The 115,343-nt window shown below is 50.5% G+C and carries 105 protein-coding genes (1 of these 105 running past the window's edge); 65 read left to right on the plus strand and 40 right to left on the minus strand.

The genetic code is table 11. The features are described 5' to 3' along the window. A partial coding sequence (locus AC4BAN_RS12730) for a hypothetical protein (RefSeq protein ID WP_490564786.1) occupies nucleotides 1–204 on the plus strand: 204 nt, incomplete at its 5' end. Between the two features lie 257 nt (nucleotides 205–461). Here AC4BAN_RS12730 and aspA read toward each other — a convergent pair. From aspA to AC4BAN_RS12745, 3 genes are all read right to left on the minus strand, one after another. Then, nucleotides 462–1,871, minus strand: a complete 1,410-nt coding sequence (gene aspA, locus AC4BAN_RS12735; protein ID WP_490564787.1) for an aspartate ammonia-lyase — start codon at nucleotides 1,869–1,871, stop codon at nucleotides 462–464. A 37-nt stretch (nucleotides 1,872–1,908) separates the two neighbouring features. Then, nucleotides 1,909–3,090 (minus strand): ribonuclease D, encoded by a 1,182-nt coding sequence (locus AC4BAN_RS12740; RefSeq protein WP_490564788.1) that lies wholly within the window; start codon nucleotides 3,088–3,090, stop codon nucleotides 1,909–1,911. Nucleotides 3,091–3,231: 141 nt separating this feature from the next. Further along, nucleotides 3,232–3,447, minus strand: coding sequence for a hypothetical protein (locus AC4BAN_RS12745; RefSeq protein ID WP_490564789.1), 216 nt, complete (start codon nucleotides 3,445–3,447; stop codon nucleotides 3,232–3,234). A gap of 292 nt (nucleotides 3,448–3,739) precedes the next feature. Here AC4BAN_RS12745 and AC4BAN_RS12750 point away from each other — a divergent pair, with 292 nt between their 5' ends. Beyond that, a complete protein-coding gene (locus tag AC4BAN_RS12750) occupies nucleotides 3,740–4,561 on the plus strand; it encodes a DUF5602 domain-containing protein (RefSeq protein ID WP_490564790.1) in 822 nt (273 codons plus the stop codon). A gap of 89 nt (nucleotides 4,562–4,650) precedes the next feature. Here the strand turns inward: AC4BAN_RS12750 and AC4BAN_RS12755 are convergent, their stop codons facing one another. The 3 genes from AC4BAN_RS12755 to AC4BAN_RS12765 all read right to left on the minus strand — a co-directional run bounded on the left by AC4BAN_RS12755 (nucleotide 4,651) and on the right by AC4BAN_RS12765 (nucleotide 7,350). Continuing rightward, nucleotides 4,651–6,408 carry a M28 family metallopeptidase gene (locus AC4BAN_RS12755; RefSeq protein WP_490564791.1) on the minus strand — a complete coding sequence of 586 codons (1,758 nt, stop codon included), beginning with the start codon at nucleotides 6,406–6,408 and terminating at the stop codon, nucleotides 4,651–4,653. Nucleotides 6,409–6,490: 82 nt separating this feature from the next. Beyond that, entirely contained in the window at nucleotides 6,491–6,976 is a 486-nt protein-coding gene (locus AC4BAN_RS12760; RefSeq protein WP_490564792.1) for a very short patch repair endonuclease, read from the minus strand. Between the two features lie 68 nt (nucleotides 6,977–7,044). Beyond that, complete coding sequence (locus AC4BAN_RS12765; protein WP_490564793.1) at nucleotides 7,045–7,350, minus strand: hypothetical protein; 306 nt, start codon at nucleotides 7,348–7,350, stop codon at nucleotides 7,045–7,047. Nucleotides 7,351–7,666: 316 nt separating this feature from the next. Here AC4BAN_RS12765 and AC4BAN_RS12770 point away from each other — a divergent pair, with 316 nt between their 5' ends. The 11 genes from AC4BAN_RS12770 (at nucleotide 7,667) to AC4BAN_RS12820 (ending at nucleotide 19,332) form a co-directional block, all read left to right on the plus strand. Then, nucleotides 7,667–9,217 carry an MFS transporter gene (locus AC4BAN_RS12770; protein ID WP_490564794.1) on the plus strand — a complete coding sequence of 517 codons (1,551 nt, stop codon included), beginning with the start codon at nucleotides 7,667–7,669 and terminating at the stop codon, nucleotides 9,215–9,217. 137 nt (nucleotides 9,218–9,354) lie between these two features. Next, a complete protein-coding gene (locus AC4BAN_RS12775; protein WP_490564795.1) occupies nucleotides 9,355–12,114 on the plus strand; it encodes a 2-oxoglutarate dehydrogenase E1 component in 2,760 nt (919 codons plus the stop codon). A gap of 108 nt (nucleotides 12,115–12,222) precedes the next feature. Then, nucleotides 12,223–13,788: a 2-oxoglutarate dehydrogenase complex dihydrolipoyllysine-residue succinyltransferase gene (gene odhB, locus AC4BAN_RS12780; RefSeq protein WP_490564796.1), complete on the plus strand. Its 1,566-nt coding sequence runs from the start codon at nucleotides 12,223–12,225 to the stop codon at nucleotides 13,786–13,788. Nucleotides 13,789–13,913: 125 nt separating this feature from the next. After that, entirely contained in the window at nucleotides 13,914–14,270 is a 357-nt protein-coding gene (locus tag AC4BAN_RS12785; protein ID WP_490564797.1) for a four helix bundle protein, read from the plus strand. Between the two features lie 31 nt (nucleotides 14,271–14,301). After that, the gene (lpdA, locus tag AC4BAN_RS12790; RefSeq protein WP_490564798.1) at nucleotides 14,302–15,705 is read left to right on the plus strand and encodes a dihydrolipoyl dehydrogenase; all 1,404 of its coding nucleotides are present in this window, start codon (nucleotides 14,302–14,304) and stop codon (nucleotides 15,703–15,705) included. Between the two features lie 319 nt (nucleotides 15,706–16,024). Next, a complete protein-coding gene (locus AC4BAN_RS12795; protein WP_490564799.1) occupies nucleotides 16,025–16,876 on the plus strand; it encodes an ABC transporter ATP-binding protein in 852 nt (283 codons plus the stop codon). Beyond that, nucleotides 16,866–17,084: a hypothetical protein gene (locus AC4BAN_RS12800; RefSeq protein WP_490564800.1), complete on the plus strand. Its 219-nt coding sequence runs from the start codon at nucleotides 16,866–16,868 to the stop codon at nucleotides 17,082–17,084. Before AC4BAN_RS12795 ends, AC4BAN_RS12800 begins: the two co-directional genes overlap by 11 nt. After that, nucleotides 17,081–17,815, plus strand: a complete 735-nt coding sequence (locus AC4BAN_RS12805) for a hypothetical protein (RefSeq protein ID WP_490564801.1) — start codon at nucleotides 17,081–17,083, stop codon at nucleotides 17,813–17,815. Before AC4BAN_RS12800 ends, AC4BAN_RS12805 begins: the two co-directional genes overlap by 4 nt. Before the next feature lies 1 nt (nucleotide 17,816). Then, nucleotides 17,817–18,188, plus strand: coding sequence for a GntR family transcriptional regulator (locus AC4BAN_RS12810; RefSeq protein ID WP_490564802.1), 372 nt, complete (start codon nucleotides 17,817–17,819; stop codon nucleotides 18,186–18,188). A gap of 29 nt (nucleotides 18,189–18,217) precedes the next feature. After that, nucleotides 18,218–18,397, plus strand: coding sequence for a hypothetical protein (locus AC4BAN_RS12815; RefSeq protein WP_490564803.1), 180 nt, complete (start codon nucleotides 18,218–18,220; stop codon nucleotides 18,395–18,397). Nucleotides 18,398–18,543: 146 nt separating this feature from the next. Continuing rightward, nucleotides 18,544–19,332 carry a pentapeptide repeat-containing protein gene (locus tag AC4BAN_RS12820; protein ID WP_490564804.1) on the plus strand — a complete coding sequence of 263 codons (789 nt, stop codon included), beginning with the start codon at nucleotides 18,544–18,546 and terminating at the stop codon, nucleotides 19,330–19,332. A 54-nt stretch (nucleotides 19,333–19,386) separates the two neighbouring features. Here AC4BAN_RS12820 and AC4BAN_RS12825 read toward each other — a convergent pair whose 3' ends face one another. After that, the gene (locus AC4BAN_RS12825) at nucleotides 19,387–19,956 is read right to left on the minus strand and encodes a hypothetical protein (RefSeq protein WP_490564805.1); all 570 of its coding nucleotides are present in this window, start codon (nucleotides 19,954–19,956) and stop codon (nucleotides 19,387–19,389) included. A gap of 297 nt (nucleotides 19,957–20,253) precedes the next feature. Between AC4BAN_RS12825 and AC4BAN_RS12830 the strand changes: the two genes are divergently transcribed. The 5 genes from AC4BAN_RS12830 (at nucleotide 20,254) to AC4BAN_RS12850 (ending at nucleotide 25,906) form a co-directional block, all read left to right on the plus strand. Next, nucleotides 20,254–20,973, plus strand: coding sequence for an ABC transporter ATP-binding protein (locus tag AC4BAN_RS12830; RefSeq protein WP_490564806.1), 720 nt, complete (start codon nucleotides 20,254–20,256; stop codon nucleotides 20,971–20,973). Between the two features lie 45 nt (nucleotides 20,974–21,018). Further along, entirely contained in the window at nucleotides 21,019–22,263 is a 1,245-nt protein-coding gene (locus tag AC4BAN_RS12835; protein WP_490564807.1) for an ABC transporter permease, read from the plus strand. 126 nt (nucleotides 22,264–22,389) lie between these two features. After that, nucleotides 22,390–23,637, plus strand: a complete 1,248-nt coding sequence (locus AC4BAN_RS12840; RefSeq protein WP_490564808.1) for an ABC transporter permease — start codon at nucleotides 22,390–22,392, stop codon at nucleotides 23,635–23,637. 40 nt (nucleotides 23,638–23,677) lie between these two features. After that, nucleotides 23,678–24,772 (plus strand): efflux RND transporter periplasmic adaptor subunit, encoded by a 1,095-nt coding sequence (locus AC4BAN_RS12845; RefSeq protein WP_490564809.1) that lies wholly within the window; start codon nucleotides 23,678–23,680, stop codon nucleotides 24,770–24,772. A gap of 651 nt (nucleotides 24,773–25,423) precedes the next feature. Then, nucleotides 25,424–25,906 carry a GNAT family N-acetyltransferase gene (locus AC4BAN_RS12850; protein WP_490564810.1) on the plus strand — a complete coding sequence of 161 codons (483 nt, stop codon included), beginning with the start codon at nucleotides 25,424–25,426 and terminating at the stop codon, nucleotides 25,904–25,906. A gap of 79 nt (nucleotides 25,907–25,985) precedes the next feature. On the opposite strand, the gene AC4BAN_RS12855 is transcribed toward AC4BAN_RS12850, so the two are convergent. Further along, nucleotides 25,986–26,546: a DUF4864 domain-containing protein gene (locus tag AC4BAN_RS12855; RefSeq protein ID WP_490564811.1), complete on the minus strand. Its 561-nt coding sequence runs from the start codon at nucleotides 26,544–26,546 to the stop codon at nucleotides 25,986–25,988. A gap of 131 nt (nucleotides 26,547–26,677) precedes the next feature. On the opposite strand from AC4BAN_RS12855, the gene AC4BAN_RS12860 reads away from it, so the two are divergent. The 4 genes from AC4BAN_RS12860 (at nucleotide 26,678) to AC4BAN_RS12875 (ending at nucleotide 30,088) form a co-directional block, all read left to right on the plus strand. Continuing rightward, the gene (locus AC4BAN_RS12860; RefSeq protein ID WP_490564812.1) at nucleotides 26,678–27,469 is read left to right on the plus strand and encodes a phosphatase PAP2 family protein; all 792 of its coding nucleotides are present in this window, start codon (nucleotides 26,678–26,680) and stop codon (nucleotides 27,467–27,469) included. 39 nt (nucleotides 27,470–27,508) lie between these two features. Next, complete coding sequence (locus tag AC4BAN_RS12865) at nucleotides 27,509–28,774, plus strand: zinc dependent phospholipase C family protein (protein WP_490564813.1); 1,266 nt, start codon at nucleotides 27,509–27,511, stop codon at nucleotides 28,772–28,774. 231 nt (nucleotides 28,775–29,005) lie between these two features. After that, a complete protein-coding gene (locus AC4BAN_RS12870; protein ID WP_490564814.1) occupies nucleotides 29,006–29,476 on the plus strand; it encodes a hypothetical protein in 471 nt (156 codons plus the stop codon). Nucleotides 29,477–29,638: 162 nt separating this feature from the next. Then, entirely contained in the window at nucleotides 29,639–30,088 is a 450-nt protein-coding gene (locus AC4BAN_RS12875; RefSeq protein ID WP_490564815.1) for a hypothetical protein, read from the plus strand. 75 nt (nucleotides 30,089–30,163) lie between these two features. On the opposite strand, the gene AC4BAN_RS12880 is transcribed toward AC4BAN_RS12875, so the two are convergent. From AC4BAN_RS12880 to AC4BAN_RS12895, 4 genes are all read right to left on the minus strand, one after another. Then, nucleotides 30,164–30,358, minus strand: coding sequence for a hypothetical protein (locus AC4BAN_RS12880; RefSeq protein WP_490564816.1), 195 nt, complete (start codon nucleotides 30,356–30,358; stop codon nucleotides 30,164–30,166). Nucleotides 30,359–30,428: 70 nt separating this feature from the next. Next, complete coding sequence (locus tag AC4BAN_RS12885) at nucleotides 30,429–31,802, minus strand: lysophospholipid acyltransferase family protein (protein ID WP_490564817.1); 1,374 nt, start codon at nucleotides 31,800–31,802, stop codon at nucleotides 30,429–30,431. A gap of 99 nt (nucleotides 31,803–31,901) precedes the next feature. Continuing rightward, nucleotides 31,902–32,303, minus strand: a complete 402-nt coding sequence (locus tag AC4BAN_RS12890; RefSeq protein WP_490564818.1) for a hypothetical protein — start codon at nucleotides 32,301–32,303, stop codon at nucleotides 31,902–31,904. 164 nt (nucleotides 32,304–32,467) lie between these two features. After that, on the minus strand, nucleotides 32,468–32,689 hold the full coding sequence (locus AC4BAN_RS12895) for a hypothetical protein (RefSeq protein ID WP_490564819.1): 222 nt from the start codon (nucleotides 32,687–32,689) through the stop codon (nucleotides 32,468–32,470). Nucleotides 32,690–32,922: 233 nt separating this feature from the next. Between AC4BAN_RS12895 and carB the strand changes: the two genes are divergently transcribed. The 6 genes from carB to AC4BAN_RS12925 all read left to right on the plus strand — a co-directional run bounded on the left by carB (nucleotide 32,923) and on the right by AC4BAN_RS12925 (nucleotide 41,531). Next, nucleotides 32,923–35,736 (plus strand): carbamoyl-phosphate synthase large subunit, encoded by a 2,814-nt coding sequence (gene carB / locus AC4BAN_RS12900; RefSeq protein ID WP_490564820.1) that lies wholly within the window; start codon nucleotides 32,923–32,925, stop codon nucleotides 35,734–35,736. 136 nt (nucleotides 35,737–35,872) lie between these two features. Beyond that, nucleotides 35,873–36,793, plus strand: a complete 921-nt coding sequence (locus tag AC4BAN_RS12905) for a hypothetical protein (RefSeq protein ID WP_490564821.1) — start codon at nucleotides 35,873–35,875, stop codon at nucleotides 36,791–36,793. Between the two features lie 207 nt (nucleotides 36,794–37,000). Further along, complete coding sequence (locus AC4BAN_RS12910) at nucleotides 37,001–37,291, plus strand: DUF4834 family protein (RefSeq protein ID WP_490564822.1); 291 nt, start codon at nucleotides 37,001–37,003, stop codon at nucleotides 37,289–37,291. A 42-nt stretch (nucleotides 37,292–37,333) separates the two neighbouring features. After that, nucleotides 37,334–39,775, plus strand: coding sequence for a YfhO family protein (locus tag AC4BAN_RS12915; protein WP_490564823.1), 2,442 nt, complete (start codon nucleotides 37,334–37,336; stop codon nucleotides 39,773–39,775). A 109-nt stretch (nucleotides 39,776–39,884) separates the two neighbouring features. Further along, a complete protein-coding gene (locus AC4BAN_RS12920; RefSeq protein WP_490564824.1) occupies nucleotides 39,885–40,784 on the plus strand; it encodes a 1-aminocyclopropane-1-carboxylate deaminase/D-cysteine desulfhydrase in 900 nt (299 codons plus the stop codon). A 111-nt stretch (nucleotides 40,785–40,895) separates the two neighbouring features. Further along, the gene (locus tag AC4BAN_RS12925; protein ID WP_490564825.1) at nucleotides 40,896–41,531 is read left to right on the plus strand and encodes a DUF4230 domain-containing protein; all 636 of its coding nucleotides are present in this window, start codon (nucleotides 40,896–40,898) and stop codon (nucleotides 41,529–41,531) included. Between the two features lie 117 nt (nucleotides 41,532–41,648). Here the strand turns inward: AC4BAN_RS12925 and AC4BAN_RS12930 are convergent, their stop codons facing one another. Next, nucleotides 41,649–42,131: a regulatory protein RecX gene (locus AC4BAN_RS12930; protein WP_490564826.1), complete on the minus strand. Its 483-nt coding sequence runs from the start codon at nucleotides 42,129–42,131 to the stop codon at nucleotides 41,649–41,651. 177 nt (nucleotides 42,132–42,308) lie between these two features. Here AC4BAN_RS12930 and AC4BAN_RS12935 point away from each other — a divergent pair, with 177 nt between their 5' ends. The 3 genes from AC4BAN_RS12935 (at nucleotide 42,309) to AC4BAN_RS12945 (ending at nucleotide 46,299) form a co-directional block, all read left to right on the plus strand. Next, entirely contained in the window at nucleotides 42,309–43,193 is an 885-nt protein-coding gene (locus AC4BAN_RS12935; protein ID WP_490564827.1) for a DMT family transporter, read from the plus strand. Between the two features lie 77 nt (nucleotides 43,194–43,270). Next, nucleotides 43,271–45,901, plus strand: coding sequence for a DUF5686 and carboxypeptidase regulatory-like domain-containing protein (locus AC4BAN_RS12940; protein WP_490564828.1), 2,631 nt, complete (start codon nucleotides 43,271–43,273; stop codon nucleotides 45,899–45,901). 95 nt (nucleotides 45,902–45,996) lie between these two features. After that, nucleotides 45,997–46,299 (plus strand): hypothetical protein, encoded by a 303-nt coding sequence (locus tag AC4BAN_RS12945; RefSeq protein WP_490564829.1) that lies wholly within the window; start codon nucleotides 45,997–45,999, stop codon nucleotides 46,297–46,299. Between the two features lie 65 nt (nucleotides 46,300–46,364). Here the strand turns inward: AC4BAN_RS12945 and AC4BAN_RS12950 are convergent, their stop codons facing one another. Then, nucleotides 46,365–47,315, minus strand: a complete 951-nt coding sequence (locus tag AC4BAN_RS12950) for an EamA family transporter (RefSeq protein ID WP_490564830.1) — start codon at nucleotides 47,313–47,315, stop codon at nucleotides 46,365–46,367. Between the two features lie 195 nt (nucleotides 47,316–47,510). Between AC4BAN_RS12950 and AC4BAN_RS12955 the strand changes: the two genes are divergently transcribed. Next, nucleotides 47,511–49,967, plus strand: coding sequence for a bifunctional UDP-N-acetylmuramoyl-tripeptide:D-alanyl-D-alanine ligase/alanine racemase (locus AC4BAN_RS12955; protein ID WP_490564831.1), 2,457 nt, complete (start codon nucleotides 47,511–47,513; stop codon nucleotides 49,965–49,967). Here the strand turns inward: AC4BAN_RS12955 and AC4BAN_RS12960 are convergent. From AC4BAN_RS12960 to AC4BAN_RS12975, 4 genes are read right to left on the minus strand one after another with little or no spacing between them, the layout of a single operon-like run. Continuing rightward, entirely contained in the window at nucleotides 49,930–51,579 is a 1,650-nt protein-coding gene (locus tag AC4BAN_RS12960; RefSeq protein WP_490564832.1) for a hypothetical protein, read from the minus strand. The two genes, AC4BAN_RS12955 and AC4BAN_RS12960, sit on opposite strands and share 38 nt — an antisense overlap. After that, on the minus strand, nucleotides 51,576–52,946 hold the full coding sequence (locus AC4BAN_RS12965; protein ID WP_490564833.1) for a hypothetical protein: 1,371 nt from the start codon (nucleotides 52,944–52,946) through the stop codon (nucleotides 51,576–51,578). The genes AC4BAN_RS12960 and AC4BAN_RS12965 overlap by 4 nt, the downstream gene beginning before the upstream one ends. A gap of 3 nt (nucleotides 52,947–52,949) precedes the next feature. After that, nucleotides 52,950–53,093 carry a hypothetical protein gene (locus AC4BAN_RS12970; protein WP_490564834.1) on the minus strand — a complete coding sequence of 48 codons (144 nt, stop codon included), beginning with the start codon at nucleotides 53,091–53,093 and terminating at the stop codon, nucleotides 52,950–52,952. After that, nucleotides 53,090–54,733 carry a hypothetical protein gene (locus AC4BAN_RS12975; protein WP_490564835.1) on the minus strand — a complete coding sequence of 548 codons (1,644 nt, stop codon included), beginning with the start codon at nucleotides 54,731–54,733 and terminating at the stop codon, nucleotides 53,090–53,092. The genes AC4BAN_RS12970 and AC4BAN_RS12975 overlap by 4 nt, the downstream gene beginning before the upstream one ends. A gap of 194 nt (nucleotides 54,734–54,927) precedes the next feature. Here AC4BAN_RS12975 and AC4BAN_RS12980 point away from each other — a divergent pair, with 194 nt between their 5' ends. The 4 genes from AC4BAN_RS12980 to AC4BAN_RS12995 all read left to right on the plus strand — a co-directional run bounded on the left by AC4BAN_RS12980 (nucleotide 54,928) and on the right by AC4BAN_RS12995 (nucleotide 62,936). Further along, complete coding sequence (locus tag AC4BAN_RS12980) at nucleotides 54,928–55,179, plus strand: FeoA family protein (protein WP_490564836.1); 252 nt, start codon at nucleotides 54,928–54,930, stop codon at nucleotides 55,177–55,179. A 9-nt stretch (nucleotides 55,180–55,188) separates the two neighbouring features. Beyond that, nucleotides 55,189–57,342 (plus strand): ferrous iron transport protein B, encoded by a 2,154-nt coding sequence (gene feoB / locus AC4BAN_RS12985; RefSeq protein WP_490564837.1) that lies wholly within the window; start codon nucleotides 55,189–55,191, stop codon nucleotides 57,340–57,342. 769 nt (nucleotides 57,343–58,111) lie between these two features. Continuing rightward, nucleotides 58,112–61,378, plus strand: coding sequence for a SusC/RagA family TonB-linked outer membrane protein (locus AC4BAN_RS12990; RefSeq protein WP_490564838.1), 3,267 nt, complete (start codon nucleotides 58,112–58,114; stop codon nucleotides 61,376–61,378). Nucleotides 61,379–61,388: 10 nt separating this feature from the next. Beyond that, nucleotides 61,389–62,936 (plus strand): SusD/RagB family nutrient-binding outer membrane lipoprotein, encoded by a 1,548-nt coding sequence (locus AC4BAN_RS12995; RefSeq protein ID WP_490564839.1) that lies wholly within the window; start codon nucleotides 61,389–61,391, stop codon nucleotides 62,934–62,936. A 161-nt stretch (nucleotides 62,937–63,097) separates the two neighbouring features. On the opposite strand, the gene AC4BAN_RS13000 is transcribed toward AC4BAN_RS12995, so the two are convergent. The 5 genes from AC4BAN_RS13000 to AC4BAN_RS13020 form a co-directional block, all read right to left on the minus strand. Beyond that, nucleotides 63,098–63,814: an SAM-dependent methyltransferase gene (locus AC4BAN_RS13000; protein WP_490564840.1), complete on the minus strand. Its 717-nt coding sequence runs from the start codon at nucleotides 63,812–63,814 to the stop codon at nucleotides 63,098–63,100. A 261-nt stretch (nucleotides 63,815–64,075) separates the two neighbouring features. Beyond that, nucleotides 64,076–64,846, minus strand: a complete 771-nt coding sequence (locus AC4BAN_RS13005; RefSeq protein WP_490564841.1) for an alpha/beta fold hydrolase — start codon at nucleotides 64,844–64,846, stop codon at nucleotides 64,076–64,078. A gap of 423 nt (nucleotides 64,847–65,269) precedes the next feature. Continuing rightward, a complete protein-coding gene (gene selD / locus AC4BAN_RS13010; protein ID WP_490564842.1) occupies nucleotides 65,270–66,322 on the minus strand; it encodes a selenide, water dikinase SelD in 1,053 nt (350 codons plus the stop codon). Between the two features lie 2 nt (nucleotides 66,323–66,324). Then, the gene (gene mnmH / locus AC4BAN_RS13015; protein WP_490564843.1) at nucleotides 66,325–67,353 is read right to left on the minus strand and encodes a tRNA 2-selenouridine(34) synthase MnmH; all 1,029 of its coding nucleotides are present in this window, start codon (nucleotides 67,351–67,353) and stop codon (nucleotides 66,325–66,327) included. Next, entirely contained in the window at nucleotides 67,354–68,067 is a 714-nt protein-coding gene (locus AC4BAN_RS13020) for a pyridoxine 5'-phosphate synthase (RefSeq protein ID WP_490564844.1), read from the minus strand. It abuts the gene before it with no gap. A 177-nt stretch (nucleotides 68,068–68,244) separates the two neighbouring features. On the opposite strand from AC4BAN_RS13020, the gene AC4BAN_RS13025 reads away from it, so the two are divergent. The 14 genes from AC4BAN_RS13025 (at nucleotide 68,245) to AC4BAN_RS13090 (ending at nucleotide 81,795) form a co-directional block, all read left to right on the plus strand. Next, nucleotides 68,245–68,706 carry a GatB/YqeY domain-containing protein gene (locus tag AC4BAN_RS13025; protein WP_490564845.1) on the plus strand — a complete coding sequence of 154 codons (462 nt, stop codon included), beginning with the start codon at nucleotides 68,245–68,247 and terminating at the stop codon, nucleotides 68,704–68,706. A gap of 116 nt (nucleotides 68,707–68,822) precedes the next feature. Next, on the plus strand, nucleotides 68,823–69,341 hold the full coding sequence (locus tag AC4BAN_RS13030) for a CvpA family protein (protein ID WP_490564846.1): 519 nt from the start codon (nucleotides 68,823–68,825) through the stop codon (nucleotides 69,339–69,341). A 159-nt stretch (nucleotides 69,342–69,500) separates the two neighbouring features. Continuing rightward, entirely contained in the window at nucleotides 69,501–70,100 is a 600-nt protein-coding gene (locus AC4BAN_RS13035; RefSeq protein WP_490564847.1) for an anthranilate synthase component II, read from the plus strand. 49 nt (nucleotides 70,101–70,149) lie between these two features. Continuing rightward, on the plus strand, nucleotides 70,150–70,926 hold the full coding sequence (locus tag AC4BAN_RS13040; RefSeq protein ID WP_490564848.1) for an alpha/beta fold hydrolase: 777 nt from the start codon (nucleotides 70,150–70,152) through the stop codon (nucleotides 70,924–70,926). Then, nucleotides 70,923–71,588 (plus strand): CBS domain-containing protein, encoded by a 666-nt coding sequence (locus tag AC4BAN_RS13045; RefSeq protein WP_490564849.1) that lies wholly within the window; start codon nucleotides 70,923–70,925, stop codon nucleotides 71,586–71,588. The genes AC4BAN_RS13040 and AC4BAN_RS13045 overlap by 4 nt, the downstream gene beginning before the upstream one ends. Before the next feature lie 228 nt (nucleotides 71,589–71,816). Beyond that, complete coding sequence (locus AC4BAN_RS13050; protein ID WP_490564850.1) at nucleotides 71,817–73,199, plus strand: BamA/TamA family outer membrane protein; 1,383 nt, start codon at nucleotides 71,817–71,819, stop codon at nucleotides 73,197–73,199. A 12-nt stretch (nucleotides 73,200–73,211) separates the two neighbouring features. Then, complete coding sequence (locus AC4BAN_RS13055; protein ID WP_490564851.1) at nucleotides 73,212–74,099, plus strand: NAD kinase; 888 nt, start codon at nucleotides 73,212–73,214, stop codon at nucleotides 74,097–74,099. A gap of 121 nt (nucleotides 74,100–74,220) precedes the next feature. After that, nucleotides 74,221–75,219, plus strand: a complete 999-nt coding sequence (locus AC4BAN_RS13060; protein ID WP_490564852.1) for a DUF6089 family protein — start codon at nucleotides 74,221–74,223, stop codon at nucleotides 75,217–75,219. Between the two features lie 48 nt (nucleotides 75,220–75,267). Continuing rightward, nucleotides 75,268–76,041 carry a type IX secretion system protein PorG gene (gene porG / locus AC4BAN_RS13065; protein WP_490564853.1) on the plus strand — a complete coding sequence of 258 codons (774 nt, stop codon included), beginning with the start codon at nucleotides 75,268–75,270 and terminating at the stop codon, nucleotides 76,039–76,041. Nucleotides 76,042–76,101: 60 nt separating this feature from the next. Next, complete coding sequence (uppS, locus tag AC4BAN_RS13070; RefSeq protein ID WP_490564854.1) at nucleotides 76,102–76,845, plus strand: undecaprenyl pyrophosphate synthase; 744 nt, start codon at nucleotides 76,102–76,104, stop codon at nucleotides 76,843–76,845. Between the two features lie 8 nt (nucleotides 76,846–76,853). Further along, on the plus strand, nucleotides 76,854–79,334 hold the full coding sequence (gene bamA / locus AC4BAN_RS13075; protein ID WP_490564855.1) for an outer membrane protein assembly factor BamA: 2,481 nt from the start codon (nucleotides 76,854–76,856) through the stop codon (nucleotides 79,332–79,334). A 12-nt stretch (nucleotides 79,335–79,346) separates the two neighbouring features. Then, a complete protein-coding gene (locus AC4BAN_RS13080; protein WP_490564856.1) occupies nucleotides 79,347–80,006 on the plus strand; it encodes an OmpH/Skp family outer membrane protein in 660 nt (219 codons plus the stop codon). Nucleotides 80,007–80,032: 26 nt separating this feature from the next. After that, nucleotides 80,033–80,656: an OmpH/Skp family outer membrane protein gene (locus tag AC4BAN_RS13085; protein ID WP_490564857.1), complete on the plus strand. Its 624-nt coding sequence runs from the start codon at nucleotides 80,033–80,035 to the stop codon at nucleotides 80,654–80,656. Between the two features lie 89 nt (nucleotides 80,657–80,745). Further along, nucleotides 80,746–81,795 (plus strand): RluA family pseudouridine synthase, encoded by a 1,050-nt coding sequence (locus tag AC4BAN_RS13090; protein ID WP_490564858.1) that lies wholly within the window; start codon nucleotides 80,746–80,748, stop codon nucleotides 81,793–81,795. 129 nt (nucleotides 81,796–81,924) lie between these two features. Here the strand turns inward: AC4BAN_RS13090 and AC4BAN_RS13095 are convergent, their stop codons facing one another. From AC4BAN_RS13095 to mazG, 9 genes are all read right to left on the minus strand, one after another. Next, entirely contained in the window at nucleotides 81,925–83,523 is a 1,599-nt protein-coding gene (locus tag AC4BAN_RS13095; protein WP_490564859.1) for a tetratricopeptide repeat protein, read from the minus strand. A gap of 44 nt (nucleotides 83,524–83,567) precedes the next feature. Further along, entirely contained in the window at nucleotides 83,568–84,509 is a 942-nt protein-coding gene (locus AC4BAN_RS13100) for a PstS family phosphate ABC transporter substrate-binding protein (protein ID WP_490564860.1), read from the minus strand. Beyond that, nucleotides 84,499–84,699, minus strand: coding sequence for a hypothetical protein (locus AC4BAN_RS13105; RefSeq protein WP_490564861.1), 201 nt, complete (start codon nucleotides 84,697–84,699; stop codon nucleotides 84,499–84,501). The genes AC4BAN_RS13100 and AC4BAN_RS13105 overlap by 11 nt, the downstream gene beginning before the upstream one ends. A 174-nt stretch (nucleotides 84,700–84,873) precedes the next feature. Then, nucleotides 84,874–85,704, minus strand: a complete 831-nt coding sequence (locus tag AC4BAN_RS13110; protein ID WP_490564862.1) for an energy transducer TonB — start codon at nucleotides 85,702–85,704, stop codon at nucleotides 84,874–84,876. A 280-nt stretch (nucleotides 85,705–85,984) separates the two neighbouring features. Next, on the minus strand, nucleotides 85,985–86,809 hold the full coding sequence (locus tag AC4BAN_RS13115; protein WP_490564863.1) for an energy transducer TonB: 825 nt from the start codon (nucleotides 86,807–86,809) through the stop codon (nucleotides 85,985–85,987). A 2-nt stretch (nucleotides 86,810–86,811) separates the two neighbouring features. Then, on the minus strand, nucleotides 86,812–87,339 hold the full coding sequence (locus AC4BAN_RS13120; protein ID WP_490564864.1) for an ExbD/TolR family protein: 528 nt from the start codon (nucleotides 87,337–87,339) through the stop codon (nucleotides 86,812–86,814). A gap of 12 nt (nucleotides 87,340–87,351) precedes the next feature. Beyond that, nucleotides 87,352–87,963 (minus strand): ExbD/TolR family protein, encoded by a 612-nt coding sequence (locus AC4BAN_RS13125; RefSeq protein WP_490564865.1) that lies wholly within the window; start codon nucleotides 87,961–87,963, stop codon nucleotides 87,352–87,354. A gap of 19 nt (nucleotides 87,964–87,982) precedes the next feature. Beyond that, complete coding sequence (locus tag AC4BAN_RS13130) at nucleotides 87,983–88,855, minus strand: MotA/TolQ/ExbB proton channel family protein (protein ID WP_490564866.1); 873 nt, start codon at nucleotides 88,853–88,855, stop codon at nucleotides 87,983–87,985. A gap of 566 nt (nucleotides 88,856–89,421) precedes the next feature. Continuing rightward, nucleotides 89,422–90,231 (minus strand): nucleoside triphosphate pyrophosphohydrolase, encoded by an 810-nt coding sequence (gene mazG / locus AC4BAN_RS13135; protein ID WP_490564867.1) that lies wholly within the window; start codon nucleotides 90,229–90,231, stop codon nucleotides 89,422–89,424. Between the two features lie 173 nt (nucleotides 90,232–90,404). Here mazG and glmM point away from each other — a divergent pair, with 173 nt between their 5' ends. From glmM to AC4BAN_RS13150, 3 genes are all read left to right on the plus strand, one after another. Continuing rightward, on the plus strand, nucleotides 90,405–91,796 hold the full coding sequence (glmM, locus tag AC4BAN_RS13140; protein WP_490564868.1) for a phosphoglucosamine mutase: 1,392 nt from the start codon (nucleotides 90,405–90,407) through the stop codon (nucleotides 91,794–91,796). 126 nt (nucleotides 91,797–91,922) lie between these two features. Next, nucleotides 91,923–93,065 carry a cysteine desulfurase family protein gene (locus tag AC4BAN_RS13145; RefSeq protein WP_490564869.1) on the plus strand — a complete coding sequence of 381 codons (1,143 nt, stop codon included), beginning with the start codon at nucleotides 91,923–91,925 and terminating at the stop codon, nucleotides 93,063–93,065. Nucleotides 93,066–93,157: 92 nt separating this feature from the next. Continuing rightward, nucleotides 93,158–93,739, plus strand: a complete 582-nt coding sequence (locus tag AC4BAN_RS13150) for an LOG family protein (RefSeq protein WP_490564870.1) — start codon at nucleotides 93,158–93,160, stop codon at nucleotides 93,737–93,739. A gap of 173 nt (nucleotides 93,740–93,912) precedes the next feature. On the opposite strand, the gene hemH is transcribed toward AC4BAN_RS13150, so the two are convergent. After that, complete coding sequence (gene hemH / locus AC4BAN_RS13155) at nucleotides 93,913–94,941, minus strand: ferrochelatase (RefSeq protein ID WP_490564871.1); 1,029 nt, start codon at nucleotides 94,939–94,941, stop codon at nucleotides 93,913–93,915. A gap of 246 nt (nucleotides 94,942–95,187) precedes the next feature. Between hemH and era the strand changes: the two genes are divergently transcribed. From era to AC4BAN_RS13180, 5 genes are all read left to right on the plus strand, one after another. Then, a complete protein-coding gene (era, locus tag AC4BAN_RS13160) occupies nucleotides 95,188–96,075 on the plus strand; it encodes a GTPase Era (protein WP_490564872.1) in 888 nt (295 codons plus the stop codon). A 69-nt stretch (nucleotides 96,076–96,144) separates the two neighbouring features. Next, nucleotides 96,145–97,458, plus strand: a complete 1,314-nt coding sequence (der, locus tag AC4BAN_RS13165; protein WP_490564873.1) for a ribosome biogenesis GTPase Der — start codon at nucleotides 96,145–96,147, stop codon at nucleotides 97,456–97,458. Nucleotides 97,459–97,477: 19 nt separating this feature from the next. Then, nucleotides 97,478–97,657 carry a hypothetical protein gene (locus tag AC4BAN_RS13170; protein ID WP_490564874.1) on the plus strand — a complete coding sequence of 60 codons (180 nt, stop codon included), beginning with the start codon at nucleotides 97,478–97,480 and terminating at the stop codon, nucleotides 97,655–97,657. Between the two features lie 210 nt (nucleotides 97,658–97,867). Beyond that, nucleotides 97,868–98,056, plus strand: a complete 189-nt coding sequence (locus AC4BAN_RS13175; protein ID WP_490564875.1) for a hypothetical protein — start codon at nucleotides 97,868–97,870, stop codon at nucleotides 98,054–98,056. Between the two features lie 158 nt (nucleotides 98,057–98,214). Beyond that, nucleotides 98,215–98,430, plus strand: coding sequence for a hypothetical protein (locus tag AC4BAN_RS13180; protein WP_490564876.1), 216 nt, complete (start codon nucleotides 98,215–98,217; stop codon nucleotides 98,428–98,430). 89 nt (nucleotides 98,431–98,519) lie between these two features. On the opposite strand, the gene AC4BAN_RS13185 is transcribed toward AC4BAN_RS13180, so the two are convergent. Continuing rightward, nucleotides 98,520–99,089, minus strand: coding sequence for a hypothetical protein (locus tag AC4BAN_RS13185; RefSeq protein ID WP_490564877.1), 570 nt, complete (start codon nucleotides 99,087–99,089; stop codon nucleotides 98,520–98,522). Between the two features lie 200 nt (nucleotides 99,090–99,289). On the opposite strand from AC4BAN_RS13185, the gene AC4BAN_RS13190 reads away from it, so the two are divergent. Continuing rightward, on the plus strand, nucleotides 99,290–100,354 hold the full coding sequence (locus tag AC4BAN_RS13190; protein WP_490564878.1) for a hypothetical protein: 1,065 nt from the start codon (nucleotides 99,290–99,292) through the stop codon (nucleotides 100,352–100,354). A 71-nt stretch (nucleotides 100,355–100,425) separates the two neighbouring features. Here the strand turns inward: AC4BAN_RS13190 and murQ are convergent, their stop codons facing one another. The 4 genes from murQ to AC4BAN_RS13210 all read right to left on the minus strand — a co-directional run bounded on the left by murQ (nucleotide 100,426) and on the right by AC4BAN_RS13210 (nucleotide 103,771). Beyond that, nucleotides 100,426–101,244: an N-acetylmuramic acid 6-phosphate etherase gene (murQ, locus tag AC4BAN_RS13195; protein WP_490564879.1), complete on the minus strand. Its 819-nt coding sequence runs from the start codon at nucleotides 101,242–101,244 to the stop codon at nucleotides 100,426–100,428. Between the two features lie 50 nt (nucleotides 101,245–101,294). Then, a complete protein-coding gene (locus tag AC4BAN_RS13200; RefSeq protein WP_490564880.1) occupies nucleotides 101,295–102,170 on the minus strand; it encodes a hypothetical protein in 876 nt (291 codons plus the stop codon). Between the two features lie 69 nt (nucleotides 102,171–102,239). Then, nucleotides 102,240–102,500: a cytochrome b5 domain-containing protein gene (locus AC4BAN_RS13205; RefSeq protein ID WP_490564881.1), complete on the minus strand. Its 261-nt coding sequence runs from the start codon at nucleotides 102,498–102,500 to the stop codon at nucleotides 102,240–102,242. A gap of 110 nt (nucleotides 102,501–102,610) precedes the next feature. Beyond that, the gene (locus AC4BAN_RS13210; protein ID WP_490564882.1) at nucleotides 102,611–103,771 is read right to left on the minus strand and encodes a formimidoylglutamase; all 1,161 of its coding nucleotides are present in this window, start codon (nucleotides 103,769–103,771) and stop codon (nucleotides 102,611–102,613) included. Between the two features lie 225 nt (nucleotides 103,772–103,996). On the opposite strand from AC4BAN_RS13210, the gene AC4BAN_RS13215 reads away from it, so the two are divergent. The 6 genes from AC4BAN_RS13215 (at nucleotide 103,997) to AC4BAN_RS13240 (ending at nucleotide 112,368) form a co-directional block, all read left to right on the plus strand. After that, the gene (locus AC4BAN_RS13215) at nucleotides 103,997–105,757 is read left to right on the plus strand and encodes an AMP-dependent synthetase/ligase (RefSeq protein ID WP_490564883.1); all 1,761 of its coding nucleotides are present in this window, start codon (nucleotides 103,997–103,999) and stop codon (nucleotides 105,755–105,757) included. Nucleotides 105,758–105,986: 229 nt separating this feature from the next. Continuing rightward, nucleotides 105,987–106,421: a MarR family winged helix-turn-helix transcriptional regulator gene (locus tag AC4BAN_RS13220; protein WP_490564884.1), complete on the plus strand. Its 435-nt coding sequence runs from the start codon at nucleotides 105,987–105,989 to the stop codon at nucleotides 106,419–106,421. Between the two features lie 24 nt (nucleotides 106,422–106,445). After that, on the plus strand, nucleotides 106,446–108,848 hold the full coding sequence (locus tag AC4BAN_RS13225; RefSeq protein ID WP_490564885.1) for a 3-hydroxyacyl-CoA dehydrogenase/enoyl-CoA hydratase family protein: 2,403 nt from the start codon (nucleotides 106,446–106,448) through the stop codon (nucleotides 108,846–108,848). A 101-nt stretch (nucleotides 108,849–108,949) separates the two neighbouring features. Beyond that, the gene (locus AC4BAN_RS13230) at nucleotides 108,950–110,128 is read left to right on the plus strand and encodes a thiolase family protein (RefSeq protein WP_490564886.1); all 1,179 of its coding nucleotides are present in this window, start codon (nucleotides 108,950–108,952) and stop codon (nucleotides 110,126–110,128) included. Nucleotides 110,129–110,167: 39 nt separating this feature from the next. Continuing rightward, a complete protein-coding gene (locus AC4BAN_RS13235; protein WP_490564887.1) occupies nucleotides 110,168–110,515 on the plus strand; it encodes a four helix bundle protein in 348 nt (115 codons plus the stop codon). A gap of 56 nt (nucleotides 110,516–110,571) precedes the next feature. After that, nucleotides 110,572–112,368 (plus strand): acyl-CoA dehydrogenase FadE, encoded by a 1,797-nt coding sequence (locus AC4BAN_RS13240; protein ID WP_490564888.1) that lies wholly within the window; start codon nucleotides 110,572–110,574, stop codon nucleotides 112,366–112,368. 162 nt (nucleotides 112,369–112,530) lie between these two features. Here the strand turns inward: AC4BAN_RS13240 and recG are convergent, their stop codons facing one another. After that, complete coding sequence (gene recG / locus AC4BAN_RS13245; protein WP_490564889.1) at nucleotides 112,531–114,630, minus strand: ATP-dependent DNA helicase RecG; 2,100 nt, start codon at nucleotides 114,628–114,630, stop codon at nucleotides 112,531–112,533. A gap of 204 nt (nucleotides 114,631–114,834) precedes the next feature. Further along, nucleotides 114,835–115,343, minus strand: partial view of a gliding motility lipoprotein GldD gene (gene gldD, locus AC4BAN_RS13250; protein ID WP_490564935.1) — the 3' portion only. 58 nt of this gene lie beyond the right edge of the window; the window shows 509 of its 567 coding nt (coding positions 59–567); its start codon lies off the right edge, out of view; it ends in the stop codon at nucleotides 114,835–114,837.

Genomic DNA, 115,343 nt, shown 5'->3' on the forward strand with positions numbered 1-115,343 from the left:
AACAGAGAAGTTAAGCCCGGACGCGCCGATGGTACTGGGGTCACACCCGGGAGAGTAGGTGGCCGCCAACCCCACACCCCTGCGGGGCAGGTCCAACAGGGCCTGCCCCGCTTTGCGTTTAACAACCCAACCCACCAGCCCAACCTCCGCACGGCAAACTGTGCGGGGCAGAGGAAATGGAGAATGCCGGCACAGCGAGCCTGAACAACGGGGAGCTGCGCAGGCGTGAGAAAGCTTTAAAGCAAAACACCCACTTCAAGAGTACTGAAGTGGGTGTTTTGTCTTAAAACTTACCTAGAAACCAAGGTGAAACTACAAACAATTGTAACTATCGTTGATCAAAACATTAAACCGTTATTTAAACCACATAAGATTATATAGAGAAGTGTGCTAACTTTTTAGAGGTTCCATTTTAAAGGAGTTAAACTAAAATCTGACCTGTTAGCAAGTTACAATTGAGGTTAGCTATTTATGAACTTTGGATTGATTAGGTTATCAATGGAAAATATCTCATCCCATTTTGCCTGCGTTATCAATTCCCTTTCAATCACTGTAATGTCGTGTATGGATTTACCGGTAGACAGTGCTTCTTTAGCAACAGAGGAACAAACCTCGTACCCCAGCATAGGATTCAGTAAGGTGACAATTCCGATACTGTTCATCACCATATTCTTACAAGCCTCCTCATTTGCCGTAATACCGTCGATGCATTTGGTTTGCAAAGTATAACAGGCGTTTTCAAGGTAAGTCAGAGAGGAAAATAAGCTGAAGGCAATAACAGGCTCCATTACGTTAAGTTGTAACTGACCCGCTTCTGCTGCCATTGTAATCGTGACGTCGGAACCAATGACATAGTAGGCTGTTTGGTTAACAACTTCTGGAATAACGGGGTTAACCTTACCCGGCATGATGGAAGAGCCGGGTTGCATGCGTGGCAGATTGATCTCGTTAATGCCTGCTCTCGGGCCTGAGGAAAGAAGGCGTAGGTCGTTACAGATTTTAGATACTTTGACAGCGCTGCGTTTAAGCACACCAGAAATTTGGACATAGGCTCCAGTATCGCAGGTCGCTTCTATTAGATCTTCCGCAAGCACTACAGGAATACCTGTTATCGCTCTCAAATGATCAGTTACGATCTGAGGATAGCGCTCGGGGGCATTGATAGAGGTTCCAATGGCAGTGGCACCCATGTTGATCTCACAGATCAACATTTTGGCTTCGTGCAACCTTTGAATATCTTCTTTAATCGTGGTGGAAAAACCGTGGAATTCTGCTCCCAATGTCATGGGCACAGCATCCTGTAGCTGCGTGCGCCCCATTTTAAGCACATTCTTAAACTCTTCTCCCTTTCTGCCAAAAGCTTGTTCTAACGCTTCTAAGCTTTTTATAAAACTATCAATCTTCCTGAAAAGGGCCAGACGGAAAGCAGTTGGATAAGCATCGTTCGTAGACTGAGAGAAATTGACATGATTGTTCGGATGGATGAAATCATAGTCTCCTTTCTTATGCCCTAGCAGTTCCAAAGCAATATTGGCGATCACCTCATTCACGTTCATATTTACCGAAGTGCCTGCTCCTCCCTGGATCATATCCGTCACAAACTGATCCAGGTATTCCCCTGCAATTAGTTTGTCACAAGCCAGGCAAATTGCTTCAGCTATTTCTGGTGTCAATACCCCGCAGTCCCGGTTGGCCATTGCGGCAGCCTTCTTTACGTACCCAAAAGCTTGAATGAAAAGAGGCTCTTTGGAGATAGGAATGCCCGTGATATTAAAGTTATCAAGTGCTCTGGCCGTTTGGATGCCGTAGTAAAGTTCGTTCGGTATTTCTTGTTCACCAAGAAAGTCATGCTCAGTTCTGAATTCACTCATGTTATTGCTATGATCAAGTTAGGTGGAGTAGGTAAGGTTATTTAGCAGTTTCTTTTACAGTAGGTGCAGGCAATTTTATGTTCATCCCCTGAGCGGTATCCATTACAATTTTAGATGCATAGTGCTTTACGCAAATGAGTTTTCCTGTTTGGCTGTATTCATTGATCACGCTTTGGGTAATAATAAGCCGGGAAGCATACTCACCATATTGCTGCATGATTTTCTTCTGAACCTGGGTAAGCGCGTCTTTGCGCTGCTCCGATTCTGCAGAACGTATAGGTCTGAGCCATCTGTTTTCAGGATAATCGTGGCTGATATGATTATCCTTCGCATCTTTTATTGCCTTCTTTACCGCATTCGACAGTAAATTTTCATTTGGAGACCTTTTTAGGCCACCATGTATGCCCTTCGTATGGTTGAGCCATTCATGAATATCCGTGTCATAATCCTGGGCCAGTTCGACCAAAGCCTCGTTGGGTATAACGTAGGGTGCAGGTTTGTTAAAGGCCTTGCCCATCTCATCCCTAAAAGCAAATAGTTTTTTAAGGATGTATTGCTGAAAAAAATCAAGCCTGAAGGCATTCTTTAGCTTAAGGTGCGGGTTCTCGGGCTCAGAATACTGTAGTTTTTGGAGCAGCTGATTTTCTTCCTGAAGCCAGTGCAGACGGCCTAACTGCTCAATTTCGTGCACAAGTTTGTCTTTAATGCGGTGTAAGTAAATGACGTCAATCGCCGCGTATCGTAGTTGCGCCTCGGTTAGGGGGCGCTTGTTCCAGTTACTGGACTGCTGCGATTTATCTATTTCTTTACCAAACTCTTCCTTCAGCACAGTGGCCAGAGACGAACGCTCATAATTAATAATCTTTGCAGCTACATCTGTGTCAAGCACCGATTTGATATTGCAGCCAAGCTTATTCAGCAGCAGAATATCGTTATTAGCGTGGTGTATTATCTTCGTGATGCGCTCATCTTCTATTAGCTTAAAAACAGGCTGTAAGTCATCAATGCAGAGCGGATCGATGATATAGCAGGTGCCGTGTTGGTCTGCAATCTGAATTAGGCAAAGGTTGAAGCCGTATGTGAAGCGGTGCTGATCAAATTCCAGGTCTAGCCCCAGTTCCGTGCTCTCTTGAAGTGCTTCCACGGCTAGTTGCAACTGTTCGCTTGTCTCAATTAGCTTAATGGTCACGCCATCATGCATTAGAGGTGTATTTTCCATTCCTAAAGTTAAAAATGTTTTATACCATATCCATGCCTTATTCTTGTATTCTTTTATCAGTTAAGCGGTTCAGAACGATGCCTACAAAAAAAGGGCCCTGCCTTTTGGCAGGACCCCTACTTTTAAATGATACTACAAATTTTACTGTACCCTAGGCTGTTCCTCTTTTATATTTTCCATCACGGCATCGTTCATGGTGGTATCCTCTAAGATAACTGTATCCTGATCCATGTCTGTGTCAACTTTGTCCGTCGACTCCATTGTTTCAGTTTCGGTTGCTCTGTTGTTTTCATTGCCACAAGCCGTGAATGCAGAAAGAGCGAAAACACAAAATGCTAATTTCCAATACTTTTTCATAATCGTAATATGTTGATGTACAGGATTTAATAAAAGAAAAGCAGTAGAGGTAACCCATGGTAAGAGGGCTTTTTGCTAGTTATCAGCCAATACGAATAATTAGCTGGCGGACTTCCAAAAAAGCAGGGTAAACGTGGATTGCCTGAAAAGGGTAGTGAAGGTGATAGTTTTTAAAGTTAAAGAATTTATTGTTCACGCCATACTTTGTAAGTTGCGTAGCAATTTTTCCTTTCTAGAAGTTCAGTAAAAAGAACTTAGAGAGAGCTGATTATCCACCTAAAATAAACATACTATGAAGAGAAACATTTTAAAAACTGCCACAGCACTGTTAGTGCCCATCTGCCTGCTCGTTACAGCCTGTGAAAATCAGGAAGATGTTGCGCCTGGTTTACAGACTGAAGCCACTACCAATGCTAAGCCGGGAAAAGTAGCTGTATACTATGGCCCTTATACAACTGTAGGTGAGGGAACGGCACGCGTTTGGGTAGAAACAGTACAAGGTAAGCCGGTTGCCCTGGGCATAAACATCTCGAAAGAGGCCCTGGAGGGGGATCTGCCAGCTCAGATGGCTGAGTATGAGCTGCACATGCCCGGACAAGCACATGCGACAGGGGTGAAGACAATCGTGCTGGACTGGAACCCGATGGGCCATGAGCCAATGCATGTTTATGACTTGCCGCACTTCGACTTTCATTTCTATACGGTCACAAACGGACAGCGCAATAAGGTACAAGGGGGCGTGGATCCGAAGGCTGTGCAGTTGATTGGGGATCTGTTTCCGGCAACTTACGTGTTCGGCCCTCCAGGGTCTGATGCAGTTGCTGTTCCGCGCATGGGTGTACATTGGGTAGACGTGACCTCACCAGAGTTGCAAGGCGGTATGTTCACAAAAACTTTTATATATGGCAGTATCGGAGAGCACCTGGCGTTTTTTGAGCCAATGGTAACCCGTGCTTATTTGCAGCAGCTAAGTGGATCAGAAACGGCTCCGGTTACGCAGTTGCTGAGAGCTGGTAAGCCGGGCTATTACCCGCGGAGTTATACACTGGAGTATAAAGCTGCTTCAGGGGAGTATTCAATCGCCTTAACAGATTTATACAGGAGAAATAAATAAACTAAGTAGATTTAGTTATTTACTGTTGTTGAAAAGGCCTTCCGTAAAGTCGCAGTACGGAAGGCCTTTTCAAGCAATGTTAAAAATACTTATTGATACTTTGACTTAACGCTGTCGGGCGGCACAGCAAGCATGGCCTCGCGCTTGGCTTTGAATTCGGTGCCGGGTTTCCATGCAGGAAGTTCTGTAGAATTGGCCACGTTGTATCCTACCCTCAGGTACAACTGCAGATCTTCTACCGCCCCCTTCAGGTTCCAGTCATCCTTCACTTCGTCGGTTAGTTTATGATAATCCTCTGCCGTATACCTATCCTGCCATTTCTGAACATAATCGGGCGCCTGGTTTCGGGCCACTACCCCGGATTTAGCATAGAGCGCTGGAACACCTTGTTTTGCGAACTCAAAATGGTCTGATCGGTAAAAAGAGCCCTTTTCAGGCGATGCTTCAGGTACAATCCGGCGTTGCTGTGTAGCAGCGGCATCGGCTAATACGTCATCCAGGGTAGAGTTGCCGAAGCCCACAATTACCACGTCTTCCGTAGGTCCGTAGGCGTTCAGGCCATCCATGTTAATGTCTGCCACTGTTTTTTGGAGCGGATAGAGGGGGTTAGTGGCATAATATTTTGAGCCGAGCAAACCTTTCTCCTCAGCTGTTACAGCCAGAAATAAAATAGAGCGCTTCGGTTTTGTGCTCATTTTTGTGAATGCCTCCGCAATTTCCAGCAAACCCGCTGTACCACTGGCATTGTCGAGGGCTCCGTTATACACTTGGTCGCCCTGCAATTTAGGGTCTTTCCCCAGGTGGTCCCAGTGAGCGGAGTAAACTACATACTCATCTTTCAGCTTAGGGTCTGAGCCCTCCAGTTTGGCTATTACGTTTTTAGACTTGGTTTCGCGCAGCTTGTTCTTGATGCTGAAATTGGCAGTAGCCTTAAGGGGAACAGGCTTAAAGTCTTTCTTCATCGCCTGCTGTTTCATTTGTTCGAAGGTATGGCCGGTGGCGCTGAAGAGTTCCCTTGCTTTGGCCTCGGTAATCCAGGCCTCTACCTTCGCGCGATCCATGTTCTTGTTGGGCGTGATGATCTCAAAACCTTCCCGGCTATGGCTGCCGGATATCACCTCATAAGGATAACCTGCAGGGCCTGTCTCGTGAATAATGATGGCTGCTGCAGCACCTTTTTCGGCGGCAATCTCATACTTGTAGGTCCAACGGCCATAATAGGTCATTGCCTTGCCACCGAACATGGTGCTGTCTAACTGATCAGGATTTGTCGCGCTCGGGATCGGCGGGTCATTCACCAGCATCACGATCGTTTTCCCTTTTACATTCACATCCTTGTAGTCATCCCAGCCGTATTCCGGGGCTACGATCCCGTATCCAACAAAAACCAGGTCGGAGTTGTTGATATTAACCTCAGGCACATAGCGGCGGGTAAGGGCTACGTAATCTGTCGGGAAGTTAAAGCTTATTGTTTTACCTCCGGCTTTTATGGTTGCCGCAGGCTGTGGGGTATAGCCGAACATCGGCACCTCCTGCACAAAAGTACCGTTCGGATTCCCCGGCTGAAGGCCCAATTTTTTAAACTGGCGCGTCAGGTAGTTTACAGTCGAATCCTCGCCGGCTGTTCCGGGGCTTCTGCCCTCAAAAGCATCCGAGGCAAGAATTTTGATGTGTTGCAGCAGGTCGTTGGCCGTTATGCTCGCAAGCGCTGGTTGCAGAAGGGCGCTATCGGCTGATGCAATTTCGGCGGCATCCTTCTCCTCCGTATCAGCAACTTGCCGGGAACTCTCATTACAGCTAAATGCCAGCAAGCCAACAAGAGCCAGCAGCGGAATGGACTTTTTCATAGGTTTAAAAGTATAGTTTTCAATCAAGATAAGTAATTTCAACGCAATTTGTAGGGCTTAAGGCCGACACGCTGTAAATTCACTATACGGCTACAGGCACTTGCCAGCTTGCCGGCACGCCCTGGTGAAGTTCTTTAAGCATGGTAAGGCAAGCCGGCAGGTTGTGACGTAGCTGGCATTCCCAGATAACGAGTCGTAGCCAACCGGCCTCACGGTATTGCTGCTTATACTTGTCGTCTCTCAAAATGTTCTTCTCAAACTTATCAAGCCAGTACAGGGTGTTGCTCTTGGGCAGTCCGGGCTGGCAATGCGGACAGCGGTGCCAGAAACAGCCATGTACAAAAATTGCCAGTTGCCGGCCCGGGAAGCAGATATCGGGTTTGCCGGGCGCCTTCGGCCAGTGTATACGGTAACCGCGCATGCCGGCCTGCCACAAGGCCTTTCGTAGCCGCAGTTCCGGTTGCGTATCCCTGGCTTTGTTGCCGCGCATGTAGCGGCTGATTTTCTCCTGGGCAGTCAAGAGTGGCCTTACAGGTAAAGCGCTGTATTTCTTTCTTTTTTTGGGCAAGGCAAAAGCTAGGTGTATGTAATGCCAACATAACACAGCGGCTGTCCCGAAAGTGCCTCAGCAAAGGACTAGAGGCGATAATAAATCCGTGCCATTGCGCTATCGTAGGGATCGTAACCGGGCCTTTGCTTGTCAAATCTTTCCTCCAGTACCTGCATGTGCTCTATCATACTGAAAGGGTACGTATGCCAGCCATCTTGCTGTATGGATGCCGATGGATGGTTGGTAACCCAGGCAAGCAGGCAATCCTGCTTGTTGTGGTTTCGGCCCAGCAGGTGGGGCTCGGCCACATACATGTGCTGTTGATAGTGAAACTGGATGAGCTGCCGTGCCCCAATTGCCTTCGAAAGCTCTTCTAACAGAACGCTGTACATAAAGATCTTTTTAATTGTATGAACTAGGTTGCAGGAAGCGGCTAACGCTTTTTTATTTTTTAAATGTTTGTACCGGCCTTATTAAAAGTAGTGTTAAAAAAAACCATATCAGAGGAAACTAATGCCGTTTAGGTAACATGCCTTTTAAGTGCTTAGCATTACACGATTCCGGGGTTTGCTTGCTTCAGGCGGCATAAATGCCTGATAAAAGCGTGAACAAAGTGACAAAAGGTAACATGCGGCCTGGGATTACAGCAAGTTAAGGAGCAGAGAAATAGAGATAACTTTTATGCGGCGATAGCTTATACTACTGAACATGAATGATGCTACTTCAGGGCCGGACAAAGCTACCGGCAAATGGGTGCTGCTGGCGGCCACCACTGCCTCGGCAATGGCTTTTATAGATGGCTCTGCTTTAAATGTGGTGCTGCCTTCCTTGCAAAACGATTTAGGCGCTTCTGCCACCGACCTGCTTTGGGTCATTAACGCTTACCTGTTGTTTCTGGCATCGCTGATATTACTGGGTGGTACACTGGGTGACAAATTAGGCAGGAAGAACGTGTTTATGGTAGGCATCGGGCTCTTCATGCTTGCTTCCCTGGGGTGTGGCCTGGCTCCGTCTGCCACCGTCCTGATCGTATTCCGGGCTTTTCAAGGCATAGGAGGGGCGCTGATGGTGCCCGGCAGCCTGGCCTTGATCTCATCTTATTTCAGGAAAGCGGAAAGAGGGAAAGCCATCGGCACCTGGTCGGCGGTTACAACCATGGTCACGATGGCAGGGCCGGCTCTGGGAGGTTTTTTAGCGGATCTGGGCTGGTGGCGGGCTGTATTCTTCCTTAACCTGCCGCTTGGGTTGCTGGCTTTGTGCGTTTTATACTTCAAGGTGCCGTCGTCGCGCAAGCCAGCCCAGGCAAGCAAGATTGACTGGGCTGGGGCCGCCTTTGTTGTAGTCGGGCTGGCAGGTGTCACCTACGCGTTTATCGCAGTGGCAGAACGCGGTTGGCAGGATGCCCTGGTGTTAACTTCGCTGGTCGCAGGTGCCGTAAGCCTGCTGCTTTTCCTCTGGATAGAAACTGCCTCGAAACACCCCATGGTGCCGCTGGGGCTTTTCACTGACAAGACCTTCTCGGGAGCCAACCTGCTCACGTTGCTGCTTTACGGCGCGCTGAATGCCGGGCTGTTCATTCTGGTGCTTAACCTGGTGCAGGTGCAGCACTACTCGCAATTGCAGGCTGGGTTGGCAACCCTCCCCTTCGGACTCATGCTGATCCTGTTTTCCCGCAAGATGGGAGGTGCGGCTGCCCTTTATGGGCCCAAGTGGTTTTTAGTGATAGGTCCTGGCATTGTTGGGGCTGGCTTCGTGCTGTTAGGCGGTGTAGGCCAAACCAGCGGGTTTACGGACTACTGGGTTACTTACCTGCCGGGCATGCTGGTATTCGGAGCCGGCATGGCCATTACGGTAGCCCCGCTTACCACCGCCGTCATGAGCGCAGTAGAAGAGCGCTTTACAGGAACCGCATCGGGCGTGAATAACGCAGTGAGCAGAGCTGCAGGTGTGCTAAGCATTGCCATACTTGGCGCCCTAACGGTCACTTCGTTTACCGCTGGCATCATAGAACGGACAGCCACCATAGGGTTATCGCAGCCTGAAAAGAAAGCCTTGCTGGCAGAAGCGACCAAACTTGGGGCCGCCTCCGCTCCCTCAGAAATAGCGCCCGCGCATAAGGCGGCGGTGCAGGCGGTGTTAGATGCCGCTTTCCTAGAGGCCTATGCGCTCATCATGCGTGTCTGCGCTGGTTTAGCGCTTTTGTCAGCCTTAAGCGCGCTGGTTATCATCCCCAAAAAATGCAGTGCGTCAATGCCTTGAGCATTCAGGTAGCCTGCAAGTGAATGGATTGCGTATCATATCTTGCTGTATTAAAGGGGTATTTGCTTATGCGAATTAAAGAAATTTGATTTCTGAATAATACTGTTAACTTTGCCTTTACACTAGTTGCAATTCCTATGGATAAATATAGTTACATCGCCAACGCACACGGCGATTATATTGATGAGTTATACAAGGCCTACAAACAGGACCCCGAGTCAGTGGATGCTGGCTGGCGCAAGTTTTTTGAGGGGTTCGAGTTCGCCACGGCCTATGGCGAAAACGGCCACGAGGCTGCTGCCAGTGTAGCCCCTGCTGCCCCCGCTAAAGGGGCTGCGGCAACCGGGGAATCGGAGAAGGAGGTAGCCGTCCGCAACCTGATCCACGCGTACCGCACGCGCGGCCACCTGCGTTCCCACACCAACCCGGTGCGCGATCGTAAGGACCGTAAGGCAAGACTGGACCTGGCCGACTTCGGCCTGACAGAAGCCGACCTGAACACCGTGTTCCAGGTTGGGGAGATCATCGGCATTGGCCCGGCCACACTGCGCGACATTGAGGCAGCGCTTAAGAAGATCTACGAAGGGGCTATCGGCTTCGAGTACATGTATATCCGTGACGCCGAAGTGCTGGAGTGGTTCAAGGAAAAGGTGGAGAAGGAGTTCCTGAACTTCAACCCTTCTATTGAATACAAGAAACGGATTCTCTCTAAACTGAACGAAGCGGTGGTTTTTGAGAACTTCCTGCACACCAAATTTTTGGGCCAGAAACGCTTCTCGCTGGAAGGTGGTGAAACAACCATCGCCGCGCTGGATGCCATCATAGACCGGGGCTCCGAGCTGGGCGTAGAGGAAGTGGTGATAGGCATGGCGCACCGTGGCCGCCTGAATGTGCTGGCCAACATTATGGGCAAAACCTATGAGCAGATCTTCTCGGAGTTTGAGGGTACGGCCGTGCCGGACCTGACCATGGGAGACGGGGACGTGAAATACCACATGGGTTTCTCCTCGGAGGTAATTACGCCATCGGGCAACAAAGTAAACCTGAAGCTTGCCCCCAACCCTTCGCACCTCGAAGCGGTAAACCCGGTGGTAGAGGGCTTCGTGCGTGCCAAGATCGATACCTTGTATGATAACGACGCCGATAAGATCCTGCCCATCCTCATTCACGGCGATGCTGCCTTAGCAGGCCAGGGTGTGGTGTACGAGGTAACCCAGATGGCGAACCTGGAAGGCTACAACACCGGCGGCACCATCCACTTCGTGATCAACAACCAGGTAGGCTTCACCACAGATTTTGAGGATGCCCGTTCCTCCATCTACTGTACTGATGTGGCCAAGATCATCGATGCGCCCGTGCTGCACGTAAACGGCGACGATCCGGAGGCGGTGGTTTTTGCCATGCGCTTTGCCATGGAGTACCGCCAGAAGGTAAACAACGATATCTTTATAGACATGGTGTGCTACCGCCGCCATGGCCACAACGAGTCGGACGAGCCGAAATTCACGCAGCCACAGCTCTACAACCTTATCTCGAAGCACGCCAACCCGCGTGAGGTATACAACAAAGAATTGATTACGCGAGGGGAAGTGGATGCGGACCTGGCCAAGAGCATGGATAAGGAATTCCGCAAGATGCTGCAGGATCGGCTGGATTTGGTAAAGCAGAAACCACTGCCTTACAACTACCAGCAGATGGAGATGGCATGGCAGGAACTGCGCCGCTCGAAGCCGGAAGATTTTAACCAGTCGCCTGACACAGGCATCTCGGCCGAGGCAGTAGCCAAAGTAGGCCAGGCACTCACCACCTTGCCGCAGGGTTTTAAGCCACTGAAGCAGATCGAGAAGCTCATCAAGGAGCGCAAGGAGATGTTTTTCGAAACAAACCAGCTAAACTGGGCCGCCGGCGAGCTACTCGCCTACGGCTCTATCCTGCTGGATGGCCATATCGTGCGTTTCTCGGGCCAGGATGTGCAGCGGGGCACGTTCTCGCACCGCCACGCCGTGTTGCATGACGCGGTTACCAGTGCTCCTTACAACAACCTGAACCACATGGCCGAGGACCAGGGCTCTTTTGAGATCTACAACTCGCTGCTTTCGGAGTATGGCGTGCTGGGCTTTGAGTTTGGCTATGCCATGGCTAACCCGAAGGCACTGGTTATCTGGGAGGCCCAGTTCGGCGATTTTGCCAACGGTGCCCAGGTGATGATCGACCAGTTCCTGTCTTCCACAGAGTCTAAGTGGCAGCGCATGAACGGTTTGGTGATGCTGTTACCGCACGGGTACGAAGGCCAGGGGCCGGAACACTCCAATGCCCGCCCGGAGCGCTTCCTGCAGCTGGCCGCGGAGAACAACATGTTTGTCACCTTCATCACCTCACCAGCCAACCTGTTCCACTTCATGCGGCGCCAGCTGGCGCTGCCCTTCCGCAAGCCGGCCATAAACATGTCGCCTAAATCGTTGCTGCGCCACCCGATGGTGGTTTCGCCGGTAGAGGATTTTACATCGGGTAGCTTTAAGGAAGTGATCGGGGATGCCTATGCAAGTGCCAAAACGGTTAAAAAAGTGCTGCTTTGCTCTGGCAAAGTATACTTCGACCTGTTGGAGGAGCAGAAGACGAACAAGCGCAAGGATGTGGCCATTATCCGGATGGAGCAGTTGGCCCCGTTCCCGAAAGTGCAGCTGGAGGCTGAACTGAAAAAGTATAAGAACTCAAAAGTCTATTGGGTACAGGAAGAGCCGGAGAACATGGGCGCCTGGACCTATATCCTGCGCATCATGCGTAGCCAGGTAGAGGATGTAGTTGCCCGCAAGGCCAGTGCGTCTCCTGCCACAGGATACATGAAAGTGCACGTGAAAGAGCAGCAGGATATCGTGGAACGCGCGTTCTCTAGTTAAGAAAGAAGTATGGCCGGTGCCTGCAGGCAGCTAAATAAGGTCGTTTGTAGCCAACTGCCCTACTTCATCCGTAGTTTAAAATTCGTCATTCATCATTAGAAATATAATATGAGCTTAGAAGTTAAAGTGCCTGCTGTAGGTGAATCGATCACGGAGGTAACCATAGCCCAATGGCTGAAGAAAGACGGCGACCGTGTGGAAACGGATGAGGTGATTGCTGAGTTGGAGTCGGATAAAGCCACATTCGAACTGCCAGCCGAAGCCGCAGGCATTTTACGCATTGTAGCACAGGAAGGCGACACCATAGATGTAGGCGCTGTTATCTGCAAAATTGAAGAGAATGGTGCTGCTTCATCAGCTCCGGCTGCACCGGCAGCTGAGAAAGCTACTGCCCCGGCAGCGGAAGGGGCTTCTGCCCCTGCGCAAGGTAACGGCCAGACAGTTGAGATGACCGTTCCGACTGTGGGTGAGTCCATCACAGAAGTTACGATTGCCAGCTGGTTGAAAAACGACGGGGATCAGGTAGAAATGGATGAGGTGATCGCAGAACTGGAGTCTGATAAGGCTACGTTTGAACTGCCCTCAGAGGCGGCCGGTATACTGCAGATAGTGGCCAAAGAAGGTGACACGGTGGAGATAGGCGGCTTGCTTTGCAAGATCGTAACAGGCGCTGGAGCTAGCGCGGCTAAGTCGGCGGCACAGCCAGGCACGCCTGCGACACAGGCAGCACAGCCGGCAGCTGCCGCTCCTTCCGGTGCGCAGACCTACGCCTCGGGTACGCCATCACCGGCGGCCGGAAAAATTCTTTCTGAAAAAGGCATTAACCCAGCCGATGTGCAGGGCACAGGTCGTGATGGCCGCATCACCAAAGAGGATGCCCAGAACGCACAGCAAGCTGCTGCCAAACCAGCCGCTGCCCCGGCTCCTAAGCAAGAGGCTGCTGCATCTGTAGAGGCTCCTGCTGCTACGGGAGACCGTAATCAGCGCCGCGAGAAAATGAGCTCGTTGCGCAAAACGGTGGCCCGCCGCCTGGTGCAGGTGAAGAACGAAACGGCCATGCTCACCACCTTTAATGAAGTGGACATGAAACCGATCATGGACATCCGCACTAAGTATAAAGATAAGTTTAAAGAAGTGCACGAGGTAGGCCTGGGCTTTATGTCGTTCTTCACGAAGGCTTGTACCGTGGCGCTGAAGGAGTGGCCTGCCGTAAACGCGCAGATCGATGGCAACGACATGATCTTTAACGATTTTGTGGATATCTCCATCGCCGTTTCCTCACCGAAAGGCTTGGTGGTGCCAGTTATCCGCAACGCGGAGCAACTGACACTGGATGGCATTGAGAAAGAGGTGGTGCGCCTGGCCAAGAAGGCCCGTGATGGGAAGCTTTCCATCGAAGAAATGACGGGTGGCACGTTCACCATCACCAACGGCGGTGTGTTCGGTTCCATGATGTCTACCCCGATCATCAACGCGCCGCAGTCGGCTATTTTGGGTATGCACAACATCGTGCAGCGCCCGGTGGCCATCAACGGTCAGGTGGAGATCCGGCCGATGATGTACCTAGCACTTTCTTATGACCACCGCATTATCGATGGACGTGAGTCTGTAAGCTTCCTGGTGCGCGTTAAGGAACTGCTGGAAGATCCGATGCGCTTGTTATTAGGCGTTTAAAAATCGCCTCATAACAAGCGCAGTTAAGAGTTTAAAGTTATGAGTTAAGAGTGGTCTCAGACAAAGATGTAGTAACTGCGTACCAACTTTTAACTCATAACGCATAACTCTTAACTAATAAAGGTATGGCTGATAGCATTGTTGCTCAAAAATCATTTCTGTTTGCGATTCGGATTGTAAAACTCTATATGTTTTTGAAAAATCAGAAGCAGGAGTTTGTACTTGCGAACCAATTAGTCAGAAGCGGGACTTCTATAGGTGCAAATACAGAAGAAGCAGTAGCAGCGCAATCCAAAGCAGATTTTATTCATAAGTTGCATATTGCTTTAAAAGAAGCAAGAGAAACGGGTTATTGGCTCCGACTGTTGCATGCAGTCAATTTAATTGAAAACGCGGCTTTTGAAAGTATTTACAAAGACTGCATAGAGTTGCAAAAGATGCTAAGCAGCATCATCCTAATTTCGAAAAAGAACAACTCTTAACGCATAACTTTTAACTCTTAACTATCCAAAAGTGAAATACGATGTAGTAGTTATTGGTTCTGGCCCCGGCGGGTATGTGGCGGCTATCCGCTGCGCACAGGTTGGCCTGAAAACCGCAATCATAGAGAAATATAATGTATTGGGCGGCACCTGCCTGAACGTGGGTTGTATCCCATCCAAAGCGCTGCTCGACTCGTCTGAGCACTTCCATAATGCAGCGCATACTTTCCAGGAGCATGGCATTGAGTTGGATAACCTGCAGGTAAACCTGCAGCAAATGATCAAGCGCAAGGCTGAAGTGGTAAAGTCGAACAACGACGGCATAACGTACCTGATGAAGAAGAACAAGATCGATACGTATTTCGGGCTTGGCTCTTTTGTGAACAAGAACACGATCAAGATCACCGATGCAGAGGGCAAAGAGCAACAGATAGAGACGGATAAAACCATCATCGCGACGGGTTCTAAGCCAACCACACTGCCTTTCCTTCCCATCGATAAAAAGCGTATCATCACATCTACAGAGGCTTTGGAGCTGAAAGAAGTGCCGAAGAACATGATCATCATCGGTGGCGGCGTGATTGGCCTGGAACTGGGCTCGGTGTATGCGCGCCTGGGTACAAAGGTGCAGGTGGTGGAGTACATGGATTCCATTATCCCGACCATGGACCGCTCGCTGGGCAAGGAACTGATGCGCGTGCTGAAGAAGACACTGGGCTTTGAGTTCTTCATGAGCCACAAAGTAACCGGGGCTGTAGCTAAAGGTAAAACGGTAAAAGTAACGGCCCAGAACCCGAAAGGGGAGGACGTGACCTTTGAGGGCGACTATGTGCTGGTATCGGTGGGCCGCAAGCCCTACACCGAAGGCCTTGGCCTGGAGAACGCCGGTGTACAGATGGGAGAGCGCGGCATGGTTGCCGTAAACGACCATTTAGAGACCAACGTGCCGGGCATCTATGCCATCGGGGACGTCGTGCGCGGCGCGATGCTGGCCCATAAAGCGGAAGAGGAAGGCGTGCTGGTGGCCGAGCAGATCGTGGGGCAGAAGCCGCACATCAATTACAACCTGATTCCGGGGGTGGTGTATACCTGGCCGGAAGTGGCAGCGGTGGGTTTCACCGAAGAGCAGCTAAAGGAGCAGGGCCGTGCCTATAAAACAGGCTCGTTCCCGTTCAAAGCGTCTGGCCGCGCGAAGGCGTCTGGTGATACAGATGGTTTTGTGAAAGTGCTGGCCGACAAGGAGACAGACGAGATACTGGGCGTGCACATGATCGGCCCACGCATAGCAGACCTGATTGCCGAAGCAGTTACAGCCATGGAGTTCCGTGCTTCTGCCGAAGATGTGGCCCGCATGAGCCACGCGCACCCCACCTATGCCGAGGCCATGAAAGAGGCTTGCCTGGCCGCAACCGATAACCGCGCGATCCATATCTAAGCCAGATATTGAAGTATAAAGTATAAAAGCGCCATTCTGAAAAGGGTGGCGCTTTTGCTTTGCCAGGGTCTCATCGTGTTTACAAATACTGTAAATGTCTGTCCTTTCAGGGAGCGTCAGTGGGTGCGAGGTAACGCAGGCGCAGATAATTTGCCCTTTAAACTACCCCATCAGCATACTGTCTTTTCTTCGGTACAAACCGCTACTTCAAGAAACTACCAACGTCCCTAAAATATTTCTTTAATATTATTTGGAGATAACAAAACCTTTTTTACCTTTGTAGTGTACTAGTTGTCTAATACACTATGCCAATAAAACTATGATAAAACTATCGAACATTCACTTCAGGTATAAAAAGAAGAAGCAGCTCTTCGAAAACCTGAGCCTTAGCTTGCAGCCAGGCTTTATATATGGCTTGCTGGGTAAGAACGGTGCCGGCAAGTCATCGCTGCTGAAACTTGTTAGTGGCCTGCTTTATCCGGATAGCGGCCAGAGCACGGTGTTTGGTCTGGAGGCTTCAGAACGCAGGCCCGCCATGCTGCAGGATATTTACCTGATCCCCGAAGAGTTTGAGCTGCCGCCCATCAGCCTGGCCACCTTTGTGAAGGTGAATGCTGTGTTCTACGCCAAATTCAGTCAGAATCAGTTAAACGCCTACCTGGCTGAGTTCGAGTTAGCAGAAGATGCCAGGCTTTCCACGCTTTCTTATGGCCAGAAGAAGAAATTCCTGATCGCCTTCGGCCTGGCTACCAACGCCCGTGTGCTGATCCTGGACGAACCAACGAACGGGCTTGATATTCCCTCCAAGAGCCAGTTCAGAAAGATCATGGCGGCTGCCCTCGACGAGGACAAGATCATCATTATTTCTACGCATCAGGTGCGCGACCTGGAGAACCTGATCGATAGCATTGTCGTGCTCGAGCAGGGCAACATCATCTTTAACCACAGCATAGCAGACATTTCGGAGCGCCTGGCTTTTGAATATAACCTGGCTGGCGTTACAGATGAGGAAGTTCTATACGCCGAAGAACTGCAAGGCAGAAAGGCAGGAATCGTGAAGAACCTGACCGGGGTAGAAAGCCGCGTGGACCTGGAGTTGCTCTTTAACGGCATCGTGAAAAACGCCCCTGCGATAATCGAGAATTTTGCCAGCGTGAAGTATGAATACTAAGCGAAACGCAGGAACACAAACCGTTTTTGCACCCAGGCAATTGCAGCTGAGCCTGCATTCGCTCTGGATAGGGCTGGCGGCTTTTGGATGCGCCTTTTTAATGGAGGCAGGGGAGGTAAATCTTTCTTATCCTCTTAAAGTTTTTTTAAAGGGAGTTATCGCGGATAACACCATTGTTGATGACCATTTGTACACGATAAAACTATGAGTACTGAATTTAACTTAACACGGCTGGGCCACTTTCTGAAGCGGCAGCTGTACATGAACATTAGCTCGATGTGGGTTGCCCTGACTGCAATCGTTGGCGTGTTGCTCGTAATTTCCGGTTTGGTAGCCTACTTTAACCCGAGTGCTGTATACAACCTGGTACCCCTTTTCCTGGTGGTGTTGTTTCTGGGCGGCTACATTTTTACGAGCAGGGTGTTTAGTGAAATGCACACCCCACAAAAAAGCTATGCCTTTCTTACCTTGCCGGTTTCCACCGCCGAAAAGCTGGTAGGCGCCTGGCTGATCGTGGGCCCCATCTACCTGCTTATAGCTGTGGCGGGCATGGTTATCCTGTCTTTTATAAGTGGTTTAGTGGCAGGGCAGCCTATTAGCGTGCTCTCCCTCACAAGCAAGGAGTTTCTTTATCCGTTGGGGACTTTCCTGGTAACGCAGACATTCTTCTTTCTGGGTGCGGTAGCATTCAGGGGAAACAACTTCCTGAAAACGCTGCTGGCCCTTTTCGTGATTGCTATGGTGGTAAGCATCTACAGCTCCGGAGTAGGGTACTTGCTTGTAGGTTCGGTAAGTAGGAATATCAGGGTGCTTGATGCTGACTTTAAAGATAACGCCAAGTTTATAGCAGAACACATTATTCCTGTGCTGTTCTGGTTGGTGCTGCCGCTTTACTTACTGGTTGTATCATTTTTCAAATTAAAAGAGAGGCAGGTGTAAGATGGATTTTAAAGATAATCAAGCCATATATTTACAGATCGCGAACCGATTCTTCGAGAATATTCTCAGGAAAGTATGGAACAGCGGCGATAAAATTCCCTCTATCCGCGATATGGCTGTGGAGTTTGAGGTGAACCCCAATACCACCATGCGTACATTCAACTACCTGCAGGACAAGGGTGTTATTTACAACAAAAGAGGCATCGGGTACTTTGTGGCAGACGATGGGCTGGAAAAAACAATCGCCCTTAAAAAAGAGCAGTTTGTGGAAGAGGAGCTGCCTGTGTTCTTGAAGACCATGAAACTGCTGGGCCTGTCGCTGGACGACCTGAAGACCTATGCCTCCCGGTATGCAGAGCCAAATGTTACTTAACAGACATCATACCTTTAAACCGCATTAACATGAAACTAAGTAATAAACTTCTTTTAGGTCTGCTGGCCTTTGTGCTGATCAGTATTACAGTTGCCTTGAGCTTTGTCAGATACTATTCCGTGGAGTCAGAATCAGGTAAACAGGAACAGGTCGCGCCGCCTGCGGCTCCTCATGCTCCGGCACCTCCGGTAACGGCGGACCAGCCTTAGCAGAGTGCCTCGTTACTAAACAGAAAAAGTCCGGGCCCCGCAGGCCTGGACTTTTTTCAAATGATTCTGCACGCAGGCAACCTTTGCCCCTGCTCCCGCATCTTTACCCTATCCTGTCAGATCTATCCACTTTAAAATAAATCACTATGAGAAAAGTACAGTTACTGTTTGTCTTGCTCATGCTCCCGTTTTTATCCTGGGGGCAAACACGCGTAAACGCTTCCGAAATTATTGCTAAGATTAACCGGGGCGAGGCGGTTTTATACAAAAATGTAACCGTAACCGGTTCACTCGACCTGACGAAGCTGCAGAACATGAAGCGCGTTAAAGACGGAGAAAGCAAGTACGACTCAAAAGAATTCATCAGCACGGTTACAGCGCCCATCACCTTTATCAACTGTAAATTCGAGGGCGATGTGCTGGCTTACTTTAGCCCCGATAACGGAATAAGCCTTGGCAACTCCAGCAATGAGGTGTACAACACAAACTTTGAGAAGGAAGTGCGGTTTGAGGGATGCGTATTTGAGGAGGGCAGCGCTTTTAAATATGCTGAGTTCAAGGGTGGGGCATCCTTTATCGGGAGCCGTTTTGAGGAGGAAGCCCTTTTTAAGTACAGTAAGTTCGAGAAGGCGGTAAACTTCAGTAGCGCCAACTTTAGGGAAGAGGCTAACTTTAAGTACGTGAAGTTTCCGGTGCGCGTAAGTTTTACAGGGGCCACCTTCGGTGAGGAGGCCAACTTTAAGTATGCAGAATTTCAGGAGGGCGTAAACTTCCAGAAGGCTGTTTTTGCCGGTACCGCAAACTTTAAGTACGCTAAAATAGCAGATAGCTTCAACATAAAAGGAGCGGCATTTAAGGGCGGAGACGACTTTAAGTACACCAAATTCAATAACAAGCAGGTTTCGTTGGCAAGCCTGCAGCAAATGAACCGATAACGAGGTCTCGCACCCGAAGCAACAGCACCACCCCAACCGGTGGCGCTGTTTTTTTTATACCTGTTGCCATAAAAGCGCCAGCATTTTTCCGATCCCTTCTGTGCTTTTAATTGCCTTTAAAGGGGCCAGGTCAAGCCATACTTTCCGAACCGCGTTGATCAGCTTCAGGTCCGGCACCGCTATATTTTGCTGCTGTGCCGCCATGACAGTTGCCAGGGCTGTTTTAAGGGCCGCCGCCTTTACCCGGATGGTGTAAGGGGCATATCGGGCCGGGTGCAGGTGCACATGCCGCCCTTCCACCACACCCCACCGCAGTACCCAGGCTGTGGCGTCGGAGAGGGTGATGCAGTAATAATCGTGCGCTGAGGCCAGTAGGTACTCCTTAAACCGGGCGGGTTGCAACAAGTCATGCTGCTGCAGGTGCTGGCATACTTCCTGTGCAATCTGCAAGGGGGGCAAGGCGCCGCAATAAAGGTCCAGTTGCGAGGTGCCCAGCGTAAGCAGGTCCTTCCGGATCTGACAAAGCGGCATACCTTTGCTTTGCCGGATATAGGCCGTAATAAAGCCCAGATGGTGCTTGAGCGGGTGAAAGAGGATAGGTGTAGGAAGTTGGGAAGAAAACATAGTTGCTGTTTGGTCCTTCCTTACTCTACGTGTTAAAAAAAATTTCTCTGCAGGCAACTTACCGATGATGGCCTGCATCTCTAAAGTATATAAAATTGAAGTATAGGCCGGCAGGTTTACCCGGCCTATACTTCTGGCTTTGCCTGCTGCTGCCCCTGCGTTTTTAATAGACAGAGAAATGCTGTAAGTCGATATAAAAGCGTTGTAAGTATAAATTAACTGCGAAATAATTTATTATACAGTACCTTGTATAGCAAACTACCGTAAACTGAGTAATGCCTCCTTACGCTACCGCCTATGATTAAGCTAAACGACATACATAAATACTATGCTGTAGGGCAAAACAAGCTGCATGTGCTAAAGGGCATTGACATGCATGTGCGGGAAGGGGAATTTGTATCCATTATGGGCTCGTCGGGCTCGGGCAAATCCACGCTGCTGAACATACTGGGCATTCTCGACGACTATGATAAAGGGGAGTATACGCTGGCCGGCACCTGCATCAAAAACCTATCTGCCACCAAGGCTGCCTACTACCGCAATAAGTTTTTAGGCTTTGTTTTCCAGTCCTTCAATTTACTTTCTTTTAAAAACGCCATGGAAAACGTGGCCTTGCCCCTTTACTACCAAAAGGTAGGCCGAAAGGAGCGGAATAAGCTGGCCTTGGAGTACCTGGACCGGGTGGGCCTGAAGGACTGGGCGGAGCATTCCCCTAACGAGCTGTCGGGTGGGCAAAAACAGCGCGTAGCCATTGCCCGCGCCCTTATCTCCCAGCCTAAACTCATACTTGCCGACGAACCGACCGGAGCCCTTGACACCCAAACTTCTTACGAGGTGATGGACATTTTTAAAGAGGTGAACAGCAAGGGCATGACCGTGGTGATCGTGACCCACGAGAACGACATCGCCGACCAGACGCACCGTATCATCCGGCTGAAAGATGGCCTGATCGTAAACGATGACCACGGTTTGCAGGAAGCAACGAACCAGGTAATATCATCCGCAACAGACCGGTAAGCTTTTTAAACCCGGCAGCCAGAAACTACAACCAGCAGAAGCTACATGTTCGACTTAGACAAATGGCAGGAGATATGGGCAACGATGCAGAAGAACAAGCTGCGTACGTTCCTGACCGCTTTCGGCGTTTTCTGGGGAATATTCATGCTGGTGCTGCTGCTTGGTGCTGGCAAGGGGCTGGAAAATGGCGTGATCAACCGGTTCGGCGACGGGGCCAAGAACAGTATTTATATCTGGAGCGGAAAAACCGCGCTGGCCCATCAGGGCATGAGCCCGGGCAGAGAAATTAACCTGACAAACGAAGACCTGAAATCCATTGACCGCGAGGTGCAGAACCTGAACATGATGGCGCCCCGTAACCGCGTGATGGGTGAGTATACCATCAACTACAAAAAGCAGAATGGCTCTTTTCAGGTATTTGGCGCCGAGCCCGATTTTATGTTGATGAACGGAGAGCGCGCCTTTCGGGGCCGGATGTTAAACGAGAACGATGAAAAGGAAAAACGCAAGGTGGTGGTGCTGGGAGAGCAGGCTGCCACCGTGTTGTTTAAAGAGCAGGAACCCGTTGGGGAGTATGTGAACATTAGGGGCATTTACTTTAAAGTGGTGGGCACTTTTAAAGTAGGCGGCAACAACGGAGCCCGCCGCGAAGAGCGCGCCTATATCCCGTTCTCTACCCTGCAAAGCACCTTTAATCAGCCCAACCAGGTGCAAATGATGATCCTGACAGCCCAGGAAGGCGTGCCAGCTAAGGAAATGGAGGATAGGCTGCGGGTGTTGCTGGCCAAACGGCACAAATTCTCGGAAGAGGATGACATGGCCCTGGGTATAGAGAACACCGAAGCCGAGTTCCTGAAGGTGATGGGCCTTTTCAGCGGCATCCGCATCTTCGTCTGGATTGTGGGCATCGGCACCCTGATTGCCGGTATTGTGGGGGTAAGCAACATCATGCTGATCATTGTGAAAGAGCGTACCCGCGAGATTGGCGTGCGGAAAGCACTGGGCGCAACCCCTCTTTCTATTGTAAGCCTTATTTTGCAGGAATCTGTGGTGATAACGGCACTTTCGGGCTATATGGGCTTGCTGGCCGGCACAGGCTTACTGGCGCTGCTGGAGTACCTGATGGAATCGTCGGGGGCGGAGATGCCGTTCTTCGCGAATCCGGAGGTTGACCCTGGCGTAGCCCTGGCTGCCACGGTAGTGCTGGTGCTCTCTGGTGCGCTGGCCGGCCTGGTGCCTGCCCTGAAAGCAGCGCGCATAAAACCAATAGAAGCGCTTCGGGCGGACTGATTGTAAGGCTGAATGACTGAATAATGGAATCAAAAATAACTGGATGATGGGATATGTGAATGATCTAACAAGAGCTTAGAGCCTGTTTTTCAAATTTACGATTCAGTTATTACACTTCATAAAAGCATGATAGACATCGACAAATGGACTGAGATCTACAACACCGTAAAGAAGCACAAGCTTCGAACGGCGTTGACGGCTTTCGGCGTGTTCTGGGGTATTTTTATGCTGGTGGTGCTACTGGGGGCAGGCAAGGGACTGGAGAACGGCATCGTGGGGGAGTTTAACATCGCCAAAAATGCCGTCTTCATCTGGACACAGCGAACCAGTGTGCCCTACATGGGCCTGAAGGCGGGCAGGTTCGTGCAGCTCACCAACGACGATGTGGCCGCCATCCGGGCGAATATTCCGGAGGTGGCGGTAATTGCCCCCAACAACCAGCTGACCGGAGACTTTGCCGTGAGTTATGAAAACAAGAGCGCTGCCTTCTCGGTGCAGGGCGAAACCCCGGAAATGCTCCAGGTTAAACCCACCAAAATAATCGAAGGGCGCTTTATCAACCAAAAGGATATCAAAGAAAAGCGTAAAATAGCAGTGGTTGGCCCCCGAACCCTGGAACTGCTGTTTAAAGGCACAGACCCGATCGGGAAGTACATTAACATAAAGGGCAGCTATTTTCAAGTGGTGGGCACTTTTGAGCCTGTCGGCAAAGGCGAGGATGTGGTGGAGGATGCGAAGGTTATTTTTATGCCTACCACGGCGCTGCAGCAAACCTTTAACCAGCCAAACAAGGTAGGCTCGCTGGCCCTGACACCTATGCCGGGAGTACCGGCAGCCGTAATCGAGGACAAGGTGAAGGCCTTGCTGATGAAGCGCCACAACGTGGCCCCCGAAGACGTGAAAGCCTTTGGGTCGGCTAACATCGAGAAGGAGTTTCAGGATATCCAGGGCTTGTTCACAGGTATTGCGGGCTTTAGCTGGCTGGTGAGCATCGGCACCATCCTCGCGGGTATTATTGGGGTGAGTAACATCATGTTGATCGTGGTTAAAGAGCGAACCAAGGAAATTGGGGTGCGCAAGGCGCTGGGCGCCACTCCCTGGTCTATTATTAGCCTCATCATCCAGGAGTCTATCGTGATCACGGGTTTGGCCGGTTACACGGGGCTGCTGGCAGGCACAGGCATCATTGCTACCATAGCGTATTTTATGCGCAAATACGATGTGCAGGCAGGCTATTTCGGTATTCCGGAGGTAAACATGGGTATTGCGGTGTCCGCTACTGTGCTGCTCGTGCTAACCGGGGCCCTGGCCGGGCTCATTCCTGCCACCAAGGCAGCGCGGGTAAATCCGGTGGTGGCCCTACGCGATGAATAATTTATAAAGAGATATTTAAAGACTTAACTATACTTCAACTATGAAAAAGGTTTTTCTAGGCTTGTTTATCGTGGTTTTCCTGGGCTTGTCGGTGTGGCTTGGGTATTACTTTTACAACAAGGCCAACACCGATCCGGTGGTGTACAAAACAGAGGCGCCCTTTCAAACGGACATCGTGAAGAAAACCGTGGCCACGGGTTCTATTGTGCCGCGCAAGGAGGTGCAGGTAAAGTCGCAGGTGTCGGGCATAGTGGAGGAGCTGCATGTGGAGGCTGGGCAGGTGGTGAAAAAAGGGCAGCTGCTCGCCAAAATAAGGATCGTGCCCAATATGGTAAGCGTGAACAACGCCGAAACACAACTGCAAACAGCAAGACTGAACTTTAACGAGGCAAAGCGCGAACTGGCCCGCTACGAGCAACTTTACGAGCAGAAAGTGATCGCAGAGCAGGAATACCAAAAGTATAAAGCGGACTATAACCTGAAGCGCGAGGCCATGCAGGCCGCCGAGAGCAACCTGTTGCTTGTGCGCGAAGGGGCTTCCCGCAAAAGTGGGCAGGCATCTAACTTGGTTTACTCCACCATTGATGGGATGCTGCTGGACGTGCCGGTAAAAGTGGGCACCTCGATCATCGAGCGCAACAACTTTAACGAGGGTACCACCATTGCCACCGTGGCCGACATGCGCAGCCTGGTTTTTGAGGGCAAAATCGATGAGTCGGAGGTGGGGAAACTGCGGGAGAACATGGCCCTGCTCCTGACCATCGGGGCCATAGAAGGCCACGTGTTTAATGCCAGACTGGAATACATTGCGCCAAAAGGGGTGCTGGAAGAAGGCTCGATAAAATTCCCGATTCGGGCGCAGGTAGTGCTCGATGACAAAGACTTTATCAGGGCGGGCTACAGTGCCAACGCCGACATTGTGCTGGACAAGCGCGAGCAGGTGCTGGCGATTAAAGAAAGCATGCTGCAATTTGAGCAGGAGCAGCCTTACGTGGAAGTGGAAAAGTCGCCGCAGGTGTTTGAGAAGCGCCTGGTAAAAACCGGCCTGTCTGATGGCATCAACATCGAGATCGTGTCGGGGCTTAAAAAGAATGAGAAGGTAAAGGTGCCTGAAACCAACCTCGCGCAGATCTGATTTTACTGAGACGGACACGGGAAAAGTGGTGGGTTCATCGCAACCTGGGTTAATTACAGAACTACTTCAAAATAAAGTGAGGAGGTAACAGGATCCTACCCGATAAGAAGAGCATCATGAGGTTAAAGTATAATTCTTTGGAAATGCCTTGCTTTGGGGTGTTTTCCGGGCCAAAAACCATGTTGATATTCTCCTTAAAGGCCGTAAAAAATATACCAGGCTAATAACCGAAAGCCACTGTAAATTGGCGGGGCCTTACTTAGCCCAATACACCGGCACTAACACCAGCAAGAATAATGTATAAGCCAGGGGTAACCAAAGCGGTATAATTGCGGTATTAGGGCGCGAGCAAGTATTTTAGTAGCAAAAGAATGTTGATGGGCCGGAAATAAGGCGAGATACAGTTTTGGCGCCAGACGGTTAGTGCTCATTTACTTTGTAGGTGTTGCGGGCGACAAATGCATATATTGGAGAAAGCCGAAGGCGAGGTTTCCGGGTTTGGGGCAGGATGCTTATAGCTTATGTGCAGCCAACTACACATACCCTCCATAATGTGCACTTTATACCGGTGCAGGCCATTGGTAACTTAAAAGCGCTTTTAGCATACTGAATAGTGTCTTAAATTGCAGGCCTTATTACATCCGATGCATTATGGCACAACATTATAACACACCGTCCGCAATCCAAATCGTAGACTTTAACCTATTCTACGGTAAGGCTTTTTATGAACTCAACCACGAGTGGATCTCAAAATATTTTGTGATGGAAGAAGCCGACACTAAGTCGCTGAGCGATCCGCAGGGGTATATCATAAACAAAGGTGGCCACATACTTATGGCATTGTTTAATGGCGAGCCTGTGGGCACCTGTGCTTTGATAAACGATGGGGAGGGCGTGTTTGAACTGGCCAAAATGGCGGTGGCTCCTAAAATGCAGGGAATGAAGATCGGGAAAATGCTTGGGGAGGCGGCACTGGACCGGGCGAGACGCGTGGGTGCGAAAAAGGTGTTTTTGGTATCAAACCGAAGGCTCGAAACCGCCCTGAGCCTGTACCGCCGGCTTGGGTTTAAAGAGGTGCCCATGCCGCCAAGTATTTACGAGCGGGCCAATATTAAAATGGAGATAACCTTATAGCTCAGGTGCTGTGCGCATGTGGTCTGGCAACCAGGATTGCGGGGCTTACATTGCGCTCTACTTCTCCCTGAGTTATTGTTTAGGTCAGGCTGGTATCCCGGTTGGTTTCCATACGGGCAATTCCCTCTGTCATCCAGCACCCTTTATACTTTCCGCTGCGCTGCCGGGCGAGTATGAACAAATATACTTCCTCACGGCCATCGGCCCCGTTAATAACGGCAAGCTGGTAAGCGGTATTGCCGGTAACCACTAGCTGTCCTGTTTTGTAACTTCTGAAGTTCAGCATAGGGCGGTATTCGGGGTTGCGAACCAGTAGCCTGAAATGGTTAATCGGCCCGATGTGCAGCCTGTTGCGCGGCGATGAAAAATTAAACACGGTTATGATGCCACTATCCTGCCGGTCATTTTGCTGTAGGGCACGCAACTGTATTTTAACTACCTCGTGAGGTGTAAGTGCCTTATCAGGTTTTAGGTAAGTCCATTTAGAGGTGGAGTTGGTCTCGTCCTTGGCCGAGGTATAGGCGGCATAATGCTGCTCATCCTGAGAAGGTGGGGCCGGAAATTGCGTACAGAAAAGCACAAGCAGAAGAAGCCCTGTCGCCAGCATGATCTTATCAAACGCTTTGTCAGTAATCTTCATACTAAATATGTACTTTAGTTAGAACAGCTTAGTTGTGGTAAAGAGCTTTTTTTAATGGTACTGGCATACCTGTCTTAAAAACCGGAAAACAAAGCCACTCCGCTTCGTATATGGTCATCAACGTTGCTTCTATGAAAAACCCTTTAGCGCACTATGTCAGAAAGTCTAAACGGTGGTTTATTCGTTGGCCTGCCGTGCAGCATTTCCGGCAGCGCTTTCCGGGTGCAGCCTCCTTTATAGGCAATCGTTTCCATCCCAAAACATTTCTTGGCTTACCGCTTACCTTGGTAGTAGTGCTGGTGTTTGTCAATATTACGTTACTGTCCGAACTTACAGAAAGTGTAATGGAAGCAGCCTGGATCGTGATCACTGACAAAGAGTTCACTACTTTTCTGTATCGTTTCCGATCAGAGTGGATGAGCAGATTTCTGTATGTTATCACGTACCTGGGGGATCAACAGGCGGTTTTTATAGTGGGTGCTGTAGTTTCTGTGGTTTTCATTTACCGGAAACGGTTTGTTGCCCTGGTGGCTTTCTGGCTGGTGATGGCAGGTTTAGGGATTTCCGTCAGGTACGGGAAAACGTTTATCAGTCGTGCCCGGCCCTCTGATGTGGCCTATTACGAGGTAGAGCATTACTCATTCCCCAGTGGGCATGCCACCACCGCTTTAGCCTTATACGGCTTGCTGGCCTATTTTATTTTCAGGCATTACCACCGCTCTGCTGCCAAGCATGTGGTGCTTTGGCTGGCGGGCCTGCTTATTGTGCTGGTGGGTTTTAGCCGCATCTACCTGGGGGTGCATTACCTGTCGGATGTGTTGGCGGGTTACCTGCTCGGTTTTGTTTGGTTGCTGCTGGGGATAAGTCTGGTAGAAGTGATGATGTACCGCAAGAATAAACCCCCTTTCGAGAGGCAAGTATAAATTCATCCTTCAATCTCTAAAATCCGTATCTGCTGTGTTATGAAGCCTACTCTCTCTGGCAGTGTCTGCTGCGCTATCCTAGTCCTGTTTTTTAGTTTCGCCAGCATACTGCCGGCATCCGCTTACGGGGTGCTTTCGCATCAGGCGGTGGTGGATGCGGCCTGGCAACAAGGGCTGGAGCCTCTTTTAAAGCGCCGATTCCCAAACGCTACCCCAGCGGAGCTTACCAAAGCCCGCGCTTTTGCCTATGGCGGCTCTATTGTGCAGGACATGGGCTATTTTCCGTTTGGGAGCGTCTTTTTCACCGACCTGCTGCACTATGTGCGCAGCGGTGATTTTGTTGAAAACCTGCTGGCGTCTTCCGAAACGCTGGATGAGTTCGCCTTTTCGTTGGGTGCGCTGGCTCACTACCATGCCGATATATATGGGCACCCGATCGGCACCAACCGTGCGGTAGCGCTGGTGTACCCCAAAGTAAAGCAGGAGTTTGGTAGCATAGTGACCTATGCGGATGATCCTGTATCGCATGTTAAAACGGAGTTTGGCTTCGATGTGTTGCAGGTGGCCCGGGGCAATTACGCACCGGAATCCTATAAAGACTTTATCGGCTTTGAGGTAGCGCCGGAGGTACTGGAGAAAGCTTTTCTGATGACCTATGGGCTGGAGCTGAAGGATGTGTTTGTTAGCCTGCCGCTAGCCATTGGCTCCTATCGCTACACCATTAAAGGCCTGATGCCCGACCTGACCAAAGCCGCCTGGCAAGCCAAAAGAAACGATATTCAGGAGGCACGGCCAGGCATCACACAGCGCAAATTTCTGTACCGCATGAGCGAGGCAAAGTATAAGCAGCAATGGGGGAACAAATATGAGCGGCCCAACATCTTTGCTCGTTTCACGGCCTGGATCATCAGGCTGCTGCCTAAGATCGGGCCTTTGCGTCCGCTGGCTTTTGTGCCGCCCACCCCGCAGGCAGAGGAACTGTTTATGCAAAGCTTCAATACCACCGTGGAGAACTATACTGCCACGCTCCGGCAGTTGAAAGCAAGCAGCCATAAGAATTTTCAGAACCTGCAACTGGACACCGGAAAGCCCACCGTATCAGGTGAGTATAAGCTCACAGACAAGGCATACGCCAAACTCCTGCTTAAAATTTCCGATACCGATTTCAAGCACCTGTCGCCCCAGTTACGCCAGCACTTCCTGCAATTCTACACAAACCCAAAGGCCCCTAACTTTGAAAAGGAAGATGAAAAAAAATGGCAGCAGGCACAGGATGCGTTGGCCAGGTTAAAGGAGCTTCAGTAAGGTTTTTGGGAGAGGCTGTTTATTGCACTTTATAACATACATATTAGCTGTAAATACTGCTCGTTTAAGCTGTGCAATATTTTAATATAACACTTTTGATATACTACTTATTCTTGCAAATCGAATAATAATTGCAACCCTGACCTACTGTTTCGCGATAAAATAAACCTAGTGCCTTTCGCTAAAGTGAGGAGAGGTGCCAGAACGAACTTCATTAATCTATTAAACATTATGGAAAATAATCAAAATAAAAATAACCAGAATTCTAACGCATCGCAACAGAACAACAGCGCTTCGCAGCCGCAAGCTAATCAGTCAAACACTGGACCCAGCAACCAGGGTACTTCCGGCAGCCAGCGCTCCAACATGCAAAGCAGCAGCTCTGAAAGTAACTCCATGCAGGGCCGTAGCAGCCAGAAAAGTACTACCGGCCAGGGCGGATTGAAAAACATCCAGGACAAACTGCAGCAGTTCGGCAACGCCACCGCACAGAAGGTAAATAGCCTGAGCACCACGCAGAAAGTAGTCGGTGGCTCGTTATTGGCCTTAGGCGCAGGCTGGTTAGCCCTCGGATCCAGAAACAAGAACAAAATTAAAGGGCAGGCAAGCTCTTTAGCCTCTGCGGCTAAAGACAAGATGAACAAGAAGAAATCAAAATTCGGTAACTCAGGTTCATCCAGCTCCGATGCAAGGGTAAAATAACCTTTGCAGCTAGCATATTAGAAAAGAGCCGGGCATTCGTCCGGCTCTTTTCTGTTTAGGTCTTCTAGGCAAACACGATCTGTAGCGCAAAAATACTGTAACCTTACAGGCAGCATGAAACTATACAGGCTCAGATAAATAGCCATTTAAACAGATAAAACAATGAACGACGCAATAAAAGCAATGACAGCCGGATTGGCAGGTGCCTGTGTACTGACGCTGGTGCATGAAACAATGCGACGCCTGATGCCGGATGCTCCCCGTATGGATGTGCTGGGCATGCGCTCCATCTCAAAGCTCATGAAATTAGCAGGCGAGACGCCTCCCGTGGATAAAGAGAAGTTGCATGACTGGTCGCTGGCCGGTGATGTGGTCTCGAACTCGTTGTATTACAGCCTGGCAGGCACAGGCAGCGATGCCTGGTGGCGCGGCGCCATGCTGGGCGCAGCGGCTGGTGCAGGGGCCGTGCTTTTACCCGGCCCCTTGGGCCTAGGTGAGAAGCCAAGCAACAAAACACACACAACACAGGCCATGACTGTGGGGTACTACCTTTTGGGTGGTTTGGTGGCTGCCGCCGTGGGGCATGCCTTGGCTGATAAAGATGCGGATTAAATAAAAAGCACCTGCAGCGGGAGCAGATAGATTACTAGATCTTATGTGCTCGTGCGGCTGCAGGTGCTTTTGTTATTACATAGCGGGGTTCATTCCCTGGGTGGTGTCCTGTTCTATAACAGCGCCTCCTTCCGGGTCGTTTATGCGCCCGTCCACTTCATTCTCTGTCGTTTCGGTGTCTACTCCTGTAGTGGTTTCGGAGCTGCAGCTATAGAGGCCTGCGCTCAACAACAGTGCCCCTGACAGCATCAGGTGATATGTTCTTTTCATACTTCTCGTTTTTGGTTAGGTATACTTTTACGGGCAGCTCCCTAAATTGATTGCACCGCCGGGCAGCATATTAACGCGAAGCCTGTTCCCGCTCCTGTAAATATTGTTGCCTTGCCTGCTCCAGTTTTTCTATAATGCCCTGCCTTTGGTGCCGTAACTGCGCCACTACGTTGTGTCTTTTAAAGAAAAGCCGCAACAAAAGCCAGTCTTCCTGGGTATGGAGGGCTTTTCGCCAGTAGCGCAGCGTAAAAAAGCCGCTGAGGGGCAGGCTAACCAGGTATACAGTAAGCAGGGGCAAGCCCGGTGCCCACAGTTCCGCCAGCAGCCACACCTCGAGCGCATAAATTATCGGGAACGAAAAAATACCCATTGTAAGCATGATGGGCGCATACCACTCTTCTTCTTTGGTAACGGCCCTGGCCACCCGTGCAGGTATGGCATATGGGATGTAATTATGCACCAGACCATACAGATAAAAGGGAATACCCGCCAGCAGGTAAAGCAGCCCCAGCATACTGTGCCGGAAAACAGCTTGTTCGCCTTTGCCCAGTACTGCGTCCTGCAAGCGGAGTCTTTTTAACTGCAACAGGTAAGCGTTCAGCTCTTCCCGCAGGGCAAGCACCCGTTCCGGCTCCTGTTGGCTAAAGTAATTTATACTTCTCACAATGGCCTTGGAAAGCAGAAAGTCGTGCTCGTGATCCGGTTTATCTTGCGGAGCTCTTTTAGCCAGTGTGCCTTTGTACAGGATCTCCACTTGCCGCGCCAGTTCATCTTCCTCGTCGGTCAGGGTATGGATGATCAGGTTCTCAATTCGTTTTCTGATTTCCTCTGTGAGGGCAAGCACCGCTTTCTGCTCATTCTCCTGGTAGGCAGAAAGGTAATCTGCCGCTGCAATGGGTTCGCCAATGTTCACGAATACGTTGCTGCGGAAGCGGGTAGAGGCGGAGTAGTTCAGGCCTACGGGCACTATCTTCACTCCAAATGGCTGTGCGTGCATCTTTTCTGCCCCCAGGGCAATTCGGGCGGTGCCTGTTTTTATTTTGCGTAGCCTGCGCTGGTTAAAACTGTTCCCCTCCGGAAAGATCAGGAGCGCCTTGCCCTCACCCAATGCCTGGTTACTGGCCGCAAACGCTTCTTCGTTACTTATCGCCTGGCCAAGGTTGCCGTCCTTTAGGTCTTCTTTGCGATGGATAGGGATCAGGTGCATGTGCCGCAGCACCCAGTTCTGAATGCGGGAGCCAAACACGGTGCTTTTTGCTATGAAAAATACAGGCTGTGTTAACAAAGTGGCCGTCACGATAGGGTCCATGAACGTGTTAGGGTGATTCGACACCACCAAGAGCGGCCCCTGCTCCGGTAACAGGTGGCGGTTGCGCACTTCAAACTTTTTGAAAAACACCCACAACCCGATCTTGTAGATAAATTTAAGCAGCGAATATAGCATGAGTAAAGGCAATCGAATACCCGACAATATACGGTTTTGTATATTGATGTTTGCTAGGGCAGGTTGAGTTACCGTAATTTAAAGGAAAGGAGAATCAGGCTAAGCCTTTACAGCCACAAGCCAGTCATAGGCCGAGGTAAGGTCATCAAAAATTTTGGTCTCAAACGGGATCGGATACTGCTCGTTTTGCAGAAATCTGGTTAAAAGCATTCCAGCATGCGTGTCAAAAGAATTCAGGAGCGCAAAGCGCTTGAGAGGTAACTGGCAAAAGAGCGGCAGATAGCTCTCCAAAGTCCACTTACCGTCCTCCTTGCTTAGGGCGGGCAGAAGGCGCCTGTCGGCAATGGCGAACTGTACATCATACAGTTGCACCAATGCGTTGAATCTTAAAAGCGCCTCTCGGTACTGCTTGCTGGTACAATTTCCGTACCACTGCGTCACCAGCACATGGGGTGTTTCGTAAAGCTCTACATGTAAATACTCGGAGTCGAAACAAATCATAAAGACAAATGTTTGAGGGTGCTTTTACATAGAGTAATACTAATGATTAATCTCTTTAAATCAAATATTTAACTGTGAAATTTTATATAAATCAAAAAAATTCTACCCTATCTGCAGCTACTTCTTGCAGATAGGGTAGAATAGTCTGTGGAAGGCTCTATTTCTTACTTGGTACGCAGGTTATTTGCGTTGCTGCCATCAAGTTTACGGGTGTCTGCCTCATTTTTGGCGGCCACGTTACCCGCCTCTTCTTTCCCCTCGTACTCCTTGTCCATGATGTCCACCTCCTGCTTTTTAGTGCCGGTCAGGGGCTCTGGGTTTTCGTCGGGCAAGCGCTTGCTTTCATCCGCGTTGGTAATAATGTCATCTGCTTTTGGCGTTTCCATAGTATATAGTTAAATGTGTTACTTTGATTTACGAAAAGGAGCACGAATGTTTACCTTAAAGTATGCTTTTAAGCCTTAAAACGCAGCTTGCTGGGCACATTGTCGGGCTTGGGAACGTTAGATACGCGAACCTGACCGCCACAGAAAAGCTTAAAAATTTGAAAGTTGTACGTTTTCCTTTTGCCTGGCCCAACAAATTGGGCTAACTTTGGGCAATTTATACATACCACATTATGCCAAGAGATACCTCCATTAAATCTGTACTCATTATCGGTTCTGGTCCTATCGTTATCGGCCAGGCTTGTGAATTTGATTACTCCGGCTCCCAGGCCGCCCGCTCCTTGCGAGAAGAGGGGATTGAGGTAATCCTGATCAACTCCAACCCGGCCACGATCATGACCGACCCCGTTACGGCGGACCATGTCTACCTGAAGCCGCTGGAGAAAAAGTACATCATAGATATTTTGAAGCAGCACCAGGTCGATGCCGTGCTCCCGACCATGGGCGGGCAGACAGCCCTCAACCTGGCCATCGACTGCGAGAACGCAGGCATTTGGGCCAAGTATGGCGTGCGCATTATCGGTGTGGATATCAAAGCCATCGAAACCACCGAAGACCGGGAGCAGTTCCGCCTGAAGATGATCGAGCTGGGTATAAATGTCTGTAAAGGCGAAACGGCCACTTCTTTTCTGGAAGGAAAAGAGATTGCGCAGGAAATTGGCTTCCCGCTGGTTATCCGCCCCTCTTTTACCCTGGGTGGCACAGGCGGCGGATTTGTGAACACGCCCGAAGAGTTCGACGCGGCCCTGACCCGCGGCCTGCACGCCTCCCCCACCCACGAGGTGCTGGTAGAGCAAAGCATTCTGGGCTGGAAAGAGTACGAGCTGGAGCTGCTGCGCGACAACGTGGGCAACGTGATCATCATCTGCTCCATCGAGAACTTCGACCCAATGGGGGTGCATACCGGCGACTCCATTACCGTGGCCCCGGCCATGACGCTGCCCGACACCGTGTACCAGCGAATGCGCGACCTGGCCATTAAAATGATGAACGGCATCGGCCAGTTTGCCGGCGGCTGCAACGTGCAGTTTTCCGTTAGCCCGGAGGATGATACCATCATCGCCATCGAGATAAACCCCCGTGTTTCACGTTCCTCTGCCCTGGCCTCCAAGGCCACAGGTTACCCCATTGCTAAAATAGCGGCCAAACTGGCCATTGGCTATAACCTGGACGAGTTGAAGAACGCCATCACCAAAACCACATCGGCTTACTTCGAGCCGGCACTGGACTACGTGATCGTGAAAATCCCGCGCTGGAACTTTGATAAATTTCCGGGAGTGGACCGCCGGCTGGGCCTGCAGATGAAATCGGTGGGCGAAGTAATGGGCATTGGCCGCACCTTTCAGGAGGCCTTGCAGAAGGCCTGCCAGAGTCTGGAAATCAAGCGCAACGGCATAGGGGCCGACGGCAAGGAGAAGACGAATTACGATGAATTGATACATAGCCTGGCCAACCCAAGCTGGGATCGCCTGTTCAGCATTAAAGATGCCATGCGCATCGGTATCCCAACCAGAACAATCCAGAACATCACCAAGATCGACCCCTGGTTCCTGGCCCAGATAGAGGAACTGGACGTGATGGAGAAGGAGATAGAGAAATATACGCTGGCCACCATCCCCACCGAGTTGCTGCGCGAGGCCAAGGTGAAAGGCTACGCCGACCGCCAGATAGCGCACCTGCTGCGTTGCCTGGAGAGCGAGGTGTTTAACGTGCGCCAGGAACTGGGCATGAAGCGCGTGTATAAAATGGTGGATACCTGCGCCGCCGAGTTTGAGGCAAGCACCCCGTACTACTACAGCACCTTCGATGGGGAGAACGAGAGCATTGTGTCCGACAAAAAGAAGGTGGTGGTGCTGGGCTCCGGTCCCAACCGCATCGGGCAGGGCATCGAGTTCGACTACAGCTGTGTACACGGCGTGCTGGCGGCCAAAGAGTGCGGCTACGAAACCATCATGATCAACTGCAACCCCGAAACGGTAAGCACCGACTTCGACATCTCGGATAAGCTATACTTTGAGCCGGTATTCTGGGAGCATATCTACGAAATTATCCTGCACGAGAAACCGGAGGGCGTTATTGTGCAGCTCGGCGGCCAGACAGCCCTGAAACTGGCTGAGAAACTGGATCGCTACGGGATAAAGATATTCGGCACCAGCTACCAGGCCCTTGACCTGGCCGAGGACCGCGGTTCGTTCTCAGCCCTGCTCCATGACCTGGGCATCCCATACCCGCCGTTCGCCGTGATCGAGACGGCCGAGGAGGCGCTGGAATTGAGCAAGGAGCTGAAGTTTCCGCTGCTGGTGCGCCCAAGCTATGTGCTGGGCGGACAGAACATGAAGATCGTGATCAACAACAAGGAGCTGGAAGCCCACGTGATCGATCTGCTGAAAGACCACCCGGGCAACAAAGTACTCCTCGACCACTTCCTGGACAATGCCATCGAGGCAGAGGCCGATGCCATCTGCGATGGCGAGCAGGTGCACATCTGTGGCATCATGGAGCACATCGAGCCGGCCGGCATCCACTCCGGCGACTCGTATGCCGTGCTGCCGCCATTCGACCTAAGTGAGCATGTGCTGCAACAGATTGAGGACTATACCAGGCAAATTGCCGTGGCGCTGCAAACGGTGGGGGTGATCAACATTCAGTTTGCCATCAAGAACGAAACGGTGTATATCATCGAGGCCAACCCGCGCGCCTCGCGCACCTTCCCGTTCATTGCCAAGGCTTACCGCGAGCCGTACATCAACTATGCCACCAAAATAATGCTGGGCGAGAAGAAGGTGAAGGACTTTACCTTTAACCCCTACAAGCACGGCTATGCCATTAAGGTGCCGGTATTCTCTTACAACAAATTCCCGGAAGTGAATAAAGAGCTCGGGCCCGAGATGAAATCCACCGGGGAGGCCATCTACTTTATTGACGACCTGCAGGACGATTATTTCACGAAGGTGTACTCGGAGCGGAACCTGTACCTGAGTAAGTAAGAAATGCATACATTTCGCCATGGCATAACCCACTCGCGAAAGGGCAGGGCGCTTTGGAAAAGTGGCCGGATAATTGAGAGGAAACCCGGGAAAGCAAAGCGCTGGCTTAGGGTTTACAATTGATTTAAACAGAAAGATGAGAGGAAGTATACTTTTGAAAGGCAAGGCCGTGTATGGCTTCGTGCTCTTGCTGGCTTTTGCGGCAGGCTGTACAGCCCCGCGCGCCGTTATCAACTCTGGTAAGGTAACCGCGCCGGGCAAGTTTAAAGCTGGTGTTAACTTTGGGGGCAACGTGGCCACGGAGCCGCTCAGCCAACTGGATGACATAACCAAAGCGGCCGTGGATGCCATTGCCAAGAAAGACACCGTGTTTTATGATGATGAGGTAGAAACAGCCACCAAGGCCCTGCTGGCGTATGCCCTGGACCCGGTTGGTCCAACCTTTGACTTCTACATCCGCTATGGCTTAGCCCCGCGTCTGGATGCCGGGTATAAGTTCGCATCGGGGGTGCACGTGTTTGACACCCAGTACCAGTTTTTAGGTCCGACAGGCACCCCGGAGGCTCCCGGCCTGGGCGATTGGTACGGCAGCATTGGTTTGCAGTATGCCGGGCAGAGCTCCGGCCTGCTAAAAGGCCTTTTTCTGGACAAGCTACAGCCGGTGCTACAGTTCACGGCGAAACGAAGAGACGTGACTGTTCCGCTCATATTCAGCAAGTCTTTTGGCCCGGAGGAGGAAAAAGGAAGCATCGCCTTTGGTGTGGTGTACAACCATACCTTTATCAAGTATGGTTTTGAGCCAGGCAGGCTGTTTACAAAGTATGGCAGCGAAGTAAAGGAGATCAACCCCTTGATGGAGAAGAACAACTTCGGGTCGTATGGTTTTTTTGTGAACGCCAGGTTTGGCTTTAAGTATGTGTACATTGTGCCGGCCTTAACCATTTACTACCAGAATTACGGCGACTACAAGCTCCTGAACCAGCAAGTATACAGTTACTCCGGGCTCACGTTTATTCCATCTATCGGGCTGCAGGCCAGCTTCGGAAAAGGAAAGTAACTTAAATCATACTTCCGATTTGGCATAGTTCCCGCACCTGGCAGCAGGGGGAACTATGCCACACAGCAAAGCATTAAACAAGTATACTTCTTATCTTTGGCCTTTCTGGGGCTTTGTAAGCGCACCGGATAACAAAGCTTCGGATAAGAGGTTGTATACCAGACCAGGTATTGTTTTTGCAGTACCCTATTTTATAAAGCAAGCAGCATGATCAAATACATCATCACCACCATACTTATTATTTATTTCGTCCGCATGGTAGCCCCTTTCCTGTTCAGGTGGCTGCTTGCGTTTTTTGTGAAGAAGAGCATCCGCAACGGCTCCTTTTTCCGCAGCAACATGCAACAGCAGCAGCGCCAGTACCAGGATTTCCATCAGGGTAACGGGCAGCGTGGCGGTAAACCAAAAGGCGAGGTGAACATAGATTACATGCCCGACCAGGCTGAGAAAAAGGATTTCAGGGGTGGCGAGTATGTGGATTATGAAGAAGTGAAATAAAAATATTATCTTTCAACCTCTATTTTGAGGTTTTTGAAAGATATGACAACTCCCTTTGATTTTAAGCGTGATGTGCTCCCGCACATCATAGCCGTAGCAATTTTCCTGGTTCTGACGGCAGTGTACTTTTCGCCGGTCATGTTCGGCGATAAGGGCCTGGCCCAGCACGATATCCTGCAGTTTAAAGGCGGCGCCAAGGAGATACAGGATTTTCGGGAGGCAACCGGCGAAGAGGCGCTCTGGACCAACTCCATGTTCAGCGGCATGCCGGCCTACCTCATCCAGACCCACTTCCCCGGCGACTGGTCGGGCTACATCCACAAACTACTTACGTTTAACATGCCAGCGCTGGCAGGCAACATTTTTATCACGCTGCTTTGCGCCTACATCCTGCTGGTGGCCATGGGCATGAGCTCCTGGCTGGCGATTGCGGGTGCGGTGGCTTTCTCGTTCACTTCCTATAACCTGATTATCCTGGAGGCAGGGCACAACACCAAGTCGTTGGCCATTGCCTACATACCGATGGTGCTGGCCGGCCTGATCTACGCCCTGCGTAAGAACCTGTGGATCGGCGCCGTGCTCTTTGCCGTTGGCCTGACCATGAACCTGCACTTCAACCACCTGCAGATGACGTATTACATGCTCCTGCTGATCGTGGTGTTTGCTGTGGTAGAGATCGTCTACGCCATCAAGCACGGCACCTTTGCCGAACTCCTGAAGCGTGGCCTGATGCTGGCCGTGGCAGCAGTTCTGGCCGTGGGCGTGAACTTTGGCAGGCTGTACACCACCGCCACGTATGGCGAGTACAGCATCCGCGGAAAATCGGAGCTAACACAGCCAAACAGTGGCGAGAACGTGGGCAGCGGCCTGGACAGAGACTATGCCTTTAACTGGAGCTATGGCATTGGCGAAACCCTTACCCTGCTTATCCCGGATATTTATGGGGGAAGCAGCAGCGCCAAATTAGACACGGACTCCGAAACATACAATGCCTTTCTTAAAATGGGTGCCCCTCCGGTGCAGGCCGAGCAGCTTGTAAAGCAGGGCCTGCCCCTGTACTGGGGCGCACAACCCATGACGAGCGGGCCTGTGTATGTGGGAGCCATTGTGGTTTTCCTGTTTATCCTGGGGCTTTTTATCGTGGATCGCCGCTGGACGAGCTGGCTGGTGGCCGGAACCATTCTTTCGATCATGCTGGCCTGGGGCAAGAACTTTGAGGCGTTCAACTACTTCATGTTCGATTATTTTCCGGGGTACAACAAGTTCAGGGCGGTTTCGTCTACGCTGGTTATTGCACAGATCACAATCCCTTTCCTGGCGGTACTGGCCCTTTGGAAACTGCTGCGTGAGCGCGATCTGATCAAAGACCTGGACAGGAAACTCCTGCTGTCGGGTGGCATTACAGCGGGCGTTTGCTTGCTGGTGTGGCTTTTTGCCGGCTCGTTCAGCTTTGTGTCCGCCGCCGATCAGCAACTGATCCAGGCACAGTTCCCGATAGACGCCATCCGCGCCGATCGGGAGAGCCTGATGCGGGCTGATGCGTTCCGTTCCTTTATTTTTATTGTGCTGGCGGCGGGCTTGCTCTATGTGTATGTTAAATACAAAGTGTCGGCTACGGTGGCCATGGCAGGCGTTGGACTGCTTATTCTGGTAGACCTGTGGTCCGTGGATAAGCGCTACCTGAACGAGGCTGACTTTCAGCGTAATGTAGAGGCCGCGCACTTTCAGCCCACGCAGGCCGATCAGCTTATTTTACAGGACAAAGATCTAAGCTACCGTGTGGTGTACATGCCCAACCCGTTTAACGATGCCCGCACCTCTTATTTTCACAAGTCGATTGGCGGCTACCATGGGGCCAAGCTCCGCCGTTACCAGGATGTGATTGACCGGCATATTTCCCAAAATAACCTGGAGGTGTACCGGATGCTGAACACCCGTTATGCCATTACCGGTAATCCGAAGCAGCCGGTGCAGCGTGTGCCAGGCGCCCTTGGGAATGCCTGGTTTGTGGAAGAAGTAAAGCATGTACAGTCGCCGGATGAGGAACTGAACGCCCTTACCATGTTTGATGCCGGCAAGACAGCAGTAGTGGATGTCACAAAGTTTCCGGTGGAAAGGCAGCATTTCTCAGCCGATAACGCCACGATTAAACTGGTGTCCTATCAGCCTAACGAGCTAAAGTATGCATATCAGGCAGAGAAAGAGGGCTTGGTAGTGTTTTCGGAAGTATATTACGCCGATGGCTGGCAAGCGTACCTCGATGATAAACCCGTAGACCATTTCCGCGCCGATTATATCCTGCGCGCCATGGAAGTGCCGGCTGGCAAGCACACCATTACTTTTAAGTTCGCCCCGAAGGCCTATACCCTGGGCAATACCATCTCCTTGATCTCCTCCATCTTGCTGCTGGTGGTTATCATCGGTACGATAGCGTATAGTGTCAGGAAGAAGCCCACCGAGGTGCCGATCGTGGCAAAAGTATAAAGCGATAGTTTAGTGTTTTGTGAAAAACTGAGCCACTGACTGAAAAGAGATAACAGATTAAGGTACTATAACGGAGCCTCAGCCAACGCTGGGGCTTCTTTTTAACAGCATGGAAGCACCGCTGCAACAACTACACGATGGCCTGCTACAGGAGAAAGGGGTAATGCTTTGGGTGATGCGGGAAGACCTGTTGCACCCGCACATAGCTGGCAACAAGTGGCGCAAGCTAAAGTATAACCTGCAAGCGGCGACGCATTTGTTGAAAGATACGCTGCTGACGTTCGGAGGGGCCTACTCCAACCACATTGCCGCCACGGCAGCCGCTGGTAAGGAATTTGGGTTTAAAACAATAGGCCTGATCCGGGGTGAGGAGCATTTGCCGCTCAACCCCACCCTTCGCTATGCAACCTCCTGTGGCATGCAGCTGCACTACATAACCCGTGACAGGTACCGTCAAAAAAATGAGCCAGCTTTTCTGAAAAAAATAGCAGCCCAATTCGATCAGCCATACATTATCCCAGAGGGGGGTACCAACACTTTAGCGGTGCAAGGGTGCACCGAAATCGTGCAGGGCATCGGTGTAGATTACGATTATGTTTGCTGCGCTGCCGGTACAGGCGGGACACTGGCGGGCATTATTGCCGGGGTAGCGGGCGAGAAGCAGGTGCTTGGGTTCCCGGCCCTGAAGGGCGGCGCTTTTTTACAGCAGGAGATAGAGCAGCTCCTGCAGCACTACAACGGGCAGCAGTATGCCAACTGGCACCTGATTACCGATTACCATTTCGGGGGCTATGCCAAGGTGAAGCCGGAACTACTGGCGTTTATCCAAGCCTTTCAGAAGCAGCACGCTATTCCGCTGGAGCCAATTTACACGGGTAAAATGCTGTATGGCCTGTTCGACCTGATCAGGCAGGGTTGCTTTCCGGAGGGTAGCCGCATAGTTGCGGTGCATACCGGAGGGCTGCAGGGCAACGCTGGTTTTCAGGAGCGCCTGGGTATGCAGGTGTAGTGCGCTGCAAAGGGTCGGCCTGATAGCAGGTTGTGCAACTTATTAAGCCCGATCATAGTTTGGTAAGCGTACAATGCACATAATAATTTTAAACGGTACCTCACAGCACCCATGCCCTTACTCCGAATTTTCATCAAGCTCATTCCCTGGATCATTGTATTGGTTGCCGGCATTTTTCTGTGGCGTATGTTCAGGGATTTTTTCTCGGATGGCGCGAAAGATAACGCACCGAAAGTAGTGGTCAACTACAATACCGTGCTCACCTCAGTAGAGGAACTGGGCAAGATGGAGCTGGTGCGGTTCAATTTTAAGGATGTGGTGGAGTATAAGAAGAACGTGTCGCGCTGGGTGCCTGACTCTAAGGTAGTGCTCATTGTTTCGGGCGAGGCCGTGGGTTGCCTCGATTTCAGGAAAATAACCCAGGCTGACATCCAGTTCATGGGCGACTCGCTGGTGCAGATCGCTATGCCCGCTCCCGAGATCTGTTATTACAAGATAGACCACAGCAAGTCGAAGGTGTTCAGCAAAGAAAACACATATTTTCAGGATGCTGACCTGGTGCAGGAAAGCTACAAGTATGCGGAGCAAAACGTGAAAAAGGCGGCGCTCAACTCAGGTATTCTGCGGCAGACGCAGGTAAACGCCGAAAAGGTGCTCAAACCGATCCTGGAGAATGTAACGGGCCGGAGGGTGGTGCTGGTGCCGCAGCGCCGGATCGAAAACCCAAAACTGCCCCCCAAAAGGTAACCGCCACAGCCAATCGACATACGCTCCGGCATACCGAACAACACTTGGTATTAAACCAGGAGGCCCCACAATTTGGCTTTCTGAGATGGTCCTGACCTATAAAAGCACCCGAGCGGCTTAACTTTCCAACCCTTTTAGGGCATCCTGCACTAAATCGTGCTCATATCCCTTGCTCACTAAAAAGTAGGTGAGTTTCTGGCGTCGGGCAAAGGGGTTCTTTTCTTTCTCGGTAGCGTTTTTCTTTTCCAGCAGGTTTAGCAGGTTCCCTTCGTATACTTCCGGGTCAATTTCTTTCATACCCTGCTTGATGCAGTAATCGGAGACGCCCTTGCTTTTGAGCCCCTGTGTAATTTTCCGGCGGCCCCACTTTTTCAGGCCATACTTGCCGCGCACAAAACTCTGGGCGTAGCGCTCCTCGTCTATCAGCTTCTCCTGGCTCAATCGAATGATCAGTTCCTCCACGTCGTCCGGCTCCAGGCCGTAGGAGAAGAGCTTCACGCGCACCTCCTGTTGCGTGCGTTCCTGGTAAGCGCAGTAAGCGGCCGCTTTGATCAGGGCCTCCTTCGGGGTATAGGTCTTTTGCTTTTTCTGTCGTTCCAAAAGTGTGAAGTTGGTGTGTTAGTAAAACATGAAACCGCCAGGCAGAGTTCGGTAAACCCAAACTTTGAACAGCAGTAGCAAGCGGGTTTTAGCTATAAAAACACACAGCATCAATCGGCAATAAAAGTAGCAATCAATAATTAAAACCCGGACATTTGTTGTGAAAACAATTTGAGTATGCTATCAAAAGGAGTACGGCACATGCTGCTGGCTACGTTTTTCTTTTCGCTGATGAACGTACTCGTAAAGCAGGTGTCGCATATACCGGCTGTGGAGGTGATCCTTTTCAGGTCGGGGGTGTCGTTGGTGATGAGCTGGGTGATGCTGCGGCGCCAGCATGTGAGCGTGTGGGGCACACACCGCGGGTTGCTGATCACCCGGGGCGTAACCGGGGCCGCCGCCCTGATTTTGTTTTTCACCACCCTGCAAAACATACCGCTGGCAACCGCCGTCACCATCCAGTACCTGTCGCCGATATTTACCACCATACTGGGTGTTTTTATTGTGAAGGAGAAAGTGAAGCCCTGGCAGTGGGTGTTCTTTTTGGTTTCGTTCAGCGGAATTTTGGTGATTGAGGGCGTGGATGCGCGTATCTCGCCCCTTTACCTGGCGCTTGGCCTGGGCAGCGCCCTGTTTGCCGGTATAGCCTACAACATGATCCGGCGTCTGAACACCCGCGAGCACCCCTTGGTCATCGTGTTTTATTTTCCGCTGGTGGCGCTGCCCGTCACGGGCCTTTACTCGCTTTTCAATTGGGTGCAGCCTGTCGGGTGGGAGTGGTTCATCCTGCTGCTTATCGGGGTACTGACGCAGCTGGCCCAGTATTACATGACCATGGCCTACCAGTCAGAGGAACTCTCGAAGGTGGCTAACCTGAACTACCTGGGTATCCTGTATGCGCTGCTGTTTGGTTTTATTTTCTTCGGAGAGCTTTTCAGTGTGTGGTCTTATGCCGGCATGGCGCTGGTACTGCTGGGGGTGGTACTCAACATCCGGTACAAAAACAGGCTGACAAAGCAGCAGGCAAAGGCCGCAATGCCCTCCGAAAAGATGAACAGGTAAAACATCATCCTAAAAATAAGTTTAAATTCAGATAAAATAGAAACATGAGCCGCTTCGTTTTGCGTTAGCTAACTACCTTGCACCCACAACCAGGCATAAACCCAGACCCCTTGCACATGCGGCATCCGTACTTGCTTCTTTTTCTGCTTCTCTTTCCTCTGCTTACGCAGGCCGGCATCCTGCGCGGCCGCATCACCGACGAGAACGGGCAGGGCCTTCCCTTTGCCAGCATTTACATCAACGAAACCTCCAGCGGTACCGCCTCCAACGACCAGGGCTATTATCAGTTGCAGCTGCCCGAGGGCACCTATACTTTGGAGTTTAAGTATGTGGGCTACCGCGCTAAAAACGAAACGGTAACGATAGCGGCGGGCACGCAGGAGTTGAACGTGCAGCTGCTGCCTGAGGTGCTCAACCTGAAGGAGGTGGTGGTGCGGGCCTCAGACGAAGACCCGGCCTACGCAATCATGCGCAACGCCATCCGGCTGCGCAAGTATCACCAGAACGAGGTAAACGCCTGGGCCGCACAGGTATACATGAAAGGGGTTTACCGGCTCGACAAAGTGCCGCCAAAGGTGCTGGGCATTAAAGTGGTGGATGTGGATACGGGTATCGTCTACCTGACGGAGTCTGTCTCTGTCCTGAATTTTAAAAAGCCCAACAAGATACACGAGCGTATGATCTCGAGCAAGGTGAGCGGCCAGAAGAAAGGCTTTAGCTTTAACCAGGCCTCCGAGATGAACATCAGCTTTTACGACCCGCTGCTGAAAGTACAGGGCCTGAGCGAGCGTGGCTTTGTGTCCCCGCTGGCCAGCAACGCCCTGTTTTTCTATCGCTTTGAGTACCTGGGTACCTTTGAGGAGAACAACCGCACCGTTAACAAGATAAAGGTGATTCCGAGGCGCAAAAGCGATCCGGTCTTCTCGGGTAGCATCTACATCGTGGACGGCTCCTGGCGCATCCACAGCACCGATCTGAAACTGACGAAAGCTTCCGGGATTGAGTTTGTGGATTTTATACGGGTGCGGCAGGTATATGCGCCCGTGGCGGAACAGGTGTGGATGCCGGTGTCGCAGAAGTTTAATTTTGAGGCTGCGGGACTGGGGTTCAAGGGCGGCGGTTACGTGACGGGGGTATACTCTAAGTATAAAGTGCAGCCAGCCTACAGCAGGCCGCCGAAGCTGGAAGAGGTGGAGCCGGAGCCGGCAGGGCAGGCTGTGGTAGCGGATGCCAAGACGGCTAAAAAGCCAAAGATCAGGTTAATTAAACCTCAGGAGATAGCGCCCGAAGCACAACAGGCCATCCAGCCAGACGAACTCTTCAGCAAGGAAGTGCTGCTGGTGGAAAAAGACGCCAACGTGCGCGACTCAGCCTACTGGGCCTCGGTTCGGCCGGTGCCGCTCACGCAGGAGGAGGTGCAGGATTACGTAAAGAAAGACAGCATGGAAGTGATCAAGAACTCGCAGGCCTACAAAGACTCCCTGGACCATATCCGCAACAAACCCTCGTTCGGCAATTTCTTCCTGGGGGGCTACACGTACTCCAACACCTTCCAGCGCAAGTTTTACCGCTTCGACCCCGTTATCAACCTCATGGGTGGGGCAAGCATCCTGCAGTACAACACCGTAGAGGGGGTTACCGCCGATGTGCGGTTGAACTACCTGAAAACGTTTGAAGACCGTAGGTCATATGTGATAGAGCCAGCGGTTCGCTACGGCTTTGCCAATGAGAAACTTAACGCCAAATTGCGGCTGACCTATAACTACGAACCGTTTAAAAACAGCACGGTTACTTTGGAGGGAGGACGCTACGTGTACCAGATCAATAACCTGGATCCCATCTCTCCCTTTGTAAATACAGGCTATACCTTGTTTGCAGAGCGCAATTACATGAAACTTTACCAGCGCAACTTTGGCCAGGTGCTGTACCGCAGCGAGCTCCGGAATGGCCTGAACCTGAATACCTCCTTCAACTACGCGCACCGCATGCCCCTGCAAAACAGCACGGATTTCTCCTTTAGGAAGAACGATGACCAGGAAAGCAGGTTTACGCCCAATGTGCCGCAAAACGCAGAACTGGCAGATGCTGCTTTTACACCCCACGAGGCGCTCACGCTAACGCTGGCCTTAAGCTACAAGCCCGGACAGCAGTATATCCTGCGCCCCGACGACAAGATAAACCTCGGTTCCAAATACCCGCGCTTCACCCTGAGCTACCGGGGTAGCTACAAAGTGCTGGGCGGCGATGTGCAGTACAACACAGCGGGCCTGCATATCAGCGACAACGTGAGCCTGGGCCTTTTGGGCACCAGCCAGTACAGCGTGCTGGGCGGTGTTTTCTGGGGCAAGGAGGATATGCGGCTCCTGGACTACAAGCACTTTAACGGCAACCGGACGAACTATGCCGGGGTGTACAGTGGGTTTCAGCTGCTGGACTATTACCGCTACAGCACCAGCAACAGCTACCTGGAGGCACATTACGAACACCATTTCAACGGCTTCCTGTTCAACAAGATCCCCCTGTTCCGCAAGCTTAAGTGGCAGGAGGTGGCCAGCGTGAATTACCTGAATACCCGCGAGTCGAGGAACTACCTGGAGCTGGGTGTGGGCATTGAGCATATCTTCAAAGTGTTTCGGGTCGATTTCGTAACATCGTTCCAGGAAGGCAACAAGGCCCGTACGGGCTTTTTGATTGGATTGGGCTTCTGATGAAATGGCTGTGCATACCCCGGCCACTGCCCGGGCTGGATAACCTATTGGCGCAGCGAACGTTAAAAATAGCGCAACATCAATCAGAAAAAGACATGAAAACCATTCAGCATATAGTTAAAACAGGAGCAGCGGTGGCCTTTGCAGCAATATTGGGCTTCGGGTGCAACTACGACCGGCCCGCCTCTAACCCCACCGACGACACGAGCACATCAGAAGCCATTGTGGCCATGGACTCTTCGGCGGCAAACCTGAACACGCCGAGGCCCGCGCCCATTGGCGACACCTCAGTGACTGCGGAGCAGGCTAACCGCTTCGGTAAAATGAACCCCAACCAGGATTCGGCGGCCAGGGCCATGCAGAAACTGGATGAACAGAAAAAAAGGAAGAAGCAGTAAGCACTGCCTTACGCATTTGTTAACATAGCCCCGTGCCAGGCAACTTTGCCTGGCACGGGGCTATGTTATTTTACGACAGCGGTAGTGCCAACGGGGGGTATCACCAACCCGTCGCCACGCTTTTTGCGGCCCTTCAGGTTGATGTTGTAGATGATCACCGAAACGAAAATGAGGAGGTAAGCCAGTACTTTCAACCATGTCGTCTGCTCATCAAAGTATAAAAACGCCATGATGAAGTTCAGGATCGGGTTGATGTACATAAGGATGCCGATGGTGCCCGACGTGAGTTCCTTCAGCGCATACAGGTTCAGGAAGAGCGGCAGCACGGTGAAGCCGGCACTCAGCAGCGCAATGTTCAGAAAGAAGTGTGTGTTCAGTTCCAGGGTTGCGCCGGCGCTGAAGAAGCTATAAAAAGGCCCGATAAAGGCAAAGGACAGCAGCAGTTGCAGTGTCAGGAGCACGATCTTGTCATACTCCTTTAGAATGCGTTGCGAGATCAGGTAAAAGGCGTAGCTGAGGGCAATCATCAAGCTGAAAAGCAGGCTGCTGATCTCACCGGAGCCTACCAGCGCACAGCTTACCGCACTCAGCCCGATGGCGATCCACTGGTTAAAGCGCAACTCTTCCTTAAGCAGCACAAAGCCCAGCACCGCCGTGATGATCGGGCAAAGCAGGTACGAGAAAGAGCCTGTCTGGATGTTGATGTGGTTGATGACATAGATAAACAGCAGCCAGTTAACGGTAAGCAAGGCAGCGCCCAGCACCGTGAAAAGTATGAATTTCCGTTTCTCCTGGGGCACATGCTGCCTCACTAGCGTAAACGTCGCCTTTATTTCCTGCCTCCGGAATAGTACCGATACAAGCAGCAACAGCACCACCGACAGCGCCACCCTGAAGTAGAGGATCTGTCCGCTGGGAAAAGCTGCCAGTGCCTTTAGCGGAAAAGGGATAAAGCCCCAGATAATGAAGGCAGCCAGTCCGGCGGCATAGTATGGTCTTTTGTCGTTTGTGTTCAAGGTGCTAAGCAGATGTAAGATTTAGGCAAAGGTAAATAAGCCCGTTTGGTTTTGGTGTTACTACATCTTTTTTATGGTGAAAATTGTTCTATCCGGGGCAAAGCTTTGTTTACCTTCAGTAGCGATGGCTTTCGCACGGCGCTTTCAACTCTAAACTAGTAAAACTATCTTTGATGTAAAGAAAAGGTAACATACATGCTTTCATTTCAGCAACTTGGTTCTATAGTAGGCGGCGCGCTTGTGCAGCAGGCGCAGCAGCTGCCGGTGGTGCAGCTGCTCACCGACAGCCGCAAGCTGTCGCAGCCCGCCGGCTCAGTGTTCTTTGCCATCAAAGGCAAGTACAACGACGGCCATAAATACCTGCCGCAGCTTTACGGCCAGGGGGTAAGGGCCTTTGTGTTAGAGCAAGGAGCGCCGGATGCACTCAAGCGCCTGTACCCGGAAGCGAACATCCTGCTGGTAAAAGATAGTTTGGCGGCATTGCAGGAGCTAGCAGCATGGCACAGGCAGCAGTTCCGGATACCGGTTTTTGGCATAACGGGCAGCAACGGCAAAACCATCGTAAAAGAGTGGCTGGCACAGTTGCTGAGCCCTGATGAACTGGTGGTGAAAAGCCCGCGCAGCTTTAACTCGCAGCTGGGTGTGCCTTTGAGCGTGTGGCAAATGGAGCCCAACCACACAGTGGCCATATTCGAGGCCGGTATCTCGCAACCCGGCGAGATGGAAAAACTCGAACTCGTGATCCGGCCCACCCTTGGCATTTTCACTAACATCGGCAGCGCCCACGACGAAGGCTTTGCCTCGCGTGAGCAAAAGATAACGGAGAAGCTGAAGCTGTTTAAGCATGTGGAGCTGCTGTTTTACTGCGCTGACCACGACGATCTACACCAGGCGGTGCAGGCGCAGGGCCTCAGATCCTTTACCTGGTCCCGGAAAAAGCAAGCCGACCTCACTATAAAAGCGACTACCACGGCAGGGCACCGCACCATTGTGGTGTACACGTACCAGGGAGAAAAGCAGCGGCTGGCCATACCCTTCACCGACGAAGCCTCCGTAGAAAATGCCCTACACTGCCTGGCAGTGCTACTGCAGCGCCAAGTGCCGCTGGCCGAGATTCAAGACCGCCTGGACCGCCTGCAACCCGTGGCCATGCGTCTCGAAATGAAAGAGGCCATTCAGGGCTGCTACCTCATCGACGATACCTATAACAACGATCTGGCAGGCCTGGCCATTGCCCTGGACCTGTTGGTGAACCAGCCCCAGCGCGGGAAACACTCGGTTATACTTTCTGATCTGCTGGAATCGGGCCTGGCAGAGGAGCAGCTGTATGGCAAGGTGGCCGAACTGCTGCAGGCACGCCGCGTAGAACGCCTGATCGCCATTGGGCCCACTATCAGCAAGTATAAAAGTAAGTTTAGCTTGCCCACAGAATTTTATACTTCCACTGCCGCCTTTCTGGAGCAGTTTAAGCCGGATAATTTCCGTAACGAGGTAATTCTGGTGAAGGGGGCCCGTGTTTTCGGGTTTGAGAAAATCGTGCATGCCTTTCAGCAGAAAGTGCATGGCACCGTGCTGGAAGTAAACCTGGATGCCTTGGTGCACAACCTGAACTATTACCGGTCCCGGCTGGCGCCGGATACCAAGCTGATGGTGATGGTGAAAGCGTTTGCCTATGGCAGTGGCAGTTTCGAGGTGGCTAACCTGTTGCAGTTCCACCGCGTGGATTACCTGACAGTGGCCTATGCCGATGAGGGGGTGATGCTGCGGGAGCATGGCATCACGCTGCCCATTATGGTGATGAACCCCTCCGCAGACAGTTTTGCCAAGATAAAGCAGTACAACCTGGAGCCTGAAATATACTCGCTGGAGCTGCTGCAGGCGCTGGTCACCACTATCACCGGTACGGCAAGCTATAAAATTCACCTCAAACTGGATACAGGCATGCACCGCCTGGGTTTCCTGCCCGAGGACTTTGATGCACTCTTTGCCCTACTTCAGCAATACCCCCAATTGCAGGTGGTGAGTACGTTCAGCCATCTGGCCGGCGCCGATGAGGCGCTGCACAACGACTATTCGCATCTGCAGATCGCGAATTTCAGGAGTATGGCCGCCGAAGTGGAGGCCAGGCTCGGCTACCCTGTGCTGAAGCACATCCTGAACTCCGCCGGCATTGTGCGCTTTCCGGAGTACCAGCTCGACATGGTGCGCCTGGGCATCGGGTTATACGGCGTGGAGGCTACCGGCGCACAGCAGGAAGCCCTCAGGCCGGTGAGCACCCTGAAAACCACCGTATCGCAGGTGAAGCGTATCAAGCAGGGCGAAACCATCGGCTACAGTCGCCAGGGCCTGGCCGTGGCCGACACCAACATCGCCACCATCGCCATTGGCTACGCCGACGGCTACGACCGCCGCTTTAGCAACGGCGTGGGGCATGCGCTTATCCAGGGCCGGAAATGTCCGGTTATTGGCAATGTGTGCATGGATATGTGCATGGTGAACGTGACAGGCCTGGCCGTAAAAGCCGGCGACGAGGCTATTCTTTTCGGTGCGGAGCTTACGCTGGTGGAAATGGCCAAAAGCATCGGCACGATTCCGTATGAACTCCTGACCAATGTTAGTGCGCGGGTAAAACGGGTGTTTTTTGCGGAGTAGGGTTTAGCTGTGTCGTTACTTCTGTAAACTTGCAGGGTGTGTGCAAGCCTGAATAGTATTGTAGGTTAGGCAGTATTGCTAAGTTGGTTTTAAAGGCACTGTTTAAAATGTAGCGTAGCGTGTTAACGGGCGAAAGATCTTCGGGCAATTGTAGTTTATAGGCTGCGGGCACATACACAGCGCTTAAAATGGAGAACCTGTCTTCCAGGTTTGTTTTGCACACGTCCGTCTGGTGGTAAAATGCACCTGGGCCGTGGTCGCCCTGTATTATAATAATGGTAGGTCTGACGCGGTTTTGCTGAAGTTGCTTCACCAGGTGTAAGATCCTGGTATTCAAAAACTCTGTTTGTTCCCGCAATCCCCTGATGTAACCTTGCCTGCTTTCCGCATTTAATTCAAAGTATAAACTGCCATCGGCTGCCGGCACAGCCGTGGTTGGGGCCGCATAGCTTCCGTCTTTTCGAAAAATAAATGGCGGGTGGCCTACAAAAATATCTGCAAACACAAATGAGGGCCTGCTGCCGCCTACAGCTTTAGGCAGATTAGTTAACGTGAAGCGGGTGCGGTCACGTTGGTGGTCTCTGAATTTCTGATTGGGATTATCATGCGGCATGAGCGCCTGTAGGGCGGTGCAATACAAGTGATATAAAAACTTATTCTGTTCCACCACCATTAAGGGTGTTTTGCTGATAAGAGGAGCGTAGATATCTTCTAAGTCAGCCTGGTGGGGAGTATAATGAATGGCGTTTTCTGTAAGGTCTGATACTTTAAAGCCCGAAGCAAACGATGAAATGGTGTAGTTATACTTTTTCAGAAAATGGATGATCGTTGCTTCCTCTCCAAGCTGATCAAGCACCTCATAGCTTTGGCTGGGTTTATAGCCGGGCATATTTTGCAGGTAGTCCAGGTTTAAGGCCGAAGTGACTGACACAGCCGTTCTGCAGTAGTTAGCATAACTTTGGCTGCCCACCTGAAACCCACGCTGCTCCAGGGCCTGGATAAAATGCGCATTATCAAAAGCGTAGTTCTTTTGCAACTGGTCTGCTCTTCCGTATCCATCCAGGGTCAGGAAAACAATATCCGGGAGATGGGTTGTGTCAGGTGATGCCCTTGCATATAACTGTGCCGCTAACTTTTGAGTAGCTGAAATATTCCCCGATTCTGTAAGGTGATAAGCCGCGATTGTATAGGCAGGCTGGAGCAGCAGGATGAGGCCAAAGAAATTCAGCGCTTGAACAGCTTTCGGATTTATACTTCTGGCTTTCAAAAAACCAAACCAGGCGCCTGTCAGGATCAATAACAAAGCGATCAGCACATTGTGTTTGGTGAGCAGGCCCCTGTTAAGATGAGCTAAGGCAAACGAATGCGCGGCTGCGTAGCAGAAAAAAAGGATCCAGAAAAAGCTTACCAGTAATCCTGCTTTCGCCCAATCCTTCAGAACAAGCCAGCCCAGCGTCAAGGCCAGGGCTGTTGCAACAATGATAACGAACAAAGGCATCCCTACCTGCGAGGGGGTTAAGTAGTAAATGTTGTGGGCGTAAGTGGAAACTACAAAAAAGCATGCGATCAGGAAAGCGGGCAGCACGCTCCTCAACTTCTGTAACTGCTTCATCTGCGTTGCATCAGATAAAGCGTACGGCTTGCGTGCTGCACGGGCTCTTTTTTCAGGATATGAAAGCAGCCTGCGAAAACGTTCTCAAATTCCGATTCCGTATAGTCAGGGAAGGTATAGGTCCGGTTCTGTAGCATCAGTATTACCTGGGAGTCGTGGCGGGGCACATATTCGATGAGCAGGTGCCGGCACGTAGCGGCGAAGAAGGTGGCTATTTTAGAAAAAGGGAGGTTATGGGTGATCGCCAGATGATGCACGATGGCCAGCGCAAGTACCGTGTCAGGCTGGATACGTTCTAAAAAAGAAGCCCGCTCTTTGTTCACCCAGCCAATGGCCGGGCTCGGGTTTGCTATATCCACTACCAGGGGCAGGATATTCTGGCTGTCCGCCTTCTTTAGCTGTTGGTAAAGTACTTCAACAGCGCTGGCATCAAAATCTGTTGCGATGACCTGAGTGGCATACCTGGCCGCAATCGAGCTGAACCTGCCTGTGTTGGCGCCCATGTCCCAGACCACGCCTGGCGCTGCTTCCTGTAGAAACGCCTCAACCAACAGCCCTTTGTGCTGCATACCTTCGTCCGGGTAGTTGTTGTTGTCGCTGTAATAAGATGCCCAGGCTGTTTTAGCCGGGGCCCAGGTTAACTTATTTATAGTGTTACGAAGGTCCGATACCAGGTGCACGAGGTTTTGCTGGCCAGCGGCGCGCTTCGTTTTGGGCGTTGTTTGGTGGCTGCTAAGTTTCTGTTGTGCTTTGGCGTGCAGGTGCAGGTGCAAGAGCAGGCCGACTGAAAAGTAGGAGTTGTAAGGCAATAATTTGCTAGCCAAGGCAAGCGGAATGCCATCCAGGTGATTTTGCAGCAGCTGGATAAACGAGGGGGATTGGAAAGAGGCCAGCGCCAGCGGAGCCAGAAAGTGCTGGCAGAACTGCCTGTACGCCACCCAGGGGCCAGTTGGGCAGATTTCAAAGGACAGCGTATCTATAAAAATGGGCCTGCCGTTCTGAAAGGTGATGTTGTAACCCGACGCGTCTTTCAGCGACATGCCATACTTCAGGGCTTCTAACTGAATGCCAAGGGTTAACAGCGCAGCGTCTTTCAGCTGCCCGAAGCTCCACTCATAGGGATAAGAAATAACGGACACCTCGTTGGGTTGCAATACATAACTGGTTCCGTTTTCTGGAGTACCTGCCGCTTCGGTGTGTGCAACCAGCCACCCTTTTTGAGTCAGTGCCTCGTATAGTCCGCTTTGCATCAGGTGCTGGTACGTGGCTGCGTAAGGGGTGCACACGCTTCTGTATAATTTTCCGTTCTTTCCCCGGAAAACATGACCAGCAGGATCCCGGAATGAGCTGTCTGCGGGGTTCAGCATGCCCTACTTCTTGCGGAAGAGTTGGGATAAGAAAAGCTTAATGCGCGTCCAGAACAGCCGGATGCTGTATAATGCACCTAGCAGCCCTGCAATCAGAAGCTGGAATAACATGCTGCCCGAGCCCGGATCGATGTAAAGTAAAATCATGGTAAAGTTGTTTTCTGCAACGTATCAGTTGAAAAGTAGCTTGTAATATTCTTAAAAACAAACTTCGTGTTTTCAGTAGAAAAGAAAATGCTATCATCTTTTAAAGGATATCCCGCATTGGCGTAAAAATTAAAAATCAAGCGAAATGTGTTAACTGGGGTGATTGTACCATAGAGCTGCGCTTTTAAGCCGGTGTCGGGTATATAGTAGGCATTTAAAATAGACATCTTCTCGCCATAATCATCCGCGTCCATATTTATGAAGTCTGGTCTGCCCCACGAACCATGGTCGCCCTGCAAAATGATCAATGATTTTCTTTCTTTTCGGCTTTGTATGGCATCAATCGTTTTTAAAAGTTCCTGATTCCCGTACTTCACCTGTTTGATATAACCTTTCTGATAGGCGCTCTTGTACGCTTGGTCAGTGGTGTAGTTCGTGCGCATGCCCAAGGCGAATGCGCCATCCTGGGTAGCTAGTGAACCATCCTCATTAAAAACAAAAGGAGGGTGCGCCAGCAAGATATGCATAAAAGCCATCACAGGCTGCTTGGGCTGAAGTACCAAATTACGGGGCTGTTGCAGCGCAAATTTCATTTTTTCCCGGTGCTGCTCAAATAGGAAAGAAAGAATGGGGCTGCTCTGGGTAGATCGGGTAAACTTCTTAACAAGGTCGTTTTCCAGCAGAGATGGCACCAGGGAGTTATTATAAACGATCGTTTCAAGTTCTGTAAAAGTGTGCGTCGGTGATAGCGTTCGGTCAGTGTTTATAGTATTTGTGAAATCGTAGCTTGTTGCCGTGTTGATAGTGGAGTAACCGAGGGTTTTAAAGTTCCTGATAACGGCATTGTCTCTAAACAGCGCTTTAAAATAACTAACCGGTTGCTTGGCAGGATTGTAGAGCTCCTGCAAATAGTCCATGTTTAAAGTAGAGGTAATAGAAAGGTAGGTTTGAGGATAATTAGAATGGCTGTTTTTAGCTACATAAAACCCCCGCTTCTCCAGCTCTTTTATAAACGGCGAGTTGTCAAATCCCAGTCTTTCCTGTAGCACGTCCGCGCGGCCATACCCGTCGAGAATAAAATAATATACATCGGGATATGCGGCGCCGGGTAGCACGTTGGCCAATTCTGTTTTACCCTGCCGGGGCGCGTTAGTGGCGGCCGTTGCTACCTGCCATCGGGAAAAAGCCAGCGAGGAGAGGGGCAGAATATACAGGAACAGCGCCATTACCATTGCGATACGGCCCAGTTTGGAGGCAGTATCCGGCGTACTTCTTTTCAGAACCCACCAGGCCGCTACAACCACCAGGCCCGCTGACAGCATAACGTACCGGTGCTTGTGCAGATCGAAACCCAGGAGGGTTAACTGATCGGTGGCGGCATAATACGCACCGTAAGAAAAAAACAGCAGCATGATAACAGAAGCTAAGATCCCGGACTTGTGCTTGTTTCTAAACAGCAATTGGAGCAAAAGCCACACAACTGTAGTCGTAAGCAAGGTAGCACACAGTAACGGAAGTGCAGCAGAGAAGTCTGTAAACTCCCGGTTACTGACATACACATGCACGATTGGGAAAAGCGCGAATAGAAAGGGGTAAAGTGGAAACAAACGGAAATTTGCTGGCAACGTTGGCTGAGGCATAAAGTATGGCCTTTGGGAGCACTATTTTAATGGCATAATGCACAAATATAGCAAATGGTTCGCTATGGCCTACTTCGCAGCAAAGTATACCGGGTAGGAGCATCTCCAACAAAAAATAGACATCTTTTGCTTTAAACCCGAACACCTTGTAACTTGCAGTTGTTTATAAACAGTCTAAATAAAAACAACCAGAGGTGCTACAGAAAACAGAGGAACAACAGGTCCGCAAAAGTGTGCGCGACCTGAAGATTGGGGAACGTGGCGTGATCTGTTGCCTTCAGGACCCGGAAATGGGTTTAAAGTTGTTGGAAATGGGCTGTTTGCCGGGCACCGAGGTAAAGCTGAACAGCCGCGCGCCTTTCGGCGACCCGATCACCATCATCGTGAATGATTATACCCTCTCGCTGCGGTTAGACGAAGCGGAGACTATTTTGCTAAAGCCCTAGCACGGATACATGACTGTCATTACCCAGCCTGAGGAATTAAAGCAAACGCCGCCGCCTGTACGCCAGTCAGAGGCGCGGATTGCCTTAATTGGAAACCCGAACTCAGGTAAAACCTCCCTTTTTAACCAGCTTACCGGCCTCAACCAAAAGGTGGGTAATTTTCCGGGGGTCACAGTCGATAAAAAAACAGGGTATAGCCAGCTTACCTCCCAACTCCGGGCACAGATCATTGATTTGCCCGGCACCTACAGCCTGTACCCGAAGTCGCTGGATGAGCGCGTCATCATCGACCTGCTCTACGACCCGGCTTCGCGGCATTACCCGGATGTGGTGATCGTTACCGCTGATGCGTCTAATTTAAAGCGCAACCTGCTACTGTTCACGCAGCTGGCCGATTTGCGTATTCCGGCGGTGCTGGCCCTGAACATGGTGGATGTGGCCGAACAGGAAGGTGTAAAGATAGACGTGGCAGCCTTGCAGCGGGAACTAGGCGTGCCGGTTATCCCCATGAATGCCCGAAAAGGCATTGGCGTGGCCGCCCTTAAAATCATCATGACGCAGCCGTTAGAACCCACCCCGGTTTCTTTCTATGCTATTCCAGCCGAACTACAGCCCGTGCTTGACCGAATTCAGGCACGTTTTGAGCTGTCTACCGGGTATTTGGCCCTACAGTACGCCCACCAGTACAAAAACCTAAAGTTTTTGAAGGAGGAGGACCATGCCTGGCTCGATGAGCAGCTGCATGCGGCCGGCTTTGAGTCCATTGCCTTACAGGCCAACGAAACCATTGCCCGCTATGTGCGGATAAACGAGCTTTTGCTGGATGTGATGCGGGTGGAAAAGGCCGTAAAAGATGAGAAATTCAGTAACCGCCTGGACCAGGTGCTCACGCACAAGGTTTTTGGATACCTTATATTCTTCACCATCCTGTTCCTGATCTTCCAGGCTATTTTTGCGTGGGCCAGCTACCCCATGGACCTGATAGACCTGGGCATAGCCAACCTGAATGCCCTGATACAGGATAACTTCGAAGGCCCTCTGGTAAACCTGCTTACCGAGGGAGTGATCGCCGGGTTGGGCGGGGTGCTGATTTTTGTGCCTCAGATTGCCATTCTCTTTGCCTTTATCGCCATTCTGGAGGAAACCGGGTACATGGCGCGTGTCACGTTTATGATGGACAAGATCATGCGCAAATTCGGACTGAACGGCAAAAGCGTGGTACCCCTGATCTCGGGGGTGGCCTGTGCCGTGCCTGCCGTTATGTCGGCCCGTACGATCGAGAACTGGAAAGACCGCATGATCACCATCTTTGTGACGCCGCTGATGAGCTGTTCGGCGCGAATTCCGGTGTACACGGTGCTGATTGCGCTGGTGGTGCCCGAGAAATATTACCTCGGTTTCCTGAACCTGCAGGGCCTGGTGCTGATGGGGCTTTACCTGATCGGCTTCCTGGCTGCCATTTTCTCCGCCCTGCTCCTGAAAACGATTCTGAAGGCCCGCGAGCGCAGTTATTTCATCATGGAGTTTCCGGTGTATAAAATGCCGCGCTGGAAAAATGTGGGCATCACGATTATAGAGAAGTCTAAGGCCTTCGTGTTTGAGGCCGGAAAAGTGATTGTGGCCGTCTCGATCATACTTTGGGTACTGGCCTCGTATGGTCCCGGAGATAATTTTGAGGCAGCGCGTCAAAAGGCGTCAGCTGAGGCGGCGCAGCTAAACCTGAGCGAAGCACAGACAGAAAACCTGATCGCCGCAAACCAGCTGGAATCATCTTACGCAGGTTTAATAGGGCGCACCATCGAGCCCGTGATCAAGCCCCTGGGCTACGACTGGAAAATAGGGATTGCCCTGCTTACGTCGTTTGCGGCCCGGGAGGTTTTTGTGGGCACCATCTCCACCATTTACAGCATAGGGGAGGAAGAGAATGTGAGCACCATAAAAAACAAGCTGATGGCCGAGAAGGACGAGAACGGGGACCCTTTTTTTACACCAGCACGCGCCTACTCCCTCATGATCTTCTACCTGTTTGCCATGCAGTGCGTCAGTACCCTGGCCATTGTGCGCCGCGAAACAAAAAGTTGGAAATGGCCTTTGGCACAGCTGCTGTACATGAGCGGGCTAGCCTATGTAATGGCGTACATCACCTACCATATTTTTAGTTAGCAGCTTCCCTTATTATGCGTTTGTTTAGTGTATGGCCAAAATTAACTGGCTTGCGTATAATGCTATGCTACCTACACACGATTCTTCTAAACAAAATATAGCTGTCCCGTTTCTTAGCGGTTGGCCTATATAATTTGTCTTCCATTTGTAAACAGGTGGGAGCAAGTATGTTAAAGAAATTTGTTTTAGTTCCCTTGAAATTAGCGTTGTAACTTTTTTTCTTGCAAATGCTGCGTTTTATTTTGTTTAACTGAAGGATATTCTGTAAACTTGTTAATCTCTTACCTTAAACAAAGCTATATATGATAAGACAATTACTTTTACAAAATCCATTTCTTATAACTTAACCTGGCCATAATCTAATATCTCGCATATTGCATTGGCTATTTTATCCTTTCCTTCCGGCTGCTGTGGTTGAATAATACATTCAACTTGCTTTTGTTAACTTTTTTAAAAGTTATTGCATTATAGCTGCTTTAAATTGAAGGTTGTTAAACGCAATGCTGCACAAATACGCAGCTTTTGCAAGCCTTTCAAGTATGTGTGACTATTATATGGTTATGCTAACAATTTATTGTTTGTATCCCTGAGCCTGTGGCTCAAACTTATTTGTATTCATTATAAATGCTGGAGTAACTGTGCCAAGTTCCCTTTTATTTATGATCAATGGAAATAAGATTCTACTAACCTGACTGATTCAGGCTGCTAAAACCAGCCGATTAGTAATAAAACAATAATTAATATTCACTTACCTCAAACAAACAGCACAATGAAAAAACTATTATTGTTGACCTTCCTGCTGGTCTCCTGCTTGCTGCAGCAAGCAATGGCGCAGAGTAGGACCATCACCGGTAAGGTGACTGATGCATCCACAAACCAGCCGTTACCTGGCGTGACGGTTATGGTAAAAGGTACCTCTGTAGGTACTGCAACATCCGCTGACGGTACATACAATTTAAATGTACCGCAAGGCGGAACTACCTTACAGTTTAGCTTTATCGGCTATCGCACCATGGATCGCGCCATCGGTAATGCAGCTTCTGTAGACGTGGCGCTTCCTTTAAACATGGAGCAACTTTCTGAGGTTGTGGTAACAGCTCTTGGTGTAAAGAGAGAAGCCAGAACCATTACGTATGCATCGCAGGAGGTTAACGCTAAGAACCTGAACATTACGCAGGGTGTTAACGTGAAAGACGCCCTGGCCGGTAAGGTAGCAGGTGTGCAGATCAACGGCCAGGCAGGCTCAAAACTGGGCCAGTTCGGTAAGCTTCGTATCCGGGGTGCTATCTCCCTGACAAGCGATAGCGATCCGCTTTACATCGTTGACGGTATCCCGACTCCGGACCCTAACGACATCGACATGAACAATGTGGAGTCGGTTAACGTGCTGAAAGGACCAAATGCGACATCACTTTACGGACAAAGAGCTGAAGCCGGTGTTGTGGTGATCACAACTAAAAAGGGTACAGGTGGCTTAGCCGTAGAGCTTACAAACGCTACTACCTGGGATAAAGTGGCTTACCTGCCTAAGTACCAGAACCTATATGGTCAGGGTTATGAAGGGGACGATTCTTTCGCTATTTTCGAGTTTGATCCATCTATCCACAGACCTGAGTGGCAGGTATTCGACGGCAAACGTTATATTCAGTGGGATAACAACTACGCTGATGAAAGCTGGGGTCCTAAAATTGATGGTGGAGACTACATTCCGTGGTATGCCTGGTGGAAAGGAACAGATGCAAATCCAAATCCTTACTTCGGCCAAACGGCTAAGTATACAGCGCAGCCAAACAACATCAAGAATTTCTACGATACAGGTCTTACTAAAAAGAACGGTATCGCTGTAAGCGGCGGCACCGAAAAATTTAATGCGCGTTTAGCTTATACAAACCTGGACCAATCAGGTATCACGCCTTCTACAGACCTGATGAAGCATTTTGTGAACACCAACTTTGAGTTTAAAGCAACAGATAAATTAACTGTAAATTCAAACATCCGCTTCACAAACTCTACTATCCACGGTGATTATGACGATGATTATGGCAACCAGACTTCAGGTTCTTTCAACTCTTGGTTCGGTCGTGACATTGACATCAGCAAATTAAGAGAACTAAAAGACCTGACAACTCCTGACGGGCACTCTGCCTCTTGGAACTGGTGGGGCCCTGACTACTACTCGTACTATGGCCCATCAGCCCCTGGATTCACAAAGCCAGCTTTCTGGTTCAACCCCTACACATTCCTGGATCAATACGATCAGCAGCGCACCAACAATAACATAGCGGGTAGCCTTTCTGCTGCTTACCAAATCAACAACAACTGGGACTTCTCAGTAACAGGCTCCAGAAATGCAACGAACTACGAGTCAGAGTTCTTCTTCCCTTTCTTCCTGTCTAACTCTGCCGCTCCTGAACTTTACAACGCATGGTCTAACAGCTTTGGTAAATACCGCAGAGCAAACGCTGAGAACAACTTCAGCTCTTTGTTGAAGTACAACAACAAGTTCGGCGATTTTGACCTGAACGCATTTGTGGGTGGTAACATCAGAACAAACGACTATGAGAGCATAGAAGCCTGGATGAACGCCGGGGCTAAATCTGGCGGCCTGATCATCCCGGACCTGTACGACTTCTCCAATGCTGGCGAGGTGCCAACACCTTCTACGTTCCTGTATGAGAAAGAAGTGAGGAGTATCTATGGTAATGCTTCCTTCGGATATAAAGACATGTTGTACCTGGATGCCAGCTTAAGAAGAGACTGGAGTTCTGCACTGCCTGCCGACAAGAATGGCTATAGCTACCCATCTGTGGGTGCCAGCTTAATTTTCTCTGAGCTAGTTAACTTCGATGCACTGTCGTTTGGTAAGTTAAGAGCAGGATGGGCACAGGTAGGTAACGATGTGGATGCACTTCTCATTAACCCAATCTACCCAATCGCAGCTAAGCCTTTCCATGGCAACACGGTATTGATGTATAGCCCAACTACGCTGGTAGATCCAAACCTTATTCCTTCAACTAACACCTCAATGGAAGTTGGTTTTGATGTGAAGTTCTTTAAAAACAGAATGGGCTTAAGCTTTACTTATTATGATGAGAACAGAAAAGATGAGATCATCCCTGTAAGTATATCAAAAGCATCTGGATACAATGCCTTCCTTACCAATGCGGGTGAGTCTTCAAGAAAAGGTATTGAACTCGCTTTAGATGGCGATATCTTAAGATCAGAAAGTGGCTTTAACTGGAACGCGACCTTCAACTTCGCAAGAAACAGAACAACTGTTGATGCATTACCCGGAGACCTGAAAGCAATTACTGCCCCTGGCGGAACAACTGCTTTTGACTTTGTATCGGTAATTCATGAGCTCGGAAATAACTGGGGCCAGTTAAGAGGTACCGGTTTTGCGAGAGATGAAAAGGGTAACAAAATCCTGCAGCCTAACGGATTGTACGAAGTAGAAAGAAACCAGTACTTTGGTAGCGTGCTGCCCGACTTTACAGGTGGTTTGCTTAACAGGTTCAGCTACAAAGGTGTTTCTTTAGTTGCTTCTATCGACTTCCAGAAAGGTGGTAACTTCTTCTCTTTATCTGAGATGTGGGGTGAATCTTCTGGTCTGTTAGCAGAAACTGCAGCCATAAACGACAGAGGCTTTAACGTACGTGACGATGTTGCTGATGGTGGCGGCGTTCACGTTGTGGGTGTTGATCAGAATGGAGAAAAGGTAGATACCTATGTAAATGCAAACAGCTACTTTACGCAGTTCTACGGTAACAGGCTGGCAGAGCCTTTCGTGCACGATGCCAGCTTTATTAAGTTAAGAGATGTAAACCTGTCTTACGATGTTTCTAACCTGCTTAAGAAGAACTTCTTTGTAAAAGGTGCAACAGTAGGTGTGGTTGGCAGAAACCTGTGGCTGATGTCGGTATCTAAAGATAATACGCATCGTTGGGATCCGTCTGAATTGTCGCAGACTTACGGCGAGAACGGACAGTTGCCAGGAACGAAAAGCTATGGTGTAAATGTTAGGTTAACTTTCTAAAAAAATGAAAATGAAAAGGATTATATATTTATTGTTATTCGCTTCGCTCTCACAGGGTTTTGTGGCCTGTGAAACGGTGGACTTTGGAGACAAGAACGCGAACCTGAATGGCGCTGAAGAACCGTCTCCTGCAGGTCTGATGGCCAGCGCTATGATGTCTTACGCTACTTATACAGGGAGAGATGGGCTAATGAAGCCTACGCTTTATGTACAATACCAGGCTCAGGTAACCTACACCGATGAGATGCTGTACTCTGAGGCTCCGGCATCATGGTATACCTATTACGTGAATGTAATGTCTAATCTGGATGAGGTTATTAAGTATAACCAGAACGATGCTAACCAGGGTGCTGCCCTTAATGCACAAGGGGCACCCCAGAACCAGATTGGCGTTGCCATGATCATGAAAGCGATTGTGATGAAGCGCGTGACGGACACTTGGGGAGCTGCTCCATATTCTCAGGCGTTCCAGGGCTTAGATAATATTTCACCTGCCTATGACAAGCAGGAGGATATCTACAAAGCGCTTATCAGCGAGCTAAAAGCTGGTAGAGATATGCTGGATGCTTCTAAGGCACTTCCAACAGGTGACATCCTATATAATGGCAATGTAACGATGTGGAAGAAGCTAGCTAACTCTGTGCTTTTACAAGCAACTTTACAGTTATCCAAAGTTGATGCGGCTTCATCTATTGACGCAGCTGGCGAGTTCAAAGCTGCTTTAAACGATCCAGCGGGTGTAATTGATGAGATCAAAGAAGAGGCATGGTTTCAGTATGAAGACCTTACAGGCTTCAGAAATCCATGGAATGCCAACAGAACGCGCGACTACTTCCTGACAGGTGAGTTTGTGGACGCTTTGCAAGGTGATCCAAAGACTACTTCACTGAACCCTACATCAAACACAACCTCTGATGCAAGAATTGGTGTGTGGGGTAAGTCTCTAACAAGAGAAGGAGTGCCTTACGGCTATGCCGGTGGAAGTGGTTCTGGTAAAAATCAGGTATCTACTTTATATTATTGGAATAACACTTCGGCGTTGCCACTCATGACAGCCTCTTATACTTATCTGAACAGAGCGGAAGCGGCTAAGCTTGGCTGGACAAGCGAATCTGCTACTGAAATGTTAGAGAAAGGAATTGTGCTCTCTTTCCAAACACTTAATGAGCATAACATTGAAACTGCAAGAGCAATAAAAGACGAAAATGTTAGAAAAGATGAATTAGCTAAATTGCAGGCTTTGCTTGATCAAGCACCGGCTTATGCTGCTGCCCGCCTTGCTGACGCATCCACTGTTGGACTGGCTCAGGTAATTGGCGAGGAGAAGTGGAAGAGCTTGTTCGGAATGGGCTTTGATGCCTGGGCTGAATGGAGAAGAACAGGATACCCTAACCTGAAGCCTGCAAAGGACTATCAGAACTCCGGTATGATCCCGACAAGATACCTGTACCCAACTGAAGAGGTTAACCTGAACAATGCTAATTACCAGACTGGTGTAGCTGGCTTATCTCCTGCTAAGGATAGCAACACCGCCCATGTTTGGTGGGATGTTGACTAATTGAATAGTTAGATTGTGAAGTAGATAGATAAGAATACTAAATTTTAGTCTTCTTCATTGAAAAGGCCTCCGGATTCCGGAGGCCTTTTCTTTTAACCAAAAATGGGAACTCAACATACAAATGCTAAAACCATTTTATGAACGAAGGAACTCGGGGAAACCTATTTGTAGATTAAAAAAACCGCTGGTTGTTTGTGGATATCCGGCAGCTTGCCTTTCCATTGCTGAATGGTTTTGGTCTGGATAAACTCGTGCTCCGGCGAGGTGATGTTAGCGGCAATGCACAGCCTGGTTTCAGGGTGCAGGGTGGCGAGTAAGTCATCGAGCAGCTTGTTGTTGCGGTAAGGCGTTTCCATAAAGATCTGGGTCTGGTTCAGTTGCTGCATGTCTTTTTCCAGTTGGCGCAGCGCCTGCAGCCTGTCCCGCTTCTCGATGGGCAAATACCCATGAAAGGCAAATTGCTGGCCGTTAAAACCACTGGCCATCAGGCTTAGAAGTATGGCCGAGGGGCCGGCAAAGGGCACTACTTTTATACTTTTCTGGTGTGCATACTTTACCACCTCGGCACCGGGGTCAGCCACGCCCGGGCAACCGGCCTCCGATATTATGCCCGCGTCCAGGCCTTGTTCCTGTAACGGGAGAAGGGATGCCTGCACCTGAACAGCGGTGGCGTCCTTGTCTATCTGCACAAATTTCAGCTCTTCTATGACCAGTTCCGGGCAAATGCTTTTAACGTAGCGGCGGGCCGTGCGTAAATTCTCTACAATAAAATACCGGAGTTGGCGCACGGTCTCCACTACCTGCGGGGAAATCACCTGGTCAGCGGTGCCCTCTGCTAATACTGTAGGAATCAGGTACAAAATTCCGGGTTGTTTCATGGCTGCAAAGGTAGCGGTTTATTTATGGAGTGTGAAGTTGCAAGCAGGAGGAAGAAAAATGTCTCACCAAGCCTCGCAGCCAGTAGCGGGCTTTTTGGGGAAAAATATATAAACTTGAAGTTACGACATATGCCATTTAAAGGGGCTACTATATACGAGCATCCCCCTCCTAAAACAGAAGGGGGTTAGGGGAGATAGAATTTGACCCGTGTGGCTCGTGAGGAATCAACACCAATCTTACATGCATCGTAACCTGAATTCTCAGTCGATACTTAAAAAAGTGGTGACCAGGTCGTAAACCTGATCGGGGGCCTCGGCGTGCACCCAATGCCCTGCCTCGGGAATGGTCTCCAATTCTACCAAAGTAAACAGGTGCTCAATGTTTCCGTACAGGTCTTCCGAAGTAATGTAGTTTGATTTGCCGCCACGGATAAAAAGGGCATGTTTTTTAAACGGCACATCGGCAGTGATAGGGCCTGCAATTTGCTCGTAGTTTTTATCAAGGGCATCCAGGTTCATGCGCCAGCCAAAGGTATTGTCCTCTTTGCGATACAGGTTTTTCATCAGGAACAGGCGCACATCTTCGGTTCGGATGTATTTAGCCAGTTGCTGGTCTATCGCACTCCGGCTTGTGGCCTTGCTCAGGTCCACGGATTGAAGCGCATCAATGATCTCATCGTGGTGAGGCGGGTAAGCCTTGGGAGCGATGTCTACCACGATCAGCTTGGTAAGGCGGGTAGGGTACTTTAGCGCATAGTTCATGGCTACTTTGCCACCCATCGAGTGACCCATAATGGCGGGAGTGGGTATTTGCAGGTCATCCACCAACTCCAGTACATCGGCAGCCATCACATCATAGTCGTGCTGCTCGCTGTGCGGTGACCGGCCATGGTTGCGCAGGTCTACCAGAAACACGTTGTAATGCTCGGCTAGTCTCTTGGCCAGGGTTGCCCAGTTATCCAAAGTTCCAAACAAGCCATGCAAAATCAGCAGTGGCTGCCCGTGACCCATTTCCTTGTAGTGTAACTTCATAATGTCAGGTGCAATTTTCATGAATATTTAAGCCTCAGGATGAGCAGTATACGCTGATTTTTTACCCACCCCTCCCCCTCCAAAGAGGGAACTACGTGCGCGAGTATAATATCCCTCACCGGAGGGATAAATTTGTCTTCAATGTCAAACACGCTATGCCGTAAGTTATGCGTTAGCGCAACTTGTGGCTATGTATGAGGCCAATTTATAACTAGCGTACTATTCAAAGCTATATTTTGCCAGTTATAAACCGGCCACCAAGTCCGATCGCCAGTTAACGCTTTGCTCAAACTAGCGGCATCTAATTATATCGTTGCCATTTTCCCCTACAAGTTTAACCCTGAAGGGATGAGCTTGGCTTCAATGTCAAACCCGAGTGCATTAACTTCTAGGGAGTACGAAAGCAGTAGGCAGGCAGCTGAATTAAACCACCTGAATCAGTTTCTCATCCGGGTTCCGCTTCTTCAGAATGCCAAAAGGCTGTAGCTGCAGGCCATATTGCGCAAACACTAGCAGCACTTCCTCACGTCCGGCAGGGTCTACGGCTACCAGCAGGCCGCCGCTGGTCTGCGGATCGCAGAGCAGGTGCATTTGATCTGGGGTCAGGTCAGCCAGTTTGTGGCCGTAGCTGTCGAAGTTACGGTGGGTGCCCCCGGGTATGGCTTTTTGCGCCAGGTATTCCAGGGCTTCGGGCAGCACCGGCACCTTATCAAAGTATACTTCTGCGTTCAGGTTACTGCCCTCGCACATTTCGGAGAGGTGCCCCATCAGGCCAAAGCCTGTTACATCGGTCATGGCTTTTACCTGTGCCAACTGCCCCAGCGCTGCCCCTATTTTGTTAAGCTGCATCATTTGCTGTGGGGCCAGGTGCGCATGCTCGTCTTTCAGAATGGCTTTTTTCTGTGAGGTGGTCAGGATGCCCACACCCAGCGGTTTGGTCAGGTACAGTTCGCAGCCTACAGTGGCGGTGTCGTTCTGCTTCAGGTTCTGGATGTCTACCATGCCCGTTACGGCCAGGCCGAAGATCGGCTCTGGGCTGTCGATGCTGTGCCCGCCAGCAAGCGGAATACCGGCCTCGTGGCAGATGCTGCGGCTGCCTTCTATCACACGGCGGGCTACTTCTGGCGATAGCTTGTCAATCGGCCAGCCCAGTACGGCAATCGCCATCATGGGGGTACCACCCATTGCGTACACATCCGAAATGGCATTAGCGGAGGCAATGCGGCCGAAGTCGTAGGCATCGTCCACGATCGGCATAAAAAAATCGGTGGTGCTGATAACGGCCTTGCCGTTGCCCATGTCATACACGGCAGCATCGTCGCGGGAGCTGTTGCCTACCAGCAGATTCTTCTCCTCGGGGTAGTGGATGTCGGAGTGCAGGATTGTGTCGAGCACTTTCGGCGAAATCTTGCAGCCACAGCCAGCGCCGTGGCTGTACTGGGTAAGCTTGATGTCTTGCGCAGGGGTTTCTTCCATAGCTATAGTAAGTTATGCTTTTTAGCGAACTGCACCACTTGTGCAGCGTTTTCTTCGGGGTCTATACTTTGGAGAGGCAGCGGATGCACATGCCCCCTATTGGCCAGGTCAAAAGTATAAGTTTTATCATAATAAGATAAGGCGATCTCCACCATTTTCTCCATATCGCCGAGGGCAATGGCAGCCAGGGCCTCTTTGGTGGCCAGGCCCCCCAGTCGCTTCTGTATCTTCAGAATGGAGGTCTCCAGCAAGGCTTTATCGGTTTGGCAGTACTCCTGTGCCAGTTTTTTGATGCGCAGTTCTTTCGGTATCCGGAGTGCGATGGTGGGGGCAGCCTGCATCTGCCTGTGCAGGGGCAGGGGCATCATTACGCGGCCAATGGTCTTGCTCTCATCTTCCAGCCACAGCGCTTGCGCTACGGCAGTCTGGCGCAAGGCCATGCCCAGCAGGTTCTCAAAATGCTCGGTGCTTGGTTGCGGGGCCATGCCGATACTTCCGAAGGCAGAACCTTTGTGACTGGCAAGCCCTTCCAGGTCTATGGCTTGTTGGCCAAGCTGTTGCAGGTAAGGCAGGATGTCGGTTTTGCCGCTGCCCGTTAAGCCGCCAAGTATGAGCAGCCGGCGAGGCGTGCTGAATTGCTCCTGCATCAGGTGCCGATACGTTTTATACCCTCCCTGCAACAGGTGCACTTTAAAACCCGCGAAATCCAGGAGCCAGGCCATGGCACCGCTGCGCATGCCGCCACGCCAGCAATGCACCAGCAGCTCTTTGTCTTTAGCCAGTCGGTTGGCGGCTTTCACGAACCCGGACATGCGGGGGCCAAACAGGTCGAGGCCCAGCAGCACGGCCGGGTCATGGCCCTGTTTTTTATATGCGGTGCCAACCAGCGCCCGTTGGTCATCATCAAAAATCGGGAAAGAATGGGCCGCTGGCATATGGCCTGCCGCATACTCTTTGGGCGCGCGGGCATCCAGTACCGGCAGTTGTTCCGCTAGTTGTAAAAACTCCTGTATGCTAATTGTATGTACCATCTACTTAAGCTGACGCAGGTATAGCTGTATAGTGTTCTCCAGGCCAAAGTAGAGGGCGTCGCAGATCAGGGCATGGCCGATGCTTACCTCCATCAGGTTCGGCAGGGTGTCGTGCAGGTACTTCAGGTTATCCAGGTCGAGGTCGTGGCCGGCATTCAAGCCGATGTTGCAGGCCTGCGCTTTTTGAGCTGCGGCCAGGTAAGGCGCAATGGCCTGTTCCCGGCTGGCGCTGTAGCGCCGGGCGTAGTCTTCGGTATAAAGTTCGATCCGGTCTGTGCCCACAGCCGCTGCGCCCGCTACCATCGCCACATCAGGGTCCACGAAAATAGAGGTACGAATCCCCAGTTCTTTTAGCTCCCCGATCACATCTGTCAGAAAATCTTTGTATGTTAGGGTATCCCAGCCCGCGTTGGAGGTAATGGCGTCGGGGGCGTCGGGCACCAGGGTGGCCTGCGCGGGGCGTATTTCTTTCACAAGCTTCAGGAAATCAGGCGTAGGGTTGCCCTCAATGTTAAATTCAGTGGTCACCACCTGCTTCAGGTCATACACATCCTGGTAGCGGATGTGGCGCTCGTCGGGCCGCGGATGCACCGTGATGCCTTGGGCTCCAAAGCGCTCACAATCCTGGGCCGTTTGCACCAGGTTAGGCCTGTTGCCGCCGCGGGCATTCCGTAGCGTGGCTATTTTGTTTATATTTACACTCAGTTTGGTCATGGGAGTCTGGCTGCAATATTTCAGGCTGTTCAGGCCTTTTACTAATGAAAGACTAAAATTAGTGTAATTTTGTTTAAGATGACACCCCATACCCCGGACGGCAGTCACGTATAACAAACGCACTGCCGCAGGAACAGCGGCAACAAAACCGTTTAAAGTATAAACCAACATAAAACTATGGCATTAAAAGAACGCATCAATACCGACATCAAAGCGGCTATGCTAGCCCAGGACAAGGGCCGTTTACAAGCCCTTAGAAGTATAAAATCGATGATCATGCTGGCCGAAACAGAGAAAGGCGGCACCGAGGCCCTCAGCCAGGACACCGAGATGAAGCTCCTGACCAAGGCGGCCAAGCAGCGCCGCGAGTCGGCGGAGCTTTATGCACAGCAGAACCGCACCGACCTGGAGGAGATAGAACTGCAGGAACTGGCCGTGATCGAGGAATACCTGCCCCAGCAATTGGATGAGGGCGATCTACGCGCGCGTTTGCTGGAGATCATACAGCGTGTTGGCGCCACCGGGCCCTCCGATTTGGGCAAGGTAATGGGCGTGGCCTCCAGAGAGCTGGCCGGGCAGGCCGACGGACGGGCTATCTCCACTACTGTAGGAGAGCTGCTCAACAACACCGATTTTTAAAGTATAAGTAATTACGTGCCAGAGCCCGGGCAAAGTATCGCCGGGGCTCTGGCTATACTTTGCCAAACTATAACCGAAGCGATTGAAGCAGGCCCTTTGACTTTGATCAGGACTATATGAGTACGTTTGATTTTTTCTTGGCTTTGCCCATTCTGTACGGTGCTTTTCAAGGCTTTCGGAAGGGCTTGCTTTTAGAGCTGGTATCGTTGGTGGCACTGGTGCTGGCGATACTGGGTGGCCTGAAGCTGCTGGACACGGCCTTACCCGTAATGGAAGAATTTGTTGGCGACGCACACGGGCTGCTGCCTTATGTTACGTTCCTGGTCGTATTCGTCGGCATTATCCTGCTGATCCATGCGGGAGGCCTTATCCTGAAAAAGGTAGTTGATTTCACGCCTTTCGGCCTCTTCGATAACGTGCTGGGGGCACTATTGGGCGCCCTGAAATGGTGTGTGGCCCTAAGTCTGCTGCTCTACGTGTCAGATATGGCCGGCATCAGCGTGTCCGACGACACGGCAGCTGCCTCTATGGTGTACCCGGTGGTGCTCAAAACCACCCCTTATGCCCTGGATATACTTGGGTATGTGTTGCCATTTGTCAAAGCGCTGATATTCTCCCTGAAGCAGCACTTTTAAGCAGGCAGCGAGGCAGCAAGTATAAAAAAGTATAAAAAAGAGGCATGCGAAGGCATAATCTCTTTTTGCGACGTGTTTCTATACTTTGAGGTTGACATCACGCATGATTATTCCGCCACCTGCGGCAGTTAAAAACCAGCGGCGATATGTGTAAGTTACATGCCCAAACGCTTTAAATTCATTAGCCCCATGCTGTTGCTGCTCGATAACTTTGACTCGTTTACCTACAACTTGGTCGATTACTTTGGGCAGGCAGGTGTTACGGCAACAGTTGTTCGCAACGACGTGCCGCTGGAGCAGCTGAAACAACTGCCCGTGAAAGCGGTTGTGTTGTCTCCGGGGCCTGGGGTGCCACAGAAGGCCGGCAGCCTGATGGACACGATCCAGTATTACCATACCCGCGTACCCATGCTGGGTATTTGCCTGGGGCACCAGGCACTGGGGGAGTTCTTTGGGGCCAGGCTGGAGAAAGGCATCCGGCCCATGCATGGCAAGGTGTCGGAGATCAGTTGCGTGCCGGATCCGCTTTTCGAGGGTTTGCCGCTGCAAATGTCCGTGGTGCGCTACCACTCGCTGGTGCTGCGCCAAGCCCCGGCCAGCCTTGTTCCGTTGGCCTACACCGCAGCCGGGGAGTTGATGGGCTTCAGGCACAAAACGCTGCCGCTTTACGCGCTGCAGTTTCATCCGGAGGCCGCCTTAACCACTTATGGGCTCCAAATACTTCGAAATTGGGTTAGTATTGCTAATATTGCAGACTAATTAATCGTATTTCGCAAAAAATACGTTTCTTTTACAAAGATTACGACACATGGATTTACAGATAAAACAGGAAGCTGGATTTAAGTACATCGACGAGGGGGAGGGCGAGGTAATGGTTCTGTTGCACGGTTTATTTGGTGCGCTCAGCAACTGGCACGGGGTAGTAGACCATTTTTCAAAGCAGTATCGTGTGGTGATTCCCCTTATGCCGATCTACGAAATGGCGCTGCACAAAGCAGGGGTGCCGGGGCTGGTCTCTTTTGTAGAGGACTTTGTAAAGCACATGAAACTTCAGGACCTGACCCTGCTGGGTAACTCCCTGGGAGGGCATGTGGCACTCGTGTATACCCTGAATAACCCAAACCAGGTTAAGCGCCTGGTATTAACGGGCAGCTCCGGTTTGTTCGAGGATTCGATGGGCGGCTCGTTTCCGAAGCGCGGCAACTACGACTACGTGAAAGAGCGGGTAGCGTATACGTTCTATGACCCGAACACCGCCACCAAAGAACTGGTTGACGAGGTGTTTGACATTACCAACAGCAACGCGAAATGCCTGCGCATCATCGCCATCGCCAAGTCGGCGCAAAGGCATAACATGGCCAAGGACATCACCCATATAAAAGTGCCGACGCTCTTGATCTGGGGGCTGAACGACACGATTACTCCCCCCATGGTGGCGCACGAGTTTAACCGGCTGATGTCCACTTCAGAACTGTATTTCGTAGATAAGTGCGGGCATGCCCCCATGATGGAACATCCGGAGAAGTTTAACAGTATCTTAGATAAATTCTTAGCCAAAACATCCATAACCGAAACCGCAGCATGATCGCAGAAGAACTCATCAACCACATGATTCCACCGCTGAAGCTCTATGACACCGTAGAGAAGGCGTTGCGTTGGATGGATGAGTTCCGGGTGAATGAGCTGCCGGTGGTAAGTAACCGCAAGTACGTGGGGCTGGCCACCGAGCTGTCCCTGATTGAGCTTCCGGAGCGTTCGCAGCAACTAAAGGAGCTGGAACTGGAATACGAGGACGTGCATGTGCAGGGGCACCAGCATTTTTACGATGTGATGGAAGCCGCCATCAAGAATAAGATCCAGGTGGTGCCGGTGCTCGACGAGGAGCAGGATTACATGGGCATCATCACCATCAACGACACGCTGGCCGCCTTCGGGCAGATGTCCGCCTTGCAGGGGCAAGGCAGTATTCTGGTGCTTTCGATGCCCGAGCGGGATTATTCGCTTAGCCAGATCAGTAGGTTGATAGAGGAGGAGAACACCAAGATACTGAGCGCCTACGTTGCCCCGGACGAAATGGACCCTTACAAGATCAAACTCACCCTAAAGCTGAACACCACCGATCTCAGCCGGATTATTGCCACTTTGGAGCGTTTTGAGTACCGCATTACCGCGCAGTTCAACGACGGTACCGACTACGACGTGGGCCGCGACAGGCTCGACATGCTGTTTAAGTACCTGGATATTTAAGCACATGTTTAAAATGCATCATGTGGGTGGCCAACTGCCCCTGTATATTATCTCTTCCGAAGCATTTCAGGTACCTGGGCACGTCGTTTTCCGCAAAGGCCGGGAGTCGCCATTTACAATCTTAAGCGCTGCTGCAAAGCCCCAAAATAACTTCTGCTTACCTTTTTCTATGCAGTTTGCGCCTGTAAAACCCGAATTTGAAAGGGCGTTTAGTCAGCTCAGGAGATAATGCGCCAGTTTATTTTTATACTTGCCCTTTGCCTGCCGGCAGTGCTGCAGGCTGCGCCCTGCCCCAACCCGGTCGTGGCAATAGAGAGCGTGTCTTTTACCGGCAACGAGGTAACCAGAAATCAGGTGCTGCTCCGGGAGCTTACCTTTGCGCCCGGCGACTCAGTGGCTAACCATGCGCTGGAAGCGTTGCTGGAAGAAAACCAGAAACGCCTTTTTAACCTGCGCCTGTTCCTGCATGTGAACTACTCCTACACCTGCGCCGAGGGCCTGGTGCGGGTGCAATATGAGGTGCAGGAGCGGTTCTATCTGTACCCCATCCCCATCCTGGACTTTGCAGACCGGAACTTTAACGCCTGGCTCGAGAAAAAAGACTGGAGCCGGATTGACTATGGCCTGAGCCTGGTGCGGCGCAATTTCAGGGGGCGAAACGAGGAGGTGCGCCTGCGGGTGCAGCAGGGCTTTAACAAGCGGCTGGAGCTCTCGTATCGGGTGCCCTACATTATCCGGAAGCAAAACCTGGGTGCGGAGGTGGCCGTTTCTGATTACCGGAGCCGCGTGACTAGCTACACCAATCTGAACAACAGGCAGCGCTTTGTGGAGCAGGAGGAGGTACTGCCCATTAAGCGTACATCTGTGGCGGCGGGCATCGTTCACCGCCAAAGCGTGCTGCGGCAGGAGGGGCTGCGCCTCTCGTACCATAACGAGCAGATATCGGACTCCGTGCTCCGGCTAAACCCCGACTATTACACGCGCGCCCTTACCGAACGGCAGTACCTCCGGCTGGAGCTGTATAAGGTGGTAAACCTGCGCAACAACTTTGTGTACCCGCTTACGGGTAGTTATTTTGAGGCAGGCGTGGCACAAACCTTTTTTCTGCAAAATACTGGCTCTCCTTTTACCACGGCACGGGCAAAGTATGTCAGCTACCTGCCGCTTTCGGATAAGTATTTTTACACAGCGGGAATAGAAGGGCAGGTGCGCCTGGCCGGCAGCCATGCCTTTGCCGATAATATTGCCATGGGCTACCGCTCGTACGTGAGGGGCTACGAGCTGTACGTGGTGGGCGGGCAGCACTACGGGCTTTTTAAACAGGGTATAACGCGGCAACTGCTTGACATTAAAAGTATAAAGCTTAAATTTATAGATAACCCGAAATTCAACAACATCCCGCTGGCTGTTTACCTGAACGGCTTTACAGACGCGGGATACGTGGTGGACAATATTTTTGGGAAGGGCAACTCGCTGACGAACCGTTTTTTAGCCGGCGGTGGGCTCGGGTTGCACGTGGTCACGTTCTATGATTTTGTGTTTCGCTTGGAGTACACCCTGAACCGGGAAGGCGACCGCGGCTTTTACTTTAGCGGGCGCATACCCTTTTAAACCGAACCAGTAATGAGAATAGCTATACTCGGCAAACCATTCAGTGATAACATCGCGCCTTTTATCCAGATGCTCTTCGATGAGTTGCTGCGCCGGAAAGCGGAGCTGTTCATGGTAGAGCACTTTCAGCTATACTTGAAAAACACGCTGAACCTGCCCACCGGCGTCCAAACGTTTAACCGCGGCGACAAGCTGGAAGGTGTGGATGTGGTGCTGAGCATTGGCGGCGATGGAACGCTATTGGACGCGGTTACGTATGTGGGAGCCCAGGAAATTCCCATACTGGGCATCAACACGGGCCGGCTTGGGTTCCTGGCCACCATTCCCTACGATAGCATCAGCATCGCTATTGACGCCCTGTACAAGGGCCATTATACTTTAGACGACAGGGCGCTGATACGGGTAGACTCGGACCAGGAGATGTTTGACGGGATCAACTTCGGCCTAAATGAGTTTAGTGTGCTTAAGCGCGATAGCTCTGCAATGATCGTGGTGCATACCTACATCGACGGCGAGTACCTGAACTCCTATTGGGCCGATGGCCTGGTGGTGGCAACCCCCACAGGCTCTACGGGTTACTCCCTTAGCTGCGGAGGACCCCTGGTGCTCCCTCAGACCAACAATTTCGTGATATCCCCCGTATGCCCGCATAACCTGAACGTGCGCCCCATGATCGTTTCTGACCGCAGCGTAATCTCATTTGAGGTAGAGGGCAGGAGCAGCGGTTACCTGGCCTCCTTAGACTCCCGGTCCACCCCCGTGGACATGTCGGTGCAGCTGGCGGTGCGGCGTGCAGATTTTTCAGCCCGGCTTATAAAACTTCATCATGTTAACTTTCTGAGCACCCTCAGGAGCAAGCTTAACTGGGGATTAGATAAAAGAAATATAATTATAAGGTAATTTATATTAAATATGCTTTATGTTACTTCTTTTACAGCGAATTATCCTTAATTTTGCTTAATAATTAATAAGTTGGGTGTTACCCCTCAATTGACTCCCAATCTTTGTAATTGCTTTGTTTATGAGAAGTCTCTACGCCCTGATTTTACTGTTTGTCCTCACCATGACCTTTATGGCCATGGATGCGGAGGCTCAGCTTTTCACGATGAGGAAGCGGTATGGCTCTGTTGGATTTAGCTTAGGGGCGATGAACTACTTTGGGGATATCGTGCCGGAGCCTGATTTTACAAGTCTGCGCTTTAAATCCACGCGGCCCAATGTGGGCATTAGTTACACACGCAGGTACCGCCCGCGTATTTCCGGTAAGGCCGCATTCCACTGGGGCCGCATCATGGGCGACGACATGCTGAGCGCTTCCATTAACGAATCGCAGAATATGGGCCGGTTTGGTCGCAACCTCTCGTTCCGGAACGATATAAAGGAGCTGAGCCTGGTTGCCGTGGTTGACCTGTTTGAGAACCGCCAGACCTACCAGCGCCGTCCGGACTTTGTGCCCTACATGTTTTTCGGGCTGGCTGTTTTTCATCATAACCCCAAAGCATATTATGAGAACGGCACCTTCCCGGGCATTACCCCAGAGGACGATATTCCTACAGGTTGGTACGAGCTACAGCCGCTGGGCACCGAGGGGCAGTATGCAGAAGGAGATTACCCCGACCCATACAAGAAGATAGGGATATCGATTCCATTTGGTGTAGGACTACGGTACAAACTGGACCGAAACTGGGATTTAAGCCTGGAGCTTGGCTGGCGTAAAACCTTTACAGATTACCTGGATGACTCCAGTGGGGGGTATGCCTTTAAAAGCGACATCTTGAACGGCGGAGGCAGCAACCCGAAGGCTGCGGCCTTGCTCTCAGACCGCAGCGCCATGAGCGGCTTTGGTACGGTGCCGGACCCAAGCGGCACTCCTTACTCTATCATCACCTTCCCGGATGATTACGGCACGCCCAATAACCAACGCAGAGGAAACAGATCGGACGACGACTGGTATATTACCACCAGCTTAACCATCAATTACATTCTTTCGCCTGGGGTGAGGAGCCCGAAGTTTAGATAATAGAAAAAGCAAAGCATCGTTATTTTGTAAATTCCGTTATCTACCTACATGAATTTGAAAATAACTAAACGCGTGCCCCTGCTTTGTGCTTTACAGCAGGTTGGGATCTTTCTTCTGTTTACGCTGCCTGCTTTCGCCCAGAACTCGGTTTCCACTAGTGAGATCGGGGTAGGGATCGGAGGTGCTAATTATAAGGGTGAACTTGCCCCGTCCTATCGATTCTTAAATAATCAGCCAGCCCTTACTGTTTTTTACCGGCGCGATGTCTCGCAGCCCATCACCTTACGGGGTGGGCTCTTGCTGAGTCACCGGATAATTGATGACAACACCTTCAGCGACAAGGCCTTTGACCTGCCCCTGCCGAATTACCGGGAAGCAAATGCGGCCATTTCGGTGGCAGAGCTCTCTGTGGTGGCCGAGTATAACTTCCTTGATTACTACGACCTGAGCCAGAAGATCCGTGTGTCGCCTTACCTGTTTGGCGGCGTATCGGGCATTGTTTATAACGTGCGCTTATCCACTGAAAACAATGACCTCAGCGGCCAGCTGATGAAGCCATTCGAGACAAATCTGGCCATTGCCATTCCGTTTGGGGTGGGGGTAAAATACGCCTTAAGCAAGCACTGGAACCTGGGCCTGGAGTTTGGGGCCCGTAAGCTCTTCACCGACCAGGCAGACAATTTATTTGAGATTGATGGCAAGACCCTGGCCAACCCTTACGACAATGACTGGCTTTTTTACAACGGAATAAGTATTTCTTATACTATTTATCAGGTAAATTGCCCCCCTCCTTACAAAAACAAGCCCGGAATTTTAGATTAGGACATTAAACTTTCACAAATTTGTCTTGCTTTTAGTAACTTGCAAGGAAATTGTGTTTTAATGCAGCTTAAAGAGAAAGTAGACTTAAACAATTTACCCAGACATATTGCCGTTATAATGGACGGAAACGGGCGCTGGGCGAAGAAACGGGGTGGTTTGCGCATATTCGGGCATCAGAGCGCGATTACGGCAGTGCGCGAAACTGTAGAAAGTGCGGCAGAGCTGGGGGTAGAGTATTTAACCTTGTATGCTTTCTCAACAGAAAACTGGAAAAGACCGGCAGTGGAAGTGTCGGCTCTGATGCAGCTGCTCGTCTCCACGATCCGAAAGGAAACCGCTACACTCAACAAAAATAATATCCGCTTACAAACAATTGGCAATACCGCGAGCTTGCCGGCTTCTTGCCAGCAAGAGTTGCGCGAAGCCATTGAGATGACCAGCCAGAACAGCCGCATGACGCTGGTGCTGGCCTTAAGCTACAGTGGCCGTTGGGATATTACCCAAGCCATGCAACGACTTGCGCATGAAGTGGATCAGGGTATTATACAGGAAGATACAATTGATGAATCTACTGTAAGCCGGTACCTGTCGACGGCAGGCATGCCAGACCCTGAGCTGCTGATACGCACCAGCGGTGAGCAGCGGATAAGCAATTTTCTGCTGTGGCAGTTAGCTTATACTGAATTATATATCACGGAGTTGCTTTGGCCTGACTTCAGGAAAGAGCACTTATATGAAGCAATCGTTTCGTACCAACGCCGCGAGCGCAGGTTCGGGAAAACCAGTGAACAACTAACCAAGTGAAAATATTAATGACAAGATGCATCTGGGTGCTTGTGTTTCTGTTAATAGCAGGCACAGCTTCGTCTCAAGTTCTAACCAAGCCTTCGCCATCAAACCCTATAGATTACGCGCAGCCGCAGCAATATACCATTGCAGGTATTACGGTAAGTGGCGCTAATTTTCTAGACCCCACCGCACTGATCTCGGTAACAGGCCTAAAGGTTGGCGACGAAATTACGGTGCCCGGCGAGGATATTAGCCGTGCCATCCAAAAACTATGGGAGCAGGGCATTCTGGGCGATGTGGAGGTGTTCGTGACCAAAACGGAAGGTAGCCGCATCTGGTTAAACTTTACGCTGAAGGAACGCCCGCGCCTGGCAGATTTCAGCTTTAGCGGAATTAGCAAAACGCAGGCAGACGCCCTGAAAGGCAAAGTGCCCTTGCAGAAAGGTAAAATTGTGACGGATGCCGTGCTGAACAGCACCCGTAACGCGATCCGGAAGTATTACAACGAGAAAAGCTACCTGAACGCGAAGGTAAACATCGTGCAGCGGCCTTCCACCACGCTGCCCAACAGTGTGGTGCTGGATATTGCCGTAGACAAAGGAAACAAGGTAAAGATCGGGGAGATCGAGATAGTGGGCAACGAGGCGTTCACGGATAAAAAGCTGAAGCGCCAGCTTAAAAAGACCAAGGAGAAAAAGTTCTATAAGATATTTACCTCTTCTAAGTACCAGAAGAGCGAGTACGAAGCCGACAAGGACCTCTTGCTTGACTTCTATAATGCGGAAGGTTACCGGGATGCAACCATCGTTTCTGACTCAGTTTACCGGATCAGCGATGACAGGCTGGGTATTAAAATTACAGTAGACGAGGGCAACCGCTATTACTACCGCAACATTACCTGGAAAGGAAACTATATTTACGACGATGCCTACCTGAGCAGAGTGCTGGGCATCGATAAAGGAGACATTTACAACCAACAGGAGCTGGAGAAGCGCCTGACTTATAACCCCACCGGAGGAGTTGATGTGTCGGCGCTTTACCAGAACGACGGCTACCTATTTTCCAGCATCGACCCTGTGGAAGTGGCAATAGTCGGTGACTCGATTGACCTGGAAATGCGCGTGACAGAAGGGCCGCAGGCAACGATCAATAAAGTAACGGTATCGGGTAACGACAAAACCAGCGACCACGTGATCTTGCGCGAGCTGCGCACCTTGCCTGGCCAGAAGTACAGCCGCGACGACCTGATCCGTTCCCGAAACGAACTGGCCGGACTAGGTTACTTCGATCCGGAGCAGATTGGCCTGGCACCTATCCCGAACCCGGCGGATGGAACCGTAGACATCAATTATAGTGTGGTAGAGCGGCCAAACGACCAGATAAGCTTATCCGGCGGTTGGGGTGGCCCTATTGGCGCGGTAGGTACTGTCGGTTTAACGTTAAATAACTTCTCTACGCGCAAGCTCTTCAACTTATCAGAGTGGCGGCCAATCCCAAGTGGCGACGGACAGCGCCTGTCGCTGAACGTGCAGGCAAACGGAAAGTACTACCAGTCGTATTCCCTGTCGTTTACAGAGCCATGGTTAGGAGGCCGCAAGCGCAATTCCTTAACAACCAGCCTGTTTAAAACTGTCAGGCGCATCCCGAACTCTGAATTGGATCAGCGCCTGAACGTGGATGGCGGCGCCATTAGCCTGGGCCGACGGCTGAGCTGGCCGGATGATTATTTTTACATGAATCACTCGCTGTCTTACAACCGCTACAAATTAAACAACTACCAGCTCTTCCCCGGCTTCGACGACGGTATATCGAACAGTATATCCTTTGTGAACACCATCGGACGTAGCAGCATAGACAATCCCACGTTTCCGAGAAGAGGCTCTGCTATCTCGTTAAGCGTAAACCTTACCCCGCCGTATTCGCTGCTTTCCGACAGGAAAGACCAGTTTGAATACATCGAGTTTAACAAATGGATGTTTGATGCATCGTACTTCATAAACTTGGCAGGGAATTTGGTATTGAATACAAGAGCGCACTTTGGCTTTTTGGGAACATATAGCTCGGATGAAGAGATCGGCCCTTTTGAGCGCTTTAAGCTGGGTGGTTCCGGTTTAGGAGGTGGCAACATCTTTGTAGGAACCGAATATATCGGCTTGCGGGGTTACGACGATGAGAAAGTAGTGAACAACGACAATGCGACGTTGCGATCTGCGGGTGGCGTGGCTTATGATAAGTTTGTGCTGGAGGCCCGTTACCTGATCTCTCCAAACCCGGCGGCTACCATTTATGGCCTGGCGTTTTTGGAAGCTGGTAACAACTTTGGCTCTTATGACAGGTTTAGCCCCTTCAAGCTCTATCGCTCAACGGGTGTGGGCGCCAGAATATTTATGGCAGCCTTCGGTATGCTGGGCTTTGACTACGGTTGGAGACTGGATACCCTGCCGGGTGGCCAGAATGATAAGCGCGGAATGTTCCACTTTATCATCGGGCAGCAGATACGCTAAAGAGGAATTAGTATGAAGAAGTTTTTGTTCATCTTTTTAACGGGCTTTTTGCTGGCGCATGTTTCGCAGGCACAGAAGTTTGGCTATATTGACTCAAATTTTATCCTGAGCAAGATGCCTGCCTATAATAAAGTGCAGCAGGAGATGGACAAATACGCTGATGCCTGGCAAAAGGAAATCGAGCAACTGCAGCAACAGACAGATAAGCTGAAGCAGGATTTTAAGGCTGAGGAGGTTCTCCTGACAGAGGAGATGAAGAAGAAACGCCAAGCCGAGATAGCCAAGAAAGACACTGAATTAAGGGATTACCAACGCAAGATATTCGGTTACGAAGGCATGATGTTTAAACGTCGCCAGGAACTGATGCGGCCTATACAGGACGAAGTGTTTACAGCTGTTGAAAAAGTATCTAAGGCAAAAGGCCTGCAGATCATGTTCGATAAATCAGGCGACCTGGTGATGATCTACACCAACCCTGTGCATGATTACACAGAATACGTGCTGGAAGAACTTGGATTAGCGTCTGATAAGCAGAATGCGCCGGGAACCAGGCCTGTAAGCGGTGTGGTGGATGACCCAAACAATTTACCGGAGCCAGACTCTACCAGCACGCAGCAGGAAAGTCCGCCGGCAACTAAGAAACCAGCAACCAAAAAGAAGTCTAAAAACTAAACTCTGATTATTTAATTTACCAACCAATGATGAACAAAATCAAAACCTTAGTAGTAGCGTTTTTACTTGTTAGCTTTGCGACGTTTGCACAAAGTAACGACCAGCCTCTAAAGATTGGTTATACGAATGTGGAATACATCCTGCTGCAATTGCCAGAGAGCAAGGAGATAGAGTCGCAGCTGAAAACGCACAGCACACAGCTTGAGAACCAGCTGAAGACCAAGTATGCTGAGTACGAGAGTAAGATGCAGGCTTATGAGAAAGGAGCCTCTACTATGGACAAAACGATCCGTGAGGACAAGGAGAAGGAGTTGATGAACCTGAACAACTCTATTCAGGAGTTTCAGCGTAATGCACAGGCTTCTCTTCAGCAAAAGGAAAAGTCTTTGGTAGACCCGGTTATCACCAAGATTGACAAGGCAATTAAAGATGTGGCCAAGGAGAATGGTTTCACATATGTTATCAGCAACCAGGCACTTTTAGCCGGACCTGAGGACGGCGATATCTCCCCACTTGTTTTGAAGAAACTGGGTGTAGATCCATCTAAAGTTCAGCAAACACCAGAGCCGGCGGCCTCTAAGCCAGTTGCTACACCGGCAAAAACGCCGGCAAAAACACCAGCTAAGTCTTCTACCAAAAAGAAGAACTAGTAGCACTAATTTCTATAGTTTGAGAAAGCCGATGTATCTACTTCGGCTTTCTTTTTTTGTATTAGTACCAGTAAATTATAAAAGTACCCGTGGCTTATTATATTGATAAGGAAGAAACTGCAGAAGATTCTGATGAACTTTACGAACACCACCGTATCGTGGTGGATAGCAGGCAATCGTTGTTGCGCCTCGATAAGTTTCTGATGGATAGGTTGCCAAATGTAACCCGGAATAAGTTACAGGGCGCGATTAAGTCGGAGGCGGTGCAGGTAAATCACAAGCCTGTAAAGGTCAGCTACAAGGTAAAGCCGTTTGATGTGATTACCATCACGCTGGCAGAGCCCCCACGCGATACGGATATACTGGCAGAGGATATACCCCTGGAGATTGTATACGAGGACGATGAGCTACTTTTGGTGAACAAAGGGGCGGGCATGGTGGTGCACCCCGCTTATAATAACTGGACCGGCACCCTGGTGAATGCCCTCGTATACCATTTGCAGAACCTGCCTACCTCGCGCAACGGAGAAGGAAGGCCTGGCCTGGTGCACCGCATTGACAAAGACACATCCGGCTTGCTCGTAATTGCCAAAACAGACTATAGTATGGCTTATCTGGCCAAGCAATTCTTTGATCACTCTATAGAGCGCACCTATTATGCTTTGGTATGGGGAGCGATGAAGGAGGAGCAGGGCACTATTACCGGCCATGTGGGGCGCAGTGCCAAAGACAGAAAAGTGATGGCGGTATACCCCGAAGGGGAGTACGGCAAGCATGCCGTGACGCACTATAAAGTGCTGCGCCGTTTTCAGTACGTAACCTTGGTGCAATGTAACCTGGAGACTGGACGTACGCACCAGATCAGGGCACATATGAAATACCTGGGGCATCCCTTGTTTTCTGACGCTACTTACGGAGGCGACAAGATATTAGCAGGCACGCCTAACGGTACGTATAAAGCGTTTGTGGAGAATGCCTTCAAATTAATGCCCCGGCAAGCGCTACACGCTAAGTCTTTGGGGTTTGTACACCCGGTAAGCAAGCAGGCCATTCATTTTGAAACTGACCTGCCTTCAGATTTTCAGGCGGTGCTGGATAAATGGAGCCTCTACGAAGATAAGCCGGAAAACAATTCGTAAACTTCGGTGGCTAAATCTTTCACCCGGCGTTTATGAACGTGTTTGTTAGTATGAAACATGCGCAACTCCATAAAAAAAAACCTGCTCCAATTAGAGCAGGTTTTTTTTTATGATGTCAAAAGAAGTGGGTTATTTCTTCTTCTTGGCAGTCTTGTTAATTTCAGTAAGCGCTGCTTTTGCTTGCGTGTTCTCAGGGTCTAGCTGCTGAACTGCCTGGTAATATTTTACCGCCTCATCTCGGTTTCCCTGCAGGTAGTTATAGTACCCTAAGTAAGTGTTAGCTTCAATAAGCTCTTTCTTATACTTATCAGCTTCAGTGCCGGCTTGCTTAATAAACTCCTCGTACATGCCCTTCGCCAATCCTTGCTCTGTCTCCGGGTCTTGGTTAGCTTGTGCACGCGCTCTCCAGATATAGCCGTAGGCATAGGTAGGGTTAGTTTCGGTAATCTTGGCGTATGTAGAATCCGCTTTCTTAAAGTCGCTGGCCATCATATACGCATTACCCATATGGAAATAATCCGTGTTAGAAGCGCCTAATTTATCCTGCTTCATTTTATACACCTCAATTGCCTTGTCATACTGCTGCTCACGGGCATAGGCGTTAGCCAGGTCATAGTACAGGTCGGCGTTGGCTGTATCCTTTTGGATTGCAATGTTCAGGTTCTCGATTGCCTTCTTCGGTTGGTTGTTCTTACTGTAGATTTTGCCGAAGTAAGCGTAATCTTCCGCAATCAACTTGTTCTGGTCAACTTTAGAGAGGTAAGTGTTCATAGCCTCCAAAGCTTTCTCAGGCTTGCCCAATTCCAGGTAAGAATATGCTCTTAAGCGGTTCATAACCGTGTTGGCCGGGTCTTTTTGTAATACCTGCTCTACCTCCTTTAAGGTTTGGTCATAATTTTTAGTTAAGAACAGGAACGAGGCATACTTTGCCCGCGTCTCCGGCGTATCTTCTGCCATGTCCACGTATTTCTGGAAAGTGGATAGAGCCTTGTCGTACTGTCCGGCAAAGTAATACAACTCACCAAGGTCGCGGTAAGCAGGTGCATAATTCGGATCGATCTCAATCGCTTTCTTAAACGCGGCTTCTGCTTCGTTATAGTTACGGGAGCTGGTATACAACTGGCCTCTTCTTAAATAGGCTTTCGCATAACGATCGTCTAACTGTATGGCTCGGTCATAATTTGTCATGGCCTCGCCACCTTTCTTTAGGGTAAGGTAAGCATCTCCCAGAATTAGGTTGGCAACCGCATTGTTCTTGTCGCGGTCAATAGCCTGTTTCAGGTAATCAATGCCTTTGTTGATCTCTGCCTCCGTAGCATTCGGCGTGTTTACATAAGCATCACCTATCATAGAAAGCACGAAAGAATCTTTCTTGCCTCTGCCTCTCAATGCTTCTTTAAAATAATCTTCTGCTTTATTTTTGTCGCCTTTCTGAAGGGCCACTTTGCCTAAGCCAACATAGTTGATAGAAGACTTCTTGTTTTTGGCTATGCCCTGGTTAAAATAATATGCGGCAGAGTCTAACTTTTCAGTCTTCAGGTAAATATCGCCCATTGCAAAGTATGCATTGTCGGCATCTTTACTACCCAGCTGCGATTTGTAGATAGATTTAGCTTCTTCATAGCGCTCTAAGTCAACGGCTTTTTGTCCTGCACCACTTTGTGCAAAAGCTGCTGATGCAGGGAAGGCTGCCGCCATTAGAACTACAAACTTCCAGTTATTTGTCATGGTATTCAAGTTTAGTTGTTTCAGTTTAGTTTAAGAAAAAGTATTTAGTTGCGAAAGCCGACAACGCGTACTGGCATTGTGGCAGGCACCAGGCCCGATTTCAATATGATCCGCTGCCCTTTGTCGCCTGCCACAAATGATGCAAATCCTGTGCCAAGCCCAGTACGGCCTTCTGTGCTAATGATATATAAGTACCTGCGCAAGGGATAAGTGCCCTGCGCAATGTAAGCCTGAAAAGGTTTGTAATAGCTATCGGTATGCAAGGGGTTGGGGTCACGACTTATGCCGATTACCTTAATTCGCTTCTGAAATCCCAATGCTGTGGAGTCATCAAAATCGCTGATCCAGTTTACACCAATTACGCCTATGGCGTTTTCGTTTTCTGTTACATAGTCTATCAGTGCATTATGCGATTTTGCGGCAAATGTATTAGGCGGCAATTGCTGCGTTGCTGTTAAGGAGTCCCGGACATACCGCGCTGTGCTAGAATTATTGTTGTCGAACACGATCGTAATGTCTCCTAAATTAGAATCCGGGTCTAAGTCCTTCCATGATTTTGCCCGACCTGAGAATATTTTCTGCAGCTCTTCTACAGTTAGCAAGCTGTCATTGTTGTTGCGGTTTACGATGAGGGCAATGGCATCGATCGCTATTTTAGTGGATCGGGGTATAAGTTTCTTTTTTTCGAAAACTGCCGTTTCGCTGGGCGACAGCTCCCTGGACAGAACAGCTACTCTGATGCTGTCGTTCAGCAGGTCTTTCACAACTTCCCCCTCTGGTTTGTAAGCCGCGTTAATATCTGCGTACTTGTAAATGCCCTCAAAGGTATCTACCTGGCTCTCCAGGATCGGTTTAAAAGTTTCATCCACACTGATGTTTATCTTGCCGGTTGTCGGTGTATCCAACTCGGTCCTGGGGTCTCCGCCGCACGAAAATAAACTAAGGAGTACGTTGCTTGCAAGTAAGGTGACTGTCTTATTCTTCATCCTGTTTATTTTTAGACTTTCTGTTAAGCTGATAAACCCGTATGAACCTGGCTGCACCATAGAGTATGAGTATACCCCCAAGTATCATTCTTACTTCATACGATATATCGAGGTTGAACTGCTGCGTATCGATGAACATCAGAAACAACCCCAGTGCTACATACAGCAAAGTCATGAGCAAAGTGAACATACGTACAAACCTTTGGGCAAGGTTCCCTGCGGGTTTTTCTCTTTGAGGTCTTAGCATACTTTGTTATTGCCTTATATTATTATATAACCCCTAAAAATAGTGTTTATAGCCTTAATATGAAAGTAGGAGCACGCAAAACAGCTTGTTTGCCCCTACTTTTTCATACCTATCTTTTTACCTTATACTGAATCTGATCGGAACCGTATAGCGCACAGACACTGCTCTTCCGTTCTGCCTGCCTGGCTTCCATTCAGGCATTTCTCTTATCACCCGAAGTGCTTCTTCATCAGTGCCGGCCCCCAGGCCCTTTAATACGGTTGCATCTATGATTTTTCCGCTTTCTGATACAACAAAAGATACTACCACTAATCCCTCCAGGCCCTGACGCTGCGCCATAGCGGGGTAATTGATCCTTTTTGCTATGTATTGTAGCATAGCATTTTCGCCTCCTTTAAACTCGGGCATTTCCTCCACATAAATAAAGATCTCTGGCGCTGCTTTCTTGTCTCCCTCGCCAAGTCCGGTAGGGGGTACATCAGCCAGCGCTATATCAGGTATGGACGGCGGATTACCCTCGATCTTTTTGGTTCCGAAATCGGCATTAGCCAGGTCACTTTGGTCTGCAAGCGATGTTTCAGTTATAGCTGCTTCGTCTTTTACCACTTTCGGCTTCACGTATACTTCCGTTTTCACTTTCTCTTTTTTAGGTTGCACAACAGTTTCCGCTGTCTTTGGCTTCTCTGGTATTACGTTTGGAGGTATAATATCTATCAATGTGCCGGTATAGGTGTCGTTTGGCAGGGTGTGATCCACTTGTTCCGGGAAAAAATAATTCCGGATAATCGGTGCTATCAGCATTATTGAAAATACGGATGATGCTATGAAAACGGCCATAACAATATTCTTTTCATAAATACATCTGAGGTAAAATGCGCCGTAATTTTTGTTGCGATTCACGAATACCACTTTATTAAAAGTAGTGCTTAAGTAATAGCTCTTTTGCATGTTAGTAAATTTAGAGAATGAAAACTTTGCTTAAAACCGATCGGTTCTACCCTGAGCATTCCCCGTACAACACCTTTGTATTGTGCGGGTTGGGTAAGCAATTTTACGCGGACTTCATCCCTGAATCTCCTTTATTCCGGATTTGAGAGCTATCAAATCCGGATCTGAGCATTGTTTTAACAAGTCTTATGTTTCACATAGGGTTTTTGTGGATGGCTATCGCATAAAACAGAAAAGGCCCGCTGTGATAGCGGGCCTTTTCTGTTTTATGCGATAGTGCTTATTTGATCGTGAATCGGACAGGTAAGGTATAACGAACAGGTACTGTTCTACCGTTCTGCTTTCCTGGCGTCCACTTCGGCATTGTCTTTACAACGCGTACTGCTTCTTCATCTGTACCAGCGCCGAGGTTCTTGATCACCTGAATCTCAGATATCTCCCCTGTTTTGCTTACTACGAATGAAAGAACAACCAGTCCTTCAACTCCTGCACGTTGCGCTGCGGCCGGGTAGCGGATGTTCTTACTCAGGTACCGAAGCATCTCCGTTTCGCCGCCAGGGAAAGAGGGCATCTGCTCTACGTATGTATAAGGTTTCTCCTCTACTACTTCAGCCACCACATCGCTTGTTCCATTGATGTCGCCAAGATCGGGTGGCGCGTTTTTAACGCCTTCTACCGTTTTCTTACCGGCATCAATTTCTTCCAATACTTCCACGTCCGGAATTTCTTCCTCTTCCACTACTTCGTTATCGCGCTTTACAATTGGCGGTGTGTATTTTACACTGGCGCGAACTGGCGGCGGCGGCGGCGGAAGATCCGGCGGTGGCGGTGGCGGCGGTGGTGTTGCCTCATCAATTGGAGGTGGCTGGGCCAACTCTACTTCCGTTACAATGCGTTCTACCACTGCCTCTTCTTCTTCGCCAGCTATCAATTTACTGATCAACGGCACGCTGATAAATAAAAAGAACAATACTGTTGCGATAAGAGCGGCCTTAATGATATGACTATTGTAAAGTCTGCGAAGTAGGTAGGCACCGTATGCTTTGTTTCGTCCTGCAAAGACGATATCATCAAGCGATGCTTTTGATAACTTACTTGCGTCCATATCTATTGTCCGGTTTTTTGCTGAATAAGCTGCTTGTCATTGTCTGAAATATCGACAAGGGCAAACTTTCTTGTATCAGTGATTTTCAATTCATCTAAAATGTCAACTACATTCTTGTAGCGCGATTTCTCCATGGCCTTTATCATCACCGTCATCTTTTCATTTGACTTTACGCGTGGTGATAAAAGCACTTTGCGAATACCAGTTGCAGAGTAATCTGTGTCTACCACTTCCGGGTTCTCAGCTGGGTCGCCAAGGCCGAAATAGTAATACAGGTTATCATCTTCGCCCAGTATGATCGTCATGGCGTTACTCGCTTTCAGCGCAATCTGCTCCGTTTCGTCAACATCCTTAATCGGCATGTTGATCTCCATGGTCTGTGGCTTGCTGAACGTGGTAGTAAGCATGAAAAATGTAAGCAAAAGGAAGGCAAGGTCTACCATGGGTGTCATGTCCAGGTGGACCGACATCTTTTTAGCTCTTTTCTTCCCGCCCTTACCGGAGTCGCCTTTTTCTTGTATTTCAGCCATTTCTAGTCTCGGTTAAAGGTTTTGCGGTTTATTTTCCATGTCAGTAATCAGGTTAAACCTGTTTACGTTTCTAGCCTGCAGGGTGTTGATCACCTTCTGAACCGTTTCGTAGCTCACATCTGAGTCCCCTTTGATCGCAATTACCACTTTAGGGTTTGTAAGGCGCGTCTGTAAAATCCAGTCAGACAACTCATTGTTGGTCGAGTCAACCGGAATTCCAGGAGCGGTCTTGTCAAACGCCTTGCGGTCGTTGGTTTCCAGGGCCAGGTAAGACTTCAGTCTGTTCATGGGAACGCCGAAGTTCGCTAATAACGAAAAAGTTTCCGATTCTGCCGGACTGAAGCTAACACCGTACTTGCCTGCCATCTTGTTGAGTAGTGCTTCCTTTGTCTGCTTCCCGTCTACGCCAAAGAATACCCGGTCGTTTTTATCAACCGTTATGGTAATTACGTTGGATTCGGGTAGTTTGATCTCTGAAATGGACGATGGTGTATCTACAATCACCGCCTCCTCAGGAGCAAACTTTGTTGTGAGCATAAAGAAAGTAACCAGCAAGAAGGCCAAGTCCACCATCGGTGTCATATCCAATGTAGGTTTGGTTCTTTTTACTTTTACTTTAGGCATCTTCTTGTGTTAAATTCAATTAAACAGTTTGTGGTCTTACTGGAGCACCAGTAGTTTCGTGCTGAGCAGCGAATGTAGAGATAATGCTGAAGCCAGCCTCATCTATGCTATACGTTAACTCATCGATTTTGCTTGTGAAATAGTTGTATGCAATAATGGCAAGGGCAGAACCTGTAATACCTAGCGCCGTGTTGATCAAGGCCTCAGAGATACCGTTAGATAGTGCTGTTGCATCCGGAGTACCAGCAGCAGCCAGGGCCGAGAAGGCCTTGATCATACCAAGTACTGTACCGATCAAACCAACCAGGGTAGAGATAGATGCGATGGTAGAGATAACAACCAGGTTTTTCTCCAGCATAGGAAGTTCCAGCGCTGTAGATTCTTCGATCTCTTTCTGAATGGCAGCGATCTTCTCAGCTTTTAAAAGCTCAGGCTCGTTCTGCATTTCCTTGTACTTCAGCAATCCTGATTTCACCACATTGGCTACAGAGCCTTTTTGTGCGTCGCAGGCAGCAATGGCGCCGTTAATGTCACGCTGGTTCAACTTGGCAGAGATGGCACGCACGAATGCAGGAACACTCTTAGTACCTTTTGCCTTGCTGATTGTAAGCACTCGCTCAATAGCGAAGATGAATACCATCAGCACAAGAGACATCAGGATAGGAACAACCCAACCACCTTTGTATACAATACCTAAGTAATTACCTGGCATCGGATGATTCTCGTTGCTACCACCTTCGAAGTTTGCCGGGTTACCAAGCACAAACATATAGAGCAGGATACATACCAGAATTGCCAACGGAATAACGATAGAAGCAAATAACGAGCCACCAGTGCTGGCATTAGTTTCTACATTAGCATTTTTGCTTACTACTGCAGTCTTTTTTTCCATTTTTTTAAAGTTTAAAGTTTAGCTGTTTGTGTTGTGTTTAATTTGTTTGTGTTAATAGGTAATGTAAAATTTTAGCATTTAGTTCTTGATTGAATTTGCAATTTCTGCTTTTTCTCCAATTTTCATACACCCTAAAGCAGAAAATTTGAAAAAAATATTTCCGTTTTTTCAGTAAAGGACCTGTTTTTCCGAGTGAACAGCGCTTTTTACGTGTACGTACTCTTGTTGCTTTACAAATCTATATATTTTAATTTCTTATCCAAAGTATCTACATCAATTCAAGGCCTGTTTTCACATGCCGCTTCATGGCAGGTCGTCAGCTTCTGCTTCTTTAGGTAATTACGTGAAGTAAATTTCTAAGGTAATTTAATTGACTTTTCAAATCGTACTGCAATTGCAACGCAAACGCAATTCTTAAGGGATTCCCTCACTTCCGTACACCGCAAATCTATTCTCTGCCAAAGTATAAAAAGTAAGGGAAAGGAGCAGAGAAGCCACAACTAACCATTGCTTACTTTTTAAAACGCATTAAATATAAAACCTGAATAGTTAACTTAAATAATAAATTAGAGGTTTTTTGCTTTATTCCAATAATAGTCCATCTCGTTCAAGCTCATGTCCTGTAGTTGTTTGCCATCTTTGGCCGCCTCCGTTTCCAGGTACTGAAACCGTGCTATAAACTTCAGGTTGGTTCTTTCCAGCGCCTCTTCCGGGTTGATGTCGACGAAGCGTGCGAAATTTATCAACGAAAACAACACGTCGCCAAACTCAGCAGTGGCCTTTTTCTGGTCTATGGTAGCAGTGTCTTTTACGTTAAATTCTGCCTCAAACTCCTGCAGTTCCTCCTGCACCTTCCCCCATACTTCTGATTTGTCGTCCCAGTCGAAGCCGGCACCCCGTGCTTTCTCCTGAATGCGCATGGCTTTTACCAGGGCAGGCAGCGAGGAAGGCACGCCTCCTAAAACAGACTTATTCCCTTCCTTGAGTTTAAGCTTTTCCCAGTTCTGCTTCACTTCCTCTTCAGTGTTGGCGGTAGTGTCGCCGTAAATATGCGGGTGCCTGAAAATGAGCTTTTCGCATTCCCCGTTCAGCACGTCCGCTATGTCGAAGGCCTGTAGTTCGGAGCCGATGCGGGCGTAGAAGACCATGTGCAGCATGATATCCCCGATTTCCTTTTTTATCTCCTGCAAATCGTTCTTCATGATGGCGTCGGAGAGTTCGTAGGTCTCTTCTATGGTCAGGTGCCGGAGGCTGTCCATGGTCTGTTTCCGGTCCCAGGGGCAATTCTCCCGAAGCTCGTCCATGATATCGAGCAGGCGGTTAAAGGCCTGCAGCTGTTTGCCTCTTGGGCTGTCGTCAAAATTAGTCTCAGTCATATGCGTAAAGATACAAAAAACAGGGGCAAGATGCTTCGGATGCATCAGGCTAACAACTGATCAGGTGCATGTGCTGTGCGCACCATGAAGGGTAAATTCCGGATCTATTCAGCACGAAAGCTTCTTAAAGTATAAGTAAATGATTACTTTTGCATAGTAAATAAAGACGACAAGTGGCTTTAATAAAATCGATTTCTGGAATACGTGGTACGATAGGCGGACAGGCTGGTGAGGGACTCACGCCTGTTGATGTGGTGAAGTTTGCCGCTGCTTACGGAACATGGGTATTAAAAACGACCGGCAACAACACCATCATTGTGGGCCGCGATGCGCGCATCTCGGGAGAGATGGTGAATAAGCTGGTTTGTGCCACGCTGCAGGGCCTGGGCATAAACGTGATAGACCTGGGCTTGTCTACCACGCCCACCGTGGAGATGGTGGTGCCGGCTAAAAAAGCGGGCGGCGGCATTATTCTTACGGCCAGCCACAACCCCAAGCAATGGAACGCCCTGAAGCTCCTGAACCAGAAAGGCGAATTCATTTCGGATGAGGAGGGCAAGCTGGTGTTGGAGATCGCGGAGAAGGAGGCCTTTGAGTTTGCCGAGGTAACAGCCCTGGGCAAGTATAAAACATCAGACACTTCGATTAAAAAGCACATTAAGGCGATACTGGAACTGCCGTTGGTGGACGTTAAAGCCATTAAAGCCAAGCACTTTGCCATCGCGATAGACTGTGTGAACTCGAGCGGCGGCATAGCCGTGCCAATGCTGCTGGAGGCGCTGGGGGTAAAGCAGGTGGAGAAACTTTTCTGTGAGCCAGACGGCCATTTTCCGCACAACCCCGAGCCGCTTCCTGAAAACCTGCGCGAGATAGCAAAGGTGATCGAGAAAGGGAAGTTTGACCTGGGTATTGTGGTGGATCCGGATGTGGATCGGCTGGCCCTGGTGAACGAGGATGGCAGCATGTTCGGGGAGGAGTATACCCTGGTAGCTGTGGCCGATTACGTACTCAAAAACCAGAAAGGCAACACCGTGTCAAACCTTTCCTCCACAAGGGCACTGCGCGACGTAACCGAGAAAGCTGGTGGCGAGTATTTTGCTGCCGCTGTGGGTGAGGTGAACGTGGTGAACATGATGAAGGCACAGCAGGCTGTGATTGGCGGCGAGGGCAACGGGGGAATCATTTACCCGGAGCTGCATTATGGCCGCGACGCGCTGGTGGGCATCGCCCTTTTCCTGACGCACCTGGCGAAGTCCGGCATGAGCATGACGCGCCTGCGGGCATCTTACCCGAACTACCATATTTCCAAAAATAAGATCGAGCTCACCCCGGAGGTGAACGTGGACGAGGTGCTGCGGCAAATGCAGGCGCGCTACGCAAAGCAGCCGATCAACACTATAGACGGCGTAAAAATAGAGTTCGATAAAGAGTGGGTGCATCTGCGCAAGTCCAACACAGAGCCCATTATTCGTATTTACGCCGAGTCAGACAGCAATGCCACAGCGGAGCACCTGGCCAACAAGATAATTGCCGATATCAAGGAGATCATCTCGGTAAAAGCCTGATGTGTTGTAATTTTTATACTTTGTAACAGGCTCTTGACAGTTGCGCCAGAAGAGAAAGGAGGGTTTCCCTGTCTCCTGGCGCAATTTTTTATACTTTAGTAGTACTTTTAAGTGAAAACAGATGCTATGCGTGTTTATTTAGATAATGCTGCCACTACGCCTTTAGATAAGGAGGTTTTCGATACCATGGCCCCTTTTATGCTGGAGCACTTTGGGAATCCGTCATCCATCCATTCCCATGGCCGTGAGGTGAGGTCGGCTATCGAGAAAGCGCGCAGAACAGTAGCCGGCTTGCTGAACACCTCCCCGGCTGAGATATTTTTCACGTCAGGCGGTACCGAGGCAGACAATGCGGCACTGCGCTGTACCTGCCGCACACTCGGGATCACGCACGCCATTTCCTCGAAGCTGGAGCACCATGCGGTGCTGCACACCATGGAGCTGCTGGAGAAAGAAGAAGGTGTGCAGGTATCGTACCTGCGGCACGATGAGAGGGGCAACCTGGATCTGGCGCACCTGGAGGAACTGCTGGCCAGCCAACCAAAAACTCTGGTGTCCCTGATGCATGCCAACAACGAGTTGGGCAATATAAACGACATAGCGGCCATTGGGGAGATATGCAAAGCCCATGACGCCATTTTTCATTCGGACACGGTGCAGACCATGGGGCACTACAAACACGATCTGCAGCAATTAAACACCAGTTTTATCGTAGGCTCAGCCCACAAGTTCCATGGCCCAAAAGGGGTTGGCTTTTTATACTGCGATGCGAACGTCAAAATAAAACCCTTGATCCAGGGTGGCGCGCAGGAGCGGAACATGCGCGGCGGCACCGAAAACGTGTATGGCATTATCGGCCTGGCAAAGGCGCTTGAAATAGCGTATCAGCACATGTCAGAGCACCACACGCATATTCAGGGCCTCAAGGACCGGATGATCCACAAATTATCCGAACTAATGCCCGAGGTTGGGTTCAATGGCATGTCTGCGGAGGCGGACAAGAGCCTGTACACGGTGCTGAATGTAAACCTGCCTGCCTCCGATATAAACGAGATGCTGCTGTTTAGCCTCGACATCAATAAAATTTCGGCTTCCGGGGGAAGTGCCTGCAGCAGTGGTGCTAACGCGGGTTCGCACGTGTTGCGCGCCCTTAACATCGACCCTACCCGGGGATCGGTGCGCTTCTCTTTTAGTAAGTATAACACCCCGGACGAGGTTGACTACGTTGCTGACACGCTGGCAAAATTATATAAGAAAGAACCGGTATAGCACATAAGTATAGATCGATAATTACCGAAGGCCCCGGCAATATGCCGGGGCCTTTCTTACACAGGCAGGGTTAAGGCATAATAAAGTATAACATGAGAAGCATAGGCGTTTTCTGCGGAGCCAACTCCGGCACGAATGAAGTATACCGCAACGCGGCCGAAAAACTGGGCCACCTGATGGCAAAGCAAGGCATCAGCCTGGTTTACGGGGGCGGAAATGTGGGCCTGATGGGCATTATCGCGGATGCGGTTTTGCAAAACGGAGGCAGGGCGATAGGGGTGATCCCGCAGAGTCTGGTGGCTAAAGAGGTGGCGCACAACGGCCTGACCGAGCTGCATGTGGTGGAGACGATGCATGCGCGTAAAGCCATGATGGCCGCCCGGTCCGATGCTTTTGTGGCCATGCCCGGCGGCTTCGGCACCTTCGATGAGATCTGTGAGATCATTACCTGGAACCAGTTGGGGATCATCCACAAGCCGGTTGCCTTCTACAACGTAAACGGGTTCTACGATAGGTTGTTGGATATGGTGGATCATTGCGTGGCAGAGGGCTTTATCAAAGCGGATCAACGCGAAAAACTGATCGTGGAGGACGACGCCGAGCTGTTGCTGCAAAAAGTGCGAAACTTCTCTGACGAGTCCTCGGACTACTGGGTGGACTTTAAAAGGATATAATTGGAGCAGGATTCCTGTTGGGGCAACGCAGGCAAACAGGTATCATGGAGCAACATGACCCTAGTTGGTGGAGACAGCCCTAAAAGAACAAGCCACCGGAAACTGAATTCCGGTGGCTTGTTCTTTTAGGGGTCTGGGTAGCACCTCCATAAGGATGGCAAATTTTGCTTTAATTAGTGTTTCAGAATCATGTCCTTCACTGCCTCTACCCACTGGGGGTTGGAGTTAAGGCTTTCTACCAGTTGCCATTTCTCTCCGCCGGCCTCTAAGAAAAGCTCTTTAAACTCGGTGCCCACCTCAATGGTGGTTTCCAGGCAGTCGGCCACAAAGGCGGGGCTGTAGGCCAGCACTTTCCGTACGCCCTTTGCCGGGAGATCTTTCAGCACAAAATCTGTGTAAGGCTGCAACCAGGGGTCTTTGCCCAACCTGGACTGGAAAGAGACCGTGTACTGGTCTTCGCGCAGGCCTAGTTCGGCGGCCAGCAACCTGGAGGTTTCGAAGCAGGCGGCGCGGTAGCAGTATTTATTGCGCTTGTTGTAGGTGTTGCAGCAGGCGCCCAGTTTGCAGTAGCCGTGGTCGCTACCCTTCAGGATGTGGCGCTCCGGCAGGCCATGGTAGCTAAACACCACATGGTCGTAATCATCCTGGGCCATGTGTTGCTTGCCTAAAGCCGCAAATGCCTGTATAAAGCCCGGATCGTCACAGAACGAGGAGATGAAGTTTATGTTCGGGATCACCCACCAGTCTTTCACGATCTCCATCACCTTGTCCTGCACCGAGCCCGTAGAGGCGGAGGCATACTGCGGGAAAAGCGGCAGCACGATGATCCGCTCCACGCTTTGCTCGCGCAGCTCTTCCAGGGCGCTTTTTATGGTTGGGCTCTGGTAGCGCATGCCAAAAGCCACATGGTAGCCCTTGCCCAGCGCGGCCTGAAGCTTCAGCTGCAGGTCGTGCCCGTGGTACAGCAGCGGGGAGCCGCGCTCCGTCCAGAGCTCTTTGTATATCTTCGCCGATTTTGGGGCCCGGAAAGGGGCAATGACGCCATTGATCAGCGCATAGCGGGCAATGGCCGGGATGTCGATCACGCGTTTATCCAGCAGGAACTCGCGCAGGTACTTTCTTACATCAGGCGTATTCGGAGTATCAGGTGTGCCGAGGTTTACCAGCAGCACGCCAATTTTACCAGAGGCTTTTTTGCTCATCTAAAGTATAAAGGCTTATCAGGTTGCAAAGATACGAACTATAAACTTTCTCGCTGAGGAGAAATGTGCACATTCTGCGCAAACGCGCCTGCTAGTAAAGAGGGAAATGGGGCAAAATGTTCAGCCTATTTTAATGGCCCGGGGGCGCCGGCCCAATTTATTCTATCAATCTGTGAATCAATTATTCAGCTAGTGGGGTGGGGTCTCGTAAAAAAGAAGTAATTTTGCAACCTTAAATTTTAGTGTATGGCCGAATCAACGCATAAAGCCGGTTTTGTAAGTATAGTAGGTAAGCCAAACGTGGGGAAGTCCACGCTGATGAATGCTTTGGTGGGAGAGAAGCTGTCTATTATCACATCAAAGGCGCAAACCACCCGGCACCGCATCATGGGTATTCTGAACGGAGATGACTTTCAGATTGTCTATTCAGATACGCCCGGCATCATCAAGCCGCAGTACGCGCTGCACGAGTCCATGATGGGCTTTGTGCGCACTTCCCTCGAAGACGCCGATGTGATCCTGTTTGTGACGGATATTTACGAGAAGCACGACGAGGACGATGTGATCAAGCGCCTGCAGCACGCCGACGTGCCGATCCTGCTCCTGGTGAACAAAATTGACCAGGCGACAGAGGAAGAGCTGCACGAGAAGGTGGCGTATTGGGAAGAGAAAATGCACCCAACCGAGATTCTGCCTATCTCGGCCCTGCACAACTTTGGGCTGGAGCACCTGTTCTCGCGGCTGTTGCATTACCTGCCGCAGCATCCGCCCTTTTACCCCAAAGATGAGCTGACGGATAAGCCGGAACGTTTTTTTGTGTCGGAGATTATCCGGGAGAAGATCCTGCTCAACTATAAAAAGGAGATCCCTTACAGCTGCGAAGTAGTGGTGGAGGAGTTTAAAGAGGAAGAGGCCATTATCCGCATCCGGGCCGAGATCAGTGTGGAGCGCAAAAGCCAGAAGGGCATTGTGATTGGCAACAAAGGCGAGGCCCTGAAAAAAGTGGGCACACAGGCGCGCCTGGATATGGAGAAGTTCTTCCAGAAAAAAGTATTTCTTGATTTATATGTGCGCGTGAACGAAAACTGGCGAACGGACCAGAAACTGCTTCGGCGGTTTGGTTACAGCGAGTAAGTAGGCGCACAGCATAAAGCTTCGGAACAAGGTGTTCCGGGGGCACTTTAACTATTTTATTTTAATACGATGTCATCAAACATCATTGCAATCGTAGGCCGCCCCAATGTGGGCAAGTCTACGTTATTTAACCGCCTCATAGGCCGCCGCATGGCCATCATGGACAATGAGAGCGGCGTAACCAGAGACAGGAGCTACGGCCACGGAGACTGGATCGGTAAATACTTTACCGTAATAGACACCGGTGGCTATGTACATGGCTCCGAAGATATTTTTGAAGAAGAGATTAACAAGCAGGTGCAGCTTGCCATGCAGGAAGCCGACGTAATCCTGTTCATGGTAGATGTGGATGCCGGCCTGACAGGCCTGGATGAGGAGTTTGCCAGTGTGCTCCGGCGCACCGACAAGCCGATTTACATTGTGGCTAACAAAGCCGACACGCATGCGCGGGCGCACCAGATGGGTGAATTTTACGCACTGGGCGTGGGCACGGAAATATTTCCGATCTCCTCGCAGAACGGGGCAGGGACCGGCGAGCTGCTGGATGCGGTAGTAAAGCATTTTAAAGAAGAGGGTATAGAGGATCCGGACGCCGGTATTCCGAGGCTGGCCGTGTTGGGCCGCCCGAACGTGGGCAAATCCTCGTTTGTAAACCTGCTGCTGGGTGAGGAGCGCAACATTGTAACCGATGTAGCCGGCACCACGCGTGATGCCATTCACTCGCACTACAATGCCTATGGCAAGGAGTTTATCCTGGTAGATACGGCGGGTTTGCGCCGTAAAAGCAAGGTTAGCGAAGACATTGAGTTTTACTCGGTAATGCGCTCTGTGCGTGCCCTGGAAGATGCTGATGTGTGTATCGTGATGCTGGATGCCACACGCGGCATAGAAGCCCAGGACGTGAACATTATAGCCCTGGCCGAGAAGAACCGCAAAGGCATTGTGATCCTGGTAAACAAATGGGATCTGGTAGAAAAGGAAACCAACACGACCAAGGAGTTTGAGGAGGAGATACGCAACCGTATTGCCCCGATCAAGTATGCACCCGTTATCTTTACCTCCGTGCTAACCAAACAGCGTATTCATAAAGCTGTTGAAAAGGCGATGGAGGTGTATGACAACAAAACACGCAAGATCCCGACCTCGAAGCTAAACGACCTGCTGCTGCCGGAGATAGACCGCTATCCACCACCAGCCATCAAGGGCAAGTTCGTGAAGATAAAGTACGTAACGCAGCTGCCGACGCACAACCCGACGTTTGCTTTCTTCTGTAACCTGCCGCAGTATATAAAGGAGCCGTATACCCGTTACCTGGAAAACCAGATCAGGAAACATTTCGGCTTTGAGGGCGTTCCGATTAAGGTGCTGTTTAAAAAGAAATAGTATTTAACGGGCAGGAAAAATGAAAAAGGCACTTGGTTTATTGCTCACAACGGGGCTGTTTGTGTGTGCAGCCTGTAACAACGCGCACGAGGCAGAAAACACAGAACACACTACCCAACAAGGCGGTGTGATAGAGGATACCACTGTGCTGGATGCCGATACAACCATTGCGCCCCTCGATACGGCTGCTGTTCTGTAGCATGTGATTTCAGGCAGTTAATGCCCTGATAGGATAAAGAAAAAGGCTACCAGATCTGGTAGCCTTTTTTGCTTTTAATATTTTTTTTGAACTATATTGTATTTGGCGCGTATTCGTTCTCATGCTCACCAGTTCACGATGGTGAGGGTGGATGCTATACAGGCAGCCGATAAATGTGTAATGTTAACCATCACCTAAATAAATAGAATCATGAAAAAATTAATGTACGCTTTCGCTATTACTAGCCTAATGGGCTTCTCTTCTTGTGATTCCCCGGCTGAGGAAAGAGCCGAGGACAGAGAAGAAGCTATTGAAGAAATGGAAGACGAGGCGGAAGACAGAGCCGACGAGATGGAGGATATGGATGTTGACATGGACACCACTGCTGTAATTGAATAAGCAGTTTGAAGGAAGCGAAACGATAATGGCCGGACCGAATTCCGGCCATTATCGTTTAAAAATAAATTGGGTCGATACAATTCATCTTGTAAAACATTTTACCTGGACTCGGGTGTTTACTCAAAAGTTAAATTGTTGTTAAACTTTATATAGTAATTATGAAGAAAGTATTATTTATGATGTTCGCCGCCAGTATCTTCACACTGGGCTCATGTAACTCTCCCTCTGACGAGGCCGAAGATGTAGGCGAGGAAGTAGAGGATGTAGCCGAAAAAAGAGAAGAACTCAACGAGGAGATCGAAGAGTATAACGAGGAAACGCAGGAGTATAAAGAGGCTGTAGCTGACGAGATGGATACTACGGTGGTAAATTAATAAACCATGTAAAGGCCCTCGCACCGGAAGGTATAGCGGGTCTTCAAAAGTATAAAAGCCCCGCTTCGGCGGGGCTTTTATACTTTTGCCTAAGTGCCCAGGCGCTTCTGGATCATGCTGTTCACTAAAGCGAAAAGATGCTTGGGCGTGTACGTGCGCCAGTGAATGTCATCCAGGGTTCCGCCGTAGTTGATGTAAGAGTCCAAATTGTAGTTTCTCATTTCGCTCAGCACGAACTCCTGAAACCCAAGCGCAACGATCCAGCCCTCTTCAATATCCTCGAACCATTCCTCGTAATAAGAGTCATCGGAGCCATGAAAGTTGAAGACGTTCTCGCCTATCAGAACAAAATACTTGATGCCCTCCTGTACAAGCGGGTCCACAATGTTCCGTTTCAGGCTCATGATATCGTTGTGCAGCGCGTCGTTCCATTCCCCGATCAGCTCGATCACGGCGAAACCAACCTCGTAGTTGGCGTATAAAATCTTAATAAAGAGTGTCTCAGAGTCTATCGCATCCCATTGTGGATGGATATAATACCCGTAAATTGTGTTGGTGTATTCGGTCAGGCTGTTTTCCGCTCCGTATAGGGGAGAACGCGGGTCCTCGTTCGCAGAATATGTTTCAAGCCAGTTATAAAACGGTTCTATACTGTGCATAACTCATCATAAATAGGCGCTTACACGGCGCTGCAATGCTTTAAATACTTAAAAAAATAGGCTGGGTTGGTTCTTTTTTCAAGCATTTCTGAAGTTTTAAAGCTAAATTAAGGAAACTGTCTGTAATAAGTAAGCGATATGAAGGGGTTCTGGCGTTCATTGTAAAACACTTGCCACTCATACTTAACAATTGGTGCCATATGAAATTAATGCGTTTCAAACCTGTTTTGCTAACAGGGATATTTATAAGCTTTTTGCTGCTGATGAGTACGGCTGCCCATGCAGACGGCCCGGATTATACCAAAGTATACCACCCCGTGATCAACGAGGCCGAAGCCAACATTCTGCAACAAAACTATACTGCGGCGCTGGCGGCATATGAGCTGGCGTTTTCAGAAGTACCTGATCCCTTTGCCCGTGATTATTACAATGCCGCGGTTTGCGCGCTGTTGGCTGGCAATGAAAAGCAAATGTATGGCTACCTCGAGAAGTTGGTTTTAAAAGGAGTGAGCCTTCCTTACCTGGAGAAGCAGGAGGTATTCTTACCGCTGCAGGGTACACGAAAATGGCGCAAGTTCAAAAGGAAGTATCCAAAATACCGGCGCGCATACAAAGCGCGCGTGAATGAAGACCTGCGTGCCGACCTGGACGAGTTGTATGCCCGCGATCAGTATTTCCGGCAGGCCAAGGGAGGGTACAGGGTTTACGGGGATACCCTCCGGAAAATTGAGGCCGCCAACACAGCTAAGTTTCTTGACTGGGTTACACAATACGGCTACCCCGGCGAGTCGCTGATTGGGGTGGCGGATACGTTGGAGCAGCTGCCCCGCTTTTATATTGTGGTGCAGCGCCAGACAAAGGCGCGAAAAGGGCACGACTTTACTAAGATGCTGACAGAAGCCGTGGAGCAGGGGAAGATGATGCCGCAGGCGGCGGCGTTTCTGCTGGACGAGCAGGCCGGCGAAAGTAAATACAGTTCGAAGGCTTTGGTGAAAGTGATCTGTAGCAAGTGCAAAGACGACAAAGATTTCGACGGCATTGATCAATACTTTGAAGTTGCGCGCACCGAAAAGGAACAGCAGGCCATCGACTCCCGCCGCCAACAACTAGGCCTGGACTCGCTGGAGGATTACCGAAAGAAAATACTCTTCAGTAAAACAGATAGCAGGTTTAAGCTCGGCAACGATTGGGCGGTATCTAATTATTATGTGCCCAGCAAAGAAGCCGCCAAAATAATAATGGAGAAACTGGTTGCCGCTGAATAATAAAGCTGGGTTGTTTAGGTATAAATGGGCGGTAGGCACCACGGTCTGGCCGTGCTTTTAATCAGGTGTTGCTAAATCTGTTCCTTTCCATTTCTGTAAGCCTCAATGGCTGCACGCACGTTACCATACTTACTAAGCAGGGCAGCAGCCCCCGGTTTTCCGATGTTCAGTTCGTCCATTAACATGCGGATGCCCCGCTCAACAAGCTTATCGTTGGAGAGCTGCATGTCCACCATCTTATTGCCTTTTACCTTTCCGAGCTTGATCATGGTGGAGGTGGTGAGCATGTTAAGGGCGAGCTTTTGGGCTGTGCCGGCTTTCATGCGGGTGCTGCCGGTAACAAACTCGGGGCCCGTAACAATCTCAACCGGGAAAGCGGCCGCTGCGGCGACGGCACTGCCTTCGTTGCAAACGATACAGCCGGTAACAATGCCCCTTGCGCGGCAAGCCTCTAAGCCGCCAATTACATAGGGCGTGCTTCCGGAAGCCGCAATGCCCACCACCACATCCTGCTCATTTACTGCATGCTCCTGCAAATCCAGCCAGGCCTGCTCCCGGTTATCCTCGGCAAACTCTACTGCCTTCCGTATAGCTGTGTCGCCTCCGGCGATAAGCCCTACTACCATGCCATGGGGCACCCCGAAAGTTGGGGGGCACTCAGAAGCATCCACAATACCCAGCCGGCCGCTGGTACCGGCGCCAATATAAAAAAGCCGCCCGCCCTGTTGCAGTTTCCCGACAGTGGCCTCTACCAGCCGCTCTATTTGTGGAATGGCTTTTTCTACTGCCAGTGGAACGGTTTTATCCTCCTGGTTTATACTTACAAGCAGCTGCTGGATGCTCATTTGCTCCAGGTTGTCGTAATGGGAGGCCGATTCGGTGCTAGACATAAGTCGTGTAGATGGAGGATTTTAAATAAGATCAGTGTCTTCAGCCAGCGCTATGCTGTTTCGCCGGGCGTTCCAAAAGTATGGATCAGCTCCTGGTGATACTTAATAAGGCCTTCGCTTGGGCTTTTAATAATGGTTTCAATGTGTAGCCCATACTTTAAGGCAGCTTGTTTGAGGATGTCGCTGAAATAATACGCAATAGACCCTACAAAATTCACCGGTAGCTGCTCATGGCCTTCATACTTTAGCACGTGCCGCTCGAAAAACTCGGAGAAGTTTTCGTAGATCATGGCGCGGATAACGGGGTTTTTCTGCTTGTCGTACATGAACTTTGCAAACGTAGCCATGTAGCGGCTCGGGATGGAAGAACCATAGAGCGTGTCCAGGATGCCGTCTTTTGTCAGGTTGTAGGTGTTCTTCAGCGACTGGGCCAGCTCATCGGGCAGCTCGCGGTACAGGTAAGCCTTGATCAGGAGCTTGCCCATGTACGCCCCGCTTCCCTCGTCGCCGAGCAGAAACCCCAACGACGGTACATTGTCCGTGATCTTTACCCCGTCGTACAGGCAGGTGTTAGAGCCTGTGCCCAGTATGCAGGCAATGCCGGGCTTGCGTCCGCACAGGGCGCGCGCTGCGCCCAGCAGATCATGGTCAACATAAGCCAGGCTGGCCGGGAAGGCGTGGCGGAGGGCGTCTTCCACGCGTTTGTTGCGTTCCGGTGAGCTGCAGCCCGCCCCGTAATAGTAGATTGCAGTGGGTGTCTGGCCCTTCAGTTGCGGAAGCAGTACCTCGTGCAATTCCTTGTAAATCTCGTCCGCTTCCTGGTACATCGGGTTAAAGCCAGCCGTCTGTACCTGAGCCAGCTCACTGTCTGCAGTTATAAGGCGCCAGTCTGTTTTTGTTGAGCCACTATCCGCTATAAATATCATCTGTAAAATTTTATCGTTCAAACCTAAAATACGGGCAGCACCAATATACGATTTTATTATAAAGTACGCTTAAATCTGTGCGGGTAGGTAGGCCGAGTTCTTTACAAGCCCGATGGCGTCGAATTTATCAAACACATACGCGGTGTGAGGGGCATCCTTCAGTTCCTCTGTCAGGTCTTGCCCTGCCCAGTGCTCATAGTGGTTGCCATCGCGCCAAAGCCTGGACTTTTTCACATCGTAGATAATGCCTTTGTAGGCCACCCAGATCTCGTCACGGTCCTGCCCGTTTCGGGATGCCAGTTGTTGTAAGGTATATTCAGGTAATGCCATGTAAATTAGTTAAGTTGAACTGCTAACTTTTCGCCCTGCTACAGTGCATTTTTATACAGTATTTTAAGTGTGTTAAAGGCAGGCAAGAAACAGGGCTGTACTTTTGTTGTTTAGCCGATTCGGGCCTGCGTCAGGATCCAGCGGTTGGGCACTTCCCCTTTTATAGCCTGCAGGTAATCCTCGTAGCTGCACGGTACGATGCGGCTGCCTTTCTCGGTGCTGAGGGGCTCTACCTCCAGCCACCACTTTTCGCTGTTCTTACTTTTATAAAACATCATCCGGTCCGGGTTGTCGTTGTTAAAGGCCACGGCATACTTGGTGAATTGCTTGCCATTGAAATCGATTTCGTTCTTGCGGTGATAAAAGCCCTCTATAAAATACCAGATCATGGTGGCAATGGTCATGGCCGTGATTCGGCGTTTGTCCAGCTCCGTATCATATTCGTAAATCCCCAGAGAGGTCAGGTTGTCGCTCATGCCGGCGTACCAGCAGATCTGGCAAGCCTCCTCGCCGGTCAGGCCAAACGGGTTGGCGGGCTCATAGCCTGGCGCGTCCTGGTGGCGAATGGCGGCTATATCGAATGTAAGCAGATCGGCAACGCGCACAACGGGCTCCATTTCCTGCACATTTGTGTGTACTTGCCCTACCCTATAAGCCTCAAAGTGGAGCTTTTCCAGCGTGGCCATCACCTCCGGCTCCACCAGGTACGACTGGTAACCGATCTGCCCCAGGCTGAAGAGGTAATTCGGGTCGTGCATTAGTATCTGCCGCAAATGCTTTTTGTTGGGAGCGGCTGTCGCGTCTTCGGTCATGTCCACGCTGCTGTCTACGGTTACCATGTTCACCACCCGATCCAGGTGCTCATACCCCAGGTACTGCCCAAGCTCCAGGTCATGCGACCCGCCGATGATGATGGGAATAGTGTTGTGAGAGATGAGCACCTCCACAATCTCCTTTAAACGCAGGTACGTGTCATCGAGGGTAATACCAGGGCGCAGGTTTCCCAGGTCAACAATCTGGCAGCGTCCGCTTCCCTTGTGCAGGGTGTACAGCTTTTTACGGACGATGCGGGCAGGCGCGGCGGCGGGCTCAGGCCCTTCCTCTGGCCAGCGCCCCCGGGTTTCGTTTACGCCAATTATCGCCATGTCAGCGGCCCGCCAGTCGGGGAACTTGCTCACAAAACGGTTGATGTAGGCCCCCAGGGTTCGGGGCTTGTTTAGTTTAACGAAAACATCCTCATTCAGGGGTTCAAAGAATATCGAAAGGTTCATGCCGTATTATGTGCAGAAGTCAAATATAAGAAAAAAGCCCTGTGTATATGGCTTGTGCCGGCAGGGCGTAAAACAATCTATAAATATAAGTCATGTTAAATATTTATGAAGCCCTTTGCGGAAGTTTTAAAAAAAATACCTAAAATGCAGTAAGTAAGGGGATGTTGACTGGCTCTATGCCCGTGATCGCCTGTAGACTGAAAAAGATACTCTAACCAATATACCATGGAAATTACCCGTACACTTGATCTCCTGTCCTATCAGTTGGAGAACTTCCCGCAACCAGACTGCCTTGCTGCCAAAGTAAACGGAACTTGGGAGAAGTATAGCACGCAGCAGGTGCAGGAGTATGCAAACAATGTGAGCCTGGGCCTATTAAAACTAGGGATTAACACAAATGACAAAGTGGCCATCATTTCCTTCAACCGGCCAGAGTGGGTACTGGCAGACTTTGGTATACAGCAGATTGGGGCCATTAGCGTGCCCATGTACCCTACGATTACGGTAGAGGATTACCGCTATATTTTTAACGATGCCGAGGTAAAAGCAATATTTGTGGCTGATGCCTCTCTGTATAGCAAGGTGGTTGCCGCTACCGCCGGCATGGACAACATCAAGGCTATTTACACCTTTGATAAAGTGGAAGGGGCAAAGCAATGGACGGAGGTGCTGGAGCTAGGCAAGGGAGAGGATGTGCAGCAGTTGGAGCCCTTGAAGGCGGCAGTGCAGCCAGACGATATCTTAACGATCATTTACACCTCAGGCACCACAGGTAACCCCAAAGGGGTGATGCTTACGCACAGAAACCTGGTGAGCAATGTATTGGGCACCGTGCCCTACGTGCCAGTTCATAAGGAGCACCGCGCCCTGAGCTTTTTGCCTTTGTGCCATATATTCGAGCGCATGCTCCTGTACCTTTATATGCGGGTTGGTGTTTCGATCTATTATGCCGAAAGTATAGAAATGGTGGCAGAGAACCTGAAAGAGGTAAAACCGCATGTGTTCACCACGGTGCCGCGCCTGCTGGAAAAAGTATACGACAAGATTATTGCCAAAGGGATGGAGCTAACCGGCGCAAAGCGCAAGCTGTTCTTCTGGGCGCTGGAGTTAGGTTTAAAGTATGACACCCGCACAGACCAGGGCTGGTGGTATAACCAGCAGCTGGCCCTGGCAAACAAGCTCATCTTTAGCAAATGGCGCGAGGCCTTGGGCGGGAACGTGATCGCGATCGTGTCGGGAGGCGCTGCGCTGCAGCCGCGCCTGGCACGTGTTTTCTGGGCGGCCAACATCCGGATAATGGAAGGGTATGGCTTAACGGAGACCTCGCCGGTGATAACTGTAAACCGCTTTGAGAAAGAGAACAACGTGATCGGTACCGTAGGGATGCCCATTGATGGGGTGGAAGTGAAAATTTCCGAGACAGACGGTGAAATACTTACCCGCGGCCCGCATGTGATGAAGGGCTACTACAACAAGCCCGAGCTGACCGACGAGGTAATTGACAAGGACGGGTGGTTCCATACCGGCGATATCGGGCAGATGATTGACGGAAAGTACCTGAAGATCACAGACCGAAAAAAGGAGATGTTTAAAACTTCGGGTGGTAAATACGTGGCGCCACAGCCCATTGAGAATAAGTTAAAAGAATCGGTCGTGATCGAGCAGGCCATGGTAGTGGGTGAAGGGCAGAAATACGCCGCCGCCCTGATTGTGCCATCCTTTATGGGTCTTCGGGATTGGTGCCTACACAAGGGCATCGCCTATACCACAGATGCAGACATGATTACTAAACCGGAGGTGCTGGAGAAGTATCAGCGAGAAGTACTGAAGGCAAACGAAGGCATGGCGCAGTACGAAACGGTTAAAAAATTCAGGCTGGTACCGAATATGTGGACAGTGGAAAGCGGTGAACTGACACCCACCTTAAAGGTAAAGCGGAAGAATATCGTCGCAAACTACAAAGGAGTGATTGATAGTATGTTCTAGAAGCCCTTGCTTCAGAAAAAGAAAAAGCCCCCTGTTACTTCAAACAGGGGGCTTTTTCTTTTTCTGAAGCAAGGAAGTATACTTTTTAGCCTTGTTGAAGTATAAGAATTGCTGTGGTTACTATAAGGATAACCAGAGGATGGGTAAGAGAGGCATGATAAAAAAATTTCATAAATAGTATGCAAGCATAACATTTTTTTCTATATTTGGTATATACCATTGTCGCCACATGAAGCCAGAAGAAACAGTAGACTATAATTTTAAAGTATGTTGGCATGCCATTTCGCGCATGTACAATGCCGAGGCGGTGCAAAACGACATTACAACATCCATCGGGTTTGTGCTGTTAAATATAGACCAGCAGGTTGGTACCCCGGCCACCAAAATCGCCCCTTTGTTGGGGCTGGAGGCGCGTAGCCTGACACGTATCCTGAAAAGCATGGAGGAACGAGACCTGATATATAAGGTGTCTGATGCATATGATAAACGGCTGGTGCGCATATTCCTGACAGAAAAAGGGCTGGAGAAAAAAGAGGTGTCACGGTTGACGGTGAAGCATTTCAACACGAAGGTGCGAGAGGAGATACCGCAGCAGGAACTGGATGTTTTCTTTAAGGTGTGCGGCCGTATCATGGGCTTAATCGAAAATAAAGAGGTTTTTTAATCCATAGACAACGATAGCTATTCTATGAAAAGAATAATTAAGAAAGTAGCGGTGCTGGGCTCAGGTGTGATGGGCTCACGCATTGCCTGCCATTTCGCCAACATCGGGGTGCAGGTGCTGCTGCTCGATATTGTGCCAAAGGAGCTTACGCCGGACGAGGAAAAGAAAGGCCTGACACTGGAGAGCAAAGCAGTGCGTAACCGCAATGTAAACAGCCATTTGCAGGCCGCAATCAATGCCAACCCGTCGCCGCTGTACCGGAAGTCCGATGCCAGCCTGATTAAAACGGGCAACTTTGATGACGACATGAAGGACATCGCCACCGCCGACTGGACCATTGAAGTAGTGGTGGAGAATCTGAAGATAAAGAAACTGGTGTACGACCAGGTGGAGCAGTACCGCAAGAAGGGCACGCTCATCACCTCCAATACATCGGGCATTCCCATCCACATGATGCTGGAGGGCCGCTCCGAAGATTTTAAGAAGCATTTCTGCGGCACTCACTTCTTTAACCCGCCGCGCTACCTGAAGCTGCTGGAGATTATCCCGACCCCGGAAACGGATAAAGCCGTGGTGGATTTCCTGCTGCACTACGGCGACCTGTACCTGGGTAAAACCACGGTGCTGGCCAAAGACACACCGGCCTTTATAGCAAACCGGGTGGGCATCTACGCCATTATGCAGGGCCTGCAGGTGATGAACAAACTTGACCTGACGGTGGATGAGGTGGATAAGATCACGGGTCCGATCATTGGGCGCCCGAAATCTGCCACCTTCCGCACCCTGGATGTGGTGGGGCTGGACACGCTGGCAAACGTGGCCAACGGCCTGTACCAGACCGGTGAGCAAGATGAGTCGCGGGAGTTGTTTAAACTACCCGACTACCTGCAGCAGATGCTCGAAAACAAGTGGCTGGGCGATAAAACCGGCCAGGGCTTTTACAAGAAAACGAAAGATGCCAAAGGCAAGACCGAGATCCTGACCCTGAACCTGAATACCATGGACTATGGGCCAAAGCAGCGCGTGAAATTTCAGAGCCTGGAGGCACTTAAGCCGATAGACGACCTGAAGAAACGCCTCAAAGCGCTCTCGAAGCAGGAAGACAAAGCCGCCAGGTTCTTCAACGAGTCCCTTTTCGGCCTGTTCCAATACGTATCGAACCGGATTCCGGAAATATCGGATGAGCTTTACCGGATAGACGATGCCATGCGTGCCGGGTTTGGCTGGGAACTGGGTCCTTTTGAGTACTGGGATGCCATTGGCGCCCGCGAGGGCGTGCAGCGCATGCTGGAGAACGGGTATACACCGGCCCCGTGGGTAGAGCAGATGCTGGAGAGTGGCAAAGAAGCTTTCTACATAGTGGAGAACGGCACACGCCGCTACTACGACATCCAGACCAAAGCCTACAAAGCCATACCGGGTGCCGAAAACTTCATCATACTGGATAACCTGCGCAGCAGCAGCGTAGTCTGGAAGAACAGCGGCGCCACCCTGACCGACCTGGGCGACGGCATCCTGAACGTGGAATTCCACAGCAAGATGAACACCATCGGGGGCGATATTATCCAGGGGCTGAACAAAGGCATCGAGCTGGCTGAAAAAGATTTCAGGGGCATGGTAGTCGGCAACGACGGCGCTAACTTCTCGGCGGGAGCCAACATTGGCCTGGTGTACATGTACGCTCTGGAGCAGGAGTATGACGAGATCAACTTTATGATCAAGCAGTTTCAGGACACCATGATGCGCATGCGCTATTCTGCCATTCCGGTAGTGGGCGCACCGCACGGCATGACACTGGGTGGCGGCTGCGAGCTGAACCTGCATTGCGACCATGTGCAGGCCGCTGCCGAGACTTACATGGGTTTGGTGGAGTTCGGTGTCGGGTTAATACCCGGTGGCGGTGGCACCAAGGAGATGACCCTGCGGGCAGCCGACATGTATGCCGAAGGCGATATCGAGTACAACGACCTGAAGAACGTGTTCCTTACCATTGGCATGGCCAAAGTATCCACGTCGGCGAAGGAGGCCATTGACCTGGGTTACATGCGCCAGAGTGATGGCATAAGCATCAACAGCAACCGCGTGATTGCCGATGCCAAGGCGCATGCTGTTATGCTGGCCGACGCCGGTTACACCCGGCCGGTGCAGCGCACAAACGTGAAAGTGCAGGGCAAGGGCGCTTTGGGCATGTTCCTGACAGGGGCCAACGCCATGTACACGGGCCGCTACATCTCAGAACATGATAAAAAGATATCAGAGAAGCTGGCCTACGTGATGTGCGGCGGAGACTTGTCGGCCCCTACCGAGGTAAGTGAGCAGTACCTGCTGGACCTGGAGCGGGAGGCATTCCTGTCGCTGACCGGCGAGCGCAAAACACTGGAGCGCATTCAGAGCATCCTGACAACGGGTAAGCCACTGCGGAATTAAAACTGTAGGGACCAGGTCGTGACCTGTACGCCTGTGCACCGGTGGTGGATGAACAGAATAGAAAGCATAGCTGCTATCATAAACAATAAAGTAATCGAACAATGAACAATGCATATATAGTAGCCGGATTCCGTAGCGCAGTGGGCAAAGCGCCCCGTGGTATTTTCCGGTTTACCCGGCCCGATGACCTGGCAGCCGATGTGATAAAGCAGGTAATGGAATCTGTGCCGGCCCTGGATCCTGAGCGGGTGGATGATCTGATCGTAGGGAACGCTGTGCCCGAGGCAGAGCAGGGCCTTCAGATCGGGCGTATGATCTCACTGCTGGCACTGCCCATGTCGGTAAGCGGCATGACGGTGAACCGCTACTGCGGTTCCGGCCTCGAAACCATTGCCATCGCGGCGAACCGTATTGCGGCGGGCATGGCCGACTGCATTGTGGCTGGGGGCACGGAATCTATGTCGATGGTGCCAACCGCCGGCTGGAAAACAGCGCCGAACTATAAAATAGCCAGCAAGCACCCCGATTGGTACCTGAGCATGGGCCTGACGGCGGAAGCTGTGGCGAACGATTACAATGTCTCGCGCGAGGATCAGGATGAGTTTGCTTTCAGGTCGCATCAGAAAGCCCTTAACGCGATAGAGAAAGGCTATTTCAAAGACCAGATCGTGCCGATCACGATTGAGGAAACCTATCTGGATGAGAACGGCAAGAAAAAAACCAGGAGCTATGTAGTGGACACTGACGAAGGTCCGCGTGCGGATACTTCATTGGAAAGGCTGGCAAAGTTAAAGCCTGTGTTTGCGGCTGGCGGCACGGTAACGGCCGGTAACTCTTCCCAGACTTCCGACGGCGCAGCCTTTGTGATTGTAATGAGCGAGCGCATGGTAAAAGAGCTGAACCTGGAGCCGATCGCGCGCCTGGTGAGCTATGGCACCGGGGGTGTGGACCCGCGCATTATGGGTATGGGGCCGATCGCTGCCGTGCCGAAGGCGCTGAAGCAGGCCGGCATGACCCTGAACGATATTGACCTGATTGAGATGAACGAGGCGTTTGCGGCCCAGTCCATCGCCGTGATGCGCCACCTGGGTTTCGACCCGGATAAACTGAACATAAACGGAGGCGCCATTGCGCTCGGGCATCCCCTGGGTTGCTCCGGTGCCAAGCTGTCGGTACAGCTGTTCAGCGACCTGCGCCGCACCGGTGGCAAGCATGGTATCGTAACAGCCTGCGTGGGCGGCGGACAAGGCGTGGCAGGTGTGTTTGAGCTTTTGAGATAACGTATTATGTATCACGACACACGAATCACGACTTGATAAATGCACAATTTTAAAGAGTTAAGAGTGTGGAAGGAGGCCATCGAACTGGCAAAGCTTGTATTTAAAACCTCCGCCCAGTTCCCGACAGAGGAAAAGTATGGTTTGAAGTCTCAGGTAAACCGTGCGGCCGTATCGGTTCCTTCTAACATCGCAGAAGGAGCTGGGCGAGGCTCTAATAAAGAATTTGCACAGTTCCTGAAGATAGCGTTAGGTTCAGCTTTTGAAGTTGAAACTCAGTTGATATTGGCAGAAGCCTTTGGATATGTTACTGCCTCGCAGCATCAGAAATTAGTACAGCAGGTTTCGGATGTGCAAAGAATGCTAAACGGATTGATAAATAAATTATAACAAGTCGTGATACCAGATACGTGTATCGTGATACGGAAAGACAAATAAGAAAGAAAATGGCAAATACTACAGAAAATAAAGCCGCATCCATCAATGGCGGCGAATTCCTGATCAAGGAAACAGATCCGCAGGATGTTTTTACGCCGGAAGAGTTCGGCGAGGAGCAACGCATGATGGCCCAGACCTGTCTGGACTTTGTGCGGGAGGAAGTAACCCCGTTACTGGACCGGCTGGATAACCACGAAGAGGGGCTGATGGAGAGCCTGATGAAAAAAGCAGGCGAACTGGGCTTGTTCGCTGTGTCTGTGCCCGAGCAGTACGGTGGCCTGAACATGGACTTTAACACCTCGCTGCTGGTAACTGAGTCAGTAGGGGGCGGGCACTCCTTCCCGGTAGCCTTCGCGGCGCACACTGGTATAGGTACCTTGCCCATTTTATACTTTGGTACCGAAGCGCAGAAGCAGAAATATGTGCCCAAGCTGGTAAGCGGCGAGTGGACATCGGCTTACTGCCTGACGGAACCCGGATCCGGTTCGGACGCCCTGGCGGCCAAAACCAAGGCAGTCCTGAATGAGGCGGGCACACACTACATCCTGAACGGTCAGAAGATGTGGATCACGAACGCGGGCTTTGCCGATGTGTTCATTGTGTTTGCACAGATAGATGGCGATAAGTTCACGGGTTTTATTGTGGAAAAAGACTATCCGGGTTTAAGCCTGGGCAACGAAGAGCATAAGATGGGCATCAAGGGCTCCTCTACTCGCCAGGTATTCTTCTCCGACTGCGAAGTGCCCAAAGAAAACCTGCTGGGTGAGATCGGAAAAGGCCATTTGATCGCCTTCAATATCCTGAACATTGGCCGGATAAAGCTGTGCGCGGCCACACTGGGCGCTGCCAAAAAAGTAGCGGACCAGTCGGTAAAGTATGCCAACGAGCGTCACCAGTTCAAGCTGCCGATAGCTAAGTTTGGTGCCATCAGGCACAAGCTGGCCGAGCAGGCTATTCGCATTTTCGCTGTAGAGTCTGCGCAATACCGCGCCGGCATGGATATTTACCGCAAAGAGCAGGAGTTAATGGCCGCCGGGAAAGACGAGAACGAAGCCCTGCTGGGTGCCGCCCGTGAGTTTGCCGTAGAGTGCGCCATGCTGAAGGTAGAGGGCTCTGAAGTGCTGGACTTTGTGGTTGACGAGGGGGTACAGATCTACGGGGGCTATGGTTTCTCCGCTGATTACCCCATGGACCGCGCCTACCGCGACTCCCGTATCAACCGCATTTTTGAGGGTACCAACGAGATCAACCGGATGCTGACGGTAGACATGATCCTGAAAAAAGCCATGAATGGCGAGCTTGATTTAATGGGACCGGCGCAGGCTGTGCAGCAGGAGCTGATGGCGATCCCGGATTTCGGAAGCGAGGAAGAGGGGTTGTTTGCCGCTGAGTACAAAGCGGTGCGCAACCTGAAGAAAGCCATACTCATGGTGGCTGGCACGGCCGTGCAGAAATACATGAACTCGCTTGCAAAGGAGCAGGAGATACTTATGAACATCGCTGACATGGCCATTAAAACCTACGTGGCGGAATCAACTTTGCTGCGTGTGGATAAGCTGGTGGGCATGAAAGGTGAGGAAGCGGTTGCGAACCAGATCGATATCGTGCGTGTGGTGGTGAATGACGCAGTGGATACTGCCTTGCTGGCCGGGAAAGACGCCATTGCTGCCATGACTGAAGGCGATGAGCAACGCCTGTTATACATGGGCCTGAAGCGCTTCACCAAAAAAGACCTTTACAACACCAAGGAAGCCCGTCGGCGCATTGCGGCTGCCCTGATAGAGGCCAATGAATATGTTTATTAATTTCTGACCATTTATAGTTTAAAAAGGCCTTCTCCTCTGGGGAAGGCCTTTTTTTCTGCCAGGGGCAGTAAAAAAATCCGGAATATAGCACGCAGAAGATTGTTTCGCGTGGAACTACGCGGCAGTGCCTAAACAGAAGAGTATACGATGCCAGGTTTTTTGCTAGCTGATCCGGCTCCAGTTCACGGCATTCGCGCTGAGCGACTGAATGTGCCGGCGCAGGTTGGTATTCTGCTGCTGTTCCAGGTGTGGGTCCGCTGTTAGAACGCGCTGTGCCGCCGCGCGAGCCTCCTGAAGAATGGGTGCGTCTTTGGCCAGGTCCGAGATAAGCAGGTCGAGCACACCGCTCTGTTGGGTGCCCATTAGGTCGCCGGGACCACGCAGCTTTAAGTCGATGTCGGCAATTTCGAACCCGTTGTTAGTGCGTACCATCGTTTCCAGGCGCGTTTTGCTATCCTTGCTCAGTTTATAGCCCGTCATCAGGATGCAGTAGCTTTGCTCGGCGCCGCGCCCCACCCGGCCCCGCAACTGGTGCAGCTGCGACAGCCCAAAACGCTCCGCACTCTCGATCACCATCACTGATGCGTTGGGTACGTTCACGCCGACTTCTATCACCGTGGTAGCCACCATAAGCTGCGTCTCGTGCTTCACGAACCGCTGCATCTCATAGTCCTTGTCCTGCGACTTCATCTTGCCGTGCACCATACTTACCTTGTATTCCGGAAAGGCGCGCTTCACACTCTCAAATCCATCCATCAGGTCTTTGTAATTCTCCATCTGCTCCGATTCTTCGATCAGTGGGTACACAATGTATACTTGCCGCCCAAGCTTTATCTCGTCCCGGATAAACTGGAACACCCGCAGGCGGTGCGAATCAAAGCGGTGCACGGTCACGATCTCTTTCCGGCCAGCCGGCATTTCGTCAATCACCGACACGTCCAGGTCGCCGTACAGCGTCATGGCCAGGGTGCGGGGGATGGGCGTGGCCGTCATCACGAGCACGTGCGGAATTACGCGCGGATTCTTGCGCCACAACTTAGAGCGCTGCTCCACCCCAAAGCGGTGCTGCTCATCCACAATGCACAGGCCTAGGTTCTGGAACTGCACCACATCCTCGAGCAGGGCATGGGTGCCCACGATCATCTTCATCTCCCCAGACCGCAGTTGCTCGTGCAGTAACCGGCGGTCTTTGGCTTTGGTTGAGCCCGTGAGCTTGCCCAGGTGAATACCCAGCCTATCGGCAAAAGCCTTCAGGCCAACGTAGTGCTGATCGGCCAGGATCTCGGTAGGCGCCATCAGCACCGACTGCGCCCCGTTATCTGCCGCTATGAGCATGGTGATAAAGGCCACGATGGTTTTGCCGGAGCCTACATCGCCTTGCAGCAGGCGGTTCATTTGCTTGCCAGCCGTCAAGTCGCCATAAATTTCCTTTACCACCCGCTTCTGTGCGTTGGTCAGGTCGAAGGTCATGTGGTTTTTATAGAACTCCGTGAGGGTGGGCACCTGGTTGAAAACCTGCCCTTTCAGGTCGGCTTTGCGCACCACCTTCTGGCGGAACAGGCGCAACTGTATGTAAAAGAGCTCCTCAAATTTTAACCGAAACTCAGCCGCTTTGTGTTTCTCCCCCGATTCCGGGAAATGAATGTTGAGCAAAGCGCTGCGTTTGTCCGTTAGCCGGTAATGGTCTATGAGCTCCGGCGAAAGGGTTTCCTGAATGTTGGGGGCGGCTACTTTGAGCAGGTGCTCCATCATCTTGCTAATCACCTTGCTGTCGATGCGGTGGGCTTTCAGTTTTTCGGTGGTGTTATAAACTGGCTGCAAAAAAGCATTGGTCTGCTTCTCCTCGCCCAGTTCCTCCAGCTCGGGGTGGGCCATGCTGAACCTGCCATTGAACTCAGTCGGCTTCCCGAACACAATGTAGTCGGTGTGGTTCTTTAGCGACTTCTGCATCCACTTCACACCTTTAAACCACACCAACTCCAGTTGGTCCCCGTTCTCGTCTACTAAAGTAGCTGCCAACCGCTGCTTCCGTCCTTCGCCAATCACTTCTTTGCCACGCACACGGCCGCGCACCTGCACATAGGGCATACTTTCGTCCAGCTCCGCCACCTTGTAAAACTGGGTGCGGTCCAAATAGCGGAAAGGGTAGTGCTGAATAAGGTCGCCGTAGGTGAAGATCTGCAGTTCTTTCTGCAGCAGCTCCGCCCGCATTGGCCCCACGCCTTTCAGGAACTCTATTTTGGTATGGAAGAAGTTACTCACGCTTGCTTAATATAATGGGTATGGCAAGTATAGGTGACAAAAATAAGCAAAAGCCCCGACAGGTGTAAATGCTGCCGGGGCTTTGTACCTGGTATCTTTTTTCTGAAGGTCCTGTGTCGTTACAAGGCTACCCTCAGGCCTGCATAGGCAGCAGGTAATTTCCCTTGAGTCTCAAAGCTTAGCTAAAAAGGGAAAGCTTAAAAGCTACCGTGGTTGCTTCTCTTTCCACTTCAGCGTGTTCAGCATGTGGATGATGTCCTTCTTAACAAAATCAATGACCGGTGCCAGGGAGTCGTTCTGCGTGGCGGTTCTGAAGTATAAAGCGCCCCGCAGGAAATGTTTAGTGGAATCGGTTACATAAAACTGAAACTGACTCGGCACCTCGCCTTCCAGTTCAAAGACAGAGGCAATGTCCCCGGTGGGGATCTTTACTTCCGTTTCCTCGATAGAGTAAGCCTTCACCTGGTGCTTGGAGGTCAGTCTGCGCGCATCCTCCGTCAGGTCGTTCAGCATTTGCTGGTTGTTGTTGATGTCTTTGTAGGTGAGCTGCACGTTTGCCCCGAGGCTTGGGTATAGGATGTTGATCCAGTGTGGCTGTGCAATCATAGAGGAATCGGGCCTGATTTTGGCGTGTTGGGAGTACTCAAACGTAAAGGGGTGGTCTGCCAGCAGCGGCTGGTAGGTTTGGGAGGGTAGGTCGATGCGGTTGTAAC

This window comes from Pontibacter sp. GD13 (assembly GCF_058216355.1).

Bases quoted from the DNA above. Each gene is read 5' to 3' on its own strand.
- AC4BAN_RS13080 (WP_490564856.1), top strand. From the start codon at position 79,347: ATGAAGAAGTTTTTGTTCATCTTTTTAACGGGCTTTTTGCTGGCGCAT.
- AC4BAN_RS13045 (WP_490564849.1), top strand. From the start codon at position 70,923: ATGATCGCAGAAGAACTCATCAACCACATGATTCCACCGCTGAAGCTC.
- AC4BAN_RS12860 (WP_490564812.1), top strand. From the start codon at position 26,678: ATGAAAAACCCTTTAGCGCACTATGTCAGAAAGTCTAAACGGTGGTTT.
- AC4BAN_RS12990 (WP_490564838.1), top strand. From the start codon at position 58,112: ATGAAAAAACTATTATTGTTGACCTTCCTGCTGGTCTCCTGCTTGCTG.
- AC4BAN_RS12910 (WP_490564822.1), top strand. From the start codon at position 37,001: ATGATCAAATACATCATCACCACCATACTTATTATTTATTTCGTCCGC.
- mazG (WP_490564867.1), bottom strand. From the start codon at position 90,231: ATGACTGAGACTAATTTTGACGACAGCCCAAGAGGCAAACAGCTGCAG.
- AC4BAN_RS13100 (WP_490564860.1), bottom strand. From the start codon at position 84,509: ATGAAGAATAAGACAGTCACCTTACTTGCAAGCAACGTACTCCTTAGT.
- AC4BAN_RS12775 (WP_490564795.1), top strand. From the start codon at position 9,355: ATGGATAAATATAGTTACATCGCCAACGCACACGGCGATTATATTGAT.
- AC4BAN_RS12750 (WP_490564790.1), top strand. From the start codon at position 3,740: ATGAAGAGAAACATTTTAAAAACTGCCACAGCACTGTTAGTGCCCATC.
- AC4BAN_RS12810 (WP_490564802.1), top strand. From the start codon at position 17,817: ATGGATTTTAAAGATAATCAAGCCATATATTTACAGATCGCGAACCGA.
- AC4BAN_RS13215 (WP_490564883.1), top strand. From the start codon at position 103,997: ATGGAAATTACCCGTACACTTGATCTCCTGTCCTATCAGTTGGAGAAC.
- AC4BAN_RS12880 (WP_490564816.1), bottom strand. From the start codon at position 30,358: ATGAAAAGAACATATCACCTGATGCTGTCAGGGGCACTGTTGTTGAGC.
- AC4BAN_RS13205 (WP_490564881.1), bottom strand. From the start codon at position 102,500: ATGGCATTACCTGAATATACCTTACAACAACTGGCATCCCGAAACGGG.
- AC4BAN_RS12825 (WP_490564805.1), bottom strand. From the start codon at position 19,956: ATGTTTTCTTCCCAACTTCCTACACCTATCCTCTTTCACCCGCTCAAG.
- AC4BAN_RS12800 (WP_490564800.1), top strand. From the start codon at position 16,866: ATGAATACTAAGCGAAACGCAGGAACACAAACCGTTTTTGCACCCAGG.
- aspA (WP_490564787.1), bottom strand. From the start codon at position 1,871: ATGAGTGAATTCAGAACTGAGCATGACTTTCTTGGTGAACAAGAAATA.
- AC4BAN_RS13125 (WP_490564865.1), bottom strand. From the start codon at position 87,963: ATGCCTAAAGTAAAAGTAAAAAGAACCAAACCTACATTGGATATGACA.
- AC4BAN_RS12925 (WP_490564825.1), top strand. From the start codon at position 40,896: ATGCCCTTACTCCGAATTTTCATCAAGCTCATTCCCTGGATCATTGTA.
- AC4BAN_RS13055 (WP_490564851.1), top strand. From the start codon at position 73,212: ATGAGAATAGCTATACTCGGCAAACCATTCAGTGATAACATCGCGCCT.
- AC4BAN_RS12965 (WP_490564833.1), bottom strand. From the start codon at position 52,946: ATGCTGAACCCCGCAGACAGCTCATTCCGGGATCCTGCTGGTCATGTT.
- AC4BAN_RS12975 (WP_490564835.1), bottom strand. From the start codon at position 54,733: ATGCCTCAGCCAACGTTGCCAGCAAATTTCCGTTTGTTTCCACTTTAC.
- AC4BAN_RS13185 (WP_490564877.1), bottom strand. From the start codon at position 99,089: ATGCACAGTATAGAACCGTTTTATAACTGGCTTGAAACATATTCTGCG.
- AC4BAN_RS13130 (WP_490564866.1), bottom strand. From the start codon at position 88,855: ATGGAAAAAAAGACTGCAGTAGTAAGCAAAAATGCTAATGTAGAAACT.
- AC4BAN_RS12870 (WP_490564814.1), top strand. From the start codon at position 29,006: ATGGAAAATAATCAAAATAAAAATAACCAGAATTCTAACGCATCGCAA.
- AC4BAN_RS13230 (WP_490564886.1), top strand. From the start codon at position 108,950: ATGAACAATGCATATATAGTAGCCGGATTCCGTAGCGCAGTGGGCAAA.
- AC4BAN_RS13050 (WP_490564850.1), top strand. From the start codon at position 71,817: ATGCGCCAGTTTATTTTTATACTTGCCCTTTGCCTGCCGGCAGTGCTG.
- der (WP_490564873.1), top strand. From the start codon at position 96,145: ATGTCATCAAACATCATTGCAATCGTAGGCCGCCCCAATGTGGGCAAG.
- AC4BAN_RS12955 (WP_490564831.1), top strand. From the start codon at position 47,511: ATGCTTTCATTTCAGCAACTTGGTTCTATAGTAGGCGGCGCGCTTGTG.
- AC4BAN_RS12970 (WP_490564834.1), bottom strand. From the start codon at position 53,093: ATGATTTTACTTTACATCGATCCGGGCTCGGGCAGCATGTTATTCCAG.
- AC4BAN_RS12875 (WP_490564815.1), top strand. From the start codon at position 29,639: ATGAACGACGCAATAAAAGCAATGACAGCCGGATTGGCAGGTGCCTGT.
- era (WP_490564872.1), top strand. From the start codon at position 95,188: ATGGCCGAATCAACGCATAAAGCCGGTTTTGTAAGTATAGTAGGTAAG.
- AC4BAN_RS13110 (WP_490564862.1), bottom strand. From the start codon at position 85,704: ATGCAAAAGAGCTATTACTTAAGCACTACTTTTAATAAAGTGGTATTC.
- AC4BAN_RS12830 (WP_490564806.1), top strand. From the start codon at position 20,254: ATGATTAAGCTAAACGACATACATAAATACTATGCTGTAGGGCAAAAC.
- AC4BAN_RS12840 (WP_490564808.1), top strand. From the start codon at position 22,390: ATGATAGACATCGACAAATGGACTGAGATCTACAACACCGTAAAGAAG.
- AC4BAN_RS12770 (WP_490564794.1), top strand. From the start codon at position 7,667: ATGAATGATGCTACTTCAGGGCCGGACAAAGCTACCGGCAAATGGGTG.
- AC4BAN_RS12885 (WP_490564817.1), bottom strand. From the start codon at position 31,802: ATGCTATATTCGCTGCTTAAATTTATCTACAAGATCGGGTTGTGGGTG.
- AC4BAN_RS13180 (WP_490564876.1), top strand. From the start codon at position 98,215: ATGAAGAAAGTATTATTTATGATGTTCGCCGCCAGTATCTTCACACTG.
- AC4BAN_RS13190 (WP_490564878.1), top strand. From the start codon at position 99,290: ATGAAATTAATGCGTTTCAAACCTGTTTTGCTAACAGGGATATTTATA.
- AC4BAN_RS13085 (WP_490564857.1), top strand. From the start codon at position 80,033: ATGATGAACAAAATCAAAACCTTAGTAGTAGCGTTTTTACTTGTTAGC.
- AC4BAN_RS12815 (WP_490564803.1), top strand. From the start codon at position 18,218: ATGAAACTAAGTAATAAACTTCTTTTAGGTCTGCTGGCCTTTGTGCTG.
- AC4BAN_RS12805 (WP_490564801.1), top strand. From the start codon at position 17,081: ATGAGTACTGAATTTAACTTAACACGGCTGGGCCACTTTCTGAAGCGG.
- porG (WP_490564853.1), top strand. From the start codon at position 75,268: ATGAATTTGAAAATAACTAAACGCGTGCCCCTGCTTTGTGCTTTACAG.
- AC4BAN_RS12745 (WP_490564789.1), bottom strand. From the start codon at position 3,447: ATGAAAAAGTATTGGAAATTAGCATTTTGTGTTTTCGCTCTTTCTGCA.
- AC4BAN_RS13220 (WP_490564884.1), top strand. From the start codon at position 105,987: ATGAAGCCAGAAGAAACAGTAGACTATAATTTTAAAGTATGTTGGCAT.
- AC4BAN_RS13030 (WP_490564846.1), top strand. From the start codon at position 68,823: ATGAGTACGTTTGATTTTTTCTTGGCTTTGCCCATTCTGTACGGTGCT.
- AC4BAN_RS12905 (WP_490564821.1), top strand. From the start codon at position 35,873: ATGAGAGGAAGTATACTTTTGAAAGGCAAGGCCGTGTATGGCTTCGTG.
- AC4BAN_RS13210 (WP_490564882.1), bottom strand. From the start codon at position 103,771: ATGAACCTTTCGATATTCTTTGAACCCCTGAATGAGGATGTTTTCGTT.
- AC4BAN_RS13040 (WP_490564848.1), top strand. From the start codon at position 70,150: ATGGATTTACAGATAAAACAGGAAGCTGGATTTAAGTACATCGACGAG.
- AC4BAN_RS12945 (WP_490564829.1), top strand. From the start codon at position 45,997: ATGAAAACCATTCAGCATATAGTTAAAACAGGAGCAGCGGTGGCCTTT.
- AC4BAN_RS12915 (WP_490564823.1), top strand. From the start codon at position 37,334: ATGACAACTCCCTTTGATTTTAAGCGTGATGTGCTCCCGCACATCATA.
- bamA (WP_490564855.1), top strand. From the start codon at position 76,854: ATGACAAGATGCATCTGGGTGCTTGTGTTTCTGTTAATAGCAGGCACA.
- AC4BAN_RS12995 (WP_490564839.1), top strand. From the start codon at position 61,389: ATGAAAAGGATTATATATTTATTGTTATTCGCTTCGCTCTCACAGGGT.
- AC4BAN_RS12865 (WP_490564813.1), top strand. From the start codon at position 27,509: ATGAAGCCTACTCTCTCTGGCAGTGTCTGCTGCGCTATCCTAGTCCTG.
- carB (WP_490564820.1), top strand. From the start codon at position 32,923: ATGCCAAGAGATACCTCCATTAAATCTGTACTCATTATCGGTTCTGGT.
- AC4BAN_RS12785 (WP_490564797.1), top strand. From the start codon at position 13,914: ATGGCTGATAGCATTGTTGCTCAAAAATCATTTCTGTTTGCGATTCGG.
- AC4BAN_RS13170 (WP_490564874.1), top strand. From the start codon at position 97,478: ATGAAAAAGGCACTTGGTTTATTGCTCACAACGGGGCTGTTTGTGTGT.
- AC4BAN_RS13145 (WP_490564869.1), top strand. From the start codon at position 91,923: ATGCGTGTTTATTTAGATAATGCTGCCACTACGCCTTTAGATAAGGAG.
- AC4BAN_RS13020 (WP_490564844.1), bottom strand. From the start codon at position 68,067: ATGACCAAACTGAGTGTAAATATAAACAAAATAGCCACGCTACGGAAT.
- AC4BAN_RS13120 (WP_490564864.1), bottom strand. From the start codon at position 87,339: ATGGCTGAAATACAAGAAAAAGGCGACTCCGGTAAGGGCGGGAAGAAA.
- selD (WP_490564842.1), bottom strand. From the start codon at position 66,322: ATGGAAGAAACCCCTGCGCAAGACATCAAGCTTACCCAGTACAGCCAC.
- AC4BAN_RS12845 (WP_490564809.1), top strand. From the start codon at position 23,678: ATGAAAAAGGTTTTTCTAGGCTTGTTTATCGTGGTTTTCCTGGGCTTG.
- AC4BAN_RS13005 (WP_490564841.1), bottom strand. From the start codon at position 64,846: ATGAAGTTACACTACAAGGAAATGGGTCACGGGCAGCCACTGCTGATT.
- hemH (WP_490564871.1), bottom strand. From the start codon at position 94,941: ATGAGCAAAAAAGCCTCTGGTAAAATTGGCGTGCTGCTGGTAAACCTC.
- AC4BAN_RS13235 (WP_490564887.1), top strand. From the start codon at position 110,168: ATGCACAATTTTAAAGAGTTAAGAGTGTGGAAGGAGGCCATCGAACTG.
- AC4BAN_RS12960 (WP_490564832.1), bottom strand. From the start codon at position 51,579: ATGAAGCAGTTACAGAAGTTGAGGAGCGTGCTGCCCGCTTTCCTGATC.
- AC4BAN_RS13060 (WP_490564852.1), top strand. From the start codon at position 74,221: ATGAGAAGTCTCTACGCCCTGATTTTACTGTTTGTCCTCACCATGACC.
- AC4BAN_RS12765 (WP_490564793.1), bottom strand. From the start codon at position 7,350: ATGTACAGCGTTCTGTTAGAAGAGCTTTCGAAGGCAATTGGGGCACGG.
- AC4BAN_RS13035 (WP_490564847.1), top strand. From the start codon at position 69,501: ATGCCCAAACGCTTTAAATTCATTAGCCCCATGCTGTTGCTGCTCGAT.
- AC4BAN_RS12895 (WP_490564819.1), bottom strand. From the start codon at position 32,689: ATGGAAACGCCAAAAGCAGATGACATTATTACCAACGCGGATGAAAGC.
- feoB (WP_490564837.1), top strand. From the start codon at position 55,189: ATGACTGTCATTACCCAGCCTGAGGAATTAAAGCAAACGCCGCCGCCT.
- AC4BAN_RS13115 (WP_490564863.1), bottom strand. From the start codon at position 86,809: ATGGACGCAAGTAAGTTATCAAAAGCATCGCTTGATGATATCGTCTTT.
- AC4BAN_RS13175 (WP_490564875.1), top strand. From the start codon at position 97,868: ATGAAAAAATTAATGTACGCTTTCGCTATTACTAGCCTAATGGGCTTC.
- AC4BAN_RS13225 (WP_490564885.1), top strand. From the start codon at position 106,446: ATGAAAAGAATAATTAAGAAAGTAGCGGTGCTGGGCTCAGGTGTGATG.
- AC4BAN_RS13000 (WP_490564840.1), bottom strand. From the start codon at position 63,814: ATGAAACAACCCGGAATTTTGTACCTGATTCCTACAGTATTAGCAGAG.
- AC4BAN_RS12740 (WP_490564788.1), bottom strand. From the start codon at position 3,090: ATGGAAAATACACCTCTAATGCATGATGGCGTGACCATTAAGCTAATT.
- AC4BAN_RS12920 (WP_490564824.1), top strand. From the start codon at position 39,885: ATGGAAGCACCGCTGCAACAACTACACGATGGCCTGCTACAGGAGAAA.
- uppS (WP_490564854.1), top strand. From the start codon at position 76,102: ATGCAGCTTAAAGAGAAAGTAGACTTAAACAATTTACCCAGACATATT.
- odhB (WP_490564796.1), top strand. From the start codon at position 12,223: ATGAGCTTAGAAGTTAAAGTGCCTGCTGTAGGTGAATCGATCACGGAG.
- AC4BAN_RS12850 (WP_490564810.1), top strand. From the start codon at position 25,424: ATGGCACAACATTATAACACACCGTCCGCAATCCAAATCGTAGACTTT.
- AC4BAN_RS12890 (WP_490564818.1), bottom strand. From the start codon at position 32,303: ATGATTTGTTTCGACTCCGAGTATTTACATGTAGAGCTTTACGAAACA.
- AC4BAN_RS13200 (WP_490564880.1), bottom strand. From the start codon at position 102,170: ATGATATTTATAGCGGATAGTGGCTCAACAAAAACAGACTGGCGCCTT.
- AC4BAN_RS13025 (WP_490564845.1), top strand. From the start codon at position 68,245: ATGGCATTAAAAGAACGCATCAATACCGACATCAAAGCGGCTATGCTA.
- AC4BAN_RS13240 (WP_490564888.1), top strand. From the start codon at position 110,572: ATGGCAAATACTACAGAAAATAAAGCCGCATCCATCAATGGCGGCGAA.
- AC4BAN_RS12835 (WP_490564807.1), top strand. From the start codon at position 21,019: ATGTTCGACTTAGACAAATGGCAGGAGATATGGGCAACGATGCAGAAG.
- AC4BAN_RS12755 (WP_490564791.1), bottom strand. From the start codon at position 6,408: ATGAAAAAGTCCATTCCGCTGCTGGCTCTTGTTGGCTTGCTGGCATTT.
- AC4BAN_RS13150 (WP_490564870.1), top strand. From the start codon at position 93,158: ATGAGAAGCATAGGCGTTTTCTGCGGAGCCAACTCCGGCACGAATGAA.
- AC4BAN_RS12855 (WP_490564811.1), bottom strand. From the start codon at position 26,546: ATGAAGATTACTGACAAAGCGTTTGATAAGATCATGCTGGCGACAGGG.
- AC4BAN_RS13105 (WP_490564861.1), bottom strand. From the start codon at position 84,699: ATGTTCACTTTGCTCATGACTTTGCTGTATGTAGCACTGGGGTTGTTT.
- murQ (WP_490564879.1), bottom strand. From the start codon at position 101,244: ATGTCTAGCACCGAATCGGCCTCCCATTACGACAACCTGGAGCAAATG.
- AC4BAN_RS12820 (WP_490564804.1), top strand. From the start codon at position 18,544: ATGAGAAAAGTACAGTTACTGTTTGTCTTGCTCATGCTCCCGTTTTTA.
- AC4BAN_RS13095 (WP_490564859.1), bottom strand. From the start codon at position 83,523: ATGACAAATAACTGGAAGTTTGTAGTTCTAATGGCGGCAGCCTTCCCT.
- mnmH (WP_490564843.1), bottom strand. From the start codon at position 67,353: ATGGTACATACAATTAGCATACAGGAGTTTTTACAACTAGCGGAACAA.
- AC4BAN_RS12795 (WP_490564799.1), top strand. From the start codon at position 16,025: ATGATAAAACTATCGAACATTCACTTCAGGTATAAAAAGAAGAAGCAG.
- AC4BAN_RS12935 (WP_490564827.1), top strand. From the start codon at position 42,309: ATGCTATCAAAAGGAGTACGGCACATGCTGCTGGCTACGTTTTTCTTT.